Here is a 112,809-nt window from a genome sequence, read left to right as displayed (position 1 = left end):
GCGCCCGGTCGGAGGCAGGCTCACCGTCGGTGAGGTCGAGGAGGTCCGGCATCTCCTCGAGCTCGGGCGGCGCCTTCGGGCCGCCGCCGGGCACGTCGTCGTCCGGGTGGATCCGCGGGCACACGACGTAGGCGCGCCGTCCGGCGTCGACCTCCTCGCGGACCTTCTCCCACACGCGCTCCATCCAGCGAGGGTTGGCGGCGGGCACCACGTGGGAGGCGATCCCGGAGCGTCCCGCGGGGATCTCGGTGAGCGTCGAGGTGGTCAGGTCCCCGAAGACCGTCATCGCGACCGTCCGCGGGATGGGGGTCGCGGTCATCACCAGCAGGTGTGGTGCCACGCGCCCCTTGTCCCGCAGGGCGTCACGCTGCTCGACGCCGAACCGGTGCTGCTCGTCGACCACCACGAGGCCGAGATCCGCGAACTGCACCTTGTCGCCCAGCAGGGCGTGGGTGCCGACGACGATCCCCGCCTCCCCGCTCGCCGCGGACAGCAGCGCCTCCTTGCGGGCAGCCGCACCGAGCGACCCGGTCAGCAGCGCCACCCGGGTGCCGTGCGCGGCCCCACCGAGCATCCCGCCCTCGGCCAGCGGGCCGAGCAGCGCGCGCAGGGTGCGGGCGTGCTGGGCGGCGAGCACCTCCGTGGGGGCCAGGAGCGCAGCCTGCCCGCCGGCGTCGACCACCTGCAGCATCGCCCGCAGCGCGACGACGGTCTTGCCGGAGCCGACCTCTCCCTGCAGCAGGCGTTGCATCGGGCGGGGCCGGGCGAGCTCGGCCGCCAGCTCGTCGCCCACGGTGCGCTGCCCGTCGGTGAGGGCGAACGGCAGCGCGGCGTCGAAGTCGGCGAGGAGGCCACCCGTGCCGGCGGCGCGCGGCGGGCGTGCCGTGGCCTCCTCGGACGCGGCCCGGGCCCGGCGCTGCGCGAGGGCGGCCTGCAGCACGAAGGCCTCCTCGAACCGCAGGCGGCGACGGCCGCGCTGCCAGTGCTCGGCGGAGTCGGGTACGTGCACCGCGCGCAGGGCGTCGAGCCGGGTCGGCAGCCCGAGCCGGGCCCGGACCTCGTCCGGGACGGGGTCGACGACGTCGTCCTCGGTCAGCGGGTCGAGCACCGTCCGCACGGCCCGCTGGATGCGCCAGGTCGGCACCGAGGCCGTGGCCGGGTAGATCGGGATCGGCCGGGAGGCCTCGACCATCGCCTCCTCGTCGTCGTCGGCATCCACCCCCACCAGCACGTAGTCCGGGTGGGTGAGCTGGCGGCTGCCGCGGTAGTCCGAGACCACCCCGGTGAACAGCCCCGACCGCCCGGGGCGGAGCTTGTCCTCGTGCGGGCGCAGCGCCCCGGCACGCTTGGCGAAGAAGGTCAGGCTGAGCTCATGGCGCCCGTCGGTGACCGTGGCCTGCAGCAGGGCCCCGCCCCGGCTGCGCATCGGACGCACCGTGGCGCTGGCCACGCGCGCCATCACCGTCACGTGCTCGCCGAGCTGCAGCCGGTCCATGTCGGTCATCCGACCCGGGTCGCCGTACCGGCGCGGGTAGTGCCGCAGGAGGTCGTCGACGGTCTCCAGGCCCATCTTCGCCAGCGGGCCGGCGGCCCGCTTGCCGAGCGTCGTGGTGAGCGGCTCGGCCAGCCGGGCGGTCACCAGCCCTCTCCCCTGAGGGCCCCGATCGCGCTCTCGTCGCCGAGCTCCTCCAGCGGCTCGACGCCGAGGCCGACCTGACCGCCCGGCCGGCCGGTGGGCAGCACCACGACGTCGGCACCCACGGCGAGCGCCTCGGCCTCCACCACGAGCGCGTCGACCGCCGGCTCGGGCACGTCCAGGTCAGGCAGTACCGCGACGATGCCGGGTGCGTCGTCGAGCGTGGCCACGAGACGCGCCAGCTCCTCGACCGCGTGCCCCGCCGGGACCCGCGCCGCCCGCAGCCGGACGAGCGCGGACCGCACCACGCTCGGCACGTCCGTGGGCCCGGTCCCGGCCGCGTCGACCGCTCCGGCGAGCGCCGAGACCGCGGCGACCAGGTGCACGTCGTCCTCGGCCGGCACGACGACGACGTCCGGCGGCCTCACGGAGCCCTGGACGGTGGCGTCGCTCCCGGTGAGGGTCATGACGAGCTCGTTCAGGTCGGTCCCGGCGAGCACCGACGCCGGGGCGAGGACGAGCACGTGGGGCGTGCCCGCGCCCACGACGCCGTGCGCGATGTCCTCCGGCGTCGGCGGCACGTCGAGGTCGAGGAGGACCACCGCCCCGCTCGAGGCGAGCTCCGCCGCCAGCGCAGGGGCCGACGTGGTGGTCACCACCGCCCAGTCGGCGGGTGGCACGGCCAGGTGGCGGACATGGACGCGCGAGACGGCGCCCCGTCCCGCCCACCGGCGGGTGACGTGCAGCGCGGCGTCGAGGTCCGGGGTGTGCACGTGCGCCTGCCAGAGGGACTCGACGTCCTCCCCGGTCGCGTCACCCGTGCCGCCACCGACGACGACGACCGAGTTGCCCACCTCGTCGAGGTCGGCCCGCAGGGCGTCCGCCACCGCGCCGGGACGGAACCCCGCGGCGGCCGCTGCACGGTGCAGGACGAACATCAGCTCCACCTCGTCGCTCAGCCCGTCGGCGTGCTCGTGCTCGGCCGGCTCCGCGGGCGCGGCGTCCTCGGTGGTGTCGAGCGGCGTGTAGCCGCGCAGGTCCAGGTCGAGCAGCACGGGCTCGATCCTGCCTCCCGCCTCCGACACGACGGCGTCGGTCACGACGGCGTGCCGCTGGGCCTCGGCGAGCGAGGCCAGGACGAGCAGCAGCCCGCAGGCCCCGGCGTCGAGCACGCCGGCAGCCCGGAGCGGGGCGAGCGTGCCGACGCTGCGCAGCGCCGCCTCCCGGGCACCGCGACGAGCGGCGTCGAGGACCGTGAGGCGGGCGGGTGCGCCGAGCGGGCCGACCATGCCCCCCGCCTCGGCGTGGCGGGCTGCCGCTGCTGCGGAGTCCGCCGCGGTGAGGATCGTGCCGGCCGCCGGGTGGGCGACCGCCTGGCGAGCCGATCGTGCAGCGACGTCGAGCCCCACCCCGAGGCGGTCCCGACGGCTCGCCGCGAGGGCCAGCCCGCGCAACCACTCGCTGAGGATCACGCCCGAGTTCCCGCGCGCCTGGAGCAGCGCGGCACGCGCGCCCAGCCGGAGCAGCCTGGCCCCGCCCGCCCCGGCGTCCGCGTCGTGGATGGCGGCGGCGGCCTCTCGCAGGGTGAGATACATGTTGGTACCGGTGTCCCCGTCGGCCACGGGGAAGACGTTGACCCCGTCCAGCTCCGAGCGGGCCCGGGCGAGCGCATCGGTGGCGACACGCGCCCACACGCGGACGACGGAGGCGTCGAGGAGCTCGGGCTGATGCACGCCACCACCGTAGCGGTGACGAACCCGACGCCGGCGCTGTTGAGGGCCGGCCTCGACATCGGCTATCCTCGTGTGGTTGCCCGGTGTTCCGGGCGCCCCCAGACCATCAAGAACCTCACGTCTCGCTGCCATGGCACGAGACGTGCACGACGATTCAGGAGAAACCGTGGCTGCCAACTGCGACGTCTGCGGCAAGGGCCCGGGCTTCGGGCACAGCGTCTCGCACTCCCACATCCGGACCAAGCGGCGCTGGAACCCGAACATCCAGCGCGTGCGTGCCGTCGTCGCGGGCACCCCCAAGCGCGTGAACGTGTGCACCTCGTGCCTCAAGGCCGGCAAGGTCGAGCGCAAGGCCTGAGCCAGCGTCGTGCGCCGCACGGCGCACGACTGACGAACGCCCGTCGGGTTCACCCGGCGGGCGTCTTGTCGTCCCGGAATGCCCTCACCGGTCGCGCTGGTCGACCTCACCGCTCGGCAAAGCAAAGGGTTCGTGAAGTGTTCACCAATACCTCTAGGCGATCAGCGGTGGACGTGGCAGGCTGACTGCATGATGGTCGAGACCGACAACGACGTGGTGATCCGGTCGGCGACGTCCGAGGACGCCACCGCGATCGCCCAGGTGCACCTCACGTCCTGGCGCGGCGCCTACTCCCACGTGCTGCCCGCCTCGTACCTCGACTCCCTCGACGTCACCGAACGGGCGCAGGAGTGGCAGCGTGCGCTCTCCTCGGACGAGGGTTCGACGATCGTCGCAGAGGCGGACGGACGGACACTCGGGTTCGCCAGCTACGGCCCGTCCCGCGACGAGGACGCCGAGGACGGCTGCCTGGAGCTCTACGCCATCTACCTCGACCCGGAGGCCTGGGGCCGCGGCGTGGCCCGCGACCTCATGCGCACCGTGCTGGCCGACGTGCCACCCACCGTTCGGATGACCCTGTGGGTGCTCGACGAGAGCAAGCGCGCCCACCACTTCTACCGCCGCCACGGCTTCCAGCCCGACGGCGTCGAGCGGATCGAGGACTACGGGGACGTCCCGGTCACGGAGATCCGCTTCACCCGTGGGCCCGAGCGCTGACCCGCAGCGAGCCTGCGAGCGCAGGGCCGGCGCGACCAGCAGGACCGAGCGCTGACCCGCAGCGAGCCTGCGAGCGCAGGGTCGGCTCAGGACCGGAAGTGGTCCCAGCCGGGCGACACCTCCGGACGGTCCCCGTCCAGCAGCACCTGCGGACCGTCGTCGGCGGCCACGACACGGCCGATCTCGCGGAACCCCGGCGGGAGGTCGCGGTCCGCGACCTGGGCGGGGAAGGTCGCGAGCAGCCCGTGGTCCTCCCCTCCGGAGAGCACCCAGTCGTGGGCCGCGTGCGCCCCGGCGGCATCGTCCGTGGCGATCGCCAGCTCGACGGCGGCGGGCACGAGCGCGGCGACGTCGCGGGACAACGACCCGCTGGACAGGTCGATGCTCACTCCGCTGGCGCGCGCGATCCGTCCGGCGTCGCGCACCAACCCGTCCGAGACGTCCAGCATGGCCGTGGCCCCGCCGTCGGCGGCTGCCGGGCCGGCGGCGAGCGGTGATCCCGGACGCAGGTAGGCGGCGACGAACGGGGCGAGCGGCCCGGGTGCACCGGGTGCACCGTCGGCGGCGGTGGCCGCGTGCGCGGTGAGCAGGGCCAGCCCGGCGGCCGAGGCGCCGAGCACGCCGGCGTGCGCGACCACGTCCCCGGGGCGCGCACCGGACCGGAGCACCGGTGCCCTTCCCTGCAGGTCACCGTGCACGGTGACAGCGACGACGACCGCGTCGCCGCCGGACAGGTCTCCCCCCACGACCACCGCGCCGGCCGGCGTCGCCGCGTCGGCCAGGCCACGCGCGAAGCCGGTCACCCAGTCGACGGGCAGGTCCTCGGGCATGACGAGGGACACCACCATGGACGTGGTCCGGGCACCCATCGCCGCGATGTCGGCGAGGTTCTGCATGGCTGCGCGGTGTCCGACGTCATACCCGGTGGACCAGTCGCGCCGGAAGTGCCGGCCCTCGACGAGGACGTCCGTGGAGACCACCACCCGGCCGTCGCCCGCGCGGACGACCGCCGCGTCGTCGCCGGGGCCGACGTCGACACCCTCGCTCGTGGGCAGGAGCGGGAAGATGAGGGCCAGGAGCTCGGACTCGTCGAGGTCGCGCACGCGGGGGGTGGGGTCGGTCACGACCGCACCCTAACCGGCCGACGGCGCACGGCGGGCAGGTACCGTGAACCCGTGCGTCTCCGTCGCCTCCGTGCGTTGCCCTGCGTGCCCGCCGTCGCCCTGCTGGTCGCCTGCACACCGATGATCGGCGTCGAGGCGGGTGCCGACGCCGCGAACCCGGACTGCGCCCCGGTGATGCTCGCGCTGCCCGACGTCGTCGCCGGCGACCTGGAGAAGACGAACACCAACGCCCAGGCGACGGCCGCCTGGGGCGAGCCGGGGGCAGCGGTGACGCTGCGCTGCGGGGTGGCGCTGCCCGGGCCGTCCGCGGACTGCCAGCGCATCGACTCGGTGGAGGGCTCGGTGGACTGGATCGTGGCGAGCGCGGACGACGGCACCTGGCGGTTCACGACGTACGGGCGCGAGCCCGCCGTCGAGGTCACGGTGCCGCCGGCGGTCACGGAGAACCACTCGACGTCCTTCATCACCGACCTGACCCGGGCGGTCGAGCAGGTGCCCGCGACCGCCGAGTGCACCTGACGGGGCCCGAGGAGGCGGTCACGGGACGACGAGCTCACCCAGCTCCCCCGGGGCGTACGCGACCTCCCACAGGAAGCCGTCGGGATCGGTGAAGTAGCCCGAGTACCCGCCCCACTCCCGCTCGACGGCGTCACCGACGGTCGGTGCACCTGCCCGGCGGGCGTCGTCCAGCACGGTATCCACCTGTCCGGGCTCGGCGACGTTGTGCGCCAGCGTCATCGGAGGCGTGCCCCCGCGCGTGACCGGCCCGATCTCCTCCAGCGCCGCTGTCTCGTCCCACAGGGAGAGCACGAGGTGCGGCCCGACCTGGAACATGAGGACCTCGCCGGACACGTCCAGGTAGCTCTCCCACCCGAGTCCGTCGAGGTAGAAGCGGCGCGTCGCGTCGAGGTCGGTGACGACCAGCGTCACCAGGCTGAGTCTCTGGTCCATGGCACGACCCTGCCACCGGGCACCGACACCTGCGGCGTCGGGCGGGCGGGCGAGGCCGTGCGCGACGCCGTGCGGTCAGCGTAGTCCGGTGGGCCGCTCGAGCGCGAGCTGGATCAGCTCGTCGACGAGCTCCGGGTAGCTCAGACCCGTGGCCTGCCACATCCGCGGGTACATCGAGAACGGCGTGAACCCGGGCATGGTGTTGATCTCGTTGACGATCACCTGCTCGTCCGGCGTCACGAAGACGTCGACGCGGGACAGCCCCTCGGCCTCGACCGCCTCGAAGGTCCGCACGGCGAGCTCGCGGATCTGCTCGACGACGGCCTCGGGCAGGTCGGCCGGGCAGTCGAGCTGGACGTGCGCCTCGTCGAGGTACTTGGCCTCGAAGTCGTAGAACGCGTGCGTGTCGTCGACGACGATCTCGCCGGGCAGCGAGGCTCGCGGGCCGGCGCCGCCACGGCCGCCGAGCACGGCGCACTCGATCTCACGGCCCTGGATCCCCGCCTCGACGACCACCTTCGGGTCGTGCTCACGGGCCGCCTCGACGGCAGCGGTCAGGTCCGCGGGGTCGTCGACCCGGGTGATGCCGAGCGAGGAGCCCGCGCGGGCCGGCTTGACGAACACCGGCATCCCGAGGCTCTCCACGCGCGCGAGGCAGGTCGACGGGTCCGTCGTCCACTGGCGGGACGTCAGCACCTCGTACGGCCCGACGGGAAGACCGTGCCCGGCCAGCACGAGCTTCATGAAGTGCTTGTCCATGCCCACGGCGGAGGCCAGCACCCCGGCCCCGACGTAGCGCACGTCGGCGAGCTCGAGCAGCCCCTGGACCGTCCCGTCCTCGCCGAAGGGCCCGTGCAGCAGGGGGAAGACGACGTCGACCTCGCCGAGCAGTTCCGGCACCTGCCCGGGCTCGAGGACGCGCAGCGTGCTCTCGCCGGAGGTGAGGGAGAGCACGACCTCCGCCCCGTCGTCCGCCGTCACCTCGGGCAGGCGACCGTCGCTGATCTGCCAGCGCTCGGCCCGGTCCTCGGCGACGACCCAGCGCCCCGCACGGGTGATCCCCACCGGGACGACGTCGTAGCGGTCACGGTCGATCGCACCGAGCACACCGGCCGCGGTGGCCGCGGAGATGGCGTGCTCACCGGAGCGTCCGCCGAACAGCAGGGCGACGCGCGGCTTGCGCACGAGGGCGGGAGGCGTGGTCTCGGACATCGGCCCGACCCTACCGGAACGGGCCCCTGCCCCGACCACCGCTCCCGCCCTCGTGCACGGAGCCGTTCACGCCGTCTTGAGGTCCTTGCGCAGGATCTTGCCCGCGGCGGACTTGGGGATCGCGTGCGTGAACTCCACGAGCCGGATCTTCTTGTACGGGGCCACCTTGGCGGCCACGTACTCCATGACGTCCTGCGCGGACAGGTCGGCACCCTCGGCCAGGACGACGAACGCCTTGGGCAGCTCTTCGCCCTCGCCGTCCGGCACCCCGACGACGGCGGCGTCGGCGATCTCCGGGTGCGCCACGAGCAGGGCCTCGAGCTCGGCGGGAGGCACCTGGTACCCCTTGTACTTGATGAGCTCCTTGAGCCGGTCGACGACGTAGAACACGCCGTCGGCGTCCACGGTGACGATGTCGCCGGTGTGCAGGAACCCGTCGCCGGTGATGGTGTCCCGCGTCTCCTGCTCGTTGCCCAGGTAGCCGACCATGACGTTCGGCCCGGCGCAGAGCAGCTCGCCCGGTGCGCTCATCCCCTCGGCGGGCTGCTCGATCTCCTCCCCGGTCGCCGGGTCGACGATCTTGGCCTGCATGTTCGCGACCAGCAGCCCGATGGAGCCGGGCGAGATGTCCGTGCGGCCGGTCGGGATGACGTGGGAGATAGGAGACAGCTCGCTCATCCCGTAGCCCTGACCCACGTGCGCTCCGGGAAGCCGTTGCGCGACGAGGGCCGCGAGCTGCGCGTCGAACGGTGCGGCACCCGAGTTGAGGAGCCGGACGCTGGACAGGTCCGCCTGCAGCGCGAGGGGGTGCTTGGCCAGTGCCAGCGCGATCGGTGGTGCGACGAAGAGGACCGTGGCGCGGTGCTTCTCGATCAGGCCGAGGTACTCCGGCAGGTCGAACCGCGGCACGGTCACGAGGGTCGACCGCTGGTAGAGCGCGCCGTTCATCAGCGCGGTGACCCCGTAGATGTGGAAGAACGGCAGCACGGCCGGGATGACGTCGTCGCGGGTGAGCGGGATGTACGGCTCGGCCTGCAGGACGTTGGCGACCAGGTTCCGGTGGGTGAGCATCACTCCCTTGGGCAGCCCGGTGGTGCCCGAGGAGTAGGGCAGGACGGCCAGGTGGGTGGCCGGGTCGAACGAGACCTCGGGGGCGGGCGCACCGGCGGCGAGGAGGTCGCGCAGGCCCGGGTGTCCCTCGGCGCCGTCGAGCACGACGACGTCGTCGGGGTCCAGTCCTGCGGCCTCTGCTCCCTCGACGGCCTGCGCGAGCAGCGGTGAGACGGTCACCAGCGACTTGGCGCCGGAGGCGCTGATCTGCTTGCCGACCTCCGGACCGGAGGCCAGTGCGTTGATGGTGGTGACGGTGACGCCGGCCCGGAGCAGGCCGTGGAAGACGCTGACGAACGCCGGGACGTTGGGGCTGTGCAGGGCGACCACGTCGCCGACACCGAGCCCGCGGGCTGCGAAGGCTCCGGCGATCGCGTCGACCTGGGCGCGGAGCGAGCCGTAGGTGGTGACCGCGCCGCTGGGTCCGTCGATGAGGGCGGGGTGCTCGAGGTCCGCACCCTGCAGGGAGGCGAACAGGAAGTCGTACAGGCTGACGTCAGGGATCTCCACGTCTGCCTGGGGGCTGCGGATGGCCAACGTTGGCTCCTCTCGTCGGTGCGGTCCACGTCGACCGCTCTGGGGCCAGCGTAGCCGAAAGACCGACCGGCCGGTATGCTCGCCGAGGGCCGTCGCCGTCCGGATGGTTGAATCGCGGTATGGCTGCCGACCCCGCTTCCCTCACCGACCGTCGCCTGCTGTCGGACGACCTGCTCGCGACCGTCCGCGGCCGCGCCGCGATCCACGACCGGGAGAACAGCTTCTTCGCCGACGACCTGGCCGACCTGGCGGGCTCCGGCTACCTCGGGGCGATGGTGCCGTCCCCGCTCGGAGGCGCAGGGCTCACCCTGCGCGAGGCGGTCCACGAGCAGTCCCGGCTGGCCGGGGCCGCACCGGCCACGGCGCTGGCCGTCAACATGCATCACGTCTGGGTGGGGGCCGCCCGCTACCTGCACGAGCGCGGGGACGACACCCTCGACTGGCTGCTCACCGAGGCGGCGGCGGGCGAGGTCTTCGGGTTCGGCTACTCCGAGGCGGGCAACGACCTGGTGCTGCTGGGCTCGCGCACCGAGGCGCGACCCGACGGCGCGGGCGGCTTTACCTTCCACGGCCGCAAGATCTTCACCTCCAACTCCCCCGGCTGGACTCGCCTGGGCGTCATGGGGCTGGACAGCACCACCGACCCGGACGACCCGCGCATCGTGCACGCGTTCATCACGCGCGACGCGGGCGGGTTCGAGATCCTGGACGACTGGGACACGCTCGGCATGCGGGCGTCCCAGTCGTGCACCACGGTGCTCGACGGCGCCCACGCCCCGGCCGAGCGCGTGATGCGTCGGATCGCCCCCGGGCCGAGCCTCGACCCCTACGTCCTGGGCATCTTCACCAGCTTCGAGGTGCTGCTGGCCTCGGTGTACACCGGTATCGCCGACCGCGCGCTGGCGCTCGCGGTCGAGACCGTGGGCCGGCGTACGTCGATGAAGAGCGGCACGACGTACTCCCAGGACCCGGACATCCGTCGGCGCATCGCCTCGGCAGCCCTCGCGATGGACGGCGTCTGGCTGCAGATCGACCAGGTCGCCGGGGAGATCGACAGCGAGCCGGACGGGCGAGCCGATCGCGGCGCCGGCTGGTTCCGCGCCACGGCGGGCCTCAAGGTCCGCGCCACCGAGACCGCCCGCTACGTCGTCGACGAGGCGATCCGCTGCTCGGGCGGGTCGACGTACTTCAACCGCTCCGAGCTCGGACGCCTGTACCGCGACGTGCTGGCCGGCATCTTCCACCCGAGCGACGACGAGTCGGCGCACGCACTGGTCGCTCAGTCCCTGCTGGGTCCCGTCGAGGCCTGAGGTTCTCCGGAGGCCGGCGCTCGGCCGGCCTCCGCGCGTCGCGCCCGCTCCAGACCGTCCAGGAGCAGCCCCAGCGTGAACTCGAACTCGGTCTGGCTGTCGCACCAGCCGAGCATGGGGTCGGTGGCGTCGTGGAGCTCGGCGGCGACCATGGCCGACGTGTACGGCAGCGCCGCCGCCATGGCCTCCGTCTCAGCCTCCGAGGTGTCTTCGCCGCCGCCGCCGGGACCGAAGAGCTCCTGGGAGAACCCGAGGACCATGCTGCCCAGCGCGTGCATCGCACGGTGGGCCAGCCGGTAGGAGCACCCCCCACGGACCATGACCCCGAGCACGTCCTCGTAGAGCTGGAAGACCCCGGGCCGGATCGTCGTCCGTGACCCGAGCAGGCGGGGCATCCACGGGTGGCGCAGCATGACCTCCCGGGCTGCGAGGCAGCGCGACCTGACCTCGGCGACCCACGCACCGTCGGACGGGTCTGCGACCGTCTCGGCCGCCGCGCCGACCTGGGTCGCCATCTCGGCGGCGACGACGTCGATCAGCCCGTCGAGAAGCTCTTCCTTCTTGCCGGGCAGATGGTGGTAGAGCGACATCGCCTCGATGCCGAGCGCGGTGGCCACGCCGCGCATCGTCAGCGCCCCGAGACCTTCGGCGTCGGCCAGGGCGACCCCCGCGGCGAGCACCCGCTCCCGGGTCACCGACTTCGTGGCGGCCATCCGTGCTCCCCTCTTCCCTCGGGCCACCTTACGTCGTATGGTTCCCTTACGCCGTAAGCCTTATGGCGTAAGACCCAGAGAGGGGCTTCCCATGCACCCGTCCGTCACCCGGCCCACGGCCCGCACGACCGGCCTGCTGTACCTCGCCCTCGCCGTCTTCGGCATCCCGGCCTTCCTGATCATCCGCCCGATGCTCTTCGACCCCACCGACGCGACGACCACCGCCGCGAACCTGGTCGACCAGGAGGCGCTCGCACGGCTCGGCGTCGCGCTCGAGCTCGCTCTCGTGGCTGCCCAGACGCTCACCGCCCTGTGGTTCTTCCGCCTCTTCCGCCGCGTGGACTCCTTCGCGGCCGCGATGCTCGCGGTGTTCGGCACCATCAACGCCGTCGCGATCCTGACCAGCGCCGCCGCGCTGGGCGCCGCCCTCGACGCCGCCCTCGCCGGGGACCCGGCCGGCAGCCAGCTGATGTACCTGCTGTCCGGCAACCTCTGGGGCGTGGGTGCCCTCTTCTTCGGGCTGTGGCTGATCCCGATGGGCCTGCTCGCCCGCCGGGCCGGCATGCCTCGCCCGATGGCCGCGATCCTCCTCGTCGGCGGGCTCGGGTACATCGCCGACGCGTTCCTGAGCCTTCTCGCCCCGGGCGCGGACCTGCTCTCCCAGCTGATCGTCGTCCCCGCCACCGTCGGTGAGTTCTGGATGATCGGCTACCTGCTCTGGACGGGCCTGCGCCCGGTCCGCACCGGCGCTCCCGTCCCGACCGGCAAGTCCTCGACGCGTCGAGAGGTACGCGCCGAGCCCTGACCGTGACGGGCGTCACTCCACGTCTCGTAGGATCCCCGCATGACTCTGAGCCGGGGCACCGTCGCCCGCTACGCCGTCGGGTCGGTCGGCACGGGTGGCTTCGGCACCCTGCCCGGGCTCGTGCTGGTCTACTACCTCACCGACACCCTCGGCGTGGCCGCACTCATGGCGGGGCTCATCGTCACCGCCGCCAAGGTGTGGGACGTCGTCATCGATCCGGTCATCGGCGCCGTCAGCGACCGTGAGCAGGCCCGCCACGGTTCACGGCGGCGCCTCATGGCTGCCGGGGGCCTGCTGCTGCCGATCTTCTTCGTCCTCACCTTCGCCGTCCCCGCCACCTGGGGACCAGCGGCCGCCGGAGCGTGGGTCCTGCTCGCCTTCGTGTGCGCCGCCACCGCGTTCTCGCTGTTCCAGGTCCCCTACATCGCTCTGCCGGCCGAGCTGACCGACTCCTACGAGGAACGCACCCGCCTGCTCACCGCCCGGGTGGTGGTGCTGACCGTGGCGATCCTCGCCTTCGGGGGCGGAGCCCCGGCGCTGCGCTCGGTCGTCCCCGACGAGCACGCGGGCTACCTGCTCATGGCGGCAGCGGCCGGGCTCGTCCTCGGCGCCTCGCTGCTCGTCGCCGCCGGGGTGCAGCGAACCGGTCGACGACGTCGGTCTCGACCAGGGCCGAGCGCTGCGGCCGCGAGCGCCGCGCCACCGGTTGCCACGGCGTCCGGGCCGTCGTCGTCGGGCGCGTGGCGCAGGCTCCCGGCCGCCTACCGCGACGCCGTGGCCCTGCTGCGCACGAGCCTGCCGTTCCGCACGCTGCTGGCGACGTTCGTGCTGCAGGCGCTGGCGACCGGCACGATGCTGGCGGGCGCCCAGTACGTCGCACGCTGGGTGCTCGGCGACGAGGGCGCCGTGACGTTCCTGTTCGCGGCGCTCGTCGCGCCGGCGGTGGTCTTCGCACCGGTCTGGGGCGCGGTCGCCCACCGGGTCGGCAAGGAACGAGCCTTCCGGATGGCCTCCGGCGTCTTCACCGTGGCGGCGCTCGGGCTGCTGGGCCTGGCCTGGTCGCCCGGTGCGTGGGTGTACGCCGTCGTCGCGGTGGCCGGGGCGGCGTACGCGGGCCTGCAGTCGCTGCCGATGGCGATGCTGCCCGATGTCGTCGCGCACGACGCCCGTTCCCGCGGACCCGGGCGGGCGGGCACCTTCTCAGGCGTGTGGACGGCCGGCGAGACGACCGGGTTCGCACTCGGTTCCACGGTGCTGTCGCTGACGCTCGCCGTGACCGGCTACGTCGAGTCCCGAGCGGGCGTGGTCGTGGTGCAACCGGACGCGGCGGTGCTCGGGATCGTGCTCGCGTTCTCGGTGCTGCCGGCCGTGCTCGTCGCCGCGAGCCTGGCAGCGCTGCACCGCTACCCGTTGCGCAAGGAAGACGTCGACGCCGCGAGGTCCGCGGCCACCCACGAGGAGCACGCATGAGATTCGCCGAGGCGCCCGACGAGGTCCTGGCACGGCTGGCCACCCTGCGCGAGCGGGACGCCCCCACGCACGGCGGGCACGTGCTCAGCTACGTGTACGACTCGGGCGTGCCCGCGCTGGACGAGGTGGCGGCCGCCGCGATCCGTCTCATGCAGCCCGTCAATGGGCTGGACCCCACGACGTTCGGCTCGGTGGCAGCGCTCGAGCGTGACCTGGTGGCCTTCACCCGCGACCTGCTGGGCGGCGGGCAGGCCGGGGACGGGGAGGCCGTCGGGACGGTGACCTCCGGCGGCACGGAGAGCTGCCTGCTCGCGGTCAAGACGGCACGCGACGCCTGGCTGGCCGCCCGTGGCCTCGCACCCGGCGCGGCCCGGCCGCGGCTCGTCGCGCCGACGACGGCGCACGCCGCGTTCCACAAGGCGGCGCACTACTTCGGCCTGGAGCTCGATCTCGTTCCCGTGCGGCCCGACGGCGCGGTGGCGGCCGAGGCGGTGGCCGGACGGCTCGGGACCGACGGCGACGGCGGTCCCGACGACGTCGCGCTCGTGGTGGTCTCGGCCCCCTCGTACCCGCACGCCGCGCTGGACCCGGTCGCCGACGTCGCTGCGGCGGCGGCGGCACAAGGGGTGCCCGTGCACGTGGACGCCTGCATCGGCGGGATGGCGCTGCCGTTCTGGCCGGACCTGCCCGACTGGGACCTGCGGGTGCCGGGCGTGACGAGCCTGTCGGTGGACCTGCACAAGTACGGCTACGCCCCCAAGGGCGTCTCGGTGCTGCTCCATCGCGGCCGGGACCGGCAGCGCGGCCAGTACTTCGCCACCACGCGGTGGCCGGGCTACCCCGTGGTGAACCCGACGATGCTCGGTTCCCGCTCGGGCGGGCCCCTGGCCGCCGCCTGGGCGATCACCCAGGTGCTCGGCCGCGACGGGCTCGCCACGCTCGCCGACCGCTCCCGGCAGGCGACGGAGGCGTTGCGCGACGCCGTCGGGCAGATCGAGGGGCTGCGCGTGGTGGGCCACCCCACCGGCCCGCTGCTCGCCGTCGCGTCCGACGACGCCGCCGGTGCCGAACGTCGCGTCGACCCGCACGTCTGGGCGGACGCCGTCACGGCGCACGGCTGGGTGCTCCAGGCCCAGCCCTCGCACCGGCAGCCGGACGGCACCGTGCTGCCCCACACCACGCACCTGACGGTGACCCCCGTGACGGCGTCGGTACTGGACGAGCTGGTGCCTGCCCTCGTGGCGGCGGCCGACGAGGTCCGCGGGACGCCACGCCCTGCCCCGGACGCCGCCCTCGGTCGGCTCGCCGCCACCGGCGCGCCTCCGACGCCACCGAGCTCGCAGACGGCCGCGACGCTGCTCGCAGGCCTCGGCCTCGACACGTCCCGGATCGGCGACGACGGACCGGGCGTGGGGCCGATGGCACCCCTGCTGGCAGCGGTCGAGGCACTGCCCGCACCGACGGCGGAACGGCTGCTGGTCGAGCTGCTCGCCCGGCTGGTCGAACCGCGCTGAGCCTGGTCGAACCGCGCTGAACCCGGTCAGGCGGCACCGTGTGCCCGGACCGGTTCAGCCCCGGCGCACCAGGGCGCGCAGGCTGAGCAGGACCCCGACCACGCACCACACCGCGAGCACGGCGACGTCCCGCGCGTCGGCGCTGTACACCTCGGACGCGAGGCCGGCCCGCAGCAGGTCGCCCGCGGGCTGGACGGGCAGCCACTCGTGCACGGTCCGGAACCAGGCGGGCAGCTGCGTGGCGGGAAAGGTCAGCGGCGAGAACAGCATGACGAAGAACACCAGCACCTGGCTGACGAGCTGGGCGAGCACCGGTGGCAGCGTCACGGCGACGGCGTAACCGACCGACGTCGCCGTGACGGTGACCAGGACGGTCGCCACGAGGAGCACGGGCCAGTCCGGGGAGAGGGCCAGGTCGAACCGCAGCTCGCCCACGAGGACGGCGACGGCGACGCTGGGGAGCGCGACGAGGAGCCATACGGTCAGGTCGGCGAGCAGCAGCGTCAGACGGGGCACCGGCAGCGTGCGCAGGAAGACGAAGGTGCCGTCCGTGCGCGCCCGCGCCACGCCCTGAGGCACGATCACGAGACCGACGACCATCAGGAGCACGGTCGGCGCCCCGGTCGACAGGTACAGCGCCGTGGCGGGGTCGATGTCCGGGATGACGAGCCCGAAGCCGACGATGATCCCGGCGGCGAGCACCGCCTGCACGACGACCACCAGCGGCAGCATGCTGCCGACCTGTGCGACGTTCCACCGCACCATCGAGGCGTAGGAGGACCACGGCCCGACCGTCGCGGACGGTTGCGCGGTCGTGCCGTCGGTCGGCACGGCGGGGGCCTCGGCAGTCTGTTCACGCATGGCTGGTCACCTCGGTCAGCTCGTCACCGGCAGCCCCGGTGCTCTCGGTCAGGGCCAGGTAGGCGTCCTCGAGCGTCGCCGGACCCAGGGTGTAGCCGTCGACGACGCCGGTGTCGCGCAGCGAGGCCGCCCAGGTCACCGCGGGCGAGGCCTCGTCCGCCGGGACGACCAGCAGCACCCGCCGGCCCGCCCGGACACGCTGTCGCACCGCGAACGGGACGTCGGGCGTCGGGTCGTCGCCGCCCGGGGGCAGGGTGACCTCGAGCCGCAGACCGTCGTCGAGCCCGGAGGCCAGCCGTGCCGGCGAACCGGCGGCCACGACCTGGCCGCGGTCCAGGACCACGAGGTCGTCGACGACCTTCTCGGCCTCGAGCACGTTGTGCGTCACCAGCAGGACGCCGGCGCCGCGGTCGCGGAGCCGGCGCACCGCGTCCCACAGCCGCCGGCGGCGGGCGGCGTCGACGTCGTTGGTCGGCTCGTCGAGCACGACCAACGGTGCCGGGGCCGCGACGGTCATCGCGAAGCCGGCGAGGCGACGCACGCCGCCGGACAGGCCGCGGCCCTCGGGCAGCGCCCGCTGGTCGATCCACTCGGTGATGTCGAGCTCGACGGCGAGCCGCTCGGCGGCTCGGCGCGCCTCGCGGCGCGGGAGGCCACGCAGGCGCCCCGCGAGCTCGACCGCCGTCCGGGGCGTGAGCCCGTCCAGCGGCACCTGGCCCTGTGCCTGGAGCGCCACGAGCCTGCGCGCTGTCCCAGGGTGCGCCACGGCGTCGACCCCGGCCACACGGATCTCCCCCGCGTCCGGGCGCAGGAGGCCCACGATCTGCGAGACCAGGGTGGTCTTGCCGGCGCCGTTGTGCCCGAGGAGCCCCACCACCTCCCCGGCCCGCACACGGATGCTGATCGCCGCGTTGGCCGTGACCGCGCCGAACCGCTTGGTCACACCCTCCACGACGAGGACGTCGTCGCTCATGACTTCTCCTCTTCTCGGATACTCACCGTATCCGCATACCGACAGTATCCCGATACCCTTGGTCTTGGCCAGGGTTAGGGTGAGACCCATGACCCCTGCGCCGATGACCAGGGCCGAGCGCCAGCAGCGGACCCGTGACGAGCTCGTCGCAGCGGCGCGCGCCGTCTTCGCCCGCGACGGGTACCACGGCGCCCGCCTCGACGAGATCGCGAGAGAGGCCGGCTACTCCAAGGGGGCCGTCTACTCCAACTTCGCCGGCAAGGCCGAGCTGTTCCTCGCCGTCGTCGACGCCAACCTCGCCCTCGCGGCGCACGACCCCTGGGACCCCTTCGATGCCGCCCTCTCCCCCGGCCCGGGCGATGACGGTGACGCCGCGGGTTGCTGCATCGAGAACGTCCACGCGCCGCTCGACCCGGAGATCGAGACCGAGACCGACAGCATCATGCGCGGGTCTGCGCTCGCGACCCTGGAGTTCATCGCCACCGCCGCCCGCGACCCGGAGCTGGCACAGCAGATGGCCACGCGGATGCAGCGGATGGTCGACCTGTACGCCGACAACACCGCACCGACGGACGACGACGAGCTCGACGACCGCGACCGCGCCCTGCTGCTCGTCGCCCTGGATCAGGGTGCAGCGCTGCTGGAGCTCGGCGGCGTCACCCAGCTCGACCAGCGCCTGCTGCGCGTCGGTCTGCGCCGCATCCTGGACCCGCGGCGCGCCGCGGAGCACCCCGTCACCGACGCTCGCGGCGGGTCCGCGGTGCACCTCCAGGAGTACCGCGACGCCGTGCGGGCCGCGCTGCGCGGCCAGGACGGCTGAGACCCCGCGCCCCCGTCGCCCGGGGCACACGTACCCTGCTGCCATGACGCACGACCCCGCCTCCCTGGCCCCCGCCACGCTCGCCGTCGCCGCGGGGCGCCCCCCGCGCGTCCAGGGCGGCCCCGTCAACCCTCCCGTCGTCCTCAGCTCGACCTACGTCTCCCAGGGCGTCCCCGGCGACGAGCTGCTGTACACGCGCGGCGGGACCGAGACCTGGGGACCGTTCGAGGAGACGCTGGCGGCCCTCGAGGGAGGCACGCACGGCGTCGTCCTCGGCTCCGGGATGGCCGCGATCGCCGCCGCCCTCGCCGACGTGCCGCCGTCGGGCGCGGTGGTCGTCCCGCGCCACGCCTACCAGGTCACCCTCGGCTTCCTCGACGACCTCGCCCGCCGGCACGGCGTCGAAGTGCGACGCGTCGACATCGCCGACACCGACGCCGTCGTCGCCGCGCTCGACGGCGCCGACCTGCTCATGGCCGAGTCCCCCACCAACCCCATGCTCGAGGTCGCCGACCTGCCCGCCGTCCTCGCGGCCGCCCGCGAGCGAGGCGTGCGGTCCGTCGTCGACAACACGTTCGCCACCCCGCTCGGCCAGCGACCCCTCGAGCTCGGCGCCGACGTCGTCGTCCACTCCGTGACCAAGTACCTGGCCGGGCACTCCGACGTCGTCCTCGGTGCCGTCGTGACGAACGACGACGCGACCGCCGCGCGGATCCGGGCCTACCGCACCCTGCACGGGGCGATCGCCGGGCCGATGGAGGTGTTCCTCGCGCTGCGCGGCCTGCGCACCCTGCACCTGCGCGTCGAGCGCGCCAACGCCAACGCCGCCGAGCTCGCCCGGCGGCTCGCCGCCCACCCCGCCGTCGCGGAGGTCCGTCACCCCTCGCTGCCGAGCGACCCCGGCCACCGCCGGGCCGCCCAGCAGATGACGTCGTTCGGCGCGGTCCTCGGCCTGCGTCCGCTCGGCGGTCTCCCCGCCGCCGACGCCCTCGTCGACGCCGTGCGGCTGTGGGTGCCCGCGACGTCCCTCGGTGGCGTGGAGTCGACCCTGGAGCGCCGGCGCCGCTTCGCCACCGAGTCGCCGACGGTGCCCGAGGACCTCGTCCGACTCTCGGTCGGCGTCGAGGACGTCGAGGACCTCTGGCAGGACCTCGCCCAGGCGCTCGACCGGTCCCAGGCCTAGGCTCGGAGCCAGCAGACCACGCCGAGCAGGGAGGCACCGTGGGCACGTCACCGCACCGCCGTCGGACGTCCGAGGCCCTTGCGGCCGCCGCGCTCCTGGTGCTGGTCAGCGCCTGCGGCAGCGGAGCCGACCTGCCGGGCTACGGCAGCGGGACCTCCGAGACCACGGAGGCGAGCCCGACCGAGGACGAGCCCTCGCCCGACGAGGCTCCCCCGGCCGAGACCCCCGCCGACGAGAACCCGTCAGACGAAGCCTCCTCCGACGAGGAGAACCCCGCGGACCCGGAGGAACCCTTCGAGGGCGGCACAGCGGCGGACACCGGCGAGCCCAGCGACGACGCGATGCTCACCGTCACGGACGTCCGGGTCGGCGCCCACGACGACTTCGACCGCGTCGTGCTCGACCTGGAGGGCACGGGTGCGCCCGGATGGCGGGTCGAGTACGTCGACGAGGCGCTGGAGCCCGGACGCGGCGACCCGGTGGACGTCGACGGCGAGGCGGTGCTGCAGGTGGACGTCACCGGGACCGCCATGCCGATGGACTCCGGCGTCGAGGAGTACGGCGGCGACCCGGTCCCCGGACCCGGCGAGTCCGTCGAGCAGGTCGTCTACCGGTTCGTGTTCGAGGGCACGACGACGGCGTTCGTCGGCGTCGACGGTGAACCACGCCCGTTCCGCGTGCTCACCCTGAGCGACCCGACACGGCTCGTCATCGACGTCGGGCACTGAGACGACGCGGCCGACTCGTCGGCCGACGTGGCCGAGAGGCCGTTCCACTGAGCGAGACGTTGTCCACAGGGTCGTGCCCGGGATGGGCGGGTTTCGCTACGGTGTCGGGGATGTCGCCGTCGACTCCCTGGTGAAGGACTCCGTGAAGGAACCCGTGAAGGAACGCCCGATCCCTCGTCCCGTCCCTGCGCTGAGCGCGGTCGCGCTGGTCGCGCTGCTGCTCGTCGGCTGCACCGGCCCCGAGCCGGCCACCGACCCGGGCACGACGGCGGAGGCTGCGCCGAGCCCGTCGGTGTCTGCGGCGGAGTCCTCGCCGGCGCCGTCGCCCACGCCGGTGGTCGTCGCCCCGGAACGCCCCGCCGCGATGGACGACGACGGGTACGAGGGCGCCGAGGCCGCGGCGGTGTACTTCCTCAGCCTGGACGACTACATCATGAAGACCGGGGACACCACCGAGTGGGAAGCGATGTCGCACCCGGAGTGCAGCACTTGTTCGAAGCGACTCGAACAGGCACAACACATCGCCCAGAACGGAGATACCTTCACAGGCGGGGAGATGTCAGCCAACATCCTGCACACCTACGAGCAGGACGAGGCCACTGGCATTTGGCCATTGGACATCAAGGTCTCCGTGGAACCCGTCGTGATCACCGATCAGGCTGGCGACCAGGTCTTCGCCGACGACGCCGTCGAGGCCGAGCAACGCTTCGAGGTTCTCCGACAGCGTGATCAGTGGGTCATCGTCAACATCGTCGGCTCTCAGCACATCGATGGTGACGACGCATGAGCATCGCCCGTTCCGTCGCGCTCCTCACGGCCCTGGCCGTCAGCACAGCGCCCCCACCACCAACGCCCCCGCTCTCCCCGTCGACTACCTCCGGCTACAGCGGCTACGTGGACGACGAGAACAACTCCGCGCATGTCAGAGCGCACGGCGCCGCGCAGAACCCCGCGACCTCGGGCCAGGACGACGGCCCCCGCGACCGCTACTTCCGCACCGACCTGACCACCTGCAACCTCGCCGCGACCTGGGACGGCGTCGACCTCGCCACCACCCTGGACACCTGCCCCGACGAGGCCCTCGAGCTCACCATCCAAGGCGCCCCCTGCACCGACGAGGAGTACGAGCTCGCCGACCTGTGGGTCGAACGCGTCCGCGACGACGGCACCTACACCGACCCCGAGCACCTCTCCGGACGCGAGTGCATCACCCCCACCGACCTCGCCCCCCACGCCCGACACGAGTTCGCCACCATGCACATCCCCACCCCCGAAGCCACCCTCCAAGCCCGCGAACCCCTCCTGGCAGGCGTCCACTACCCCGCCTACGCCACCACCCAACCCCAGATCGTCGACGTCACCCTCCTGGACGTCCCCGTCCAGATCCGCGCCGACCCCGTCGAGTACACCTGGAACTTCGACGACCCCCACACCCCCGGCGGCGCCACCCTGACCACCACCGACCCCGGCCAGCCCTGGACCGACGGCGCCCCCACCCCCGACCACACCTGGATCGGCCACACCTACACCCACCTCGGCCACCCCGACACCCACCCCGGTACCCACCGCGACGAGGCCGGCAACTGGTACCGCCAGGGCGTCACCACCACCTTGACCACCACCTGGCAAGGCCACTTCCGCATCACCGGCACCAGCACCTGGACCACCATCGACGGCACCATCACCACCACCAGCACCACCGACCCCGTCACCCTCACCGAAGCCCGCGCCCGCCTCGTCTGCGACGACACCCACGGCCACACCACCTGCTGACCCCACCCCACCGATGTGGGTGCACGACGACAGGCCGCGGCGGGCCTCAAGCTCAGCCGGGCCTCTTCGACACCTCTGCGGCGGCTCGGCTGCCGACGCGGGCACCGTAGAGCACGAACCCGAGCATCGCGAAGCACCCGAGGAGCACGCCGACGACCAGGACGGGAACGGAGACCGGCAGGACGGCGAGCATCGCGCTGCCCAGGGACGAGTACCCGGCGCACATCGTCGGTCGCCTGGCACGGACATGAGCCGCCAGCCAGGCCTCCTCGCTCGCCATCGTGCTCGGGACACGGATGCCGGCGTACTGGTTACGCCTCAGCCGTCCGGACGCAGCGGCACGGGCCGTCCAGAGGAGCAGCGCCCCCGATCCAGACATGACGACGAACAGCAGGATCCGCACCGCCAGGTCCTTGCTCACCGCCGGACAGCCCTACTCGGCGAGGCTCTCGGACTTCTGCGGCCGCGACAGCAGCACGCGGGCCATCTCGTCGACGGAGAGCCCCTCGTGCAGCACGGCGACCACCCCGGCGGTGATCGGCATGTCCACGCCGTGCTTCTGCGCCAGCTCCAGCACCGATCGTGAGGACTTGACGCCCTCGGCGGTGGTGCCGGTGGCCACCAGGGCGTCCTCGAGGGACATCCCCTGCCCGACGTGCTTGCCGAGGGTGTGGTTGCGCGACAGCGGCGAGGCGCAGGTCGCCACGAGGTCGCCCATCCCGGCGAGGCCCGCGAAGGTCTCCGCCTGGGCACCCAGCGCCCGGCCGAGTCGGGTGATCTCGACCAGGCCACGGGTGATGACGGTCGCCGTGGTGTTCCAGCCGAAACCGCGGCCCTGTGCCATGCCGATCGCCAGCGCGATGACGTTCTTCACCGCGCCGCACAGCTCGACCCCGACGACGTCGGAGTTCGTGTACGGCCGGAAGTACGCGTTCGAGCACGCCTCCGCCACCCGGCGGGCGTTGCCCTCGTCCGGGCAGGCGACGACGGTCGCCGTCGGCTGGCGCGCGGCGATCTCCTTGGCCAGGTTCGGTCCGGAGACCACGACGACGCGGTCGAGCGAGATGTCCAGCGCCTCGGCGATCACCTGGCTCATGCGCTTGTCGGTGCTGAGCTCGATGCCCTTCATGAGCGACACGACGACGGCGTCCGGCTCCAGGTGCTCACGCAGACCTTCGAGGGTCGTGCGCGCCACCTGGGACGGGATCGCGACCACGACGACGCTCGCACCGGCGAGCGCCGCCGCCGCGTCCGTCGTCGCCCGCATCGCCGGCAGCTCGACGTCCGGGAGGTACTTGGTGTTGCGGCGCTCGTCGGCGACCTGGCCGACGACGGCCTCGTCGCGGCCCCAGAGCGTGACGTCGCACCCGGCGTCGGCCATGACCATCGCGAAGGTCGTGCCCCAGGAGCCAGAGCCGAGGACGGCGGTCTGCACGGCGCTCACGGGCGCTCCACCGGCGGGTAGTGCATCTTCTTCACCTCGTAGTCAGGGTGCTTGCGCAGGTCGAATCGGTGGGCAGGGGGCTGCTCGTCCCGCAGCTCGGCGAGCAACGCCGTGATGGCGTCCATGACGCGGTTCATCACCTCGCGCAGCGTGGCGGCGTCCTGCGGCCGGTCGTACAGGTCGGAGAGGTCGACGGCGGGCCCGGCGACGACCTGCACCCGCTTGCGTGGGAAGGGGCGGGGCAGCTTGCCGTAGCGCGGCAGGATGTCGGCCGCCCCCCACTGCGCGATCGGCACCACCGGGAGGCGGGTCGTCAGCGCGATCCGCGCGAGGCCGGTCTTCGGCTCCATGGGCCAGCAGTCCGGGTCCCGCGTCAGCGTGCCCTCGGGGAAGATCGCGACGCAGGCGCCGTCGCCGAGCTCCTCGCCGGCGCGCTGCAGCGAGCGCGCGGCGGCCGCGCTGCCCCGGTCCACCGGGATCATGTTCGTGCCACGCAGCGCGGTTCCGACCACGGGGGCGCTGAACAGGCTGCGCTTGGCCAGGACGCGGGGCTCGAAGCCCTGGTCGAACAGGTAGTGCACGAACGTCAGGGCGTCCAGCTCGGTGACGTGGTTGGCCGCCGCGATGAAGCCGCCCTCGGTGGGCAGGTTCTCGCTGCCGCTCCACTCGTAGCGGCACATCGAGAACATGGTCGGTCGCACGATCCTCGCGATGAGGCGATAGAGGCGCGACTCAGGTCTGGCGATGGGCACGGCCACAGAGCCTACCTGCCCGACGGCGGCACGGACCGCCGTCGGGGCCTCGGCTCAGTCGCGCGAGACGTCGGCGCCCAGCGCCACGAGCTTGTCCTGGAACGACTCGTAGCCGCGGTCGATCAGCGAGATGCCCCGCACCGTGGAGGTGCCCTTGGCGGCCAGCGCCGCGATCAGGTGGGAGAACCCACCGCGCAGGTCCGGGACCTCGATGTCCGCCGCCGCCAGCGGCGTCGGACCCGAGACCACCGCGGAGTGATGGAAGTTGCGCTGCCCGAAACGGCAGTCGCCCCCGCCCAGGCACTCCTTATACACCTGGATCGTCGCGCCCATCTGCCGCAACGCCTCGGTGAACCCGAATCGGTTCTCGTACACGGTCTCGTGGACGATCGACAGCCCGGTGGCCTGCGTCAGCGCCACGACCAGCGGCTGCTGCCAGTCCGTCATGAACCCCGGGTGCACGTCCGTCTCCAGCACGATCGGGCGCAGGTCTCCGCCCGGGTGCCAGAACCGGATCCCGTCGTCCTGCACGTCGAACTGCCCGCCGACCTTGCGGAACGTGTTCAGGAACGTCATCATCTCGGGCTGCGAGGCACCCTTGATCGTGACGTCGCCCCCGGTCGCCAATGCCGCCGACGCCCACGACGCCGCCTCGATCCGGTCACCCAGGGCCGTGTGGTTGTACCCCTCGAGACGGTCCACGCCCTCGATCCGGATCACCCGGTCGGTGTCCACCGAGATGATGGCGCCCATCTTCTGCAGCACCGCGATGAGGTCCATGATCTCCGGCTCGGTCGCCGCCCCCGAGAGCTCGGTGATCCCCTCGGCCCGCACCGCCGTCAGCAGCAGCTGCTCCGTGGCACCCACCGACGGGTACGGCAACGAGATCTTCGTACCCTGCAGCCGTCGCGGTGCCCGCAGGTGGATCCCGTTGGGGCGCTTGTCCACCACGGCGCCGAACTGGCGCAGGATGTCCAGGTGGTAGTCGATCGGCCGGTCCCCGATCCGGCAGCCACCCAGGTCCGGGATGAACGCCTCGCCCAAGCGGTGCAGCAACGGCCCGCAGAACAGGATCGGGATCCGCGAGGACCCCGCGTGCGCGTCGATGTCCGCCACGTGCGCCGACTCCACGTTCGACGGGTCCAGGTCGAGGATCCCCGCGTCGGGGTCGTACTTGACGTTCACCCCGTGCAGGTCCAGCAACCCCGAGACCACACCCACGTCCCGGATCTGCGGCACGTTGCGCAGCACGCTCGCCGACTCGCCCAGCAACGACGCCACCATCGCCTTGGAGACGAAGTTCTTCGCGCCACGCACCGAGATGGTGCCTTGCAGGGGCGTCCCGCCGTTCACGTACAGCAGATCAGTCATAGCTCGTCGTCGTCCTGTCCTCGCGGAATCTGCAGCACGGTGGTGCTGCTCTCGGTGCGGGCCCGCCCGGCTCGCGTGGCGCGTGGTGCGCAGCGCGAACCGATCCTGCCCCCGCCGGCCCGACGGTGCCAACATCCGGCACGCCCCCAGTATTCACGTTCACCACACCTTCACGCCGCGAGCGCGTACTCGCGCGGGGACGCGCGGGTCTTCACCGGATCGCGACGTCCTGCCCGGGCGGCGGTGCCCCGGTCTCCCGGGTACCGGGCCACGAGCTCCGCGCCGATCCGGGCGAGCTCCGCAGGGACCTCCGGCGGGCCCTCCACCACGGCTCCCTCGCCCCAGCCTGCGAGATGGCGGGCGATGTCGAGAGGCGTCGTCCGCACGCCTGGTCGCGCTGGGAGCCGTCGGTCACGACGAGCCCACCGAGGGCGGTCCGGGCTGTGTCACGGCTGCCGTCGTCGACCCGTTCGGCAACGCGCTCGGCATGATGGAGAACACCCACGACGACGAGGCGCTCTCCTCGCTGCACGGATGAGGGACGTCGGCGGGGCCGTGCTCAGTTGAGCATGAGCACGACGCCGTCACCGGCGGCGGCCGCCGCCGTGCAGAAGCGCCGGAGCTCCTCGTACCTCTCGCCGAGGACCTGCAGACGCTCCTCGTCAGGGTGCTCGGCGTGATCGGGCCAGTCCTCCCCGTCGCAGAACCGGGTCGCGTCGTCGCGGCCGGCCAGGGTCGCGAAGGATGCCGACGCGAGCACCTCGGCGGCGCGGCGCACCTGGCTCGGCGTGAGAGCGCGCACCGGCCCGAGCCCGCCGTCGAGCCCCAGGGGCGTGCCGCCGTGAACCACGTCGACCCCGGGTGCCAGCTCGCCGAGCAGCGCGTGCAGCGGGCCCCACGCCCGGCCGACGCTGAAGTAGCGTGCGTCCTCGGGCTCGAGGTCGAGCTCGACCCACTCCTCGGCGAGGGAGTCGAGGAGCTCCGCGGCCCACGCCGCGTCCGCGCGCGCCCTGTCCAGGTCCGCGGCGGCCAGCCGCGCGTACTCGCAATGTCTGCCCATGCGCGCGACCGTAGCGGTCCGCCGGTCAGCACAGGGCGGGCATATCGACCGGACCAGGGCCGACCGCGCAAAGCGGTCGCCAAGACTGTGAGATTCGACAAGTTTGCCGCGCCGATACGGGCCGAAGTGCCGTGTAGCCATCAGGTGCCCGACGGCGATATACCCCGGCTCAGGCGGCGCAGCGGCCCGGCGTGACCGCGCTGTCCAGCTCGGGGGCCTGCGCCGCCACCGGCATCAGCTCTGCGGTGGTGACGCCGTAGGCGAGGTCGTCGTCGGACTCCGAGCGCCCGAAGACCACCCCGACGACGTCACCGTCGGTCGAGAGGACCGGACCGCCGGAGTTCCCGGCGTGGACGGCCGCGGCGAGCGCGTAGATGTCGCGCACGGCCGTCCCGCTGCCGTCGGACGCGGGGATGCGGACGGCGCCGACGTCGAGCACCTCACCGCCCGTCGAGGTGAACGGGCCGCCGTACGGGTAGCCCTGGACGACGGCGGCGTCCCCGACCTCGAGCGACGGGGCGATCGTCAGCGGTTCGGCATCGAGCCCGTCGACGGCGACGACCGCGAGGTCCGCCTCCGGGTCGAAGTAGACGACGCGCCCCTCCCGCGCCGGCCGGCCGGGCAGCTCCACGAGCGGCTGCTCGACACCGGCGACGACGTGCGCGTTGGTGACGACCCGGTCGGCTGCGGCGACGAACCCGGAACCGGTCATGCCGGTACCGCACGCGTACGCGGTGCCCCAGACCCGCGCGACGGACTGGGCCGACGCCTCCAGCGCGGGGTCGTCGAGGTCGACGCTGGGGGCGACCGCGGTGCGGCCCGGGGCGAGCAGGCCGTCCAGGCGCGGCAGACCGTCGTCGAGCACCACACCGCGCGCCTGCGCGAGCGTGCGGGTCAGCGGTGCCGGGGTGAGGTCCTCGATGGTGCGCAGCACCGAGGACGACGCGACGGCGGAGGCGACGACCGGGGCGCCGGTCGCCTTGACGGCGGTGCCGACGAACGACAGCGCGACGGCCGCGACCACCAGGCTCGCGACCCCGCCGAGGAGACGGTCGATCGGCCGCAACGGCGTCCGGTCGACCTGGCGGCGCAGGCCGTGGCCCACGCTCGAACCGATCGACGCCCCGAGCAGCGGCATCACGATCGCGAGGATCACCGTCGTCGGCCCGCGCCACTGCGCGGTGGGCAGCGCGTCGACGACCAGCGGGACGACGAGGAACGCGGCCACTCCCCCGACGACCAGACCGACGAGACCACCGAGCGTGGCGAAGAACCCACGCCGGACCCCCGCCCCCAGGGCGAGGAGGAGGACGACGACGAGCACGAGGTCGAGCAGGGTCACGGGCGGCCTCCGCGGCGGGCTGGACGGTGAGGACCGCTGAGGATACGGGGTCTGCCTGGGTGTTCGATGAGTGCGGCCGACGGCGCTCCCCCGCTGCCCGCACGAGGACGGCGGCGCCGTAGGATCCTGGGCATGCGCAACGAGGGTGCCACGGCGGTCGCCACCGACGAGCTGCGGATCCAGATCCCGGCCGGCGGCTGGGTCGTCGGCACCGTCCGGACCCCCGCCGACGAGGCGCCTCGCGGCGTCGTCGTCCTGCACCCCGCGACGGCGGTGCCCGAACGTCTGTACGCGGCGTTCGCCGAGCATCTCGCGATGCACGGGTACGCCGTCGTGACCTACGACTATCGCGGCACCGGCCGGTCCGGCAGCCCGCGCGACCACCGCAACCTGCGCATGAGGGACTGGATGGCCGACGACGTCCCCGCGGTCGCCGCCTGGGTCCGACCCCGGTTCGGCGACGTGCCGCAGCTCGCGGTGGGGCACAGCATCGGCGGGCACGCGCTGGCGCTCGGGCACGGGTCACGAGGCCTGGCCGGGTTCGTCACCGTCGCGTCGCACGCCGGGGTGACGGCGACGATCCCCGGCCGCGCCGAGCGGACGCGTGCCGGCCTGGTCCTGCGGGTCCTCGGGCCCGCGACGGCGAAGGTCCTGGGCTACGTGCCCGGCCGTCGCCTGGGCCTCGGCGAGGACATGCCCGCCGCGGCGATGCTCGAGTGGAGCCGCTGGTCGCGGCTGCCGGGCTACTTCTTCGACGACCCCACCCTGAGCGCCGCCGCGGACGCCGCGCGCGTCAAGGGTGACGTGCTCGCCGTCGGCTTCACCGACGACCCGTGGGCGACACCCGAGCAGATCGACGCGATCACCGACCGTCTGACGCGCGCCCGGGTCGAGCGACGGACCTGGAGCCCCGCAGACGGCGGCGTGGAGACGATCGGGCACACGGGGTTCTTCCGCCGTGGCCTGCGCGAGACGCTGTGGCCCGAGCTCGTCGCCTGGCTCGACGCGCGCGCCGGCCGGTGAGCCGCTCGGCGGGTCGATCGGTACCGTGACGGGCGACGATGTGCCGCGCGGCCCGGCGTACACTCCGGACAGGAGCTGACCCTGGTTCCCCGATCATGGGAGTCCGGATGTCCGGCGCCACTCACCTTTCCGCTGTTGGCTCCACCGCGTCGGACGACGCCGCACCGAGCAACGACCTGCTCTCCCTGGGGCTGCTCGCCGGCTCCTCGATGGAGAACGAGCGGCGGCTGCCGATCCACCCCCACCACCTGGACCGGATCGACCCCGACCTGCGGGCGCGGATGATCGTCGAGCGTGGCTACGCGGCCGACTTCCACCTGGCTCCGGGCTACGTCGAGTCGCGGGTGGGCAGGGTCGCGGAACGCTCCGAGGTGATCGAGGCCGCGGACGTGCTGCTCCTGCCCAAGCCGCAGGCGGCGGACGTGGGCGCCGTCCCCGCCGGCCGCGTGCTGTGGGGATGGCCGCACTGCGTGCAGGACGCCGGCCTGACGCAGCTGGCGATCGACCGCCGGCTCACGCTGATCGCCTTCGAGGCGATGAACCACTGGACCCGCCAGGGTGACTTCAGCCTGCACGTGTTCCACAAGAACAACGAGCTCGCCGGGTACAGCTCCGTCCTGCACGCCCTGAGCCTCACCGGCTCGACCGGGGACTACGGCCCGCGGCTCAGCGCCGTCGTCATCGGCTTCGGCGCGACGGCCCGGGGCGCGGTCACCGCGCTCAAGGCGCAAGGCATCCATGACATCCAGGTGCTCACGCAGCGGGGTACCGCGGCGGTCGGCTCGCCGATCCACAGCGCGCACATCACCCAGCTCCACACCAGCGAGGGTGCCGCCTACCTGTCCACGATCCGCACCGACGACGGTGACGTCTCGCTCCCAGCGTTCCTGGCGTCGCACGACATCGTCGTCAACTGCACGCTCCAGGACGTCGCCGCCCCGCTGACCTACCTGCGCACCGAGGACCTCGCCGAGTTCGCCACGGGCAGCCTGATCATCGACGTCTCGTGCGACGAGGGCATGGGCTTCGAGTGGGCCGTGCCCACCACGTTCGACGACCCCATGTTCACCGTCGGTCACGGTGTGCACTACTACGCCGTCGACCACACGCCGTCCTACCTGTGGAACTCGGCCACCTGGGAGATCAGCGAGGCGCTCCTGCCGTTCCTGCGCACGGTGCTGGACGGGCCGGACGCGTGGGCGCGGAGCCTCACCATCACCCGCGCGATCGAGATCCGCGACGGGGTGATCCAGAACCCGAGCATCCTCAGCTTCCAGGGACGCGAGCCGGCCTACCCGCACGCCCTGGCCGGTGAGGGCGTCAGCGCGGTCGGTGCTCCGTAGCGAGAGGTGCGCGGGCGGGCGCCGGCCTGGCAGAGTGTCTCGTCGTGGCGAAGAGACGCACGACCCAGATGAGCGACGTGGCCCGGGCCGCCGGGGTGTCGCTGATGACCGTGTCGAACGTGCTCAACGGACGGCCCAACGTCGGTGCCGACACACGCCTGCGGGTCCTCGAGGTCGTCGACGAGCTCGGGTACGAGATCAACCTGACCGCGCGCCGGCTCCGCACCGGGCGGACGGGCGCCGTGAGCCTCATCGTGCCGCGCTTCGACCACCAGTACTACAGCGAGCTGGCGTCCAGGGTCTCGGACGCCCTGGCGCCGGAGGGTCTGCACCTCGTCGTGGAGCAGTCCGGCGCCGTTCGCGAACGTGAGCTCTCCGCCCTCTCGCTGGCCCGTCTCCAGCAGTACGACGGCGTGCTGCTCAGCGCCGTCGGCCTCGGATACGACGACCTCGAGCGCATGCATCCCGACGTGCCGATCGTGCTCCTCGGCGAGCAGGACGTGCCCGACCGGTACCACCGCATCCAGATGAACAACACCGCCGGTGCACGGCTGGCGACCGATCATCTCCTCGCGTGCGGAGCGCGGCGCATCGCCGTGCTCGGCGGCCGGCTCGAGTCGGACCGTCCGGACGTGGCCACCCAACGCACCGAGGGCTGGGCGGCGGCGCTGCGGGCCGCAGACCAGGAGCCGGACCCGGCGCTGGTCATCCCGGTGGAGACCTTCTCGCTGCCCGAGGCCCGGGCGGCGATCGCCGCACGGGTGTCCGACGGGCTCGACATCGACGGCGTCCTCGGCCTCACGGACGAGATCGCGATCGGAGCCATGGCAGGGCTGCGCGACGTGGGCCGCAGCGTGCCCGACGACGTGCAGGTTGTCGGGTTCGACAACCTGCGGATCTCCGAGCACGTCGCGCCGGGCCTGACGACCATCGATCCCGGCCACGACGCGATGGTCGCCGAGGCCCTGCGCCTCCTGCGTCAGCAGATGGAGGAGGCCGCCACCCCGCCGGAGCACGTCGTCGGCACCGTCGCCCTGATCGAACGCGGGAGCACGCTCGTCAGAACCGCGAGGAGCTCCCGGAGCCGCTGAAGCTCCCGCCGCTGCTGCTGCTGAAGCCGGAGGTGGACCCGCCGGACGAGGACGAGGACCGGGACTGCTCGACCTTGCTCGTCCCGGCGGCGAAGCCGCTCTGGAAGGTGCTCACGGTGAACCACGTCCAGGCAGGGTCGACGGTCCCGAGGATCGTCGACCGGCGCGCAGGGCGGTAGCCGTCGGAGCGGAAGGCCCGCTCCATCATCTGCTGCTCAGCCTTGACCTTGCTGTACTCGCGCGACACGGCACCGGCCAGCGCGTCCAGGTGCCCGCTGAGCTCGTCGCGCATCTCCCGCAGCCGGTCCAGGGCGCTGTCCGGGGACAGCGACCGGTCCTCGAGCTCCTCACGCATCCGGTCCAGCGCCACCGAGGTGCGCGTGGCGAGCTCTCGCAGCTGCTGCGCCTCGGCGAGCCCGCGCATCGTCTTCGGGACCGTCGAGCCGAGCAGAGGTTCCACCTGCGCCAGGTCGTCACGCAGCGGTTCCGTCTGCCGGGCCCAGACCTCCGGCCACGAACCGTCACGGTTGAGGAAGGCAGCCGTGTCGGCGATGACGTCGTCGAGCTGGTCGAGCTCGTCGGCCTTCTCCTGGTAGTGGGTGAGGGTCTGCAGGACGCGACGGGAGTCGTAGTCGCTCTCCGGGACGGCGCGCGCGGTGTCCCCCAGCTCGACCAGCTCCCGGAACCCCCGTTGGAAGCCCGCGAACCGTTCCAGCATCGCCCCGCCGTACCGTGACTCGGCGGGGATGACGTGCGTGTGCAGCTCGGTCTCGTCGTAGTCGCGCACCACGTTGGCCATCGCGCGGTCGCCGGCGGCACGGGCACGCCGGCTCCGGCTCGCACGGTTCATCCCCACCAGGACATAGATGCCGGATCCCACCACGGTGGCGAGGGACACCACGGACGCTACGGCCGTGCCGGCCGGCCGGCGGATCGCGGGACTGTTCATCCGGTCGGCCGCCGCCTGCGCGCCGGCGATCGCCCCGGCGGTCCACTGCCCACGTCGGAAGTCGTCCTTCGCCGCGTCCTGGATCTCCAGCTGAGCGTCCTCGCTCACCGTGCGGTTCTCGCCGAAGTACGTGCCGACCAGCCGGCCCTCCGGGTCGACGGCGAAGATGAACAGGTCGTCGGCGAACTTCTGCTCATTCTCGCTGAGCCAGTCCGTGCGCGCCGCGCGGGCGTGCTCCAGGACGGCGTCGTTGAGCGCGTAGTCGTCATGGCGTGCCTCGGGGCCGCCGTCGTGCGTGAAGAACGCCACGACGGTCGGCTCGTAGAACCGCATGGCCTCGACGGCGTCGAGCAGCTCGGGTTCGTACAGCACCCCGGCCGTGTCCACCACCGCGATCGCGCCGGCGTCGTGGCGGGGGGCCTGGGCCGCGTACGCGCCGATGCTGACCCCGACGACGACGGCGCTCGCCGCGGTCCCGGTGATGATCCGCCGACGTACCGACATGTGGAGTTCTCCTCGTCCGCTGAGCGACTGTCGACGGCCCATCCTTGCAGACCAGCCCCCACGTTTTTCACCCGGTGGCGCTCACCCGGCGAGCTCGGGCGTGGACGATGCTGTGCCCATGACGAACATCGATGCCCGGGACGACCACACCGCGTCGTCCCACCCCCGTGCCGGGGGGACCACCGGCGCTGCTGGTTCATCGAGGCCGCGTGCCTCTCGCGGGCGCCGTGCGGTCCCGCTCGCCGCGTCGGGCGCCGTCGGTGCCCTGCTGCTGTCCGGGCTCGTCGCCGTCGGCCCGCCCGCCGCCGCGGCGCCCGCGTCCGACTGCGCCGTGCCGTTCCCGGTCTCCCAGCTCACGAGCGGGGCGCCGGTCAGCGGTCTCACCGTCAGCAAGGGGACCACGCCGCAGGAGTTCACGGGTGAGGTGCTCGGTGTGCTGGCGGACGGCATCGGGCCGGGCCTCGACATGATCGTCGCCGAGCTGGACTCCCCCGCCATCGACGCCGCGGGCGGCATCTGGCAGGGCATGTCCGGGTCCCCGGTGTACGCCGAGGACGGGCGGCTCATCGGTGCGGTCGCCTACGGCCTCGCCTGGGGCAGCTCCCCCGTGGCCGGCATCACGCCCTTCGAGAGCATGGACGACTACCTGGGCGCGGCGAAGGCCGCGCCCAAGGTGGCGGTCGGCCCCAGGCTGGCAGGCAAGATCGCGGCCGAGACGGACGTGACGACGTCGCAGGCGTCCCAGGGACTGCGGCAGCTCCCGATGCCGATGGGCGTCGGCGGTGTCGACCTGGGCCGGGCGCGCGACGCCGGCCGGTCGTTCAGCGGCAAGGCCCTGGTGGGCGCGGACTCCTACCGGATCGGACGATCGGCCGGCAGCGCCGCCGCCGGCGTCGACACGGTGGTCGCCGGCGGGAACATCGGCGCGGTGCTCACGCACGGCGACGTCACCTTTGCCGGGGTCGGGACCGTCACGTCGGTCTGCGACAAGCGGGTGGTCGCGTTCGGCCACCCGATGTCCTTCAGCGGCAAGACCCGGCTCGGCCTCGCGGCCGCCGACGCGGTCTACGTCCAGAAGGACCCGCTGGGCGTGCCGTTCAAGGTGGCGAACCTCGGCGCGCTCGGCGGCACCATCACCGACGACCGGCTGGCCGGGATCGCCGGGACCTTCGGAGCCGCCCCCGCGGCGGCACGGATCACGTCGAAGGTGACCTACGACGGGCGGACCCGCACGGGAACCACGCAGGTGCTGTACCCGCCTGCCCTCGGGGAGGCCACCCTCTACGCCGGCCTGGCGAACCACGACCGTGTGGTCGACGGGTGGATCCCCGGCTCGCAGACGCAGGCATGGACGATCAAGGGGACCCGCAGCGGGAGCCCGTTCACGCTGCGGTACGCCGACCGGTACCGGTCGGCGTACGACATCGGCTTCGACAGCGCCTTCGACCTGGCCGAGGTCGTGTTCACGCTCTCGTCGCTCTCGGGGGTGAAGGTGACCGGGGTGACCAACGACGTCAAGGTGTCCGACAGCCAGCGCCGCTACCGGGTCGCGAAGATCCAGCAGCGCACCGGCGGGCGCTGGGTCGACGTGACGGGCGAACGGGTGAAGGTCCGTGCGGGCTCGACGCTCGTGCTGCGGACGCAGCTCGTCGGGTCGGACGGCACGACCAAGACGTTCTTCCGCCAGGAGGTCAAGATCCCGAAGAGGCTCAAGGGCGAACGGGGCACGGTCGCGGTGGTGGGCGGCAACGCCTACAAGGAGGACTTCTCCGGCCTGCGGTCTTTCGACGGCATCCGCAACGCCCTGCGCACCAACCAGCGCAACGACGAGGTCGGGATGGACGTCAGCATCGGTGACGGCAAGACCGCGCTGGAGCGCACCCGGACGTCAGACCCCCTGCCGCGCGTGGTCGACGGGCACAAGCAGGTGAAGATCCGCGTCATCAAGTGAGCCAGGGTGGTGCGAGCGGTCCGCTCGCACCACCCGCTCAGTCTCGAGCGGGTCGTGGCCCCGGCTCATGTCCACGACCTCGTCTCTCACGGCTCCTCCTCCAGCGCCGACGGCTCGTGCACCGCGTCCTTGCCTCTCTTGTCGCTGCGCACGCGGTACTGCGGGTCGCCCTTCGACGCCCGGACCGTGCGGCCCGTCGCCTCGGTGTCCTCGGTGGTCTTCTCGACCACCTCGCCGTGCACCGTCTGCCCGTGGCTCGACCAGGTGACGTCGTCGCCCTGGCGGAAGCTCTTCTCGCTCATGGACCCAACGTGTGACTCCTGGCGGCGTCTCGCACGGTGTCGCCCGGCGCCTGCTGGATACGAAGCACGCCCGCTGCACCAGCCCTGACCGCGGTGCCCGCGGGGATGCCGAGCACCCGGCTCATCGCCGTCGGCGGCAAGATCGCCCGCGCGACATCGACGCCGGTTCCAGTCTCGACTTGCTGTAGGAAAATCGTTACATTAGACATGTTGGTGTAGAGGTTTTCCTCCGGAGGTGGTGACCGTGTCCACGGACATACTCGCCGCCCTGCCCTCGACGTTCCGCTACTCCCAGGCACGGGAGCGGCTCAACGAGCGGCAGTTCCGCAAGCTCGTCGACGCCGGACAGATCATCGCGATCGCCCGTGGCCTGTACCGCAAGCGCGGCCTCGCGGGCGACGACGACCTCATCGAGATCGCCTCCCGCGCTCCCGACGCAACCCTCTGCCTGCGCTCTGCCCTGGCTCACCACGACCTCATCGACGACATCCCCGCCGAGATCGACATCGCGATCCCTCGGGGGGCATGGACTCCGAGCACCGAGGCGCCGGTTCGCTGGCGACACTTCGATACCAAGACATTCGCCATCGGTAGGGGTCTGCTGGACATCGGCGACGAGTCGACGATCGGGCTGTACTCGCCCGAGCGCAGCGTCATCGACGCGTTCCGGATGCGGAACATCGAGGGCCCCGAGCTCGCCAACGAGGCCCTGAAGCGGTGGCTTCGGAGCGGCGGCCAGCCGTCGGAACTGCTGCGTACGGCACGCCACTTCCCTCGCGCCCTGACCCCACTGCGACGGACGATGGAGATCCTGCTGTGACCCGACCGACGCACGGCACACCAGCAGGAGATGCCTACCTGGACCTGCAGAATCAAGCCCGCCGGGCCAAGCGGCCCACCCAGGAGCTGCACCAGCTGTACGTGCTCGAGGGGTTCCTCGCGCGACTGGCCGCGAGCTCCGAGCGCGACCGCTTCGTCCTCAAGGGTGGCGTGCTGCTCGCCGCCTTTGACTCGCGCCGCCCCACCAAGGACATCGACCTCGCGGCACTCGAGACCGCCAACGACGTCGAGACCGTCAAAGCACTCGTGGCCAAGATCACCGCGACCGTGTTGCCAGAGGACGACGGAATCGAGTTCCTGCCGGAGACAGCGCGAGCGAAGGCGATCCGCGAGGACGACGAGTACCAGGGTGTGCGCGTGCACATCGACGCACGCTTGGCCACGGCCCGCCTGCCCTTCCACGTCGACGTCAACGTCGGCGACCCGATCTGGCCCGCGCCATCAGACGTCGCGGTCCCACGGCTGCGTGGCGGTGAGCCGATCATCCTGAGTGGCTACCCGATCCACATGGTCTACGCCGAGAAGATCGTCACCGCCGTCCAGCGCGGTCTGGCCAACACTCGATGGCGCGACTTCGGCGACGTTTGGAGCCTGTCCAGGAACCACGCCGTCAACGCCGACGACGTCATGCGCGCCATCGACGAGGTTGCGCGCTACCGCAAGGCGACGGTGCACCCGCTTGCCGACGTGCTCGACGGGTTCGCTCCGCTCGCTCAGCCGCGCTGGTCCCGCTGGCTGCGCGGCTCAGGCTCACCACACCTGCCGGCCGACATCGCACCTGTGCTCGATGACGTCCTCGCGTTCGCCGACCCCTTGCTGACGGGACAGGCTGCTGGCCTCTCGTGGGACCCAGCCGAGTCCACCTGGCACGAACCTCGGTAGCTTGTTCAACCGCACACCGAGCCGACCGCCCGTGCGAGCCCCTCGCCCGACGCCCACCGGCCTGGGCGTAGGTGTACCTCGACAGCGACGGCACCTCTGTCGAGGAATTCCTCCGCGGACAACCCCGGTTGTCCACCATGTCGAGGCAAGAAGAGAGGCCCTGAACTGCACCGATGGTGCAAGCCAGGGCCTCTCGTCAGGACACGCGGACGTGTCCGGTTCGTCCCAGTGATCAGAAGTTGATCATGTGCCCTGCGAGACCGTGGATGGCCTCCTGGACGGACTCCGACAGCGTCGGGTGGGTGTGCACGTTGCGCGCGACCTCGTCGGCGGTGAGGTCCCACTTCTGCGCGAGGGTGAGCTCGGGCAGCAGCTCGGAGACGTCCGGACCGATCAGGTGGCCGCCGAGGAGCTCGTTGTACTTGGCGTCGGCGACGAGCTTGACGAACCCGGTGGGGTCGCCGAGGCCGTGCGCCTTGCCGTTGGCCATGAACGGGAAGGTGGAGACCTTGACGTCGTAGCCCTCGTTCTTGGCCTGCTCCTCGGTGAGGCCGAAGGAGGCGACCTGCGGCTGGCAGAACGTGGCGCGCGGCATCATGCGGTAGTCGCCCAGCGTCATCGTCTCGGCGTCGCCGATGGTCTCGGCGGCGACGACACCCTGCGCCTCGGCGACGTGCGCGAGCATGAGCTTGGCGGTGACGTCACCGATGGCGAAGATGTGCGGCACGTTGGTGCGCATGTGGTCGTCGATGGCGATGGCGCCGCGCTCGGTGAGCTGCACGCCGGTGTTCTCCAGGCCGAAGTTCTCGACGTTGGGCGCGAAGCCGACGGCCATGAGGACCTTGTCGACCTCGAGGGTGCCGGGCTTGTCGTCCTTGACGCCCTTGTAGGAGACGGTGACGGAGGAGCCCTTGTCCTCGACGGTCTGCACGGCCGTGGAGGTGAGGATCTTGACGCCGAGCTTCTTGTACTGCTTGGCGATCTCCTTGGAGACGTCGGCGTCCTCGTTGGGCAGCGCACGGTCGAGGAACTCGATGATGGTGACGTCCACGCCGTAGTTCTTCAGGACGTAGGCGAACTCCATGCCGATGGCGCCGGCGCCGACGATGGCCATCGACTTCGGCAGCTCGCGGGTCATGATCTGCTTCTCGTACGTCACGACGTTGTCGGAGAGCTCGACGCCGGGCAGCAGGCGGACCTTGGAGCCGGTCGCGATGATCGCGTTGTCGAACGTCACCGTCTCGGTGCCGCCCTTGTTGAGCGTCACCTCGATCGTGTTGGCGTCACGGAACGTCCCGCGGCCGTCGTACTCGGTGATCTTGTTCTTCTTCATGAGGAAGTGGACGCCCTTGGTCCGGCCGTCCGCGACGTCGCGGGACCGGTCGAACGCCTTGCCGAAGTCGAACGTCACGTCACCGGACATGCCGAAGAAGTCGGCCTGGTGGGTGAACAGGTGCGCGAGCTCGGCGTTGCGCAGCAGCGCCTTGGAGGGGATGCAGCCCACGTTGAGGCAGACACCACCCCAGTACTTCTCCTCGATGATGGCGACGGACTTGCCGAGCTGGGCCGCACGGATCGCGGCGACATAGCCGCCGGGGCCAGCTCCGAGGAGGACGACGTCGTAGTGGGAAGCCATGAGGCCACCCTATGAGGTCCCGCGCCCGGCTGCGGCGTGATCTGTGTCGCACCGCCTCCCGACGACGGCACTGCGACGGCCCGGCGACGTCTCAGCGCACCGAGTCCACCCCGAGGTTGGCCAGCGCGTCGGCGCGTTCGTTGCCGGGGTCACCGGCGTGCCCCTTGACCCACACCCAGCCGACCTGGTGCCGGGCGACCTCGGCGTCGAGGGCCTGCCACAGGTCCACGTTCTTGACGGGCTTCTTCGCCGACGTCATCCACCCGTTGCGCTTCCACCCGGCGATCCACGTCTTCATGCCGTTCATGACGTAGGACGAGTCGGTGTGCACGGTGACGGCGCTGGGCTGCTTGAGCGCCCGCAGCGCCTCGACGACGGCGGTGAGCTCCATGCGGTTGTTGGTGGTGACCTCCTCCCCGCCGTAGAGCTCCTTGGTGTGCCCACCGGACTTCAGCAGGGCTCCCCATCCCCCGAGCCCGGGGTTGCCCTTGCAGGCCCCGTCGGTCCACATCTCCACGATCGGCTTGTCGTTCACGCGGTCACCCTATGTCCCGCAGGACCACGGTCTGTCGGAGGTGGTGCGTAGCGTCGGTCACCGACGACGACGAAGCGAGAGGTAGAGGCCATGAAGTTCGGGTTCATCGGGAGCTACGGCAGCCCCGCGCAGCAGGTGCGGCTCGCCCAGGAGTGCGAGGCGCACGGCTGGGACGGCTTCTTCACGTGGGACGGGGTGAGCCTGGGCGACGACAGCTTCGGCGCCCACCCCACCTGGGACCCGTTCGGCCTGCTCGCGGCGGTGGCTGCGGTCACCGAACGGATCACGCTGGGCGCGATGGTGTTCGCTCTCCCCCGGCGACGGCCGTGGGAGCTCGCCCAGCAGGTCCTGACGGTGGATCACCTCTCCGGTGGACGGCTCGTGCTGCCGGTGGGCACCGGAGCATCGCTCGACCGCGCGTTCACGTCCGTGGCGGGACAACCGGCGACGCTGCGCGACCGGGCCAGGGCGATGGACGAGGTCCTCGCCTGGCTCGAGCGGTCCTGGTCCGGGGAGTCGTTCGAGCACGACGGCGAGTGGGCCGGCACGGGCCCCTTCCGCTTCCCTGTACCCCCGGTCCACGGTCGGGTCCCGGTCTGGCCGGTGGCCGTCTGGGACGCGGAGCACCCGCCACGCCGCAGCCTCGACCGCGCGCTGCGCTGGGACGGCATGGTGCCGCAGGTGCGCGGCGGCGACTCCCCCGAGGACGCCGAGCCCGGCCCCGACCAGGTCCGTGACCTCGTCGCCTGGATCGGTGAGCACCAGGAGGCCGCCGGGCCGTACGACGTCGTCATGCAGGGAAGGTTCGACGCCGACCGCGCCGTCGCGCAGCAGCAGGCCCGCGCCGCCGCGGAGGCCGGGGCCACGTGGTGGGTCGAGTCCTGGTGGGACCCGACCACCACCACGCCGGAGAGCCTTCTCGAACGTGCACGCCAGGGACCGCCCGCGCTCTGATCCTGGACAGGGCAGGCAACCAATGATTCAATGCATTGATTCATTGGTTTCGCGTCCAGGAGGTCGACATGTTCGCAGGTGGCGTCGTCGCGATCGCGATGGTGGCGGTGATCCTGCCCGCAGCCCTGGTCGGTCTCGTGCTCTGGCTCGTCCGGCGCGCTCACGACGACGGCGGCGCACCCGCGCGGTCGGCCCGGCGCCACGAGCTGCTGGTCTCCACGGTCGCCACGAGCGCCGCAGTGGTCAGCACGGTCCTGCTCGTCGCCCAGCCGGTCGTCTGGTCCGGGTGGGCACCGGCGCCTGGGCTCCTGCAGGCGATGGCCCCGTTCGCCGTCGCGCTGGTGTTCTGCTCCGTCCGTACCGTCGGTGAGCGGACCTGGCCCCGCCCTCGCGGGCAGGTCCGTTCGGCCCCGCTGGCCCGCCGGACCGTCCGGTCGCTCGGAGGCGTACGCCTGAGCCTCCTGCTGGCGACCGCGGGAGGCCTCGCGGTGGTCCTGGTCGTCTGCGGCCTCACCGCCGATCCGACCGGCCGCGCCTTCCCCACCGGCCCCGCCACGGTCCCCGACGGCGGGGTCGTGGAGGGCGCATCAGGCCCGTACCCGGGGTGGCCCTACGCCGTCCCGATGCTGCTCGGGATCGCCGTCGCCGTCGCCGCGACGCTGGTCACCCTGCGCACCATCACGCGACGGCCACCGCTGCACGACGTCCCGCCCCCTGCTGACGACGCGGTGCGGGCCACCAGCGCCGCCCGGCTCCTCGGCGCCGTCCAGCTGTGCTTCGGTCTCGCGCTCGGCCTCACCCTGGCCGTCAGCGGCAGCGCTGTACGGTCCGGCGGCCGAGGGCTGGTCCTCAACGGCGCCGACGACGCCGGCCTCGTCGCGCTGGGCGTGGCCCTGTCGGTGGTGGGCGCGGCGGTCGCTCTCGCCGCTGTCGTCGCGGCGGTCCTCGCGGCATGGCCCCGGCCGGCGGTCGCGCCCTCGCCCACGAAGGCCGTCGCCGCATGAGCGACGTCGTCGTCGCGCTCGGCTCCCCCGTCCCGGTCTACGAGCAGATCCGATCCCAGGTGGCGGCGGCGGTCGCCGTCGGCACGCTGCAGCCCGGCGCCCGGCTGCCTGCCTCTCGCGATCTCGCCCGTGACCTCGGGATCGCCGTCGGCACCGTCCAGCGCGCCTACCGCGAGCTCGAGGCGAGCGGGGTCGTCGTCTCCCGGCGCCGCACCGGCACCGTGGTCGCCCCGGCCACGCCCGGGAACGCCGCGGCGGGTGGGCGGGCCGCAGCCCCCCCACCCGCCGAGACGGTGGCCCGCGCCCACGACCTCGTCGCCGAGGCACGCGCGGCCGGGCTCACCGACGAGGCCGTGCTCGACGTCGTCCGTGGCGCCCTGGCCGCTCCGCGCGACCGGGCTCAGGCCCGGGACCTCGACGACGGCCGCGCGGTCAGCTGACCGGTCGCGCCGGCTCGATCTCGACCTTCGGCAGGTGCTTGGCGGGCAGAGTCTTCGGCCGCCACGGAGCACGCGTGGCCTCGAACGCGGTGATGTCCGCCTCGTTCTGCAGGGTCAGGCCGATGTCGTCCAGGCCCTCCATCAGACGCCAGCGGGTGTACTCGTCGATCTGGAACGGCACGGTGACGTCGTCGGCGTGCACGGTGCGGGTCTCGAGGTCCACGGTCACCTCGGTGCCAGGCTTGGCCTCGAGGATCTTCCAGAGCAGCTCGATGTCCTCCTGGGCGACCATGCCGGCCACGAGGCCCTGCTTGCCGGAGTTGCCGCGGAAGATGTCCGCGAACCGGGAGGCCAGCACCACGCGGAAACCGTAGTCCTTGAGCGCCCAGACGGCGTGCTCGCGCGACGAGCCAGTGCCGAAGTCCGGGCCGGCCACGAGGACCGAGCCGGTCCTGTACGCGTCCTGGTTGAGCACGAACGACGGGTCGCCGCGCCAGGCCGCGAAGAGCGCGTCCTCGAACCCGGTGCGCGTCACCCGCTTGAGGTACACGGCGGGGATGATCTGGTCGGTGTCGACGTTGCTGCGGCGCAGCGGCACCCCGACGCCGGTGTGGGTGGTGATCTTCTCCATGGGGGGTCTCCTCGAAAACGCTGGGTGCTCAGACGAACGACGGGGCGGTCAGGGGGGCCAGCGGCGTGCCGTCGAACGAGGTCAGGTCGACGTCGTCGTCCAGGTCGAGGTCGGCCAGCGACGACAGCGTGCCGCGGATCGCGGTGGCTGCGGCGACCAGCGGGGACACGAGGTGGGTGCGCCCGCCCTTGCCCTGACGTCCCTCGAAGTTGCGGTTGGACGTCGACGCCGCCCGCTCGCCCGGGGTGAGCTGGTCGGGGTTCATGCCGAGGCACATCGAGCAGCCGGCGTTGCGCCACTCGGCGCCGAACTCCTTGAAGATGACGTCCAGGCCCTCGGCCTCGGCCTGCAGGCGCACGCGGGCCGACGCCGGGACCACGAGCACGCGCACGTCCTCGGCCTTGCGGCGCCCCTGGAGCACCTTGGCCACCGACCGCAGGTCCTCGATGCGCCCGTTGGTGCACGAGCCGATGAAGACCGTGTCGACCGTGACGTCGCGCAGCGGCATGCCGGGCTCGAGGCCCATGTACTCCAGCGCACGCTCGGCGCTGACCCGCTCGCCCTCGTCGGCGATCTCGGTCGGGACCGGGACGTTCGCGGACAGCGGCAGGCCCTGACCCGGGTTGGTGCCCCAGGTGACGAACGGCTCGAGGTCGGAGGCGCGCAGGACGACCTCCTCGTCGAACACCGCGTCGTCGTCGCTGCGCAGCGTCTTCCAGTACTCGACGGCAGCGTCCCAGTCCTCGCCCTCGGGCGCGTGCGGGCGGCCCTTGAGGTACTCGAACGTGGTCGCGTCGGGGGCGATCATGCCGGCCCGGGCGCCCGCCTCGATGGACATGTTGCAGATGGTCATCCGCGCCTCCATCGAGAGCCTGCGGATGGCCTCGCCGCGGTACTCGAGCACGTAGCCCTGACCGCCGCCGGTGCCGATCTTGGCGATGATCGCCAGGATGATGTCCTTGGAGGTCGCGCCCGGGGGCAGCTCGCCGTCGACCGTGATCGCCATGGTCTTGAACGGCGCGAGCGGCAGCGTCTGGGTGGCCAGCACGTGCTCCACCTCGGAGGTGCCGATGCCGAACGCCAGCGCACCGAACGCCCCGTGGGTGGACGTGTGGGAGTCGCCGCACACGACGGTCAACCCGGGCATGGTCAGTCCGAGCTGGGGGCCGACCTGGTGCACGATCCCCTGGTCGGCGTCGCCGAGCGAGTGGATCCGGACGCCGAACTCCTTGGCGTTGTTGCGCAGCGTGTCGATCTGCGTGCGGCTGGTGAGGTCCGCGATCGGCAGGTCGATGTCGAGCGTGGGGGTGTTGTGGTCCTCGGTCGCCAGCGTGAGGTCCGGCCGCCGGACCGGCCGCCCGGCGAGGCGGAGACCCTCGAAGGCCTGCGGGCTGGTCACCTCGTGCACGAGGTGGAGGTCGATGTAGAGCAGGTCCGGTGCCCCGTCGGCGCCCTGGCGCACCAGGTGCGCCTCCCAGACCTTCTCTGCCAGCGTGCCGGCCATCTCGAGCTCCTCGTTCCGCCACCGCGGGTGGCTGTCGTGACTTGTGCTTGCGCGACATTGACGCCCTGGTCCACGACCGGAGTTTGCGTAGGACTTGCAATCTCACTCAGCGAGACGTCAGTATCGACCTATGGACGATACTAGCGGAGTCGGCGTACTGGACAAGGCCGCGTCCGTTCTGGGCGCTCTGGAAGCCGGGCCCGCCACCCTGGCGCAGCTGGTCTCCTCGACCGGGCTGGCGCGACCGACGGCCCATCGCCTCGCCGTGGCGCTCGAGCACCACCGGTTCGTGGCCCGTGACATGCAGGGACGGTTCGTGCTCGGCCCGCGCCTCAACGAGCTCGCGACCGCCGCGGGCGAGGACCGGCTGCTCGCTGCGGCGAACCCCGTGCTCACCGCCCTGCGCGACCACACCGGCGAGAGCGCCCAGCTCTACCGGCGCCAGGGGGACCACCGCGTCTGCGTGGCCGCCGCCGAGCGCCCGGTCGGCCTGCGGGACTCGATCCCCGTGGGCGCCACCCTGACGATGCACGCCGGCTCCGCCGCCCAGATCCTGCTCGCCTGGGAGGAGCCCGACCGGCTCCACCGCGGCCTGCGGGAAGCCGTCTTCACCGCGACGATCCTCTCCGGCGTCCGCCGTCGCGGGTGGGCGCAGTCCGTCTCCGAGCGCGAGCTGGGCGTGGCCTCCGTCTCCGCCCCGGTCCGCGGCCCGTCCGGGCGGATCGTGGCGGCGGTGTCGGTCTCCGGACCGGTCGAGCGGCTGACCCGCCAGCCGGGCCGCCTGCACTCCGCATCCGTGGTCGCCGCGGCGAACCGCCTCACGGAGGTCCTGCAGCGCGCCGGTGAGTGACGGCCCGCAGGTGAGTGACGGCGCGCCGCACCGGTTGTCGCGGGGTCGCCCCGCTGGTCAGTAGGCTCCCGACCAGCGAGGCGACCCCGCCCCGCCGACCGAGAGGCGTGAGGACCCGATGCCGGCCAAGGCCAAGACCCTCCTGATCTGGCTCGTCGTGATCTTTCTGATCTATGCGATCGTGACGAGCCCGGACCGGGCTGCGGACATCATCAAGGCGATCTGGGACGTGATCGCCAACGCGTTCTCCAGCTTTGGGGAGTTCCTCGCCAACCTGACGTCGTAGTCATGAGGTCGCCCGACCGGGCGGTGCGCAACCACCGCCACCTGCGCCGCTATGTCCTGGATCATGAGCGCCCCGTGTTCGCGTCGCGCCTGCACTGGGCCACGCTGCTCGAGCCGGTCCTGACGACGCTCGCGGCCACCGTCGTGGTCGCGCTGCTGCAGTCGGCGACCGGTGCGCCGGGCGTCTGGGTGCTGTGGCTCGTCCCGGCGGGCCGGCTCCTGCTGCGCTGGGCCGAGTGGCGCTACCAGTGGTTCGTCGCGACCGACAAGAGGCTCCTGCTCACCTACGGGTTCGTGGTCCACAAGGTCGCGATGATGCCGCTGACGAAGGTCACCGACATGAGCTACACACGCACGCCCATCGGCCAGGTGCTGGGCTACGGGCGGTTCGTGATGGAGTCGGCGGGGCAGGACCAGGCCCTGAGCCGGATCGACTACGTCCCCGACCCGGACGTGACCTACCGCCGACTCACCGACACCATCTTCTTCCCGACCAAGCCCGACGCGAAGCCTGCGCCCCCGCCCAGCGCGCCCCCGGCGATCATGCCGACCGGCCCGCGCGAGCCACGTCCGACGACCGCGGAGCTCCCCACCGTCCCCGCCGCGGGGGCCGACCGACCTGGGCCCACGAACCCACCTTCGCCACCGGCCCGACCCGATGCCGACACCTCCACCGGCGCCGCCGACCCTGCCGACGTCGAGCCGTTCCCGCAGCCGGGCGACCATCACGCGGACCGCCCGCCGACCCGGCGCCGATGGCTCCCGGCGCGGCGCCGGCAGTCGCTCTACGAACCGCCGACGAGCAGCGGGGCCGGTCCGACGGTGCCCGACCCGTTCCTCTGAGCGCTCGAGCCGGGAGGCGTTGGGAACCACAAAGGCCCGGTCCCTCGGGACCGGGCCTCGTGCGATCTGTACCCCCAGCGGGATTTGAACCCGCGTTACCGCCGTGAGAGGGCGGCGTCCTAGGCCGCTAGACGATGGGGGCCGGACGTTGCTCCGTCGCCGGAGCTGCTGCGACGATCCGCGAACGGATCGTGACGCGTACCCCCAGCGGGATTTGAACCCGCGTTACCGCCGTGAGAGGGCGGCGTCCTAGGCCGCTAGACGATGGGGGCCTATGGATCCTCGGAGCCGCAGGGCACCGATTCGCCGGTGAGAACTCTAGCGCATCCCGTTCAGAGCCAAACCCTGAAGAAACGTGCCGAGATCTACGCTGGGGTACCAGGACTCGAACCTAGACTAAGTGGACCAGAACCACTCGTGCTGCCAATTACACCATACCCCATGGTGTCCGGACCTACCGGGACATATCCGACTTTCGTCGGCCGATCCCGTACGGCCCAACGACGCGAAACATTACCGGACCGACCGCCTGGATCCAAACCCGCGACCCGGTGCCCTTCGTCACGTCCCACCAGCGGTGCGTCACCGTCACCGCGCCGGACCTCATGACGCGGACAGCCCCGGCGTGGGACCCTGCTGCCATGCCGTCGACTCCCGACCCGCACTCGCACTCGGACCGCGCAGCCTCGTTCTCGACCGGCGCCGACGTCTACGCCCGCGTGCGCCCCACCTACCCGACCGAGGCCGTGGACTGGATGGTCCCGCGAGACGCGGACCGCGTCCTCGACCTCGCCGCCGGCACCGGCCTGCTGACGGGGCGGCTGGTCTCCCGGGGCCACGACGTCGTGGCGGTCGACGCCTCCCGTCCCATGCTGGACGAGCTCACCGCCACCCTGCCCGGCGTCACCACGCACGTCGGCACGGCGGAGGACATCCCCCTGCCGGACGGCTCGGTGGACGCCGTCACCGTCGGGCAGGCCTGGCACTGGTTCGACCCACCACGGGCGGCCGCCGAGCTCGCCCGGGTGCTGCGCCCGGGCGGCACCCTCGCCGTCGTGTGGAACGACCGCGACGAACGTATCGACTGGGTCGGCCGCTTCGGAGAGATCCTGCACGCGGGCGACGCGCTCCGCCCCGACAACGACCAGAGCGCCCACCCGCCGTCCCTCGGCGACGCCTTCGACCCGATCGAGGCCGCCGAGTTCCGCTGGTTGTACCGCCTCGCCACCGCGGACCTGCGGACGCTCGCCGGCACCCGAAGCTACCTGCTGACGCTGCCGCCCGAGCAGCGCGAACAGCTCCTGCAGCGTGTGGACGACCTCGTCGTGACCCACCCCGACCTCGCGGGGACCACCGAGGTCGCCATGCCCTACGTCACGACGGCGTACCGCGCGCGACGGCGCTGAGCCGGCGGGCGGCGGCCGACGGCGCCGTCCCGTCGCGCCAGACCACCCGCAGGTGCCGGGAGAGGTCCGCACCGTCGACCGCGAGGGCCACCAGGCGGCCGGCTGCGACGTCGTCGGCCACCGTCAGCCCTGAGAGGACCGCGACCTGGCCGCCGTGCTGCACGGCGGCCTTGAGCGCCGACGTCGAGCCCAGCGTCGGCAGGTGCTCGGGCATCGCCTCCCCCACGCCCGCCAGGGCGCGCTCGAGGATCTCGCGCGTCCCCGATCCGGCCTCCCGCAGGACGAGACGCTCACCGAGCAGCTCACTCGGGCGGACGGAGCGTCGTCGTGCCCAGGGGTGCTCCGGGGCCACGACGGCAACCAGTTCGTCCTGCGCGACGGTGCGGCTGCGGAGCCCGCGCCGGACCCCGAGGCTCTCCACGAAGCCGAGCTCGGCTCCGCCGTCGAGCACCATGTCCATGACGTCGCTGGAGTTGCGCACCACCAGCTCGACGTCCGCGGCGTGCCCCTGGGTCGCCAGCACCGCCAGCCACCGCGGCACCAGGTACTCGGCGATCGTCAGGCTGGCCGCCACCCGCAACGCCGTCGCCGGACCGGCACGCAGCCCGACCACCGCCGTCTCGAAGCGGTCCGAGGCGGCCACGACGTCGCGGGCCCACCCGGCCACCGCCTGGCCGGTCGGCGTGAGCGCCGTCCCGCGAGCGCTCCGCGCCACGAGGTCGAGCCCGAGCCGGCGCTCGAGGCGGCGCAGCCCCGCGGACGCCGTGGGCTGGGAGACCGCGAGAGCACGTGCGGCGGCGCTGATCGACCCGTGGGTGTCCACGGCGACGAGGAGCTCCAGCGCGGTGAGCGACGTCCGTTCTGCCATAGCAGGAGTCTATGGATGGATCGAGGTGTCGGCCTACCGTCCACCCTCGACGGGAACCAGGGTGGCAACATGTCCCGACTCCTCCCCGGGCTCGCGCTCTGCGCAGGTGCGACGACGATGCTCCTCGGGCTCGCTCCCTTGCTGGCCCGGGCCGTGCCGTCGCTGTCCCCGCTGGTGCTCGCGCTCCTCGTGGGTGCGGCGGCCGGCTCGCTGCTCGGAGGCCGCCGAGAGCGCCACCTGGCCGGGGTCCCCGCCGCCGTCGGCCCCGGCACGGACTGGGTCGCGCGGCACGTGCTGCGTGGCGGCGTCGTCCTGCTGGGCCTGCAGCTGGCCGTCGGCGACGTCCTCGCACTCGGTGTGCGCGGACTGACCGTGGTGGTGCTCACCGTGGTGGTGACCTTCACCGCGACGCTCGCGCTCGGCCGCCGCCTGGGCATCCACCGGGACACCTCGCTGCTGGTGGCGACCGGGTTCTCGATCTGCGGCGCCGCCGCGGTCTCGGCCATGACCGGGGTCCTGGACCGGTCGCCCCGCGCCTCCCGCGACGACGACGCCGTCCCGGCCGCGCCGGCCGTCGCGCTGGCGCTGGTAGCGCTCTACGGCACGGCGGCCGTCGTCGTGCTGCCGTGGCTCGCCCGGCTCCTGGACCTCACCCCGGAGCAGGCCGGCCTGTGGATCGGGGCGAGCGTGCAGGAGGTGGCCCAGGTGGTCGCCGCCGCAGGCACCCTGGCGGGCACGACGGCGCTGGCGACGGCCACCGTGGCCAAGCTCGCGCGGGTCGCGCTCCTCGCGCCGCTGGTGGCGGCGACCGGGACGGTACGGGCCCGACGCGTCGCACCCTCGGAGCGCACGAGGGACGACGACAGCACCCGCCCGCCGCCCGTGCCCGGCTTCGTGCTGGGCTTCCTCGCCGCGGTCGTGGCCCGCAGTCTCGGGCTCGTCCCGCCCGCTGCGCTCGACGCCGCCGCGCAGGTCACCACCACGCTGTTCGTCGCGGCCATGTTCGCGCTGGGGCTCGGCGTCGACGTCCCCCGGCTGGTCCGCACCGGCGCCCGGCCGCTGCTGCTCGGTGCAGCCTCCGCCGTCGTCGTCACCGGCACCGCCCTGGGCGGCATGCTCCTCCTGACTCGCTGAGCCCGGCCTCGTCGAGCCGGGCGACGTCAGAGCCCGAACGCCACCGCGACGTCGTCCAGACCGGGCGCGACGACGATCCCGGCCTCGCGCAGCCGGGCCACGTCGACGTCGCGCTCGTCGGTGCGACGAGCGCCCGGACGGTCGAGCCACACGCCGAGGAGCCCGGCGTCGTGCGCGGCGCGGGCGTCGATCATCGGCTCGTCACCGACGTAGGCGGTGCGCCCGGGCGCGGAGCCCAGGAGCCGGGCACCCTCGACGAAGACGTCCGGGTGCGGCTTGCCGAAGCCGAGGGTGTCGACGCCCACCAGCACCGGCAGGTCCAGCCCGACGGCGGCCAGCTTGCGCTCCTGCAGCGCCACCGCGGCATTCGTCACCACACCGACGCGCAGCCCCGCGTCCCGCAGACCGGCCACGAACGGTGCGGCGTCGTCGAACGCACGCCAGGACCGCTCGAAGGTGCCCCAGAACAGCTCGTCCCAGGCGTCGAAGGCGTCCTCGCCCACCGGCGCCCCACCGAACGTCCGGTGCAGCAGGTCGGCGCGGAGCCGTCGCTGGGTGCGGTGGTCCGTCTCACCGCGGGTGTAGGACCGGTAGTGGCCCGCGGGGTCGCCGCGCCAGTGCTCCAGCACCGCGGCGTGGTCGACGTCACCGGGCAGGTGCGCCTCGGCGACGGCCGCGAGCGCCGCGGCGAACGCCCCCCGGGTGTCGACGAGGGTGTCGTCCACGTCCAGCAGGACGGCGTCCAGCAGCACCCCGTCGGCGCGGGCGCCGACCGCCCCGAAGGCCGTCACTGGGCGGGGGCCTGCGGCGGGTTCTCGGCGAGACGTGCCAGGGCGGCGTCGATGCGGCCGAGGGTGCGCTCGCGGCCGAGCACCTCGAGCGACTCGAAGAGCGGCAGCCCGATGGTCCGGCCGGTGACGGCGACCCGCACGGGGGCCTGCGCCTTGCCGAGCTTGAGCCCGTGCTGCTCGCCCGTGGCCGCGACCGCGTCCTTGAGCGGCTCGGCCTCCCACGGCTCGAGCGCAGCGAGAACGCCCCGCACGTCGGTGAGCAGCTCGACGGCGCCCGGCTTCATGGCCTTGTTCCAGGACTTCTCGTCCTCAGCGGGCGCGTCGAGGAACAGGAAGTCGACGTTGTTGGTGATGTCGCTGAGCAGCGCCACCCGGGACTGGGCGAGCGGCGCGACAGCGGCGAAGGCGGCGGGGTCGAACTGCTCCTCGGCCCAGGGTGCGCGCGGGGCCCGCAGCCACGGACCGACGGCCGCGACGAACTCCTCGACGGACATCGCCCGGATGTACTCGCCGTTGAACGAGGCGAGCTTCTTGAGGTCGAAGAACGCCGAGGCGGAGTTGACGTCCTCGATGCGGAACCGGGAGATCATCTCGTCGAACGGCAGGATCTCCTCGTCGTTGCCGGGCGCCCAGCCCAGCAGCATGAGGTAGTTGACCATCGCGGCCGGCAGGTATCCCTCGGCGAGGTAGTCCTCGAGCGCCACCTTGTCGCGGCGCTTGGAGAGCTTCTGCCGCTTCTCGTTGACGATCACCGGCAGGTGCGCCCACACGGGCGGCTGGGCGCCGAGCGCCTCCCACAGCAGCTGCTGCTTGGGGGTGTTCGGCAGGTGCTCCTCGCCGCGGATCACGTGGGTGATGCCCTCGTCGAGGTCGTCGACCACGTTCGCGAGCAGGAACACCGGCGAGCCGTCGCCGCGCGCGACGACGAAGTCCTCCATCGCGGCGTTCGGGAAGCTCGGGTTGCCGCGGATGAGGTCGACGACCTGCGTCTCGCCGTCGTCGGGGGTGCGGAAGCGCAGGGCGCGACCCGGTGCCCGCTCCAGGCCGCGCACGCGGCAGAACCCGTCGTAGCCGGACTGCTTGTTGCCGGTCCGCTCGGCGACGTCGTCACGCGTGCAGTCGCAGAAGTAGGCGCGGTCCGCCACGAGCAGGCGCTCGAGTGCTTCACCGTGCTTGTCGACGTTGGCCGACTGGAAGTAGGGGCCCTCGAAGGTGGGGTCGTCGGCGTGCATGCCGAGCGCAGCGTGCGCGGCCAGGATGCCGTCCACCCACTCGGGCTTGTTGCGCGAGGCGTCGGTGTCCTCGATACGCAGCACGAACGTCCCGCCGGTCTGCTTGGCGACCGCCCAGTTGAACAGCGCCGAACGGGCGCCGCCGACGTGGAACATGCCCGTCGGGGACGGGGCGAAGCGGACACGGACCGCCGAGGCGGGTGCGGGAGAGGCTGCTGCGGGATTCACGGGTCCAGGGTAGTGGCCCGACGGGGGTCGGTGTCGTCGAGCCGGACGAGGACCACGTGCTCGTCGACCCGGAGGCGCTCGATCCGCTGAACCTCGAACCCAGCATCGGCAGCGGCCTGCAGGATCGTCTCGCGCGGATGCACCACGAACCGCCAGTCGCTGCCGCGCAGGCGCGGGTAGATGTTGGACACGGGAGCCCAGAGACGCAACCAGCCTCGCGGGAAGGACACCACCAGGAACCGCCTGGCTCGTGACGCCGCGGCCGTCAGCAGACGCCGCGCGTCCGGGTAGCAGCACACCACGCTGTGCAGGGCGACGATGTCGACCGGTTCGACGGCGTCGGGCTGCGCAGCCAGGTCGCCCACGACCCGCTGCACCCGGGCGGCCAGTCCGGCCTCGGTGAGAAGCTCGGCTGCGGCATGGTCGTAGGCGCCGGACAGGTCGACGCAGGTCGCACGGTCCACGCCGGCCCGCATCATCTCCACGGTGAAGTCGCCGATGCCGGCACCCACCTCCAGCAGGGTCGCACCAGAGACCTCCCCCGCGCGGTACAGCTCGACCGTTCGCCGCGGCAGCACCGTCAGCCCGGATCGGCGGTAGCGCCGCGCAGCACGCCGGGCCTCCCGGTCGTCGAAGACCCGGTCGTAGCCCTGCGGCTCGCAGCACCCCGGCATGGTGGCCGTCTCAGTCGCGCCGCACCACGGGGTTGGCGAGCACGCCGATCCCCTCGACCTCGCACTCGACCCGGTCGCCGTGGTCCACGATGCCGACGCCTGCCGGGGTGCCGGTGAGCAGCACGTCCCCGGGAAGCAGGGTCATCGCCTTCGAGGCGTAGGACACCAGGTGCTCGACGTCGAAGACCATCTCGCTCGTGCGGCCGTCCTGCCGGCGCTCGCCGTTGACGCGCGAGCGCACCCCGACGTCCTCGGGGTCCAGGTCCGTCTCGATCCACGGTCCCAGCGGGCAGGAGGAGTCGAACCCCTTGGCGCGGGCCCACTGGTCGTCGGTGCGCTGGACGTCACGCGCGGTGACGTCGTTCGCGACCGTGTAGCCGAGCACGTAGGCGCGCGCGTTCTCCGGCTCCACGTCCTTGCACAGCTTGGAGATCACGACGGCGAGCTCGGCCTCGTAGGAGACCTCGCGCGTCCAGTCGGGCAGCACGATCGGGTCGTCGGGCCCCACGACGGACGTGTTCGGCTTGAGGAACAGCAGCGGCGCCGTCGGCGGCTCGTGGCCCATCTCGCGGACGTGGTCCAGATAGTTGCGACCCACGGCCACGACCTTGGACCGCGGGATCACGGGCGCGAGCAGGCGCACGCCGTCACCCAGCTCGACCCGCTCCCCCGTCGGCATGGCCGGCATGTAGAGCGGGTCGCCGCTCAGCACGGCCAGGTAGGTGGTGTCCCCCTCGGTCTGCACGAAGGCGAAGCGGGGGTCGTCGCCGGTGGTGAATCTCGCGATGCGCACGGGTCCAGGCTAACGGGCCTGCTGCCGGGCCGACCATGTGGCCCCGGGCCCACCGCCGGCATGCCACTCCCCGGTATCCTCGTCGCTCGATCCCCGTGACGAAGGAAGTCCGCATGAGCACGCCGACGTTCGACGCTCAGACAGGCCGGCCTAGCCCCTACACCGGCGGCCCGCACGATCCGCTGCAGCCGCGTCCGGCGTCGGAGAGGAAGGGCTTGGCGATCACGGCACTGGTGCTCGGCATCGTCGCACTCCTGGGCTGCTGGATCCCGTTCCTCAACATCGGCTCGGCCCTCCTCGGACTGGTCGGCGTCGTCCTCGGCATCATCGCGATCGTCCAGGCCTCACGAGGCAACGCCGGCGGCAGGGGGATGGCGCTCACCGGCACCATCCTGTCCGCCGTGGCCGTCGTCCTGGCCGTCGCCATCTCGATCGCCACCTACGCGTTCGTCAGCACGACCGTCCAGGATCGGTCCGAGGTGATCACCCAGAGCCTCGACGAGGCCGGTGTCGACGAAGACACGATCGAAGCACCCACCCCCGGTGAAGGCGCGAACACGGACGACACGGACGGTGAGACTCCCGGAGCCACCGCGGTCGACGTCGAGCTGTTCCTGCAGCAGAGGATCAGCGAGGTCAAGCTCCTGCGTGAGTCAGGCGACCTGTGGGAGCAGATCCCCGACGACGAGTTCAACCGGACTGCCGTGTCGGCCTACCTCTACTTGATGACAGACATGGAGCTGGCCACCCGGTTCGGCGTCGACGAGCAGACGGCCGACGAGTACGTCGAGCGCGCCCGGCACCTCGAGGAGCTGCTCATGGCGCAGGAACCTCTCGGCAGCAGCATCGACCTGACGTTCGAGGACGGGGTCTTCCGGTACGACGGCGACACCGGCGAGGGCGGCTACGTCGAGGAGCAGTGAGGAGCGACATTTCACCCGATCCGGTCGGTCGACGACGGTGTCGCGCCCGATAGCCTCATCACTTCCCTCCCCCGACGAAGGACGACGCATGAGCACGCCCCCGTACGACCCGCAGGCCTCGGGTCACCACCGGCCCGTCCCCTACGTCGACCACACCGCCCCCGCGGCGCCGTACACCGGGTACGAGGGTCCGCCCACGCATCCCGGCCAGCCACCGGCGCCGGGGCCGTACGGGTACCAGGAGCCGCGCCCGGCCTCCGAGAAGAAGGGGCTGGCGATCGCCGCCCTCGTGCTCGGCATCCTCGCCCTGCTCGGCTGCTGGATCCCGTTCCTCAACATCGGGTCGGCCGTCCTCGGCCTGGTCGGAGCCGTCCTCGGCATCGTGGCCGTCGTCCAGTCGTCGCGCGGCACCGCCGGCGGCAAGGGGATGGCGATCACCGGCACGGTGCTGTCCGTCGTCGCGATCGTGGCCTCGGTGCTCATCACGGTGGCGACCGCCGCGTTCTTCTCCTCGACCTACGACGAGCAGCTCCGCGAGCTCGAGCAGAGCCTCGAAGGTGCCGGCGTCGACCCCGGTGCCCTCGACGACCTCACCTCGGGCGCGAGCATGGGCGGCGTGGTCTCCTTCGACGAGACCTTCACCTACGACGACGGTCTGGCGATCACCGTGTCGGGACCCGAGGAGTTCACCCCGGGCGAGTACGCCGTCGGTGCCGACGGCGAGGGCACGCCGATGATCTTCGAGATCTCGGTGGACAACGGTACCGACGAGGTCTTCGAGCCCAGTCTGCTGTTCCCGGTCGTGGTCTCCGCGGGCTCCGAGTCCGGGCTGGTGTACGACGACGGCGTCGACACCTTTGCGAGCTCGTCGATCCAGCCGGGCAAGGTCCTGTCGTACACGACGGCGTTCATGGTCGCCGACGTCGACGACGTGCAGCTCGAACTGGAGCCGGGCTTCATGACGTACGAGACCCTCGTCGTCACGAACTGATCGACGCGCGCGACCTTCAGGCGCGGGCGAGGACCTCGCCGTGCAGGATGGCGAACCAGCCGTCCGGCGAGTGCGCCCAGGTGAGCCAGTCCTGCGCGAGCTGCTCGAGGGCGACGTCGTCCGCCAGGTTGGACTCGACGGCCTGGCGGGCGAAGTTCGACTCGACGCAACGCTCGGCCCAGAGCTGGCCCCACCACTCGCGGTCGGTCGGCGTCGCGTAGCACCACGACGACGCGCTCGGCACGGTACCGACGACGTCGAACCCGGCGTCGAGGACCCACGAGAAGAGGCGGCGGCCGGCGTCAGGCTCGAACCCGTAGGCGTGGGTGACCTCGTGGTAGAGCGTGTTCCACTCGGTCAGCCCCGCCGACTCCGGGTACCAGGCCATCGCGGCGTAGTCGGCGTCGCGCACGGCGACGAGCCCGCCGGGCCTGGCGACGCGCTTCATCTCCCGCAGCGCCGCCACGGGGTCCGAGAGGTGCTGCAGCAGCTGGTGGGCGTAGACGACGTCGAAGGTGTCGTCGTCGAAGGGCAGCTCGTACGCGTTGGCCTGCTGGAAGCTGACGTTGTGGGCACCGATCGCCTCGGCGTGCGAGCGTGCCGCGTCCAGCACGGTCTCGGACGCGTCCACGCCCACCACCCGGCCGCCCGCGACGATGCGACCGAGGTCCGTGGTGACGGTGCCGGGGCCGCAGCCGACGTCCAGCACGTGCATGTCGTCGCGCAGGTGCGGCAGCAGGAATCCGGCGGAGTTCTGCGCGGTACGGGCGCGGTGGGCGCGCAGCACCGACTCGTGGTGACCGTGCGTGTAGGACTCGGACTCCTGGCTCGGCACCGTCTGGTGGGAGCTCGGCGCCTCGATCGCGTCGGAGAGCGCCGCGCCGTGCGGCTCGTCGGAGGCGCTCCCGTTCGGTCCGTCGGCCGGGCTGCCGAAGCTCGGTGCCTCCGGGAACTCGGGCTCGGACTCCATCGAGAGATCGCTCATGGGGACAACCTAGTGAACACGCCGCGCCGGGACACGCTGTTCTCACGAGACGGACGCTGCGGGATCATCAGGCGCATGACCTCCGACGACGGCGCACCGGACCGACACGCTCCCCCCGCGGTGCGTGCAGCCGCGTCCTGGTGGGAGCGTGCCGGGCTGCGCCTGCGCGGCGGGCCGGGGCGCGTGGTAGGGCTCGACGCCGCCCGAGGCCTCGCCGTCCTGGGCATGTTCGCGGCCCACGTGGGGGTGGCCGAGGGACCGGCGGCATGGCTCGAGGTCGCGGACGGCCGGTCGTCGATCCTGTTCGCGCTGGTCGCCGGGGTCTCCCTGGGGGTCGTCACCGGCGGGCCGCGACCACTGGCAGGGGACCGGCTCGTCCATGCCCGGGCCCGCCTGCTGGTGCGGGCCGTGCTCCTGCTCGCGCTCGTCGGGCTGCTCGACCTGCTCGGCACCCGCGTGCTGCTCATCCTCGGCTTCTACGCGGCCTACTTCGTCCTGGCTCTGCCCTTCCTTCGCTGGGGCCCGCGACGTCTGGCCGTCGCCGCTGCGGTGGTCGCCGTCGTCGGCCCACCGGTCGCGTACTGGGCCCCCGAGCTCCTGGCGAGCGCCGGTCTGCGGCCACCCCGTGACGGGTCCGGTGCCCTCACCGACTTCTTGCTGACCGGCCACTACCCGGCGGTGGTGTGGATGGCGTACGTCCTCGCCGGGATGGCGATAGGGCGCTGCGACCTGCGCTCGGTCCGGCTGCGACGCCGGCTCGTGCTCGGCGGGCTCGGCGCCACCGCGGTCGGCTACCTGGTCTCGGCATGGTGGCTGGCGCGGCTCGAGCCGGAGTCCGCCGCCTGGCACCTCGCCCAGGCCGGGCCCCACGACGACACGTTCCTGGAGGTGCTCGGCTCCGGCGGGTTCGCCATGGCGGTGCTGGGGACGTGCCTGTACGTCGGGCGCGTCGGCGTCTGGGCGCTCGCCCCGCTGGCCGCCGTCGGGGCGATGGCACTGACCGTGTACTCGCTGCAGATCGTCGCGATCTGGCGGTGGGACCTGGTGGGCTCCACGACCAACGGGCCGTTGCTGGCCATGGTGCTGGTGACTCTCGTCGTGGCGACGCTGTGGCGGTCGTCGCTCGGGCGCGGGCCGCTGGAGCGGGTGTTCGCGGCGGTCGCGCGGCGCACCGCCCCACCACCGCGCGAGGACCGCCCGGCCGCCTGAGGCGCACGAGCCGCCGTCCGGGCCCGAAGGCTCAGAAGCTCACGTCACCGCGCACCGTGGTGACCGTCGCCCCGCCGACCCACACCGTCCCGTCCTCGTCACGTCGGACGTGGACGCGACCGCGCCGGCCGAGGACGGTGCCCTGCGAGGCGACGTACCCGGCCGGCAGCACCGACCCGGCGAGCCACTCCCCCAGCCCGGCGTTGAGCGAGCCCGTGACGGGGTCCTCCGGGACGCCGAGGCCCGGCACGAAGGCCCGCACCTCGACGTCCGCGTCGGTGGCCCCGGGGGCGTGCGGACCCACGGCCCCGATCTTCAGGCCGCCGAACGCACCGAGGTCGGGGGCCAGCGCGAGGACGGCGTCGGCGTCGGCCAGCCGCACCGCGACCCATCCCGGGCCGTTGTCGACCCACGCGGCGTCCACGACGTCGTCGCGCGCGATGCACAGGGCTCGCACGACGCGGTCCAGGTCGTCGCCCGCCACCGGGCCGGAGCGGAGCAACGGCGGGCCGGCGAACGCGAGCCGGTCGGAGGACCGGGCGACGGTCACCAGCCCGACACCGCACTCCTGCACGACAGCGACGTCGGAGGCCGGGACACCCCCGGACTCCAGCCAGGCGTGCGCCGTGCCGAGCGTCGGGTGGCCGGCGAACGGCAGCTCGCCGCCGGGCGTCCAGATGCGGACGCGGTAGTCGGCGCCGGGCCGGGTCGGCTCGCTCAGGAAGGTGGTCTCGGACAGGTTGGTCCACCGCGCGAACGCGGCCATCTGCTCGTCGGCCAGGTCGTCGGCGCCGTGCACGACGGCGACCGGGTTCCCGGCGAGCGGGGCCGCGCCGAAGACGTCGACCTGGCGGAAGGGAAGAGTCGGCATACCGGCACCCTAGAGCGGGCTCACGGGCGCCGCGCTCCCGTCAGCCCGCGTACTGCAGCAGCGTCCACAGCACGGCCGACAGCCCGACGAGGAGCCCGACGGCGGGTCCGTGCTGCTGGATCCAGGTGTCCTGAGGCACGTGCGGCGTCGGCTTGACGCCGTCCTGCTCCGCCTCGAGGTCCGACTGCGTTCCGATGGTGGCCATGGTCACCACCTCCCGTCTCCTCCATGATACGTCCGTCCGCCTAGGCTGGCAGGGTGACCAGCCCTGCCCCGACGGCAGCTCCCGAGCGCGAGCCGCGCACCGTCGTCGTGCCCGGATGGCGCGACCGGGCCGCCACGCACGCCGAGCGCGCCGACGCCCTGACGGTGGTCTGGCGGGCCGCCCGCGACCGCGGTGAGAAGCACGCGATCGAGGACTTCCTGTTCACGTACTACCCGACGCGGGTGAGCCACCTGCGGCGCTGGCACGCCGGGGTGGGCGCCGTGGTCCCCGCGCCGGCCGACGACGAGCGCCACGGCTGGCGCTGGTACCGCGGCACGCCGCTGCCCGACGGCGCGACGGGCGTCACGCTCGACGTCGAGGCGTTCCTCGCGGACCGGGGCGAGGCCGTGCGGTACGTGCGGGCGCTGGTCGGTGCGACAGGGTCCCGGGCCGGGACGTTCGGCTGCTTCGGGCTGCACGAGTGGGCCATGGTCTACCGGGACGCCGCCGCGGGCCGCGACCACCGGCACCCGCTGCCGCTGCGCCTCGGGCACGACGGCACGGACAGGGTGGTGGAGTCCCACCGCGTCGGGTGCTCGCACTTCGACGCCTACCGGTTCTTCGCCCCCGAGGCCCGCGACGCCAACGAGCTGCGGCCCAGCCGCGAGCGCCAGGTCGCCATGGAGCAGCCGGGCTGCCTGCACGCCAACATGGACCTGTACAAGTGGGCGTCGAAGCTGGGGCCTGCCGTGCCCGGCGAGCTGCTGCTGGACGCGTTCGAGCTGGCGCGCGACATCCGGTACACCGACATGGCGGCCTCCCCGTACGACGTCTCGGGCTACGGCATCGAGGCGGTGGCGATCGAGACACCGGAGGGCAAGGCGGAGTACGTGCGCCGCCAGCGAGGGTTCGCCGAACGCGCGCAGGGCCTGCGCGTGCGGCTGCTCGAGGTGTGCGACACCGTGCTCGCCGACGGGACCTGAGCCGCACTGAGACCCGCGCTGCCTCGAGAACCCGCGGCAGGGCGGTCAGAGCCCGACGGCGTCGACCCCGTACTCGGCCTGTTCCGCCGTGTAGCCCTCGAACTCGAGCTGGGCGATCAGCCCCGACCGCGAGAACGTCGAGTAGTCCAGGTAGGACTCGGCGCTGCGCACAGCCTGCTCCTTCCAGCTCACGTCCAGGGCGTTCACCCCGTAGGTCGCGTCCTGCGTCGAGTAGCCCTCGAACTCCAGCTGCTCGATCAGCCCCGACTTCGAGAACCCGGAGTAGTCCAGGTAGGACACGGCGCTCTCGCGGGCGTTGCGCTCGGCGACGGTCTCGTCCGGCTCGGACTCGGGCTCGGGCTCAGGCTCAGGCTCGGACTCGGGCTCGGCGCCTTCGTCCGGCTCCTCGCGCGGCTCCTCGACGTCGTCGACAACCTGCTCCTCGACCGTCTGCTCCTCGAGGGCCTCTTCCGTGTCGGTGGCCGACGGCCCCGAGGTCTCGTCCTCGGGTAGTGAACAGCCCACCAGTCCCGCAGCCAGCAGACCGGCCGTCAGCGTTCGGATGATCCTGCTGGTGCGCATGAACTCTCCCCCGGGTCAACACCGATGTGTCCATCTGACCCCGGGGACGTCCCGCTCGACGGACAGCACACAGGTTTCACCCGCTCGTCAGGAGGCACCGGCCCGGCGCGCCCGGTGCGCCGCCTGGGCGTTGCGGTTGGTGCAGGTGGTCGAGCAGTACCGCCGGGACCGGTTGCGCGAGAGGTCGAGCACGATCCCGTCGCAGCCGGTGTCGGCGCACACGGCGAGCCGGGACATCTCGTCGGAGCGGACGACGTCGACCATCGCCATCGCGGTCTCGGCAAGGATCCGGTGGTCCAGCGGGGCGCCGTCGTCCACCGCGTGCAGGTGCCAGTCCTCGTGCTCGTGGCGCACCAGGCGGGGTACCGCACCGACCTCCGACAGCATGGCGTTGACGAGGCCGGCGACGTCGTCCCGCGGGGCGAGGAGGAGATCACGCAGGCGGGGGGCGAGGCCGAGTACGGCACGCAGCTCTTCCTCGGTGCCGTCGTGGCGGCCCGTGTACCCGTGCCTGCGGAAGAACCCGTCGAGGTCGGCCACCGTGGCGAGGGTGACGGGCGGCTCGACGGCGTTGACGAGCTCGGTCGCCGACTGGAGCGCACCCGCCGTGTCATGAGTGAACGGCATCTTGACACATTATCAGGACCCCCGTAGCGTCACGAGCCATGAGATCAGTGACGCCTGACGCGGTGCGCTCACGGAGCACGGCGACCCGCATCGGGCTGCTGCTCGCGGTGGTCTCGGCCCTCGCCTTCAGCCTCTCCGGACCGCTGGCGGGCGCCCTGTTCGAGACCGGCTGGAGCCCGGGCGCCGTCGTCATCGTGCGGATGGCGGTCGGCGCGCTCGTCGTCCTGCCGCTCGGCATCAGGGCGCTGCACGGGCGCTGGGACGTCGTGCGACGCAACGCCCGGATGATCGTCGCCTACGGGCTGCTCGGCGTGGCGGCCACCCAGTTCTGCTTCTTCGTCGCCGTGCAGCACATGCAGGTCGGCCCGGCGCTGCTCGTCGAGTACTCCGCGCCGGCCGCCGTCGTCGTCTGGCTGTGGCTGCGCCGCGGTCAGCGACCGACGCGGGCCACGCTCGGCGGCGTCGCCCTCGCCCTCGTCGGCCTGCTGCTGGTGCTGGACCTCACCGGGGCCCGCGTCTCCCTCGTCGGCACCGCGTGGGCGCTCGGCGCGATGATCGGGGCGTCCGCGTACTTCCTGCTCAACGCGCGCGCCGACACCGGCCTGCCGCCCCTGAGCCTCGCCGCCGGCGGACTGACCGTCGGGACGCTGTCCCTCGGCGCGCTCGCCGCCGTCGGGCTGCTCCCGATGTCGGCCTCGACCGCTCCCGTGACGCTCGGCGGCGCGACCCTGCCGTGGTGGTCGGCGCTCGCCGTCCTGGGTGTCGTGGCAGCAGGGGTCGCCTACGTCACCGGCATCGCCGCCGGGCGACGGCTCGGCGCCCGAGCCTCCTCGTTCATGGGTCTGCTCGAGGTGCTCAGCGCGGTGCTGCTCGCCTGGGCCCTGCTCGGACAGCTCCCGAGCCCGGTGCAGCTCACCGGCGGTGCGCTCGTGCTCGCCGGGGTGGTGGTGGTCCAGCAGGGAGAGGCCGCAGCGGCACGCCGCACGACGAATACCCTGGCCGCGAGCGCCCGACGTCGGCGATGATGCTCCGCATGGACCGTCCGCTCGCCGCCGCTCCCACCGGGCCGGTCACGGTCCCGCCACCCATCCTGCGGCTCGCCGCCGACGACGACGTCACGCCCGTCTGGCGCAACGAGCTCGGCGGCCTGACCTTCCGGCTCTCCGGCCCCGGCAGCGTGCGGTACGCCAAGTGGGTGGCGGCCGGCACGCCCGAGCTCGACCTCGACGCCGAGGCCGAACGACTGGCCTGGGCGGCGCGCCACGCCGTCGTCCCCCGGGTGCTCTCCCGCGGCCGCGACATCGACGGCTCGTGGCTCGTCACGACCGGGCTGCCAGGGCGGTCCGCCGTCGACCCGGTCTGGCGCGACCGGCCCGACGACGCCGCCCGGGCGATCGGCGCCGGCCTGCGCACCCTGCACGACGCGCTGCCCGTCGACGACTGCCCGTTCACCTGGAGCGCCGAGGAACGCATCAGCCGGCTCGACGACGCGGATCGCGAGGCGCTCGGACCGGTCCCGGAGGTGGACCGCCCCGTGGTGTGTCACGGCGACGCCTGTGCGCCCAACACGCTCGTGGCCGACGACGCCACCCCTGCCGGTCACGTCGACCTCGGGACGCTCGGGGTGGCCGACCGCTGGGCGGACCTCGCGGTGGCGAGCATGAGCCTCGGCTGGAACTACGTCGGCGACCACGAGGCCGCGCTCTTCGACGCGTACGGCGTGGCACCCGACCAGGAGCGGATCGCCTTCTACCGCGAGCTGTGGGAGCTGGGCTGAACCCGTCGCCCCTGCCCGCGTACCGGCTCGCCGGTACGCGAGATCCCGTACGGCCGTCGACGGTTGACGCGTTTCACCTGATGTGCGCCGTGGTTGCCCCGGCCTAGCGTCGGGTCCGTCCAGAGACCCGACGAACAGGAGATGTCTGATGCGATGGCGCACAGCACTGGTCACCGCCGTCACCGGCCTGGTGGCGCTGCTCGCCCCCCTGGCCGTGGCACCGACCGCCGCAGCCCACGGCTGGGTCACCAACCCGCCGAGCCGCCAGGACCACTGCGCGAACGGCACCGTGTCGTTCGACTGCGGTGGTATCCAGTACGAACCGCAGAGCGTCGAGGCGCCCAAGGGCTCCATGGAGTGCTCGGGAGGCAGCGGCTTCGACGTGCTCGACGACGCGACCCTGGCCTGGCCGCGCACCGCCGTCGACTCCTCGGTGACGATGCGGTGGCAGCTCACCGCGAGGCACGCCACCAGCACGTGGGAGTACTTCGTCGACGGCGTGCTGCACCGGACGTTCGACGACGGCGGCGCACAGCCGGGTGCCGTCGTCGAGCACACGCTCGACAGCCTGCCCGCGGGTGACCACACGATCCTCGCCCGCTGGAACGTCGCGGACACCCCGATGGCGTTCTACGCCTGCGTCGACGTGACGGTGGGCGGCGGGTCCGGATCCGACCCGGACCCGGACCCTGAGCCGGATCCCGAGCCCGGTGAGTGCGAGGCCGCCGCCTGGGACCCCGCCGCGGTCTACCTCAACGGTGACCAGGTCTCCCACGACGGCCGCACGTACCAGGCCGCGTGGTGGACCCGCGGCGAGGACCCCGCGTCCGCCGGTGAGTGGGGCGTCTGGCGCGACCTCGGCGCCTGCTGACCGTCTGACCTCGTCCGATCGGCATCTTGTGCTCGGATCGGCAGCTCGAGCTGCCGATCCGAGCACGAGATGCCGATCAGTCGTCACGCCCCGGCACGACTGCGAGAATGGCCGCGATGACTGCCACCGACGCCCCCTCGACCACCCCGACGACGGCACCGCGGCCGGCCGGCACCCTGCTGCCGTACCTGCCCGCCCCGACGGGCAAGGCACCCGACCCGGACGTGCTGTTCGAGGGGTTCGGCGAGTGGGCGTCGTCCACCGGTCGCAGCCTCTACCCGCACCAGGAGGAGGCGCTGCTGGAGCTCATGACCGGCTCGCACGTCGTCCTCGCCACCCCGACCGGGTCCGGCAAGTCGATGGTGGCCATGGGGGCCCAGTTCGCGGCCCTGGCCGCCCGGCGGTCCGGGAACGGCGGGCGGACGTACTACACCGCCCCGCTCAAGGCGCTCGTCAGCGAGAAGTTCTTCGACCTGGTCGCCGCCTTCGGGTCGCGCAACGTCGGGATGATGACCGGCGACAGCGCCGTCAACGCCGACGCGCCGATCATCTGCTGCACCGCGGAGATCCTCGCCAACCTCGCCCTGCGTCGAGGTGCCGGCTCCCCCGGGGACGACGACTTCATCGCCCAGGTCGTCATGGACGAGTTCCACTACTACGGCGACCCGCAGCGCGGCTGGGCCTGGCAGGTGCCGCTGCTCGAGCTGCCGCACACCCAGCTCCTGCTGATGTCCGCCACGCTCGGGGACACCACCCGGCTGCGCGAGGATCTCGAGGAGCGGTCCGGCCGCCCCGTGGCCGAGGTCGCCGACGCCGAACGGCCGGTCCCCCTGACCTTCTCCTACGTCCAGGAGCCCCTGCCGGAGGTCATCGAGGAGCTCGTCACGACGCACCGCGCTCCCGTCTACGTCGTCCACTTCACCCAGAAGGACGCCGTCGACCGCGCGCAGGCGCTGCTGAGCACCAAGCTCGCCTCCAAGGAGGAGAAGGCCGCCATCGCCACCGAGATCGGCGCGTTCCGGTTCGGCACCGGGTTCGGCAAGGTGCTCAGCAAGTACCTGCGCGCCGGCGTGGGGGTCCACCACGCCGGCATGCTGCCCAAGTACCGCCGGCTCGTCGAACGGCTGACCCAGCGGGGGCTGCTCAAGGTCGTGTGCGGCACCGACACCCTGGGGGTGGGCATCAACGTGCCCATCCGCACCGTGCTGATGACCTCCCTGGTCAAGTTCGACGGCGAACGGATGCGTCACCTCAGTGCGCGTGAGTTCCACCAGATCGCGGGACGCGCCGGCCGCGCCGGGTTCGACACCCTCGGCGAGGTGCTCGTCATGGCGCCCGACCACGTCATCGAGAACCGCAAGGCTGTCGCCAAGGCCGGCGACGACCCGAAGAAGCTCAAGAAGCTGGTCCGCAAGAAGGCCCCCTCAGGATCGGTGAACTGGACCGACTCCACCTTCGAGCGGTTGCGCGACGCACCGCCGGAACCGCTGGCCAGCCAGTTCACCGTCAACCACGCCATGGTCCTCAACGTCCTGGCCCGCACCCGCGACGAGCGCGCGGCAGCCGGCCCGGACTCCGTGGACCCGGTCGAGGCGATGCGGCACCTGCTCACCTCGAACCACGACACCGCCGCCCAGCAGGCCGCGCACGTGCGCCAGGCGCTGCGCATCTACCGGTCGCTGCGCGTCGCCGGCGTCGTCGAGCGAGTGCGCGTCCCCGACGCCTCGCGCCCGGCGGGCTACCGCCCGAGCGTCCGCCTCGAGGTCGACCTGCCGCGCGACTTCGCGCTCAACGCACCCCTGTCACCGTTCGCCCTGGCGGCCATGGACCTGCTCGACGTCGACTCCCCCACGCACGCCCTCGACGTCGTCTCCGTCATCGAGGCGACCCTCGACGACCCGCGCCAGATCCTCTACGGCCAGCAGCGCAAGGCCCGCGGCGTGGCCGTCGCCGAGATGAAGGCCGAGGGCATCGAGTACGACGAGCGCATGGAGCTGCTGGAGGAGGTCACCTGGCCGCGGCCGCTCGCCGAGCTCCTCGAACCGGCGTTCGCGGTCTACAAGCAGACCAACCCGTGGGTGGCCGGTGCCGAGCTCGCGCCGAAGTCCGTGGTGCGCGACATGCTCGAGCAGGCGATGACCTTCGCCGAGCTCGTCAGCATCTACGGCCTGGAGCGGACCGAGGGCGTGGTGCTGCGCTACCTGGCCGACGCGTTCCGCGCGATCCGGCAGGTGGTCCCCGAGGAGCACCGCACCGAGGACGTCCACGAGGTGATCGAGTGGCTCGGCGAGCTGGTGCGCGGCGTCGACTCCTCCCTGCTCGACGAGTGGGAGCGGCTGCAGAACCCGGTCGACGACGACGCCGACGACATCGTGGAGGGCGAGCTCGCCGAGGCCGGGGCGGAGGCGCCCGCACGACCCGTCACCGGCAACCCTCGCTCGTTCCGCCGCCTGGTGCGCAACGCCATGTTCCGCCATGTCGAGCTGGCCGCCCGTGAGGACTACGACGCGCTCGAGGCCCTCGACAAGGCCTCCGGGTGGGACGGCGACGCGTGGGCCGACGCCCTCGAGGACCTCTTCGAGACGCAGGGCGACGACGCGATCGGCTTCGGGGCGAACGCCCGCGCCTCGTCGCTGCTGACCATGCTCGAGCCGGGAGCCGAGCTCCCCTCCGGCGCCCCGCCGTCGGACGCACGGACCGTCCCCACCGGGACGTGGTGGGTGCGCCAGGTGCTCGACGACACGAACGGGGACCACGACTGGGCGATCACCGCACAGGTCGACCTCGCGGCGAGCGACGAGGCCGGCGCACCGGTCGTCACGATCGAGCACGTGGGCCAGATCGTCTGAACGCCGCGAGGCCGGGCGGAAACGCGGCACGGTGCGGGAACGAGAGGCCTCGGCAGGCAGGCTCGACGCCGAGGCGCGCCCGCAGCAGGCCGAGGCGGACCGCAAGGCCGCCGAGTCACCGCCCCTGAGGACCGGTCCTCACAGTCCCGTCAGGCCCCGGACCAGCGTCGCGAGGCCGCCCACGTACGCGAGCACGATGAGCACGCGCCGGGTGGCCTCGGCGGACACCCGCGGGGCGAGCACCTCGCCGATCGCCAGTCCCCCGACGATCGCGACCATGAGCAGCACCCACTGCCAGGGCTCCATCGAGGGGAACGAGGCGTCGGCCAGCACGATCTTGGCGACCAGCGCGGCGACGGCGTTCGCCGCGAAGAACGGTTGTGCCGTGGCCGCGAAGCGCTTGGGGTCCCAGCCGCTGAGCACGGCGTAGACCGCCACGGGCGGCCCGCCGATCCCCGCCGCGACCGAACCGATCCCGCTGGCGGTCCCGGTCAGTGCCAGCGGGAGGCCGCTCGACCCGTCCACCGGGTGCCGGCCCTCGCGGCGCAGGCGGGTGGTGAGGACCGCGAGCGTCATCGCGGCGATGATGAACAGCCCGATGGTGATCTCGAGGGCGGGCGCGCTCACGTCGCGCAGCAGCAGCGCGGCGGGCACCGTGACGACGAACGAGGACACCACCAGCCAGGCGAACTTGCGCCACTCCACGTCGCGCACCACACGTCCGAGGATGATCGACGAGGCGATGGCTCCTGCCAGGTTGACGAAGAGCACGCCCTCGAGCGGTCCGACGATGAGCACGATGAACGGGCCGGCCACCAGTCCGAACCCCATCCCGGTGACCCTCTGGAGGACTCCACCGACCAGGATCGCGAGGACGAGGAGGGTGAGCACGCCCCCACGCTACGCCGCGGCCCGGTCGACACCGGGCCCGACGGCGGCTCCCGCGCTGCGAGATCGGGCACACTGTCCGTCGTGGCCCGGAAGAAGACCGTGCGCGGAGCGACCCCTGCCCTCACCGCGCTGGAGGACGCAGGTGCGACGCACGGTGTGCACCCGTACGAGCACGACCCGTCGAGCGACCTGAGCTACGGCGAGGAGGCGGCGGCAGCCCTCGGCGTGCCGGCAGCCCAGGTGTTCAAGACGCTGGTCGCCGACGTCGACGGCGACCTCGTCGTCGCCGTCGTGCCGGTGACGGGAACGCTCGACCTCAAGGCGCTGGCCCGCGCCGTCGGCGCCAAGCGGGCGACGATGGCGGACGTCGGACGGGCGGAGCGGGCCACCGGGTACGTCGCGGGCGGCATCTCGCCCCTGGGCCAGCGTGCCCGGCACCGGACCGTGCTGGACGACTCGGCCGAGACCTTCGAGCTCGTCTACGTCTCCGGCGGTCGCCGTGGGCTGGACGTCTCGGTGACGCCCGCGGACCTGCTGCGGCTGACGCGCGGGACGACGGCACCCCTGGCCCGCTGACCGTTCCCGCCAGACGGCGTCAGGCGCGCTGGTAGGTCGGGTACCGCGCGTCGCTGGGCACGATGTCCTTGCCCAGCGGCAGCAGCGAGATGGGGATCATCTTGAGGTTCGCGATGGCCAGCGGGATCCCGATGATCGTGATCGCCTGGGCGATCGCCGTCAGCACGTGGCTGATGGCCAGCCAGATGCCGGCGACGACGATCCACACGATGTTGCCCAGCACCGACCAGCCCCCCGCGCCCGGCTTGTCGACCACGGTGCGCCCGAACGGCCACAGCGCGTACCCCGCGATCCGGAAGGACGCGATGCCCCACGGGATCGTGACGATGAGGATGCAGCAGATGATGCCCGCGGCGGCGTAGCCGAGCGCGAGCACCAGCCCGCCGAAGACGAGCCAGATGACGTTGAGCAGTGCCTTCACGCCACCATCGTCCCACCAACGGCGCACGGACGGGATCCGGGGAGACCCTGACGTCACCCTGGCCTTCGTAGACTGGCCCCCATGCCCTCCCTCCACGACCGGCTCGCCACGGTGCGCGCCCGGGTCGACGACGCCGCGCACGCCGCCGGGCGGGACCCCGGCGAGGTCAGGCTGCTGCTCGCGACCAAGACGCAGGACGCCGGCACTGTCCTCGCCGCGATCGCCGCCGCGACCGACCTGGCAGCCTCCCGCGGGGACGACGGCCCGGTCCTGATCGGTGAGAACCGCGTCCAGGAGCTCGTGGCGAAGGCACCGGCCCTCGCAGACCTCGTCGCGGCAGGCCGGGTCGAGGTGCACATGATCGGCAACCTGCAGCGCAACAAGATCAACCAGATGCTGCCGACCGTCACCGGCCTGGAGACGGTCGACACCACGGCCCTCGCGGACGCGCTCGCCCTGCGGGCGGTGCGTGCCGGACGCGCGCTCGACGTCATGGTGCAGGTCAACGTCTCGGGCGAGGAGAGCAAGTCCGGCGCGGAGCCCGCGCAGGCCGGCGCGCTCGCCCTCCACGTCGCCGCGCTCGACGGGCTGCAGCTCACGGGGTTCATGACCATCGGCGCCCGCACGGACGACGAGGCGGCGGTCCGCGCCGGGTTCGCTCGCCTGCGGTCGATCCGCGACGACGTCGTGGCCTCCGGCGCCCCGGGCACGGGTGGTGCCCGCGAGCTGTCCATGGGGATGTCCGGCGACCTGGGGCTCGCCGTGGCCGAGGGCGCGACGATCGTGCGTGTCGGGACGGGAGTCTTCGGGGCACGCCCGACGGTCTGAGCCGCCGCCTCAGGGTGGCGCGTCCAGCACCACGTCCGCGACGAGCTCCAGCAGGTGACGGTACGAGCGGCCCGTGGCCCGGGTCATCGCCAGCTCGCAGGCGCGGTTGCACGAGGCGTGCGTGTCGCCGTCCAGCCGCTCGACGTCCGCGGCCTCGGCCGCCGTCGCCGCGGCGGTGAGCTCCGGGTGCAGCATCCCCCGGTCCCCCGCGAAGCCGCAGCAGCCCCAGTCGTCCGGGACCTCCACCGAGCGGGCCACGGCAGCGGCCACCGCACGCAGGTCCGCGTCCACCCCGCTGCGCGCGGACGCGCACGTCGGGTGGAGCACGAGCGAGGACAGCCTGCGGTCCGGATCGACGGGCAGCCGGGGCAGCACCGTCTCCGCGACGAACGTCACGGCGTCGACCACGTCGACCGCCCGCGGGTCCCCCGCCTCCCGCGCGGTCGCCATGATCCCGGCGACGCCCTCGGTGCAGGAGGTGGCGTCGACGACGACGGGGACGTCCTGCCCGGTCCGCTCGCGCACCGTCTCGCGCGCCGCTCCGACCGCCGTCAGCACGCGTTCCGCCATCGCGGCATGGCCCTCCGTGTAGCCCTTCGAGGACCACGGGGTGCCACAGCAGAGGTCGTCGAGGTCGTCGGGCACGACCAGCCCGACGCCCGCCGCCGCGCACAGCCGCGCGACCGCGGCCTGGACACCCTCCCCCGGTCGCCCTGGCGCCTCTCCCGACGCCGGGCCGGCCGGGGCGAACATCGCCCCCTGGCAGCTCGGCAGGAACACGGCGGCGACCGGCCCCGGCACGCCCCGGCCCCCTGCCGTCCTGCTGCGACGGCGGCCGCCGGCCGGCAGGTCAGGGCTCCAGCGCGGCACGTCGTCGGCGTCGAGCACCGTCCGAGCCGCGCGGTTGGCTGTCTCCACCCAGGGGGCCGGCAGCCGCGACGCCACGTCCAGCGCGACACCGGCCGCCGTCGTCGTCGCGCCCCAGTGCGCGGCCGCGGTCCGCCACGCCCGCTGCTCCACCCGGCCGCGCCCCTCGGAACGCAGCCGCTTCACGAGGGCGCCGGTGTCGATCCCGACGGGGCACGCCGTCGCGCACATGCCGTCCGCCGCACAGGTGTCGACGCCCTCGTACCCGTATTCGGCGTCGATCTCCGCGACGAGGGCGGTGTCCCCGACGCCCTCCGCCCGAGCGCGCGCCCGGCGCGCGACGATACGTTGCCGCGGGGTCAGGGTGAGGTCACGGCTCGGGCACACCGGTTCGCAGTACCCGCACTCCACGCACCGGTCGACCTCGGCGTCGACGCGGTCCACCGGCTTGAGGTCCCTCAGGTGAGCGCGCGGGTCGTCCGTGAGCACGACACCGGGGTTCAGGACTCCGGCCGGGTCGAACGCGCGCTTGACCTCGCGCATGACCGTGACGAGGGCCGGTGAGTACTGCCGACCGACGAACGGTGCCATCGCGCGCCCTGTGCCGTGCTCGGCCTTGAGGTTGCCGCCGTGCCGCAGCACGAGGTCGACCAGGTCCTCGGTGAACGCGGCGAGCCGGTCCGACGACGACGCGTCCTCCATGTCGTCAGTCAGCATGAAGTGCAGGTTGCCGTCCTTGGCGTGCCCGAAGATCACAGGGTCCGGGTAGCCGTGCGCAGCCAGCTGGGCAGCGAGCTCCCGGCACGTCCGGGCCAGTCGGTCCACGGGCACCACCACGTCCTCGAGCAGCGCGGTGGTCCCCGGCGGCCGGGCTCCCGCCACCGCGGCGTAGAGCCCCTTGCGGACCGACCAGAGCGCGGCCCGGTCGGCCGGCTCGGTGGTGAGATCGACGGGGACGACGGCGGGCAGCCGGTCGAGGACGTCCCGTGCGCCGGCAACTCTCCCGGCCAGCTGGTCGTCGTCCTGGCCGCGGTACTCGACCAGGATCGCGGCGTGCTGGTCCACGTCGAGGTCACGGATCACAGCGGGGACGGTCGCCGCGCGCTGCGCGACGCGCAGGGAGGTGGCGTCCATCAGCTCGAGCGCGGCGGCCCCCGTGGCGACCAGGTGCGGGAGCGCCTCGGCGGCACGGTCGACCGAGTCGAGCACGAGCAGACCTGTCGCCACGCTGGGCTGGACCGGAACCGTGCAGTACACGGCCTCGGCGACGAACCCGAGCGTGCCCTCCGAGCCCACGAGCAGGCGCTGGAGCAGGGCCGCCGGGTCGGTGGCGTCGCAGAAGGCCTGGACCGAGTAGCCCATGGTGTTCTTCAGCGAGAAGCGCTCGCGGATCTCGGCCACCGCCGCCGGGTCGGCCCGGATCTCGTCGCGCAACCTCTCGAGCGTGGCGACCAGCGCGGGCTCGGCGGCACGCAACCGCTCGGAGGCGTCGGCCGCGCCCGTGTCGACGACCGTCCCGGAGGCGAGGACGACGGTCATCGACTCCAGGGTCCGGTAGCTGTTGTGCTCTGTCCCCGCGGCCATCCCCGAGGAGTTGTTCGCGATGATGCCCCCGACGGTGCAGGCCACCTCGCTCGCGGGATCGGGTCCGAGGGCGCGACCGTGACGAGCCAGCCGAGCGTTCACCGACCGGAGGGTGGCACCGGGCTGCACCCGGACCCGGACGCCGTCGTCGAGCACCTCGACACGCCGAAACCCCTGGCGGGTGTCCAGCAAGATCCCTGCACCGGACGACTGGCCGGAGAGGCTCGTACCGCCCGACCGCAGCGTGACGGGGACGTGGTGTCGAGCGGCCACGGCGAACGTGTCCGCCACGGCGTGGACGTCACGCGCCACCGCCACCACCTGCGGGACGAGAAGGTAGTGCGACGCGTCGTGGGCGCGCGCGTGCCGGTCGAGGGCACGGTGCAGCACCTGATCCGGCCCGAGGGCACGTTCGAGGTCGGCGATCAGGTCCACAAGCATCCTTCCTGGGGCACGACGCGGTGTTCGGCCACCGTCCGGGCCAGGAGCAGCGCGCCGTCGAGCGGGTCGCCCAAGGGCCGGCGCACCTCGGCGTCGGGGCGCAGCGCGGCCACGGTCGTCGAGAAGCCGCTGCTCAGGGCCCCGCCCGCCCGGGCGAGGCCGCCGCTCAGCGCGACACGCGCGGGCACGTCGTCCCCCAGCGCGGCCACCACGCTGCGCGCCGCGTCGGCCCCCGCCTCGTGGACGATGCCGTGCGCCGCCGGGTCGCCCTGGGCGGCGAGCTCGACGACGTCGGAGGCGAACTGCGCCAGGACGCCGGCTCGGTCGGGCCGGGTGTAGAGCTGACCCGGCCAGGTCGTCGGGTCCCCGAAGCGGAGACGGGCGGCGGCCAGGAGGGCCGCACCGCGCGGGTCGACGCCGTCGTGGTGGACCAGCGCGACCCGCAACCCGTCCAGGCCCACGGACGCACCGCCGCCACGGTCGCCGAGCAGGTGGCCCCATCCGTCCACGCGCCGCCAGCCGGTACCGCTGCCGGGCCCGCCGTGCCCGACCGCGATCGCCCCGGTGCCCAGCACGACGACGGCGCCCCCGGCGCCGTCGAGCGCTCCGAGATGAGCGGTCACCGCGTCGATGGCGGCGGCGGCCGGAGCACCGACGGCGCCCGCGACCTCCCGGGCCAGGTCTGCCGGGGAACGCACCAGGCTGCCCAGCCCGGTCGCGCCGATCCCCACCCCGCGCACGGCGCGCATCTCGTCGGGCCACGCCGCGGTGGCCGCGGCGAGCAGCGAACGCACGACGGCGGGCACGGTGCTGCCGTCGGCACCGACCGCGGCACGCTCGCCGGACAGCTCGAGACGGACGGCGCCGGGACGCGCCAGCGCGACCCGGCTACCGCTGCCGCCGACGTCGAAAGCCAGCACGGTCACGAGGCCGCACCCCCCGCCGGGGCGCCCAGCGCGGCGAGCGCGGCGCGGACGGAGCCCGACCCCTCGGCGAGCGCCGCGACCGCCCGGTCGACCCCGACGCCACCGAGCGCGACGACGATCGCCGGCTTGAGCTCACCGCCGGTGCGATCCAGCAGGTCGCGCGCGGCGTCCTCCTCGAGGTCGGTGGCCTCCTGCAGGATCCGCACGGTGCGCTCGCGCAGCTTGGCGTTCGTCGCCACCACGGAGACCATGAGGTTCTTCCAGGTCCGCCCGACGGCGATCATCAGTGCCGTCGAGAAGCTGTTGAGGACGAGCTTCTGGGCGGTACCGGCCTTGAGCCGGGTGGAGCCCGTGACGGCCTCCGGGCCGGTACGCAGCACGATGTCCGTGTCGGCGTGCCGGGCCAGCGGCGCGTGCGGGTTGCTGGACACGAGCACGGTGTGCGCGCCGTTCTCGCGCGCCGCCTGGAGCGCACCCCCCACGTACGGGGTACCACCGCTGGCGGCGAGCCCGATCGCCACGTCGTCGGGCCCCAGCCCTGCGGCGGCACGGCGGCCCTCGACGACCGAGTCCTCGGCGTCCTCGACCGCGTTGACGAGCGCCTCGGCACCACCCGCGATGTGCCCGACGACGCGGCCGGGCTCGAGGTTGTAGGTGGGCAGGAGCTCGCTCGCGTCGAGGACGCCGAGCCGGCCGGACGTCCCCGCGCCGAAGTAGTGCACCGTCCCCCCGCGCCGGAAGCGCTCGGCCGCGAGGTCGACGACGGCCGCCAGCTCGGGCAGGACCTCCGCGACGGCCTCCACGGCGCGCCGGTCCTCGGTGTTGATCATCCGCAGCACCTCGGCCGTCGGGACGGCGTCGATGCTCTCGGTGCGCGGGTTGCTCTGCTCGGTGGGTGACAGGACGTCGCCGGTGCGCTCGCTCATCCGACCCGCTCCGTCGCACGCTCGTCCGCCGGGACGGCCGGGTGGCGCAGCGAGAGCAGGCCCCCGACGGCGAAGGTGACGATGACACCCAGCAGCGGGTACCACTGCCAGGCGAGCCAGATCTCGCCGGTGACGTACTTCTCCATGACGAAGAAGTAGAGGTTGACGCCGATCGCCGCGACGAACGCGATGTTGGCGTCCTTGGCCCGGGCCCGCTTGTTGAAGATGCCGAACACGAAGGCGCCGAGGAGCCCGCCGTAGGTGATGCCGGCGATGCCGAGGGCCAGCACCACGATGTTGCCCTCGTCGGACTGGAAGAACACCGCGGGGGCGATGAACGCGAGCCCCCAGCCGATGGTCGCCCAGCGTCCGACGCGCAGTCCCTGCTCGTCCGTCACGGGAGACCGTCTGAGCTTGGCGTACACGTCGGTCACGGTGGAGGAGGACAGCGCGCTCAGGGAGGACGACAGCGTGCTCATCGCGGCGGCGAGGATCGCCGCGAGCAGCAGGCCGGACAGCCCCTGGGGCAGCCCCTCGATGATGAACAGCGGGAAGATCTCGTCGTCACGGACGAGCCCGAGGTCGGCCGGGGTCCGCTGGTCGTAGTAGCCCCACAGCGCCAGGCCCACGAGCAGGAACACGGCGAACTGGAAGAACACCACGACGCCGGACCAGATGATCGCCTTCTGCGCCTCGACCTTGCTGCGGCAGGCGAGCAGCCGCTGGACCACGAGCTGGTCGGCACCGTGCGAGGCCATCGCGAAGACGGCGCCACCGAGCACGGACGGGATGAACGACGACGGGTCGGAGATCGGGTTGCCGGAGAAGACGAACATCTGCAGCTTGCCCGCCTCGGCCGCGTCGGTGAGCCAGCCACCGCCGGTCTGCACCGAGATGACGACGATCGCGAGGATCCCGCCGAGCACGTACAGCAGCATCTGGGCGACGTCGACCCAGACGACGGCCTTGATGCCCCCGATGAACGTGTAGGCGATCGTGACCACGGCCAGCACGACGATGATGGTGAAGTAGTTCGTCGGGATGCCCATCCCGTCGAGGATCAGCTTGAGCGGGATCGCCGCGGCCAGCACCCGCACACCGTCCGCGAGCAGTCGCGTGAACAGGAACGTCACGCCGGCCGTGGTCTGGGTGCTCTGCCCGAACCTCTTGCCGAGGTAGGCGTAGGCCGTGACCATCTCGCCGTCGTAGTAGCGGGGCAGCATGAGGAACGCCACGACGATCCGGCCCAGCAGGTAACCGATGGCCATCTGCAGGAACGAGATGTTGCCGAGGAAGCTCATGACCGGTGTGCCGACGACGGTCAGCGCGCTGGTCTCGGTGGCCACCACCGACAGGCACACGGCCCACCACGGCAGCTTGCGACTGCCCAGGAAGTAGTCGCGCAGGCCCTTCTGCTTGCCGCTGAGCTTCAGCCCGAGCCAGGCGGTGGCGGCCAGGTAGGCCACGATGACCACCAGGTCGACGGTGTGCAGCATGTCATCTCTCCTTCACGGGTGGTGGTTCGCGAGGTCACCGGACGCGCAGGGCCGCCGGGGCGACGTCCAGCGGCTCGGGGAGGCGCAGCGGTGCTGCGCCGGGGCTGAGGCGACCGGCGACGGTCGCGTGGGAGGCTCCGGTGACGCTCGGCAACGTGGCCGGGAGCCCGTGCCACGTCAGCCAGCCGACGAGCGCCATGAGGCACGCCTCCTTGGCGCCCTCGGGCAGCCCGAGGGCCTCGTCGGTGGTCCGCAGCGGGACCGCGGGGCCCAGCTCGTCCCGCAGCGCGGCCGTCAGCGCCGGGTTGCGGGTGCCGCCACCCGAGGCGACGACGGCGCGGACGTCGTGCGCCCGGCAGGCGTCGGCGACGGTGCGCGCCGTGAGCCGCGTGAGCGTGGCGACGACGTCGTAGGGATCGGCCCCGGGGTGGTGGCCGAGGAAGTGGTCGAGATACTCGGCGTGGAAGAGCTCCTTGCCGGTCGACTTCGGTGCGGGCCGCGCGTAGTAGGGCTCGCGGAGCAGGTCGAAGAGCAGCTCGGGGACGACCGCGCCGCGCGCGGCGAGCAGACCGTCACGGTCGAATCCCCGCGGGTCGCCGGTCACCCGGCGGGCCATGAGGTCCACGAGCGCGTTCGCCGGCCCGGAGTCGAAGGCGATCGTCTCCCGCCCGGGGGCGACGACCGTGAGGTTGGCGATCCCGCCCAGGTTCAGCATCGCCGTCGGCTCCACGACGTCGGCGAGCAGCAGGTGGTCCAGGACCCCCGCGAGCGGGGCACCCTGCCCGCCGGCGGCCACGTCCCGCGACCGGACGTCGGACAGCACCGGGCAGCCGGTGCGTTCGGCGACCCACGCCGGCTGGCCGAGCTGCCAGGTGGCCGTCACCACTCCCTGCGCGACGTCGTGCCGGACGGTCTGCCCGTGCATCACCACGAGGTCGCACGTGACCCCGGTGTCGGCGCAGAGCGCTGCGACCGCGTCCGCGCACGCCTGCCCGAGCCGCGCGTCGACGCTGCTGGCCAGGGACATCGGCACGTCGCGAGGTTCGAGGAGGCGCAGGATGTCGAGCGCCAGATCGTCGGGGAACGGCACCTCGCGCCGTGCCCTCACGTGCATCGCCAGCTCGGGACGACCCTCCACGAGACTCTGGTCGAGGTCGACGAGCGCGACGTCGAGACCGTCCACGGACGTCCCCGTCATGACTCCGGCGATCAGCATGCTGTTCCTCCTGCGACGATCTGGGCGGCGGCGTCGGCGGTCGCGCGGCCGGCGCCGTGGGTCAGGACGACGGTGGTCCGCGCCGGGTCCGCGGCGAGCCAGCGCGAGGCGTCGACCGCCACCCCGGTGTGCACGACGACCAGGTCGGGACGCCGGTCGCGCAGCGCGACCAGCCGGGCCTCCTCCACGGACGCCGCCGCGAGCTCCCTGGTCACCACCACGACCGGGCGTCGGGCGTGCGCGTCCAGCTCACCGAGCAGCCTGGTGAGCGCGTCGTCGGTGGCCACGGCGTGCACGAGCGCCCCCGGCCACCGTCGCACGAGCGCCTCGAGGACGTGCCGCCCACGATCGCCCGCCGCCTGGTGGGGCGGCCTGCGCAGGTCGACGACGGCGGGCGCGGTCCGGACGGCCGCGGCCGGTCCGAGCGTCCGCACCGCGGCCCGTGCGGCCCGGGCCCCGACCGCCTGCAGGGCGGTCAGCGCTTCGCGCGCGGCCTGCGGTCCCACGGACGCCCCTGTCCGGCGGCGCCTGGCGTGGATGGCGGACACCGTCGCGCGGGTCCGCGCGGCCGACGCCGCGAGCGCCGCGACGCTGACGCGACCGTCCCCGACGGCCGCCACGAGGGCGCCCACGGCCTCCTCGAAGAGGGCCTCGTCGTCGCGCCCCGCCGTCGTCCCGAGGCACAGCAGGTCGGCGCCGGCCTGCACGGCACGGACCGCCGCCGCACCGACGTGCGTCCCGTCGGAGACGGCGCGCATGTCGAGCGCGTCGGTGACGACGGGACCGTCGAACCCGAGCCCTCGTGCCAGGGCGACGGTGCCCGGCTCCAGCGACGCCGGACCGGGGCCGATCTCCGGCACCACCACGTGGGCCGTCATGAGGGCGTCGGGGCCGTCGTCGCCCCGGCCGACGAGCCGGGCGAAGGGCACGAGGTCCCGGCGCCGGAGCTCCGCCAGACCCGCGGTCACGACGGGGAGCCCGAGGTGGGAGTCGACCGTCGTGCTCCCGTGGCCCGGGAAGTGCTTGGCGCAGGCGCCGGCACCGCCGCGGTGCAGCCCGCGCACGAACGCCCCGCCGTGCCGCTCGACCCGGTCCACGTCGTCGCCGTAGGCGCGGGTACCGATCACAGGGTTGCCCGGCACGTCCACGTCCAGCACGGGCGCGAGGTCGAGGTCGATGCCCGTGGCGGCCAGCAGCCGGCCGAGGGCCTCCCCGACGTCCTGGGTGAGCAGCTCGTCGTCGACGGCCCCCAGCGCCGCCGGCCCCGGCACGGACGATCCCGTGCGGGCCTCCAGCCGGGTGACGTCGCCGCCCTCCTCGTCGACGGCGACGAGCAGGTGCGGGGCGCTGTCGCGCAACGTCTCGGTCAGCTGCGCGGTGGTCTCGACGTCGGGCGTGTTGTGCCCGAACAGCACGACCCCGGCCAGGCCCTGCCGGGCCGCCGCCGTCAGCCAGCGCGGCGGCGTCGTCCCCGTGAAGCCGGGCAGGAGCACGCCGTGCACCGCCCGCCGCACGGCGTCCGGTCCCTCCACCGCGCTCATCCCTTCACCGCGCCTGCGGTCAGCCCGGAGGCGAGGCGGCGCTGCACCAGGATGAAGAAGACCATCACCGGGACCGTGATCAGCGTGGACGCGGCCATGATCGCGCCCCACTGGTTCGAGAACTGCCCGAAGAACGACCGCAGCCCGATCGCCACGGTGTAGCTGTCGGTCGCGCCGCCGAGCAGCGTCATCGCGAACAGGAACTCGTTCCATGCCGTGATGAAGCTGAAGATGCTCGTGGCCACGAGGCCGGGGGCGACCAGGGGGAAGAGGACGGAGCGGAACATCCGGCCCCAGCTGGCACCGTCGATGTAGGCGGCCTCCTCGAGCTCCACCGGCACCGCCGCGACGAAGCCGCGCAGCATCCAGATCCCGAACGGCAGCGCGAGGGCGACGTAGACGACCACGAGCCCGAGGAGGGTCTCCAGGAGCTGCAGGTCACGCACCTGGACGAACAGGGGGATGACGAGCGCCTCGAGCGGCACCATCTGGACGACCAGCACCATGAGCAGGATCTGCAGCCGCCCCCGGAACCTGAAGCGTGCCACGGCCACCGCGGCGAGCAGGGCCAGCAGCGCCGAGACGAGCACGGTGGCCAGCGCGACGACCGCGGAGTTGCGCAGGAAGACGTCGAAGCCGCCCTCAGTGAGGACGAACCGGAAGTGGTCCAGCGTCGGCTCGGCAGGCAGGAAGGACGTCCCGAGCCCGGCGCGGGCGTCCAGGGCGCTGACGAGCATCCAGTACGCCGGGAACAGCGTGAAGAACAGCAGGAGCACGACGGCGACGCCCTTGCCGACCTGCACGGCGCGCGTGGGACGCCGGACGCTGAGCATGCTCACAGCTCGTCCTCCTTGAGGATCGTGCGGACGTAGACCACGGTGATCGCGAGCAGCATCACGGTGAGCAGCACGGCGATGGCCGACCCGAAGCCGTAGCGGTTCTGGCCGAACGACTCCACGTAGGACCACACCCCGAGGTTGAGGACCTCGCGGTTGGTCCCGGCTCCGCCCGGCATGAGATAGACCTGCGCGAACACCTTGAAGTCCCAGATGGTCGACATGATGATCACCACGGCGAACACCTGGCGCAGCTGCGGCACGATGATCGAGAAGAACCGGCGCCAGGCCCCGGCACCGTCGATCTCCGCCGCCTCGAGCAGCTCCTTGGGCACGCCCAGCAGGCCCGCCAGGACGGTGACGGCGACGAACGGGAACCCGTGGTGCACCACGTTGAGCAGCACGATCGCGTAGAAGCTCCACCGGTCGGTGAACCAGTTGACGGGCTGGTCCTGGAGGCCGAGCGTCTGCAGGACGTGGTTGAACACCCCGCGGTCGGCGTCGAAGATCCAGATCCACACGTACGTCCCGGTCACCGCGGGCATCGCCCAGGCGGCCATGATCGCGCTCGACACGACGGTGCGCCACAGCGTGCCGAGCGAGGCGAGGAGGACGGCGACGGCCGTGCCCAGCGCGACGGTCGCGGTGACGGCCAGCGCGGCGAAGCCGATGGTGTTGGGCAGGACGACGGCCCACAGCTGCGCGGAGGTGAGGACCTCGACGTAGTTGTCGACGCCGTTCCACTCCTGCTCGCCCGAGACGATCTGCGGCAGCCCGTAGTCCTGCAGGGAGAACAGGAAGACCCGCACGAGCGGCCACAGCATGAGCACCACGAGCACGACCAGGCCGGGTGCCAGCAGCAACCAGGGGCGGGTCCGCGCGACCCAGGACCGGCCGCGCCGGCCACCGGCGCCGGCGGACGTGGTGCCACGCTCCGCCGGCGCCGTGACGGGAAGGGTGGACGACATGCGTCAGCTGCCGCCGTTCAGCAGGCTCGTCATCTCCTCGGCCGCGCTCCGGCTGGCGGTGGCGACGTCGGAGCTGCCGGAGAGGATGGACTGCATCATCGTCGAGGTGGTCGCGCGCGCCTGGACCGCGCCGAAGGCCGGCGAGACCGGGACGGAGGCACCGCCGTCGACGAACTGCTCGGCGAAGGGAGCGACCAACGGGTCCGTGCTCTCCAGCGTCTCGTCCAGCAGGGACGTCTGGCCGGGGAAGTAGCCGGCCTGCTCGCCCCACTTCTCGGCGAACTCCCCGGTGGTCATGAGCTCGATGAACGCGAAGGCCAGGTCCTGGTTCTCGGACGTGGAGAACATGCTCAGGTGCGACCCGCCGAGCACCGAGGGGGCGATCCCGCCGTCCTGCCCGGGGATCGGTACCGCGGCGAACCTGCCCTCCATGTCGGGGTTGGCCTCGAGGATGGCGCCCGGGGTCCACGAGCCCATGACCGCCATCCCGACGTCGCCCGCCGCGAAGGCGTCGAGCACGTCGGTCTCGCGCCAGGTGGTCGCGCCCGCGGACGACAGGCCCTGCTCGGCCAGCCCGGTCCAGAAGGCCAGGCCGTCCTGAGAGGCCGGGCTGTCGAGCTGTGAGGTCCACGTCTCCCCCTCGAGGGTGGCGACCTCTCCTCCGGCGCCCCACACCCACGGGTACACCGTGAACTCGGCGTCGCCCGGCACGGCGACGGCGATCTTGTCGGGGTGCTCGTCCTGGATCGCCTGCGCGGCGGACTCGAGCTCGGCCCACGACGTCGGCGGCTCCACCCCCGCGTCGTCGAAGATCTCCGTGTTGTAGACGAGCGCGCGCACGCCGGCGTACCAGGGCATGCCGTAGAGCTCGCCCTCGTAGGTCCCGGCGTCGACGAGGCCCTCGACGAGGTCGCCGTCGAGCCCGGCCTGGGTGACGTGGTCGCCGACGGGTGCCAGCGCACCCGCGTCCGCAAACTCCGGCGTCCAGGTGGTGCCGGTCTCGGCGACGTCGGGCGTGGTGCCGCCGGCGATCGACGTGACGAACCGGTCGTGCGCGTCGGCCCACTCGATGAAGTCGACGTTGAGCTCGGCACCGGTCTGCGCCGTGAACGCGGCGCCGACCTCGTCGAAGAAGGTGTCCGCACTGGGGTTCGTGCCCTGCATGATCCAGACGTCGAGGGTCTGCCCCTCGGCGTCGGTCGCACCGCCGCCCTCCCCGCCGCCGTCGGGTCCCGAACAGCCCGCGGCGACGAGCGCGACCACCGCCGCCGTCGCTGCCGTCGTCGCCCGGGTGCTGAAGTGCCGCCGCATCGCGTCCTCCATGAAAGTGAGTTTCACACGTCGTTGTACGCAAGGAGAATAATGCCAAACATGGGCAGAGGGAAGCCCCTCCCCGGATCGTGACCTGGCAGTGACCTGGGACGGCCTCCGGGTCAGGGCACCCGGTGGATCCACTCCTCGGTGGCGAACTTGGTCCGGACCAGGTCCTCGGCCCGCTCCAGCTCCTCAGGACGCAGCACGGAGTCCTGGGTCCGGTAGCGAGACCGGAAGTACTTCTCGAAGGCGTCGACGACCGCGTCGCGTGCCATCCCCGTCTGCGAGCGCAACGGGTCGACGCGCTTGTTCGCGCTGCGCGTGCCCTTGTCGGACAGCTTCTCGCGGCCGATCCGCAGCACCTCGAGCATCTTGTCGTGGTCGATGTCGTACGCCATCGTCATGTGGTGCAGCACGGCGCCGCCGGCCAGCCGCTTCTGCGCCGACCCGGCCAGCTTTCCTGCCGGGGAAGCCACGTCGTTCATGCCGGCGAAGGACGCCTCGACGCCCAGCTCGCCCAGCGCGCCGATCACCCAGTCGTCGAGGAACCGGTACGACTGCTCGAAGCTGAGCCCGTCGACCAGCGACGCAGGGACCACCAGGGAGAACGTGACGCAGTTGCCCGCCTCCATGAACATCGCACCGCCGCCGGAGATCCTGCGCACGACCGTGACGTCGTGCGCCGCGACGCCCACCGGGTCGACCTCGTTCGCCAACGACTGGAACGACCCGATGAACACGGCCCGTTCCGTCCAGTCCCAGAAGCGCAACGTCGGGCCGCGGCGCCCCTCGGCCAGCTCCTCGGTGAGCACCTGGTCCAGCGCCGCCAGCGTGCGAGGTGGCAACGGACCCGGTCGCAGCACCTCGAAGCTGTGGTCCTCCCAGCTCGTGGCCAGGCCCAGCGCGCGGCGGACCGCCACGCCCACCGCCCACGCGTCGAAGCCCACCAGCGCCACCGGACCGGGCAGCTCCCCCGTCTCCTGCGCCCGCTCGAGCGCGCGGTCGACCGCGCCGGCGAGGTCACGGGTCGACGACGTCTCGGGCAGGCCCGTCAGCGCGGCGTCGATCACCCCGAGGGCCTCGTCCGGCTCGAGGAAGAAGTCGCCCGAGAGACGGACGTCGACCAACCGGCCGTCGTCCACGCCCAGGTCGACCGTCACGAACTTTCCGCCAGGAACCTTGTACTGTCCGTGCACCCCTCCACCGTAGCCCGCGCCCCGCCACCGCCGGTGCCACACTGGGGCGGTGACCACCACTCAGCCCTCCCCCGACCGAGCGGAGACGCGCGACCTGCTGGTCCGCCTGCGGCAGATGCTGCCGGCGATGCGACCGGCGGAGGGCCGGATCGCCGAGACCGTCCTGGCCGACCCGTCCGCGGCGGTCGGCGCCACCATCGGCGAGCTCGCCCGCACTGCCGGTGCCTCACAGGCGAGCGTCGTGCGCTTCTGCCGATCCGTCGGCTACGAGGGGTACCCGCAGTTCCGCATCGACCTGGCCCGGACGACGAGCCGCCGTGCCGCCGAGCACGAACGCTCCGGGGTGGCCGCCGGCGAGATCACGCTGACCGACGACGCGACCGACGTGGTGTCCAAGATCGCGTTCCACGAGGCACGGACCATCGAGGAGACGGCGCGGATGCTCGACCTCGACGCGCTGGAGCGGGCGGTCTCCGCGATCGCGGACGCCCACCGCGTCGACGTCTACGGCGTCGGGTCCTCCGGCCTCACCGCCCAGGACCTCGCCCAGAAGCTCGCTCGCATCGGCCTGGTCTGCGTGGCACCGGTGGACTCGCACCAGCAGCTCCAGTCCGCCGCCCTGCTGGGCCCCGGCTCGGTCGCCCTCGCGGTGTCCCACACCGGTCGCACCATCGAGGCCCACCAGGTCCTGACCCTCGCCCGGTCGCGGGGCGCGACGACCGTCGCCGTCACCAACGACCCGTCCTCGCCGCTGGCGAGCATCGCGGACGTGGTGCTGTGCACGGTCGTGCGGGAGGCCCAGTTCCGCTCGGGGGCGCTGTCGAGCCGGATCGCCCAGCTCGCCGTCGTCGACTTCCTGTTCGTGCGGGTGGCCCAACGCCGGTACGACGAGACGTCCGCCGCCCTGAAGGACACCTACGACGCGGTCCAGCAGCACCGCATGGCGCCCGGCACGACCTGACCGGCGCGGCGGGCCCGGCCCTCGCTCAGCGAGGTTCGACGCCGGCGTGCACCAGGCCGAAGACATGAGCGTCGATCAGCGCCTCCCAGGCCGCCTCGATGATGTTGGGACCGACGCCGACGGTGGACCACGTGCGGTGGCCGTCGGTGGTCTCCACCAGGACGCGTGTGGTGGCGTCGGTACCGTGCTCGGCGTCCAGGATGCGCACCTTGAAGTCAACGAGGTCGAACCTGTCGATCTGCGGGTACACCCGGGTCAGCGCGTGCCGCAACGCCTGGTCGAGCGCGTTGACCGGCCCGTTGCCCTCGCCCGTGACCACGATGCGCTCGCCGCCGGCGTGCAGCTTGACGGTGGCCTCGGCCAGCGCCTCGGCGTCCCGGCGGTCGGCGTTCGGCTCCCCGCCCCTGCGACCGCCGGAGGTCTCCACGATCGCGCGCCAGGACTCGATCCGGAAGTAGTGCGGCCGGTCGCCGGTGAGCTCTTCGCGCAGGATCAGCTCGAACGAGGCGTCGGCGGCGTCGAACGTGTAGCCCTGCGCCTCGGCCTCCTTGACCCGGTTCGTGACACGGGTCAACAGGTCTGCCTGGCCGGCCAGGTCGAAGCCGAGCTCGCGACCCTTGAGCTCGATCGAGGCCCTCCCCGCCATGTCGGACACGAGCATGCGCATGTCGTTGCCGACAGCCGTCGGGTCGATGTGCTGGTAGAGGTCCGGGTCGATCTTGATCGCGCTGGCGTGCAGCCCCGCCTTGTGGGCGAAGGCGCTGGCACCGACGTAGGGCTGGCGCGCGTACGGGGCGATGTTGGTGATCTCCGCGACGGCGTGCGCGATCCGTGTGGACTCGGCCAGGCCGTCACCCGGCAGCGTGGAGACCCCGCTCTTGAGCGCCAGGTTCGCCACCACCGCCACCAGGTCCACGTTGCCCGTGCGCTCGCCGTACCCGTTGACGGTGCCCTGGACGTGCGCGCACCCCGCGTCGACGGCGGCGAGCGTGTTCGCGATCGCGCAGCCGGAGTCGTTGTGCGCGTGGATCCCGAGCAGGCTCTCGCCCGGCAGGGCGTCCCGGCCGTGCGCCATCCCCAGCGACTCCCGCAGCTCGGTGACGATGTCGCCGACCCAGTTCGGCAGCATGCCGCCGTTCGTGTCGCACAGCGCGACCACCTCGGCCCCGGCCTCGAACGCCGTCCGGACGGCCGCCGTCGTGAACCTCGGGTCGAACCGGTAGCCGTCGAAGAAGTGCTCCGCGTCCACCACCACCCGGCGCCCCTCGCCGACGAGGAACTCCACCGTGTCGCGGATCATCGCGAGGCCCTCGTCCGGCGTGGTGCGCAGGGCTCGCTCGACGTGACGGACGTCCGACTTGGCGACCAGGGTGACCACCGGCGCCTCGGAGTCCACGAGCGCCCGGACCTGCGGGTCGTCCCACGCCCGGGTCGAGGCCTTGCGGGTCGAACCGAACGCCGCGAGGACGGCGTGCCGGAGCTCGATCTCCTTGGCGGCCCGGCGGAAGAACTCGGTGTCCTTCGGGATCGCGCCCGGCCAGCCGCCCTCGATGAAGCCCACCCCGAGCTCGTCGAGCAGCGGCGCGATCGCCAGCTTGTCCGCGACGGAGAGGTTCATCCCCTCCTGCTGCGCACCGTCGCGCAGGGTGGTGTCGTACACGTGGAACGGGGCGGCGGCCATCGGTGGCTCCCGTGGGGGTTCGATGCGGGCAACAGATCTGGACAACAAAAAAGACCTCCCGGGTACGGAAGGTCTGCGCGTCCGGTCAGGTGAACCGGACGCGCTAACTAATGCGGCAGGAGCAGAGGTGGTGAGCCTGCCGGACGCGAGTCATGCCTCACATAGTGCCACAGCCGCCCCCTGAGGTCACCGGCCGTCCGCCTCCTGGACCCGTCGATCCGCGCCGGACCGGGGTGTTGGCAGGTGAGACGGCCGCGGATGTGGTCGGCTAGGGGTGTCGACGACACGAGGAGGACGACGGTGAGCGATCCCCAGCGACCCTACGGTGCGCAGGACCCGACGCGGCGTCAGGAACCGGTGCACCCGGGCGAGCAGCCTCCCGGCGTCTTCCCGCCTCCCGGCCAGGCTTCGTGGGAGCCCGCCGAGCCTGCCGGACCAGCACGACCCCGGCTCGACGCAGGACGCTACTGGGCCGGTGCAGCGGCGACGGTGCTGGTGTGCGCACTGATCGGGTTCGCGGCGTCGGTGATCTTCGTCGAGGTGTTCGACATCGGCCTGTACGCGCCGCCGGACGCGATCGGCGCCGGTGACGACGCCTCGTGGGCGGGTGCCGGGGCGGTCTTCGCCCTGCTGGCGGCCGTGGTGCTGCACCTGCTGGTCGTCGTGGCTCCGCGGCCCCGGATGTTCTTCGGGTGGCTCGTCGGGCTGACGACCGTGATCCTCGCCGTCCTCCCGTTCGCCGGGAACCCGGACCCGCTCGCGGGCGCCATGACGGCGCTCGTGTGGGTCGTCCTGGGCCTCGCGGTCTCGTCGATGCTCGGGGCCGTGCTCGGCCGCACCCTGCGCGGAGCGGTCACCCCCACCTGACCGTGAGCTCGCTCGCGTCGTCGACCAGGGACGTCAGCAGCGAGCGGCCTTCCGCCTCGACCTCGTCGCGCGGCACCGGTCCGACGCCGTCGGCGGTGCTCAGCGCGAGCTCGGCACGGTCCCCCGCCCTCTCGACGGACCAGGTGCCGGCGACCCGACCGCCGACCCACCAGGTCGGCAGGACGTCGCCGTTGCGGCGGTAGACCGCGGCACGGCCGGCGTCGTCGAGGAGGCGCGCGCGATCCTTCAGCGCGACCAGCAGGTGCTCCCACCGCGGCAGGAAGCGCACCGGCGCGGGTGTGCCCGCGCCGACCACCTCGCCGTCGGGCACGTCGAGCAGCTCCACCCCGCCGGGCCCCCGGAGCACGCGGGGCCCGATCTCGGCGAGCGCCGCCTTGAGCGGCGTCGCCCGGCGGATGCCGAGGCCGTGGGCGATGTCCGCGCGGGCGGCGGGTCCGAAGGCTCGGAGGTAGCCGACGACGACGTGCACCCGGGCCCGGTCGACGTCGGCGCTGTCGTCGGTGAGGTCGCACCAGGTGCTCCCCTCGGCGTACGAAGCCGGTCCGCGGCTCTCGTGCATGCTGGTGGGTGGCACCTGCACGAGGCCGCCGCCCGCCGAGGCGAGGCGCCACCACGCGCGACGCACGCCGGCGGGCACGGCGGCCGACGCGTCGACACCGGGGTGGCGCGTGGCGGCGAACGCCTCGATCTCGTCGACGGTGCGCGGTACGTGCCGGCAGTGCTCCCGGACCGCGGCGTTGAGCTCGACGAGGTCCACGCCCGCCCTCCGCGCGCTGGGACGCCAGGTCGCCAGCCGCTCGGCGGCACTCGTGACGTCGAGGTCGGCCCAGCGCGTCGCGGGGACCAGGTGGAGCGTCGAGCGCATGACCGTGGCTCGCACGACGGACCGGTCCGTGAGCGCCGAGCTCAGGTCGGTGACGGGTCCCGACCGCCGTGACCACAGCGCGGTGAAGGGCATCTCGGGGTGCTGCGCCTGCAGGCCGCCGACGTCGCCGACCACCGCGGCGACCGACCCGGCGGCCCGCTCGAGCAGGTGCTGCCGGGCCAGCGTGGTCCTGTTCAGCTCCTCGAGCGTGACCTGCGTCGTCACGGGCGCACCGCCCTCCCTCAGGCCAGGCGACGCATCCAGCCGTGCCGGTCGTCGGCACGGCCGTACTGGATGTCGGTGAGCTCGGTACGGATCTGCATCGTCAGCTCACCGGGCTCGCCGTCGGCGACGGTGTGGTCGAACGTCCCGCCCGCCAGCCGGCCGATCGGGGTGACCACGGCGGCGGTGCCGCAGGCGAAGACCTCGCGCACCGTGCCGTCGGCCAGTCCCGCCACGATCTCGGCCAGCGGGATCCGGCGCTCGACGACGTCGCGTCCGCGGTCGGCGGCGAGCTGGAGGATCGACGAGCGGGTCACGCCCTCCAGGATGGAGCCGGTGAGCTCAGGGGTGTGCACGCTGCCGTCGGCCATCACGACGAAGACGTTCATGCCGCCGAGCTCTTCCAGGTAGCTGTTCGTGCCGGCGTCGAGGAAGCACACCTGGTCGCAGCCGTTCTCCTGGGCCTGGGTCTGCGGCAGGAGGCTGGCGGCGTAGTTCCCGCCGCACTTCGCGTCCCCCGTCCCGCCCGGGCCGGCCCGGTGGTACTCCTCCGCCACCCAGATGGACACCGGCTTGACGCCGCCGGCGAAGTACGGGCCGACGGGCGAGGCGATGCACAGGTACTCGACCTCGGCGGCGGGCCGCACCCCGAGGAACGCCTCGGAGGCGAACATGAAGGGCCGCAGGTACAGGCTGGAGTCCACGCCGCTCGGCACCCACGCGAGGTCGGTGCGCACGAGGGCTGCGATCGACCCGATGAAGTCGTCCACCGAGAGGGCTGGCAGGGCGAGCCGGTGGGCCGAGCGGGCGAACCGTGCCGCGTTCGCGTCCGGTCGGAAGGTCCACACCGAGCCGTCGTCGTGCTTGTACGCCTTCATCCCCTCGAAGATCTCCTGCGCGTAGTGCAGGACGGCGGTCGCCGGGTCGAGCTGGAGAGGGCCGTACTTCTCGATCCGGCGGTTCAGCCAGCCGGAGTCCTTGTGCCAGGTGACCCGTGCCATGTGGTCGGTGAAGACCGTGCCGAACCGTGGCTCGGCGAGCGCTGCCTCGCGCTCGGCGTCGGGAGTCGGCGAGTCGGAGGGCTCCACGTCGAACAGGGCGACGAGGTCCTCCAGCTCGGCCGGGAGGATGGCGGGACTTTCGGTGCTGGTCATCTCTGCGGACCCTTTCACGTGCGGACGCTTGCAGTCTTCCACGGCTCCACCGCCGTGGCCTACACGAGCACCGGTCCGATCCGAGGAGATGGGGCCTCCGGCCCCTCCTGGCATCGCGCCCGTGCTCAGCCCGCTACACGGGCGGCGAGGTCGCGACCGACCTCCGCCGTCGTGCGCACCGTGGCGCCGCGCCCGACCAGGTCGGCCGCCACGGCCGCCTCCACCCGGCGCGCCTCGTCCGCGAGGCCGAGGTGGTCGAGCAGCAACGAGACCGACAGCACCGTGGCAGTGGGGTCCGCCTTGCCCTGCCCGGCGATGTCGGGTGCCGAGCCGTGCACCGGCTCGAACATCGACGGCGCGGTGCGGTCCGGGTTGATGTTCGCCGACGCGGCCAGGCCGATACCGCCCGTGATCGCGGCCGCCTGGTCGGTGAGGATGTCACCGAAGAGGTTGTCGGTGACGATCACGTCGAACCGCGACGGGTTCGTCGTCAGGAAGATGGTGGCCGCGTCCACGTGCAGGTAGTCGGTGGTGACGTCGGGGAAGTCGGCGTTGACGGCCTCGACGGTGCGCCGCCACAGGTGTCCGGCGTGGACCAGCACGTTGTGCTTGTGCACGAGGGTCAGGTGCTGGCGAGGACGAGCCTGCGCCCGGGCGAAGGCGTCGCGGACGACGCGCTCGACGCCGAAGGCGGTGTTGACCGACACCTCGGTCGCGATCTCGTGGGGCGTGCCGGTGCGCACGGATCCGCCGTTGCCGACGTAGGGACCCTCGGTGCCCTCGCGCACGACGACGAAGTCCACCTCGCCCGGGGCGGCGAGCGGGCTGGTGACGCCCTGGTAGAGCTTGCCGGGCCGCAGGTTCACGTAGTGGTCGAGCGCGAACCGCAGCTTGAGCAGCAGGCCGCGCTCCAGGACGCCGGACGGGACCGACGGGTCACCGATCGCGCCGAGCAGGATCGCGTCGTGCTCACGGATCCGCTGCAGGTCGGTGTCGGTGAGCGTCTCGCCGGTGGCGTGCCAGCGACGCGCGCCCAGGTCGAACTCCGTGGTGGAGATCTTCAGGTCGGATCCGGCGACAGCCGCGTCCAGGACGGCGAGCCCTTGCTCGACGACCTCGGTCCCGATGCCGTCTCCTGCCACCACTGCCAGGTCGATGTTGCGCGTCATGGACAGATCCTACGCATCCGCGGCCAGGATGCGGGACACTCGTCCCACGATGTGAACCAGGCGGGCGTCAGTACTCCCGCGAGGACAGCACGCAGAACTCGTTGCCGTCCGGGTCGGCCAGGACCGTCCAGCTCGCCTCCGGCGGCGCACCGACGTCGATCACCGTGGCACCGAGCGCGACGAGCCGGTCGATCTCCGCCTCCCGGTCGTCGGTCGTGTGCGGCGCGAAGTCCCAGTGCAGCCGGTTCTTCGACGACTTCTCGTGCTCGACGCGGACGAACACCATCCCGGGCGGCACCCGGTGGAACTCGAGCTGTTCGACGAGCTCACGCGCCCAGGGCGGCACCAGCACGCACTCGTCGTCGGACTCGTGGGCGAACTGCCAGCCGAGCGCCTCGGCCCACCAGCCTGCCAGCGCGCGGGGATCCGTGGACTCCACGACCGTCGAGTACCACCGCAGCGACATCGTCGTCCCCTCCCTCCGGCCCGGGTGCCGGTCGTCTCATTCCGAGTAGAGCACCTTGAACTGCTCGCAGACGACCTCCAGCGCCGGGTCGAACTCGTGCGCCGTGCCGGCCAGCGTGCGTCGCCAGTACCGCTCGTGCTGCTCACGCCACGCCTCCAGCGTCCGGTCGTCCTCCCCCTCGGCCCAGGCGTGCTCCGCCGTGACCTGGTCGAACGGCACGACGTCGACCTGCGTGGTCCGGATCAACGCACGGGGGTCGCCGGCACCGTCGAGCAGGATGGAGAGGTCGCCCTTGCGCGGCATCTGCTCCGCCGACTCCTCGTACTCGACGACGAGGGACGCCGTCGCCGTCTTGGTACCCGCCAGGACCAGCTCCAGCAGGCCGTCGGCCAGGTCCGGGGAGTCGCCGAAGGCCCACGCCGGCGGCGGCACCACGTTCTCCGCGCGCTCGCCGACCGCTCCCCCGTGGCTCGTCCTGCCGGCGCTCGGGCGTGCCGTGTCCCAGAACCGCGTGATGCGCTCGGCCTGCACCGTGTCGTCGAGCGGCGGCAGACCGCTGCCGGGGTCGTGGCTCGGCTGCCCTCCGGTGGGTGGGAGGTGGCCCGTGGTCGCGTCGTCGTGCGTCATGCGGCCATCCTGCCAGGCCACGGCGTCGACGGCGCGCTTGCCGCGCGCTCTGCACGACGTGCGCGCGGCCCCGCGCACGCACGTGCGGCCGCCGCCCCGGGGTCGGGGTGGCGGCCGCACGCGTCGCTCGTGACAGGGGTGGCGTCAGCGAGCGGCGCTGCCCTCCTGGTAGTCAGAGTCAGCGGGCTTGATCCAGGCGAACATCTTGCGCAGCTCGCGACCGGTGGTCTCGATCGGGTGCGCCTCGCCCTTGGCGCGGAGCTCCTTGAACTCCTGGCCGCCGTTGTCCTGGTCGGCGATGAAGCGCTCGGCGAAGGCACCCGACTGGATGTCCGCGAGCACGGCCTTCATGTTCTCCTTGACCTCGGGCGAGATGACGCGGGGCCCGGAGACGTAGTCGCCGTACTCGGCGGTGTCGGAGACCGACCAGCGCTGCTTGGCGATGCCGCCCTCGACCATGAGGTCGACGATGAGCTTGAGCTCGTGGAGCACCTCGAAGTAGGCGACCTCGGGCTGGTAGCCGGCCTCGGTGAGGGTCTCGAACCCGTACTGCACGAGCTGCGAAGCACCGCCGCACAGCACGGCCTGCTCACCGAACAGGTCGGTCTCGGTCTCCTCGGTGAAGGTGGTCTTGATGCCACCGGCACGCAGTCCGCCGATCCCGGCGGCGTACGACAGCGCGAGGTCCCAGGCAGAGCCCGAGGCGTCCTGCTCGACGGCGACGATCACCGGCACGCCGCGGCCGTCGACGTACTCGCGGCGCACGAGGTGGCCCGGGCCCTTGGGGGCGACCATGAGCACGTCGTGGCCGGCCTCGGGCTTGATGTAGCCGAAGCGGATGTTGAAGCCGTGGCCGAAGACCAGGGCGGTGCCCTCGGTCAGGTTCGGGGCGATCTCGTCGCGGTAGAGGTCGCGCTGGACCTGGTCCGGCGCGAGGATCACGACGACGTCGGCCTCCTTGACGGCGTCCGCGACGGGCAGGACCTTGAGGCCCTCGTTCTCGGCCTTCTGCTGCGACGCCGAGCCGGCACGCAGGCCGACGCGGACGTCGACGCCGGAGTCGCGCAGGTTGAGCGCGTGGGCGTGGCCCTGGCTGCCGTAGCCGATGACCGCGACCTTGCGCTGCTGGATGATGGACAGGTCGGCGGCGTCCTCGTAGAACATCTCGGCCACGGTGGTGCTCCTCTTTCTCGGGTGGTTCACGTCGGGGTGGTGTCGGGTTTGATGGTGCTGGTGATGATGCCGAGCGGCGGCGTCGGGTGGCGCGAGCGTCTCAGGCGCTGCGCACCCGGTCCAGGGCCCGGTCGGTGATGGACCGCGACCCGCGCCCGACGGCGAGGGTCCCGGACTTGACGATCTCACGCACGCCGTAGGGCTCCAACGACGCCAGCAGGGCATCGAGCTTGGCGGCGGTCCCGGTCGCCTCGATCACGACCGTGTCCGGCACGACGTCGACGACGTGCGCACGGAAGAGCTCCACGACCTCCAGCACCCCGGACCGGGTCGAGGCGTCTGCCTTGACCTTCACCAGGAGCAGCTCGCGCTGCACGGACACCTCGGCGTCGAGCTCGACGATCTTGATCACGTGGACGAGCTTGTTGAGCTGCTTGGTGACCTGCTCCAGCGGGTGCTCGTCGACGTCCACCACGACGGTGATGCGCGAGATCTCCTGGTGCTCGGTCGGACCGACCGCGAGGGAGTGGATGTTGAAGGCGCGGCGGGCGAAGAGACCGGCGACCCGCGTCAGGACGCCGGGCTTGTTCTCCACCAGCACGGACAGGGTGTGTCGCGACATGGTTCAGTCCTCACTCAGTCTTCGCGGTCCCAGGCGGGAGAGATGCCCCGCGCGTACTGGATGTCGTCGTTGCTCACGCCCGCGGCGACCATCGGCCAGACCATCGCGTCGCGCGAGACGTTGAAGTCGACCACCACGGGACGGTCGTCGATCTCGTTCGCCCTCTTGATCGCGTCGTCGACCTCCGACTCGTGCTCCACGCGGATGCCGACGCAGCCGTACGCCTCGGCCAGCTTGACGAAGTCGGGGATACGGACGGTGCCGTGGCCGGTGTGCAGGTCGGTGTTGGAGTAGCGCTGGTTGTAGAACAGCGTCTGCCACTGGCGGACCATGCCCAACGAGCTGTTGTTGATCAGCGCCACCTTGATCGGGATGTCGTTGATCGCGCAGGTGGCGAGCTCCTGGTTGGTCATCTGGAAGCAGCCGTCGCCGTCGATCGCCCACACGTCGCGGTCGGGCTCGCCGACCTTGGCCCCCATCGCCGCAGGCACCGAGTAGCCCATGGTGCCCAGTCCGCCGGAGTTGATCCACGTGTTGGGGCGTTCGTACCGGATGAACTGCGCGGCCCACATCTGGTGCTGGCCGACGCCGGCGACGTAGATCGCGTCGGGTCCGGCGATCTCGCCGAGGCGGGAGATCACGTGCTGTGGCGCGAGGTGGCCGTCGGCCGTCGCGGAGAAGCCCAGCGGGTACGTCTCGCGCCACGTGTCGATCTGGTGCCACCAGGCCTCGACGTCGGGCTTGCCGACACGGTCCTGCTCGGTCTGCAGCGCGGGGACCAGCTCCTCGATCACCTCGCGCAGATCACCGACGATCGGGACGTCGACGGCGCGGTTCTTGCCGATCTCGGCCGGGTCGATGTCGGCGTGGACGATCGCGGCGTGCGGGGCGAAGCTCGACAGCTTGCCGGTGACACGGTCGTCGAACCGGGCGCCCAGCGCGACGACCAGGTCGGCCTTCTGCAGGGCGGCCACGGCCGGCACGGTGCCGTGCATGCCGGGCATGCCCAGGTGCTGGGGGTGCGAGTCGGGCACCGAGCCACGAGCCATGAGCGTGGTGACGACGGCGGCACCGGAGAGGTCCACCAGCCGGCGCAGCGCCGCCGAGGCGCCCGAGCGGATGACGCCGCCGCCGACGTACAGCACGGGGCGTCGAGCCGTGGCGAGCAACCTGGCCGCTTCACGCACCTGCTTGGCGTGCGGCTTGGTCACCGGGTGGTAGCCGGGCAGCGCCAGCTCCTGCGGCCAGGAGAACGTGGTGCGCTCCTGCATCGCCGACTTCGCGATGTCGACCAGCACCGGGCCGGGGCGCCCGGTCGAGGCGATGTGGAACGCCTCGGCGATGGTGCGCGGGATCTCGTCCGGGTCGGTGACCAGGTAGGAGTGCTTGGTGACCGGCATGGTGATGCCGACGATGTCCGCCTCCTGGAAGGCGTCGGTGCCGATGGCGGGCGCGGCCACCTGCCCGGTGATCGCGACCATCGGGATGGAGTCCATGTTGGCGTCGGCGATCGGGGTGACGAGGTTGGTCGCCCCCGGTCCGGACGTCGCCATGGTCACGCCGACCTTGCCGGTGGCGTGCGCGTAGCCGGACGCCGCGTGCCCACCGCCCTGCTCGTGCCGCACGAGGATGTGGCGCACCTTGGCCGAGTCCATCAGGGGGTCGTAGGTCGGCAGGATCGCACCGCCCGGGATGCCGAAGACGTTCTCGACCCCGACGGCCTCGAGCGACCGGACGATCGACTCGGCGCCGGTGACCTGCTCGCCGACCACGCGGTCGACACCGCGGGGCGTGGTCCGTGCAGCCACCTGGGCTGGGGTCGGGTTCGGCTGGCCCATGGGGTCTCTCCTGCCGCTCGATCGGGGTCGTTCCAAGGAATCCGTGCAATGAAAAACCCCCCGGTCCCGGTGCGTGGGACTGACGAGGGGTGAGCGCGCTGACGAAGCCTGTGCGTGGCCTCAGCCGGCGCGCTCAGGAAGTACTACGAGAATGATCGTCTGCACGTGACGCACGTTACGCCGTCGGGCACCGGATGTCACGCCGTGGTCCGAGCGTCCCGCATGATGGACATCGGGGCGTCCGAGGCGTGACGCCGGTCACGGCTGCGGCACCGTGGCCTCCTCGGTCGGTACGGGGTCGTCGTCGAACGCCGGCAACCCGTCGATGCTGGTCCTGTTCTTGGCTCGCCGGTATGCCGCCTGCCCGTCGGCGCCCTTGCGGTCCATGAAGGCAGGGAGCAGGTCACGCTCCCCCACGTGGTCGTACAGCGGGACGCCGTAGCCGCAGGAGTCGGAGACCTGCTCGACGTCGACCACGACGACGGCCCGCGCCCCGCGCCGCTCGGTGAAGTGCTCCACGAGGTCCGTGTACTCGTCGTCGTACAGGCTCACCACCCGGCCCCGGCCGTGCAGCCGCACGATGTTCGGCGGGCCGTCGAAGGCGCAGAACATCAAGGTGACCCGACCGTTCTCGCGCAGGTGGGCGATCGTCTCGGCGCCCGAGGCCGTCACGTCGAGGTAGGCGACGGTGTGGTCGTCGAGCACCGCGAACGTGCCACCGATGCCCTTCGGGCTCACGCTGACCCGCCCGTCCGCCGCCAGCGGCGCCGTGCCGACGAAGAACATGTGCTGGGCCTCGATGAAGGCTCGCAGCCGGTCGTCGATGCGCTCGTGTACCTTTCCCATCCGCACACCCTGGCAGACGATCACCCTCGACCGGCAGCCCCTGTCCACGGAGCGGTCGCGCGGGTCAGGGCCGCCCGGTCGGGCTTGCGGCTGCGTCCCGCCACGGGGACGTGCGAGGCGTGCAGCACGACGTCGGGCAACGCGTCGTGGTCGACGACGCCCGGCAGCGCGGCGCGCACCGTCTCGACGAGGGGGTGGTCCGCGTCCAGGACCACCTGCGTCGGGACGTCCGTGGGCGGCCTGGCCGACGAGGTGAGGCCCGGCGGGGCGATGCCCGAGGACGTGACGACCAGCACGACGACCTCGTCGCCGTCGTCCTGCGGCACGCCCACCAGCACGGCCTCGCCGACACCCTCCAGCGCCGCCACCCGCGGCTCGAAGAGGCCGGGGTAGATGTTCGTCGTGCCGCGGATGATCATGTCGCGCGTGCGCCCCACGAGCACCACGCGGCCGTCCGGCGTGAACCGGGCGAGATCGCCGGTGCGGTGCTCGGTCGCGCGCACGGCAGCGCCATCTGCGCGCCCGGCTGCGCTCGCGTCCGTGCCGAGGTCGTGGAGGTAGCCCGCCATCAGCGACGGCCCGCCGAGGAGGAGCTCACCGACGCCGTCGGCCTCGTCGTCGACCGGCACCAGCCGTCCGACCACACCCGGGAGCAGGTGACCCACCAGGTCCCCGTCACCGTCGAACGCGAGCTTGTCGTCGGCCTCCACGACGGCGACCGGCAGGATCTCCGTCATCCCGTAGACGCCCACCCACCGGGTGCCGGGCAGCACCCGCGTCGCACGATCGAGCAGCGCACGGGTCACCGGCGCGCCCCCGACCAGCGCGACCCGCGGGCCCCGGGCGGGCACCCGTCCGTCCTCGACGGCGTCCAGCAGCGCGGTGACGTCGGCCGGCACCAGGTACGTCCCCGCCACGCCGGCGAGACTCCGGCCGAAGGTCACCACGTCGCGGCCCGGCGGGTCGGCGGGGACGGACCAGGTCGCCCCGGCGAGCAGCGCGGGCATGCCCAGCAGCATCTGGTCGGTGTGCACCACGTCACCGGGCACGAGGTCGAAGACCTGGCGCAGCAGGTCGCAGCCGGCCAGCAGCGACCCGGCGCTGTGCACGACGGCACGCGGCTGCGCCGTCGTGCCCGACGTGAAGACGACGAGGGCCTCGCGGTCCGGCTCGAGCGGCGGCAGCGCACGTGTGTCACCGCCCCCGCGGGCCAGACCACCGGCCGCCCGCGAGCGCCACGGCACGCCCGGCAGCCGCAGCCCGGCGTGGACGTGGCGCACCGGCAACGTGGCGTAGTCGGGCAGCAGCAGGCCACGGGACCGGGCGAGCCGCCGCAGCGGGCCGCGGGAGACGGCGTAGAGCAGCGACTCGGTCATCGCCAGGCTCGGCCGCGCCGCCGCGACGCGGGAGGCGAACAGCTCGGGCGTGGACCCCGGGTCGACGAACACGACGGTCGCCCCGGCGCGGACGGTCCCCAGTGCCAGCACGACACCCTGCGGGCGTGGGCGCACCGAGAACAGCGTCCGGTCGCCCGGGGCGAGCCCGTCGGCGGCGAGCGCCGCGGCGGTCGCGGTGATACGTCGTGCGAGCTCGGCGTAGCCGACCTCCTCGCGCACCCGGGTGCCGCGTCGTCCGCCCCGGGTCCACCGCCGCAGCGCGACGTCGTCCGCCCCCGGGTGCCCGGCGGCCCCGCGGGCGAGGATCGGGTCGAGCAGGTGGGCACCGGTGGTCATGCGGCCTCCACGGTCAACGAGCGGTAGGCGGGGATGAGGACACCGCGCGCCACCGACCGGTCGACGACCCGCAGCGCTCGCCCCGCCACGGCGACGGACCGCAGGGCGTCCAGCACGGCGTCGACCTGCGCCAGCGCCAGCGGCATCCCGAGGCAGAAGTGGGGACCGGCGCCGAACCACAGGTGCCGCACCGCGGCGTCGGCCGGGGAGGTCGGGTCGAACGGGCCGGCGTCGCGGCAGCACGAGATCGTCGCGATGACGACGCGGTCCCCGGCGCGCACGGGCACCCCGCCCACCGCGGCGTCCGCGCGCACGGAGCGGAGCATCGCCGGCGTCGGCGCCGTGAGGCGGAGCGCCTCCTCGACGACGCGGACGCGCAGGGCCACCCCGTCGGTGGTCGTCGGGTCGGCGTCGAGCAGCCGGTCGAGCCAGCCGGTGTCCGCGGCGATCGCCACCAGCCGGGGGACGAACGACTGGATGGTCTCGGTGCCGGTGAGCACGAAGGCCCCCACCGCGCCGAGGGCCTCGTCCTCGGACAGCCCCAGCTCGCGCATCCGGCCCGGGACGGTCGTGGGGTCGCCGTCCCGGTAGGCCGCCCGGGCCGGGGCCGACAGCCGCGCCAGCACCGCACGGGCGTGCCGCACCTGGGAGGCGGTCAGGCTGTGGCGGTGCAGGCGCACGAGCCCGACGACGGACCCGGCAGCGGCCATCGCCTCGCGGACGGCGGAGTCCGTGGGAGGCAGACCGGTCATCGCGCAGATCACCGTGCCGGCGATGGTGGCGGTCTCCTCGGCGAGGTCCACCCGCTCCCCCGCCAGCAGGCGCCCCGGCAGGCTCGACAGCGCCTCGGGCACGCTCACGGCGACCAGCTCGCGCACGGCCCGCTGGGTGAAAAGGCTCGCCAGCGTGCGGCGCAGGCGGGCGTGGTCGACGCCCTCCATGTTGAGCAGCACGGACGGGCCCAGCACGGGCGTCCACAGGTCCGACGGCGCACCGGGCCCGACCTTGGAGAAGTGCTCGGTGTCGAGCAGCACCTCGCGCGCGGTCGCGGCGTCGGACACCACCACGCCGATGCCGGGGACCCGGACGACCGGGCCGAGCCGGCGCAGCGCGCGGATGGCCGGGTACGCGACGGGGTGCGCGCCGCGCTGGACGCGCTCCTCCCACCGCAGCGCCGTCATCGGATGTCCACGACGTCGGGCCGGTAGCGGTGGTCGGCGTACCAGCCCAGGGTGCGCACCAGACCCCAGGCGTGGGCCCGGCGCGCCGACGCGCGCACGACGACCTCGCGGTGCGCGCCGTAGCGCGTGGTCAGGCGGCGCACCGCGTTGACCAGGGCACGGTCCTCGTGGACGTCCTCGATGGCGGTGCGCGGGAAGCCGCCGGCCGCCTCGTACAGCGCGGCGGTGATCGCCATGTTGCAGCCCGGTGCCATCACGTAGGGCCCGCGGTAGGCAGGGTCCTGGTTGCCGGGCCGGAACCTCCCGAAGGTGCTGGCCACGACGACGGCGGACGCCAGCACGGCCTGCTGGACACGGGACACCGGCAGGTCGTCGGTGCGGGCCACCAGGCGGCCGGCGACGAGGTCGTGCCCCGCGTCGAACGCGGCCCGGACCCGGACCGTCCAGTCGGGGGCCGGCAGGCAGTCGGCGTCGGTGCGCGCGAGGTGCGTCGCCCCGGCAGCGATCGCCGCCCGGATCCCCGTGTCGGCGGCGGCGCCGGTGCCCTTCTGCGGTCATGCCCCAGTCCGCGGCCGTGGCGCGCACGAGCGCACCGGTCCCGTCCGACGAACCGTTGTCCACCACCACCAGGTCGAAGTCGGTGTCGTGCTGGTCGCGCAACGCAGCCAGGGTCGCGCCGATCCCGTGCGCCTCGTCGCGCGCCGGGACCACCACGGCCAGCCGCCGGGGAGCACGGGACGTCGAGGGCCCTGACGAGCCGCTCACAGCCGGACCACCGTCGCACCGATGCTGATGCCGCCCGCCAGGCCGACGAGCACCACCAGGTCCCCGGGGCCGACCCGTCCGGTGTCGAGCGCGGTGCGCAGCTGCAGCGGCAGGATGGCCGAGGCGACGTTGCCGTGCTCGGCGACGGTGACGAGGGTGCGGCCGGCCGGCAGGCCGAGCGCGACGCGCACGTCCTCGAGGTAGGCGACGGCCACCTGGTGGACCGCGACGAGCGCGACGTCGTCCCAGGTGACGCCCGCCCGTCGTAGCGCCTCCAGCACCACGTCCGGGCCGAGCGCGAGGAACGCCTCGCGCAGCCGCGACCCGTCGATCTCGAAGTACGTCTTGTCGGGGTCGCGCGGGTGGGCCGTGCCGCCGCCCGGCAGCATCCCGACGTCCCAGTGGGTGGAGTCCGCACCGAAGGCGCTCGCGAGGATGCCGCGGGGCGCCGGTCGCCCGCGCTCGTCCACCGCGCCCGCCTCGTCCGCGGTGGCACGACGCACCAGGACGGCCGCGCCGGCGTCCGACATCGTGTAGCCGGGTGCCGAGAGCAGGTAGGCCGCCCGGTCGGGCACGTCCCGGCGGACCCCCCGCGACGGCGCCTCGCCGCACGCGACCAGGACGGTGCCGTACCGACCGGTGCCGATGAGCGCGTCGGCGACCTCGATCCCGTTCAGCACCGAGTTGCACGCGTTCTTGACGTCCATGACGGGCGTCCGCATCCCGAGCTTCGCCGCGACGATGTGGCTCGTCGCGGGCTCGATCATGTCCTGGGTGGCGGAGGCGAACAGCAGCAGGTCGACGTCGTCGACGGCCAGCCCTTCCGCGGCGAGGAGCTTCTCCGCGGCGGCGACGGCGAGGTCGGACGCGTCCCAGGAGTCCGGCAGGACGTGCACCCGGCGCACCCCCGTCAGCCGCGACACCATGGGCACCCGGGGGACGGCGCCGGGGTTGCGCGCGGCGAGCTCGAGCTCGACGGAACGCACGTCGAGCGTCCGAGCCGGCAGGTGGACCCCGACGGCGGCGATCACCGACGTCGTCGACGTCTCGGGGGGCGTGGCCGCGGCGGACGGCGGCGGAGCGACTGGCACCCGCGACAGGGTAGCCGCGTCCGCCCGTCGCGGACCGGCCGTCCACCGGTCAGTCGGACGGCGGCCAGGTGCAGACGCAGGCCTCGTTCCCCTCGACGTCGGCCAGGACCCACCAGGCGGGGGCGAACTCGTCGGTGACGAGCCTGCCGCCGGCCGCCACGGCGTCGGCGACGCGCTGCTCGGCGACGTCGTGGCCGACGTAGACGTCGAGGTGGATCCGGTTGCGCTGCTCGCGTGGCGAGTCCATCTGCTGGAACCAGATCGTCGGCAGCGCACCCGAGGGGTCCACGACGGCGGGGGCGGCGTCGTCGGGGTCGACCCTGCCGGTCACCTCGTAGCCGAGGACGGCCCGCCAGAACGGCTGGACGGCCGGCCCGTCGAGCACGTCGATGCCGAGGGTGAGCGCGGTCGCGGCCCCCGGGTCGGCCGGGACGTCGAGCTCGCGCGCGGCCTGCGAGATGCGCGCTGCGAGCGCCACGTCCCGCTCGCTCAGCCCGCCGACGTCGTGCGAGGTCAGCCGCACCGTCACGGCCCCGTAGCGCAGGTCGACGTCGGGGTGGTGGTTCGCGGCCTCGGCCAGCTCGCCGATCGCCTCGACGAGCTGGACACCCGTGGTGAAGCTCCCGGTGCGGAAGACCGCCGTCGCCCGCAGGTCGGCGAGCACCCGCCATTCGTCCGTGCCCTCGGCCGCCCGGAAGGCGGCCGGGGTGATCTGGTCGCTCATGATGACACCTCCGCGCTCCACGCTAGGGCCGGCGTCCGACACACGCCGTCCGGACACCGCGCCGCGCCGCTCCGCTCCGCTCCGCTCCGCACCGAGCGAATCAGCCGGGGGTGATGCTCCACTCGCCGTCGGTGGTGATCGCCAGGACGCCGGGCTGGGCCAGCTCGATGTCGTCGGTGAACTCCTCGCTGTCCCCGAACATCCGTGCCGCGGCCTCCTCGGTGCCGAAGTAGCGGCCCTGGAAGGAGTCGCCCGCCCCGGCGGGCGTCCAGGAGACCTCCGCCGTCTCGGCGTCGCCGCCGAGGAAGATCACCGTCGACCCGCTGCCGGACCACGGGCCCGGCTCGGGCGTCAGGTCGTTCCAGGACGAGAGCCGCAGGCTCCACGGCCCGTCGGCGGCGACCCACAGGGACTGCTCGGGCTCGCTGTCCTGGAAGACGTCCATGAGGTACTCGCCGGTCAGCGCACCGTCCGCCTCGCCGAAGGGGGTCATCCGGTCAGGACCGGTCAGCACCGTGGGCCCCTCGCAGCGCGCGCAGTCGAGCTCGACGACGACGGCGAACTCGCCGTCACGCTCGAAGGTCACCTCGGCGTCACCCTTCCCCTCGGCCGTGGCGGCGCTGCCCTCCGCGACCGTGCCCGCGGCGACGGACTTCTCCGGCGGGGCGGTCGGCCGTTCCGGCGCGGGCTCCTCCTCGGGCTCCTCGACCTCCGGCTCCGCCGTCGGTTCCGGGCTGGGCTCGGCCGACGCCTCGGCACCGGCGACCGGGGTCTGGCTCGAGCCGCCGTCCGGTGCTCCCCCGCCGTCGACGTCGGTGCCGCACCCGCCCGTCAGGAGCGCCAGGACGACGAGGGAGGCAGCGGGCACGAGCTTGCGGGTCGCGGTCACGGACCGCAGGCTCTCATGCTCGCGACCGACCGGGCCACCGCCGCCACCAGGCGGAACGTCCCTGCGGCGTCCTCTCCAGCTCAGCCGAGCACGGCGCCCCGGGAGGCCGACTGCACCAGCTTCGTGTACTTCGCGAGCACCCCGCGCGTGTAGCCGTGCGGCACCGGCGACCAGCCCTCGGCCCGGCGCGCGGCGAGCACCTCGTCGTCGACGAGCACGTCCAGCGTCTTGGCGGCCACGTCCAGGCGGATGCGGTCGCCGTCGCGCACGAACGCGATCGGGCCGGCGTCGACCGCCTCGGGCGCGATGTGCCCCACGCACAGCCCGGTGGTCCCCCCGGAGAACCGGCCGTCGGTGATCAGCAGGACGTCCTTGCCGAGCCCGGCGCCCTTGATCGCGCCGGTGATGGCGAGCATCTCGCGCATCCCGGGCCCTCCCTTGGGCCCCTCGTAGCGGATGACGACGACGTCGCCCGCGGTGATCGTGCCGTCCTCCAGCGCGTCCAGCGCGGCCCGCTCCCGCTCGAACACCCGCGCCGTCCCCTCGAAGACGTCGGAGTCGAACCCGGCGCTCTTGACGACGGCGCCCTCCGGGGCCAGCGACCCGTGCAGGATCGTGATGCCGCCGGTGGGGTGGATCGGCTCGGAGAGCGCCCGCAGGATCTTGCCGTCGGGGTCGGGCGGGTCGATCTCCGCGAGGTTCTCGGCGACGGTACGGCCGGTGACCGTGAGGCAGTCGCCGTGCAGCAGGCCGGCGTCGAGCAGCGCCTTCATGATGACCGGGACCCCACCGATCCGGTCGACGTCGTTCATCACGTACCGGCCGAACGGCTTGAGGTCTCCCAGGTGCGGCACCCGGCTCGCGACCCGGTCGAAGTCGTCGAGCGTGAGGTCGACCTCGGCCTCGTGCGCGATGGCGAGCAGGTGCAGCACGGCGTTGGTCGAGCCACCGAACGCCATGACGACGGCGATGGCGTTCTCGAACGCCTCCTTGGTCAGGATGTCGCGGGCGGTGATGCCGCGGCGCAGCATCTCGACGACCGCCTCGCCGGAGGCGTGCGCGAACGTGTCCCGGCGACGGTCGGCCGACGGAGGCGCGGCCGACCCCGGCAGCGACATGCCGAGCGCCTCGGCGGCCGAGGCCATCGTGTTGGCCGTGTACATGCCGCCGCAGGCACCCTCGCCCGGGCAGATCGCCCGCTCGATGCGGTCCACGTCCTCGCGGGACATCAGACCGCGCGCGCACGCCCCGACGGCCTCGAAGGCGTCGATGATCGTGACGTCCTTCTCGGTGCCGTCCGACAGCTTGACCCAGCCCGGCATGATCGAGCCCGCGTAGAGGAAGACGCTCGCGAGGTCCAGCCGCGCGGCCGCCATGAGCATGCCGGGCAGCGACTTGTCGCAGCCGGCCAGCAGCACGGAGCCGTCGAGACGCTCGGCCTGCATCACGGTCTCGACCGAGTCGGCGATGACGTCACGCGAGACCAGTGAGAAGTGCATCCCCTCGTGCCCCATCGAGATGCCGTCCGAGACGGAGATCGTGCCGAACTCCAGCGGGTACCCCCCGCCGGCGTGCACACCGTTCTTCACGGCGCCGGCGAGCCGGTCGAGCGAGAGGTTGCACGGGGTGATCTCGTTCCACGAGCTCGCCACCCCGATCTGCGGCTTGGCGAAGTCGTCGTCGCCCAGCCCGACGGCGCGGAGCATGCCGCGCGCCGCGGTGGCCTCCAGACCGTCGGTGACCTGGCGGGAACGGGGCTTGATGTCGGGCGTGGTTCCGGCGTCGGCGCTCATGGCCCGAGCCTAGGCCAAGTCTAGGGAACTACTCCGGCAACGACGCCAGCGACGCGACATCACTGCCCAAGCGCTCCCAGCCTGTTCAGCGGCATCTATGCGCCTCCCGCGCGCGAACAAGCCGCTCTTTGCACAACCCGATATGCTTGATAGCCATTCGCTGGATACCCACTCGAACCAACCCGACCGGCGGCAATGTCTTGCCTACAACGAAGCACTGACCAGACTTTCTCAAACAGCTTCTTGTCTTGACCCCAGGAACCCAGCAGAATGCCATCGTTCAGCCAGCCTGAAAGTACACTCTCAAGCACGAACTGGTTATAGGCGCGTATTGTAGCCACAACTACGCTGAGAATCTCATATACCGCATTCGCTGAATCAAGAGATATCCACCGGCCCGCCTCGACGCCGAGAACACGAGCATTACCTTCGCCGACATAGCCGCCAGCATGTGTCGCACAATGCCTCACATGGCAAACACGTTCGAATTCGTCGAGTAGCCTTGCCAGAGTCGAGTCACCACTAACCTTCGTGCCCAATAACTTCTTCGACCACTCACGGACTGCTCGATTGCTAGAGAACGAAACCTGGTCCAAGGATGACCGCAGTGCTGTATCGATCGAACCGTCGAGGACGTGGGACATCTTCACATCCAAGTCTCGACTACGCGATCGCACCGTTGGGCAGGCCTTTGCAATCTCCACAAGCACCGATCTGAAATAGTCTTCAGCAGCGGCAACTGCCGAAGCGCCCAGAATCAAACCGTAATGCGGGCTCCATTCGCTCGACGATCTATGAACCAAGTCTTGAATCGCCTTTATGGAAGCGAAAGATAGTTCGATCGGACTACTTCCCTCGTCCGCAGGCCGTTCGGTAGCGAATGCCGATCGGAGACTAGGAAGATGATCAGCGCCACCAGGCGCGTTTGGTGCCAGGCAGCACCTAGGAACTGCATGGTTGCTCACAACGTTACAAACTCTTCAGCTCGCGCCTTAATGCGAGCCGACCATATCTCACCAATACTCTTGACCGACCTAAGTCGCGATCCTCCCTCATCAAGAATAACGTCCTGCACCGTTCGGATATTTGCATCTTGAATTCGATGGACCTTCAACTCGGGAAGGTCAAGAACTTCGACCTTTGCGGCCAAGAGTGATGCATAAACCGACTCTACAGTAAGGGACGCGCCGCACTTATAGCAGAACGCTGCATCTTCGGAAACCCTCGGGCTTTGACAAACTGGGCAAGGGGATAGATTGAGCCGACACCTGTCCACGAGTTCATGCGTCATTATTCTGTCGGCCTGCCGACGCACGAAGTCATCAGCGCTCTGTCGAGCAAGTGCCCGATTCGCGTCCTCAGCTGATAGGTTGCGGCCAAGGCCAAGCGCAGTCTCGGCAAATAGGATCGATGTGTGAATCTGAACACGCTCGTAGCGAGTCTCACCGCGAGATACCGTTCCTATGCGACGAACAGATCCGGCGTACTCAAGTAGTGATACTATTTGCCCCAGTTCGCTACCCCAAGGCTGGGCGATCGCAATTCCGACGTACTTCGCGGGTCCCCTCGAGCGAAGCATGTTGGTTTTGCGGATCTGGTCCACCATGTTGTTCTGAACCTCAGATCCAACTTCCACAAAATTCGCGTAGCGTGGAAGTTTCTTTGAGATCTCAGCGAAAAGAGCTCGAGCGCGGTTGGCGTTGTCCTGAATCGCAACTCGGAGACGACGCAAACTGGGCGCACTTGGGGCGAACTCGCGGTCATCTGGATCGCCCAGAGAATCGGAAAGAATATTCAGGAAGTTCCTAGGTAGACCGAAGGCTGCGTGTGCGGCCATATCTACCAGTTCCTGCCTTACCGCTTCCTGCATCGACTCAGGGAATCGTGCCTTGAATATCGCGCGCATAGTTGGCAGATAGTCAGGCCCATCAGGGCGGATCCATATCTCAATTTCCTCGGCCTCGTGCCCAACGTTGAAGAATGGGCTATATGAAGTCACGCCGGGATATATTGCGGCTTTACATGCTACGGTCCTTGAACGCAATGCGCGGAAGAGCTCAAAAAATTCTCGCTGCTGCTGCTGCATGAACGCGTGAGCGGCATCGTCCATCAAGAGAACGACTCGAGATCGCCCCTCGTCTAGCGCCAAGCGCTCGATAAAATTCAACAACTCGGCGGGCGACATCGGTTGAATTTGAGTCTTTGGGGCTTCCCCAGTTTTGGTGCCAAGTTCGTTTATATAGGATCGACCTACTTTTGCCAATTCCCGAAGCTGGGGCGGCGATGAGTCGGCATGCGCTTCATCGAGTCCGATAATCACTTTGTACACTAGCCATTGACGGAAGTGCTCCAGCGATTGCTCAGAATTGAGCATTAGAGGCTCTAGCGCCAGATGTGTTGAGTAGTTGATATAGGCTACGAGCACGCTACTATTGGACGAGAGGCGCGCATACGCGCGCTTCAGGAACGTACTCTTTCCGCTACCCCGGGGGCCTTTCAACAGCTTTGGCCCTGGACCCGTCAACTTCCTGAGCACGGACTCGTCGCCCGGAACGACCGCCGTCCATCGCTCTAGATCGGAGGCTTGCATGTCCTCCGCTCGGAGCGTGTAGAGCGGTTCAAGGTCAGCATCGGAGAAGCCCGTTGTCACGGCATTCATGCTACATCTCTAGATCAAGCCTTGGCCGAGGCTCACCGAGAGAGCCGGTTCAAGTCCCGCACGGCGCCGCGGTCCGCGGACGTCGCCATGGCCGCATAGGCCTGCAGCGCGGGCGAGACGTACCGGTCGCGGTCCACCGGCTGCCACGGGTTCTCCGAGGCCTCCATCTTGGCCCGGCGCTCGGCGAGCACCTCGTCGGGCACGTTGAGGTGGATGGAACGCGAGTCGACGTCGATGGCGATCTCGTCGCCGTCCTCGACCAGTCCGATGACGCCGCCGGCAGCGGCCTCCGGGGAGACGTGCCCGATGGAGATGCCGCTGGAGCCGCCGGAGAACCGCCCGTCGGTGATCAGGGCGCAGACCTTGCCGAGCCCGCGGCCCTTGATGAACGAGGTCGGGTACAGCATCTCCTGCATGCCCGGGCCACCGGCCGGACCCTCGTAGCGCACGACGACGACGTGGCCCGGCTCGACCTGCTTGGTGAGGATCTTCTCCACGGCCTCGTCCTGCGACTCGCACACGAGGGCCTTGCCCACGAAGTGGAAGACGTCCGGGTCCACGCCCGCCGTCTTGAACACGGCGCCGTCCTCGGCGAGGTTGCCGCGCAGCACCGCGAGCCCGCCCTCGACGGTGTAGGCGTGCTCGAGGTCGCGGATGCAGCCCTCGGCGGCGTCGGTGTCCAGGGATTCCCAGCGGTTCTGCGTGGAGAACGCCTGCGTGGTGCGGACCCCGCCCGGGGCGGCGTGGAACAGCTCGAGCGCCTCGGGGGTCGCCTTGCCGGAGCGGATGTCCCAGTCGTCCAGCCACGCCTCGAGCGTGGGCGTGTGCACGGTGGTGACGTCGGTGTCGAGCAGGCCCGCACGACGCAGCTCACCGAGCAGCGCGGGGATGCCGCCCGCCCGGTGGACGTCCTCCATGTGGTAGTCCGGGTGGTTCGGCGCCACCTTGCTCAGGCACGGCACACGGCGGCTGATGTCCTCGATGTCGGCGAGCGTGAAGTCGATCTCGCCCTCCTGCGCCGCCGCAAGGACGTGCAGCACCGTATTGGTCGAGCCGCCCATCGCGACGTCGAGCGCCATCGCGTTGTGGAACGCCGCCTTGGTGGCGATGCCGCGCGGAGCCGCCGAGTCGTCCTCGTCGTCGTAGTACCGCTTCGCCAGGTCGACGATGGTCCGGCCCGCCTCGAGGAACAGCTCCTTGCGCGCGGCGTGCGTGGCCAGGGTCGAGCCGTTGCCCGGCAGCGAGAGCCCGAGCGCCTCGGTGAGGCAGTTCATCGAGTTGGCGGTGAACATCCCCGAGCACGACCCGCAGGTCGGGCACGCGGCCTCCTCGACCTTGGCCAGCGCCTCGTCGGAGACGTTCTCGTCCGCGGAGTAGTTGATCGCGTTGATGAGGTTCAGGCTGGTCTTCGCGATGCCGTCGGCGACGATCGCCTTGCCGGCCTCCATGGGCCCGCCCGAGACGAAGATGACCGGGATGTTCAGCCGCAGCGCCGCATTGAGCATGCCCGGGGTGATCTTGTCGCAGTTGGAGATGCACACCAGGGCGTCCGCGCAGTGCGCGTTGACCATGTACTCGACGGAGTCGGCGATGAGGTCGCGGCTCGGCAGCGAGTACAGCATGCCGCCGTGCCCCATCGCGATGCCGTCGTCCACGGCGATGGTGTTGAACTCCTTGGCGACCCCACCGGCCTCCTGGATGGCGCCCGCGACGAGGTCACCCATGTCCTTGAGGTGCACGTGCCCCGGGACGAACTGCGTGTAGGAGTTCGCGATCGCGATGATCGGCTTGCCGAAGTCCTCCGAGCCCATGCCGGTCGCGCGCCACAGCGCGCGGGCGCCGGACATGTTGCGGCCGTGGGTGGATGTGCGGGAGCGCAGGGGGCGGCTCATGTCACTGCTCCTTCGTACCGGTGCGACGACGTACCGCAGGCGGCACGCCCGCGCAGCGTACGCCGTGGCACGGCGACCCGGCACACCCGTCCCGCCTCGTGGGCGTCCGGGCTGCATAAACGCTTCACCTCTTGCCCGGCGCTGGCGAGCCCGGTGTCACGCCGCCCACGATGCAGTGTCCGAACCACCGAGACGAACGAGGACGACACGACGATGACCACGACCTCCGTGCCGACCAGCACCCGCCCCACGGCCGCCGACGGCGGCACGCCCGGCGGCGTCGCCGCACGCCGTGCCCTCGCCTGCTGCCGCCTCCTGCTCGCGATCGTCTTCCTCTGGCCCGTGCTCGACAAGACCTTCGGGCTCGGCTACGCCACTCCGTCCGAGTCGGCCTGGCTGACCACCGGGACGTCGCCGACGGCGGGCTACCTGGAGCACGCCGCCGGACCCCTGTCCGGCGTCTTCGCCGCGTTGCCCGGATCCGTCACCGACGTGCTGTTCATGGTCGGCATGCTCGGGACCGGGCTCGCCCTGCTCCTCGGCGTCGGGATGCGGGCCGCCGCGGTCGCGGGCGGGCTGCTCATGCTCTCGCTGTGGCTGTCGACCTGGCCGTTCGCCGCCGGTTCGCACAACCCGGTCGTCGACGAGCACGTGGTGTACGCCGCTCTGCTGGCGGCCCTGGCGCTGAGCCGGGCGGGCGACACCTGGGGCCTCGGGCGTGCCTGGGCCGCGTCGTCGGTGCCGGGTGCCCGGACCTGGCTGCGCTGAGCGCCCAGGTCACGCCCCGGCGGTCTGCACCCCTCGGCCCCGTCCGCGGCGCGGACGTGCCGCACCACCCACGGCGAGACCGCCCAGACCGACGCCGGGGCGCCGAGCATCTACCGTGGTCGGGTGCCTTCGACCGTGATGTGGTTCCGCCGCGACCTGCGCCTCGCCGACAACCCTGCGCTGGTCGCGGCCGTGGAGTCGGCCCGGCAGGACGGGAGCGACGTCGTCGGGCTCTACGTCCTGGACGACGCGCTCTGGTCGCGCGCCGGGCACAACCGGCTCGTCTACCTGCTCGGGTCCTTGAGCGCCCTCGACTCCGCGTGCGACGGCGCGCTGGTCGTCCGTCGTGGGGACCCACGCGAGGTGGTGCCCGCGGTGGCCCGCGAGATCGGGGCGACCGAGGTGCACGTGGCGGCGAGCCACGAACCGTACGGACGGCAGCGCGACGACGCCGTGACGCAGACGCTGGCCGACGACGACCGCCGACTGGTCGTGACCGGTTCCGCCTACGCCGTCTCCCCCGGCCGGGTGCGCACGGGCGCCGGAACGCCCTACCAGGTGTTCACCCCGTTCCGCCGGGCATGGCTGGAGCACGGCTGGCGCGCGCCCGCGATCCGGCCGCGATCGATCCCGTGGGCGCGCCTGGCCTCGGACGAGCTGCCGACGGCGCCGGCCACCGACGCGCGGCTGCCCCGCGCGGGTGAGGAGGCCGCCCGACGGCGGTGGCACACGTTCCTCGACGACGGGCTGGCCGGCTACGCCGAGCACCGGGACCGACCCGACCTCGCCGGCACCTCGGCCATGTCGGTGCACCTGCGCTGGGGAGAGATCCACCCGCGCACCCTGCTCGCCGACCTCGCTGTCGCGGCGTCCGACGGCGCGCCCTCCGACGACGTGACGACGTTCCGCTCGGAGCTGGCCTGGCGGGAGTTCCACGCCGACGTCCTGCACCACCAGCCGGGCGCCCGCACCCGCTCGTTGCGGACTGTCGTGCCGGAGGAGTCGTGGGCGCGGGGCACCCGGGAGGACGAACGGTTCCGGGCGTGGGTGGCGGGCCGGACGGGCTACCCGATCGTCGACGCGGGCATGCGCCAGCTGGTGGCCACCGGGTGGATGCACAACCGGGTGCGCATGGTGGTCGCGTCGTTCCTCGTCAAGGACCTGCACGTGCGCTGGCAACGGGGGGCCGCGCACTTCATGGAGCACCTGGTCGACGGTGACGTGTCGCAGAACCAGCTCAACTGGCAGTGGGTCGCCGGCACCGGCTACGACGCGGCGCCGTACTTCCGGATCTTCAACCCGGTGACCCAGGGCAAGAAGTTCGACCCCGACGGCGCGTACGTCCGCCGCTGGGTCCCCGAGCTGGGGGACGTCCCGGCGGCACGGGTCCAGGAGCCGTGGCGGCTCGACGAGCCGCCGGAGAGCTACCCCGCGCCGATCGTCGACCACGCCGTCGAACGACGCGTCGCCCTCGACCACTTCGCCCGGGCCCGCCGCTGAGGAGCGGGGACCCGGGCGACGACGATCAGCGGTGGTGGTCCCGGAACTCGTCCTCCAGCACGCTCATCACGATCGCGTCGGCCCAGGTCTCGCCGTCGCGGTAGACCTCCCGCAGCCGGCCCTCCTCGACGAACCCCAGCGACGCGTAGAGCGCCTTGGCCCGCGGGTTGATGCTCAGCACGTCGAGGCCGACACGGTGCAGCCGGGGACCGCGATCACCGGGCACGCCGTCGAAGGCGAACCGCAGCACCTCCTCGATGGCCTCGCGCCCGTACCCGCGACCGCGGTAGTCGGGCAGCATCTGCAGACGCAGGTTGGCGCCGCGGGTGCCCGGGTCGAGGTCGTTGAGGACGATCTCGCCGATCAGCTCGTCGCTGACGAGCTCCCCGTCCCGGACGGCGCCGGGGGTGATCGCCCAGTCGTACCGACCGTCCTGCTCGGCGACGGTGGCGGCCCACTCGTCGATCTGCTCCCGGGTGAAGGTCGCCGTCGTCCCCGTCAGGCGCATGCCCTCCGGGTCGTGCAGCGACTCCCAGAGCTTGTCCGCGTCCCGCGCCTCGATCGGGCGCAGCCGCATCATCTCCCCGTGCAGGACGGGTGCTCTCACGCCCCGATCCTCTCCAGGACGAGCTCACGCACGCGCTTGGCGTCGGCCTGGCCCCGGGTGGCCTTCATGACCGCGCCGATGATCGCGCCGACCGGTCCCTGGTTCCCTCCGCGCACCTTCTCCACGACGTCGGGCTGCGCGGCGAGCGCCTCGTCGATGGCGGCCAGCAGCGCGCCGTCGTCGGAGACGATCTCGAGCCCGCGGGCCACGACGACCGCCTCCGGGTCGCCCTCACCGGCGAGCACACCGTCGAGGACCTGGCGGGCGATCTTGTCGTTGATCCGACCGGAGTCGACCAGGCCCTGGAGCTCGCCGATCTGCGCCGGAGTGATCGGCAGGTCGGCCAGCTCGCGCTCGTCCTGCTTGGCACGGCGGGCCAGCTCGCCCATCCACCACTTGCGGGCGGCGGCCGGGCTCGACCCGGCGGCGACGGTCGCCTCGATGAGCTCGATCGCCCCGGCGTTGACCACGTCCCGCATCTCGGCGTCGGCGTAGCCCCACTCGGTCTGCAGCCGACGACGGCGCGCCTGCGGCAGCTCCGGCAGCGTCGCCCGGATCTCCTCGACCCACTCGCGGGACGGCTCGACGGGCACGAGGTCCGGCTCGGGGAAGTAGCGGTAGTCCTCGGCGTCGGACTTCACCCGGCCCGACGTCGTCGTGCCGGTGTCCTCGTGCCAGTGCCGCGTCTCCTGCACGATCGTCCGGCCGGCGTCGAGCGCTCCTGCCTGGCGCGAGATCTCGTGGCGGACCACGCGCTCGACCGAGCGGAACGAGTTGACGTTCTTGGTCTCGGTCCGTGTGCCGAGCGGCGACTCCGGGGTGGGACGCAGCGAGACGTTCACGTCGGCACGGACGTTGCCGCGCTCCATCTTGGCCTCGGACACGTCCAGGGCGCGGAAGATGTCCCGCAGCGCCTGCACGTAGGCGCGGGCGACCTCCGGTGCGCGGTCACCGACGCCGGTGATCGGCTTGGTGACGATCTCCACCAGGGGGATGCCGGCGCGGTTGTAGTCCACGAGCGAGTACTCGGCGCCGTGGATCCGCCCCGTCGACCCGCCGACGTGGGTGTTCTTGCCGGCGTCCTCCTCCATGTGCGCCCGCTCGATCTCGACGCGGTGCACCGTGCCGTCCTCGAGCTCGACGTCGAGCCAGCCGTCGAAGGCGATGGGCTCGTCGTACTGGGAGGTCTGGAAGTTCTTCGGGACGTCCGGGTAGAAGTAGTTCTTCCGGGCGAAGCGGCAGGACTCGGCGATCTGGCAGTTGAGCGCCAGGCCGATGCGGATCGCGTACTCCACGGCCGTGCCGTTGACCACGGGCAGCGCGCCGGGCAGGCCGAGGCTCACCGGCGTCGTCTGGGTGTTCGGCTCGCCGCCGAACTCCACCTCCGCGGCGCAGAACATCTTGGTGCGGGTGCCGAGCTCGACGTGCACCTCGATCCCGAGGACGGGGTCGTACCGGCGGACCGCGTCGGCGTAGTCGACCATCTGGGTCACAGTCATCTCCTTCGTGGGTCCGTCAGCCGAGGTCGGGGGCGCGGTCGAGCAGCGGGCCGCCCCAGCGACTCTCGAGCGCCGCCTCGAGGGCAGCGCCGACGCGGTAGAGGCGGTCGTCGGCCTTCGCGGGAGCGAGCACCTGGAATCCTGTGGGCAGCGCGTCGCCGCCCTCCGGGGGGACCGAGAGGCCGTTCGGCACCGAGATGCCCGGGATGCCCGCGAGGTTCGCGGGGATGGTGGCGACGTCGTTGAGGTACATCGCCAACGGGTCGTCGAGCTTCTCGCCGAGCTTGAACGCCGTCGTCGGGGACGTCGGGGACACCAGGACGTCGGCCTGCTCGAACGCCGCGTCGAAGTCCTGCTGGATCAGCGTCCGCACCTTCTGGGCGCTGCCGTAGTAGGCGTCGTAGTAGCCGGCGCTCAGGGCGTAGGTGCCCAGGATGATGCGTCGCTTGACCTCGTCACCGAACCCTGCACCACGTGTCGCCGCCATCACGCGCTCGGCGGTGACCGGGCCGTCCTCCGGCTCGACCCGCAGGCCGAACCGCATGCCGTCGAACTTCGCCAGGTTGCTCGACGCCTCGGCGGGCAGGATGAGGTAGTAGGCCGCCAGGGCGTACTCGAAGTGCGGGCAGGAGACCTCGACGACCTTCGCGCCGGCCTTCGTGAGCAGCTCGAGCGACTCCTCGAAGCGTGCCTGCACGCCGGGCTGGTACCCCTCGCCCTGCAGCTGGGTGACGACGCCGACGGTGACGCCGGACAGGTCGCCCTGTGCGCCGCGTCGAGCGGCTCCGACGAGATCCGGCAAGGGCTCGGGGATCGAGGTCGAGTCGCGAGGGTCGTGCCCGCCGATCAGCTCGTGCAGCAGCGCCGAGTCGAGGACCGTACGCGTCACCGGGCCGGCCTGGTCGAGGCTCGAGGCGAGAGCGATGAGGCCGTAGCGGGAGACGCCACCGTAGGTCGGCTTCACGCCGACGGTGCCCGTCACCGCACCCGGCTGACGGATCGATCCACCGGTGTCGGTGCCGATCGCCAACGGGGCGGTGAAGGCCGCGACCGCCGCGGCGGACCCGCCGCCGGAGCCGCCCGGGATGCGCTCGAGGTCCCACGGGTTGTGGGTGTTCCCGTATGCCGAGTGCTCCGTGGAGGAACCCATGGCGAACTCGTCCATGTTGGTCTTGCCCAGGATCGGCATGCCCGCGGCGCGGATGCGCTCGACCAGGGTCGCGTCGTACGGCGGCACCCAGCCCTCGAGGATCTTCGAGCCGGCGGTGGACGGCATCCCCCGGGTGACGACGACGTCCTTGACGGCGATCGGCACGCCGGCCAGCGGGTGCAGCTCCTCGCCGGCGGCACGGCGGGCGTCGACGTCGCGTGCCGTGGCGAGAGCCTCGTCCGCGGACACGTGCAGATAGGCGTGCACGGCGGGCTCCACGGCCGCGATGCGGTCGAGGCAGGCCTGGGTGACCTCGACACTGGTCACCTCACCGGCCCGCAGCTTCTCTGCCAGGACGGCAGCAGACAGTCTGGTCAGATCGGTCATGTCACTCCTCCCCCAGGATCTGCGGCACGGCGAATCGGCCGTCCTCGGCGGCCGGGGCACCGGCCAGCACGTCCTCGACCGGTAGTGCAGGAACCGGCTCGTCCGCGCGGAAGATGTTGGACAGCGGCAACGGGTGGCTCGTCGCAGGAACCTCGGGGGTCGCGACCGCGCTCACCTTGGCGATCGACTCGACGATCACGTCGAGCTCACCGGCGAGCCGATCCAGCTCGTCAGGGCGCAGCTCGATGCGCGCCAGGGCAGCGACGCGCGCGACCTCGTCACGGGAGATGGTGGACATGGCTGCCAGTCTAGTGGTCGCGCATACCCCCACAGGCATCGTTCACGCCCCTGACAGCGGTGGGTGACCAGTGACCGAGTGAGCCGCCGAGCTCGTGGACCGGCCTCGCTCCTGGACGCAGGCCGTTCCGGAGACGACGAAGACCCCGCACCAGAAGGTGCGGGGTCTTCGTGAATGGGTGTCCGGCGGCGTCCTACTCTCCCACCCCGTCTCCAGGGCAGTACCATCGGCGCTGAAGGGCTGAGCTTCCGGGTTCGGTATGGGACCGGGC

General features: G+C 72.3%; 107 protein-coding genes, 3 tRNA genes, 1 rRNA gene and 1 pseudogene (1 of these 112 only partly in view). 40 read left to right on the top strand and 72 right to left on the bottom strand.

The window, feature by feature from the left end; translation table 11 throughout:
- Positions 1-1,639: the 5' portion of an ATP-dependent DNA helicase RecG gene (locus HDG69_RS17420; RefSeq protein WP_343036505.1), read on the bottom strand. 614 nt of this gene lie to the left of the window's left edge; only the first 1,639 of its 2,253 coding nucleotides appear in the window; the start codon lies at positions 1,637-1,639; its stop codon lies beyond the left edge, outside the window.
- Positions 1,636-3,369: a DAK2 domain-containing protein gene (locus tag HDG69_RS17415; RefSeq protein ID WP_343036504.1), complete on the bottom strand. Its 1,734-nt coding sequence runs from the start codon at positions 3,367-3,369 to the stop codon at positions 1,636-1,638. Before HDG69_RS17415 ends, HDG69_RS17420 begins: the two co-directional genes overlap by 4 nt.
- Positions 3,370-3,535: 166 nt before the next feature.
- Here HDG69_RS17415 and rpmB point away from each other — a divergent pair, with 166 nt between their 5' ends.
- Positions 3,536-3,727 (top strand): 50S ribosomal protein L28, encoded by a 192-nt coding sequence (gene rpmB, locus HDG69_RS17410; RefSeq protein WP_171785098.1) that lies wholly within the window; start codon positions 3,536-3,538, stop codon positions 3,725-3,727.
- 189 nt (positions 3,728-3,916) lie between these two features.
- Positions 3,917-4,444, top strand: a complete 528-nt coding sequence (locus tag HDG69_RS17405; RefSeq protein ID WP_171785097.1) for a GNAT family N-acetyltransferase — start codon at positions 3,917-3,919, stop codon at positions 4,442-4,444.
- An 86-nt stretch (positions 4,445-4,530) separates the two neighbouring features.
- Here HDG69_RS17405 and HDG69_RS17400 read toward each other — a convergent pair whose 3' ends face one another.
- Positions 4,531-5,568: a thiamine-phosphate kinase gene (locus HDG69_RS17400; protein ID WP_171785096.1), complete on the bottom strand. Its 1,038-nt coding sequence runs from the start codon at positions 5,566-5,568 to the stop codon at positions 4,531-4,533.
- A gap of 51 nt (positions 5,569-5,619) precedes the next feature.
- On the opposite strand from HDG69_RS17400, the gene HDG69_RS17395 reads away from it, so the two are divergent.
- Entirely contained in the window at positions 5,620-6,087 is a 468-nt protein-coding gene (locus HDG69_RS17395; protein WP_343036503.1) for a DUF3515 family protein, read from the top strand.
- Between the two features lie 18 nt (positions 6,088-6,105).
- On the opposite strand, the gene HDG69_RS17390 is transcribed toward HDG69_RS17395, so the two are convergent.
- From HDG69_RS17390 to HDG69_RS17380, 3 genes are all read right to left on the bottom strand, one after another.
- On the bottom strand, positions 6,106-6,519 hold the full coding sequence (locus HDG69_RS17390; protein ID WP_171785095.1) for a VOC family protein: 414 nt from the start codon (positions 6,517-6,519) through the stop codon (positions 6,106-6,108).
- A 75-nt stretch (positions 6,520-6,594) separates the two neighbouring features.
- Positions 6,595-7,731, bottom strand: a complete 1,137-nt coding sequence (locus HDG69_RS17385) for a D-alanine--D-alanine ligase family protein (protein ID WP_171785094.1) — start codon at positions 7,729-7,731, stop codon at positions 6,595-6,597.
- A gap of 66 nt (positions 7,732-7,797) precedes the next feature.
- Entirely contained in the window at positions 7,798-9,378 is a 1,581-nt protein-coding gene (locus tag HDG69_RS17380) for an AMP-binding protein (protein WP_171785093.1), read from the bottom strand.
- A 119-nt stretch (positions 9,379-9,497) separates the two neighbouring features.
- On the opposite strand from HDG69_RS17380, the gene HDG69_RS17375 reads away from it, so the two are divergent.
- The gene (locus HDG69_RS17375) at positions 9,498-10,688 is read left to right on the top strand and encodes an acyl-CoA dehydrogenase family protein (RefSeq protein WP_171785092.1); all 1,191 of its coding nucleotides are present in this window, start codon (positions 9,498-9,500) and stop codon (positions 10,686-10,688) included.
- On the opposite strand, the gene HDG69_RS17370 is transcribed toward HDG69_RS17375, so the two are convergent.
- Positions 10,658-11,401: a TetR/AcrR family transcriptional regulator gene (locus tag HDG69_RS17370; protein WP_171785091.1), complete on the bottom strand. Its 744-nt coding sequence runs from the start codon at positions 11,399-11,401 to the stop codon at positions 10,658-10,660. The genes HDG69_RS17375 and HDG69_RS17370 overlap by 31 nt on opposite strands.
- A gap of 91 nt (positions 11,402-11,492) precedes the next feature.
- On the opposite strand from HDG69_RS17370, the gene HDG69_RS17365 reads away from it, so the two are divergent.
- Genes HDG69_RS17365 through HDG69_RS17355 form a run of 3 tightly spaced genes read left to right on the top strand, consistent with a single transcriptional unit; the run spans position 11,493 to position 15,190 of the window.
- On the top strand, positions 11,493-12,206 hold the full coding sequence (locus HDG69_RS17365; protein WP_171785090.1) for a DUF4386 domain-containing protein: 714 nt from the start codon (positions 11,493-11,495) through the stop codon (positions 12,204-12,206).
- 39 nt (positions 12,207-12,245) lie between these two features.
- Positions 12,246-13,676: an MFS transporter gene (locus tag HDG69_RS17360; protein WP_171785089.1), complete on the top strand. Its 1,431-nt coding sequence runs from the start codon at positions 12,246-12,248 to the stop codon at positions 13,674-13,676.
- Positions 13,673-15,190, top strand: coding sequence for a pyridoxal phosphate-dependent decarboxylase family protein (locus tag HDG69_RS17355; RefSeq protein WP_171785088.1), 1,518 nt, complete (start codon positions 13,673-13,675; stop codon positions 15,188-15,190). Before HDG69_RS17360 ends, HDG69_RS17355 begins: the two co-directional genes overlap by 4 nt.
- Before the next feature lie 54 nt (positions 15,191-15,244).
- Here the strand turns inward: HDG69_RS17355 and HDG69_RS17350 are convergent, their stop codons facing one another.
- Together HDG69_RS17350 and HDG69_RS17345 are read right to left on the bottom strand one after the other, a co-directional pair.
- Positions 15,245-16,051 (bottom strand): ABC transporter permease, encoded by an 807-nt coding sequence (locus HDG69_RS17350; RefSeq protein ID WP_171785087.1) that lies wholly within the window; start codon positions 16,049-16,051, stop codon positions 15,245-15,247.
- Positions 16,044-17,024, bottom strand: coding sequence for an ABC transporter ATP-binding protein (locus tag HDG69_RS17345; protein WP_171785086.1), 981 nt, complete (start codon positions 17,022-17,024; stop codon positions 16,044-16,046). The genes HDG69_RS17350 and HDG69_RS17345 overlap by 8 nt, the downstream gene beginning before the upstream one ends.
- Positions 17,025-17,112: 88 nt before the next feature.
- Between HDG69_RS17345 and HDG69_RS17340 the strand changes: the two genes are divergently transcribed.
- From HDG69_RS17340 to HDG69_RS17320, 5 genes are all read left to right on the top strand, one after another.
- On the top strand, positions 17,113-17,844 hold the full coding sequence (locus tag HDG69_RS17340; RefSeq protein WP_171785085.1) for a TetR/AcrR family transcriptional regulator: 732 nt from the start codon (positions 17,113-17,115) through the stop codon (positions 17,842-17,844).
- A 43-nt stretch (positions 17,845-17,887) separates the two neighbouring features.
- Positions 17,888-19,027, top strand: a complete 1,140-nt coding sequence (locus HDG69_RS17335) for a trans-sulfuration enzyme family protein (RefSeq protein WP_171785084.1) — start codon at positions 17,888-17,890, stop codon at positions 19,025-19,027.
- 38 nt (positions 19,028-19,065) lie between these two features.
- The gene (locus HDG69_RS17330) at positions 19,066-19,755 is read left to right on the top strand and encodes an AMIN-like domain-containing (lipo)protein (protein ID WP_171785083.1); all 690 of its coding nucleotides are present in this window, start codon (positions 19,066-19,068) and stop codon (positions 19,753-19,755) included.
- 82 nt (positions 19,756-19,837) lie between these two features.
- Positions 19,838-20,542, top strand: coding sequence for a DUF6318 family protein (locus tag HDG69_RS17325; protein ID WP_171785082.1), 705 nt, complete (start codon positions 19,838-19,840; stop codon positions 20,540-20,542).
- Positions 20,539-21,528, top strand: coding sequence for a hypothetical protein (locus HDG69_RS17320; protein ID WP_171785081.1), 990 nt, complete (start codon positions 20,539-20,541; stop codon positions 21,526-21,528). The genes HDG69_RS17325 and HDG69_RS17320 overlap by 4 nt, the downstream gene beginning before the upstream one ends.
- Positions 21,529-21,580: 52 nt before the next feature.
- On the opposite strand, the gene HDG69_RS19220 is transcribed toward HDG69_RS17320, so the two are convergent.
- The 7 genes from HDG69_RS19220 to HDG69_RS17285 form a co-directional block, all read right to left on the bottom strand.
- Positions 21,581-21,949, bottom strand: coding sequence for an SdpI family protein (locus tag HDG69_RS19220; protein WP_171785080.1), 369 nt, complete (start codon positions 21,947-21,949; stop codon positions 21,581-21,583).
- A gap of 12 nt (positions 21,950-21,961) precedes the next feature.
- Complete coding sequence (locus HDG69_RS17310; protein ID WP_171785318.1) at positions 21,962-22,963, bottom strand: NAD(P)H-dependent glycerol-3-phosphate dehydrogenase; 1,002 nt, start codon at positions 22,961-22,963, stop codon at positions 21,962-21,964.
- A gap of 5 nt (positions 22,964-22,968) precedes the next feature.
- A complete protein-coding gene (locus tag HDG69_RS17305) occupies positions 22,969-23,724 on the bottom strand; it encodes a lysophospholipid acyltransferase family protein (RefSeq protein WP_343036502.1) in 756 nt (251 codons plus the stop codon).
- A 54-nt stretch (positions 23,725-23,778) separates the two neighbouring features.
- Positions 23,779-25,095, bottom strand: coding sequence for a UDP-N-acetylglucosamine 1-carboxyvinyltransferase (gene murA, locus HDG69_RS17300; RefSeq protein ID WP_171785079.1), 1,317 nt, complete (start codon positions 25,093-25,095; stop codon positions 23,779-23,781).
- A gap of 170 nt (positions 25,096-25,265) precedes the next feature.
- Positions 25,266-25,481 (bottom strand): hypothetical protein, encoded by a 216-nt coding sequence (locus HDG69_RS18745; protein ID WP_216645873.1) that lies wholly within the window; start codon positions 25,479-25,481, stop codon positions 25,266-25,268.
- 173 nt (positions 25,482-25,654) lie between these two features.
- Positions 25,655-26,155 (bottom strand): DUF1877 family protein, encoded by a 501-nt coding sequence (locus HDG69_RS17290; RefSeq protein ID WP_171785078.1) that lies wholly within the window; start codon positions 26,153-26,155, stop codon positions 25,655-25,657.
- A 169-nt stretch (positions 26,156-26,324) separates the two neighbouring features.
- A complete protein-coding gene (locus HDG69_RS17285; RefSeq protein WP_171785077.1) occupies positions 26,325-27,497 on the bottom strand; it encodes a MarP family serine protease in 1,173 nt (390 codons plus the stop codon).
- Positions 27,498-27,629: 132 nt separating this feature from the next.
- Between HDG69_RS17285 and HDG69_RS17280 the strand changes: the two genes are divergently transcribed.
- From HDG69_RS17280 to HDG69_RS17270, 3 genes are all read left to right on the top strand, one after another.
- The gene (locus HDG69_RS17280; RefSeq protein WP_171785076.1) at positions 27,630-28,520 is read left to right on the top strand and encodes an alpha/beta hydrolase family protein; all 891 of its coding nucleotides are present in this window, start codon (positions 27,630-27,632) and stop codon (positions 28,518-28,520) included.
- Positions 28,521-28,729: 209 nt separating this feature from the next.
- A complete protein-coding gene (locus HDG69_RS17275) occupies positions 28,730-29,863 on the top strand; it encodes a N(5)-(carboxyethyl)ornithine synthase (protein WP_425484058.1) in 1,134 nt (377 codons plus the stop codon).
- Positions 29,864-29,907: 44 nt separating this feature from the next.
- Positions 29,908-30,954, top strand: a complete 1,047-nt coding sequence (locus HDG69_RS17270; protein ID WP_343036501.1) for a LacI family DNA-binding transcriptional regulator — start codon at positions 29,908-29,910, stop codon at positions 30,952-30,954.
- Here the strand turns inward: HDG69_RS17270 and HDG69_RS17265 are convergent.
- Positions 30,923-32,407 carry a DUF5129 domain-containing protein gene (locus HDG69_RS17265; RefSeq protein WP_171785074.1) on the bottom strand — a complete coding sequence of 495 codons (1,485 nt, stop codon included), beginning with the start codon at positions 32,405-32,407 and terminating at the stop codon, positions 30,923-30,925. The two genes, HDG69_RS17270 and HDG69_RS17265, sit on opposite strands and share 32 nt — an antisense overlap.
- A gap of 118 nt (positions 32,408-32,525) precedes the next feature.
- Here HDG69_RS17265 and HDG69_RS17260 point away from each other — a divergent pair, with 118 nt between their 5' ends.
- Complete coding sequence (locus HDG69_RS17260; protein ID WP_171785073.1) at positions 32,526-34,358, top strand: SpoIVB peptidase S55 domain-containing protein; 1,833 nt, start codon at positions 32,526-32,528, stop codon at positions 34,356-34,358.
- Between the two features lie 86 nt (positions 34,359-34,444).
- Here HDG69_RS17260 and HDG69_RS17255 read toward each other — a convergent pair whose 3' ends face one another.
- Positions 34,445-34,660, bottom strand: a complete 216-nt coding sequence (locus HDG69_RS17255; RefSeq protein WP_171785072.1) for a hypervirulence associated TUDOR domain-containing protein — start codon at positions 34,658-34,660, stop codon at positions 34,445-34,447.
- Positions 34,661-34,904: 244 nt separating this feature from the next.
- Between HDG69_RS17255 and HDG69_RS17250 the strand changes: the two genes are divergently transcribed.
- The gene (locus HDG69_RS17250; protein ID WP_216645872.1) at positions 34,905-35,480 is read left to right on the top strand and encodes a type IV toxin-antitoxin system AbiEi family antitoxin domain-containing protein; all 576 of its coding nucleotides are present in this window, start codon (positions 34,905-34,907) and stop codon (positions 35,478-35,480) included.
- A 101-nt stretch (positions 35,481-35,581) separates the two neighbouring features.
- Complete coding sequence (locus HDG69_RS17245) at positions 35,582-36,382, top strand: nucleotidyl transferase AbiEii/AbiGii toxin family protein (RefSeq protein WP_343036500.1); 801 nt, start codon at positions 35,582-35,584, stop codon at positions 36,380-36,382.
- A gap of 232 nt (positions 36,383-36,614) precedes the next feature.
- On the opposite strand, the gene lpdA is transcribed toward HDG69_RS17245, so the two are convergent.
- Together lpdA and rnhA are read right to left on the bottom strand one after the other, a co-directional pair.
- On the bottom strand, positions 36,615-38,018 hold the full coding sequence (gene lpdA / locus HDG69_RS17240) for a dihydrolipoyl dehydrogenase (protein WP_171785070.1): 1,404 nt from the start codon (positions 38,016-38,018) through the stop codon (positions 36,615-36,617).
- 91 nt (positions 38,019-38,109) lie between these two features.
- Entirely contained in the window at positions 38,110-38,553 is a 444-nt protein-coding gene (gene rnhA, locus HDG69_RS17235; RefSeq protein ID WP_343036499.1) for a ribonuclease HI, read from the bottom strand.
- A 90-nt stretch (positions 38,554-38,643) separates the two neighbouring features.
- Here rnhA and HDG69_RS17230 point away from each other — a divergent pair, with 90 nt between their 5' ends.
- The 3 genes from HDG69_RS17230 to HDG69_RS17220 all read left to right on the top strand — a co-directional run bounded on the left by HDG69_RS17230 (position 38,644) and on the right by HDG69_RS17220 (position 40,951).
- Positions 38,644-39,507, top strand: a complete 864-nt coding sequence (locus tag HDG69_RS17230; protein WP_171785069.1) for an LLM class flavin-dependent oxidoreductase — start codon at positions 38,644-38,646, stop codon at positions 39,505-39,507.
- A gap of 68 nt (positions 39,508-39,575) precedes the next feature.
- Positions 39,576-40,511 (top strand): hypothetical protein, encoded by a 936-nt coding sequence (locus HDG69_RS17225; protein WP_171785068.1) that lies wholly within the window; start codon positions 39,576-39,578, stop codon positions 40,509-40,511.
- Positions 40,508-40,951, top strand: a complete 444-nt coding sequence (locus tag HDG69_RS17220) for a GntR family transcriptional regulator (protein ID WP_171785067.1) — start codon at positions 40,508-40,510, stop codon at positions 40,949-40,951. The genes HDG69_RS17225 and HDG69_RS17220 overlap by 4 nt, the downstream gene beginning before the upstream one ends.
- On the opposite strand, the gene leuD is transcribed toward HDG69_RS17220, so the two are convergent.
- The gene (gene leuD, locus HDG69_RS17215; RefSeq protein WP_171785066.1) at positions 40,944-41,582 is read right to left on the bottom strand and encodes a 3-isopropylmalate dehydratase small subunit; all 639 of its coding nucleotides are present in this window, start codon (positions 41,580-41,582) and stop codon (positions 40,944-40,946) included. The genes HDG69_RS17220 and leuD overlap by 8 nt on opposite strands.
- Before the next feature lie 28 nt (positions 41,583-41,610).
- Positions 41,611-43,086, bottom strand: coding sequence for a 3-isopropylmalate dehydratase large subunit (leuC, locus tag HDG69_RS17210; RefSeq protein ID WP_171785065.1), 1,476 nt, complete (start codon positions 43,084-43,086; stop codon positions 41,611-41,613).
- A gap of 130 nt (positions 43,087-43,216) precedes the next feature.
- Here leuC and HDG69_RS17205 point away from each other — a divergent pair, with 130 nt between their 5' ends.
- From HDG69_RS17205 to HDG69_RS17195, 3 genes are all read left to right on the top strand, one after another.
- Positions 43,217-43,936, top strand: a complete 720-nt coding sequence (locus HDG69_RS17205) for an IclR family transcriptional regulator (protein ID WP_106268618.1) — start codon at positions 43,217-43,219, stop codon at positions 43,934-43,936.
- A gap of 118 nt (positions 43,937-44,054) precedes the next feature.
- Positions 44,055-44,222 (top strand): hypothetical protein, encoded by a 168-nt coding sequence (locus HDG69_RS17200; RefSeq protein ID WP_171785064.1) that lies wholly within the window; start codon positions 44,055-44,057, stop codon positions 44,220-44,222.
- Positions 44,223-44,224: 2 nt separating this feature from the next.
- On the top strand, positions 44,225-45,064 hold the full coding sequence (locus HDG69_RS17195; protein ID WP_216645871.1) for a PH domain-containing protein: 840 nt from the start codon (positions 44,225-44,227) through the stop codon (positions 45,062-45,064).
- A gap of 69 nt (positions 45,065-45,133) precedes the next feature.
- Here the strand turns inward: HDG69_RS17195 and HDG69_RS17190 are convergent.
- The 3 genes from HDG69_RS17190 to HDG69_RS17180 all read right to left on the bottom strand — a co-directional run bounded on the left by HDG69_RS17190 (position 45,134) and on the right by HDG69_RS17180 (position 45,506).
- Positions 45,134-45,206, bottom strand: a tRNA-Glu gene (locus HDG69_RS17190).
- Between the two features lie 57 nt (positions 45,207-45,263).
- Positions 45,264-45,336: transfer RNA gene (locus HDG69_RS17185), tRNA-Glu, on the bottom strand.
- Positions 45,337-45,434: 98 nt separating this feature from the next.
- Positions 45,435-45,506, bottom strand: a tRNA-Gln gene (locus HDG69_RS17180).
- A gap of 199 nt (positions 45,507-45,705) precedes the next feature.
- Here HDG69_RS17180 and HDG69_RS17175 point away from each other — a divergent pair.
- Entirely contained in the window at positions 45,706-46,470 is a 765-nt protein-coding gene (locus HDG69_RS17175) for a class I SAM-dependent methyltransferase (RefSeq protein ID WP_171785063.1), read from the top strand.
- Here the strand turns inward: HDG69_RS17175 and HDG69_RS17170 are convergent.
- Positions 46,439-47,338, bottom strand: coding sequence for a LysR family transcriptional regulator (locus HDG69_RS17170; protein ID WP_171785062.1), 900 nt, complete (start codon positions 47,336-47,338; stop codon positions 46,439-46,441). The two genes, HDG69_RS17175 and HDG69_RS17170, sit on opposite strands and share 32 nt — an antisense overlap.
- A gap of 69 nt (positions 47,339-47,407) precedes the next feature.
- Here HDG69_RS17170 and HDG69_RS17165 point away from each other — a divergent pair, with 69 nt between their 5' ends.
- Positions 47,408-48,472, top strand: a complete 1,065-nt coding sequence (locus HDG69_RS17165) for a YeiH family protein (RefSeq protein ID WP_171785061.1) — start codon at positions 47,408-47,410, stop codon at positions 48,470-48,472.
- A 26-nt stretch (positions 48,473-48,498) separates the two neighbouring features.
- Here the strand turns inward: HDG69_RS17165 and HDG69_RS17160 are convergent, their stop codons facing one another.
- From HDG69_RS17160 to HDG69_RS17145, 4 genes are read right to left on the bottom strand one after another with little or no spacing between them, the layout of a single operon-like run.
- A complete protein-coding gene (locus tag HDG69_RS17160; RefSeq protein ID WP_171785060.1) occupies positions 48,499-49,263 on the bottom strand; it encodes an HAD-IA family hydrolase in 765 nt (254 codons plus the stop codon).
- Positions 49,260-50,723: a glutamate--tRNA ligase gene (gene gltX / locus HDG69_RS17155; RefSeq protein ID WP_171785059.1), complete on the bottom strand. Its 1,464-nt coding sequence runs from the start codon at positions 50,721-50,723 to the stop codon at positions 49,260-49,262. Before gltX ends, HDG69_RS17160 begins: the two co-directional genes overlap by 4 nt.
- Entirely contained in the window at positions 50,720-51,397 is a 678-nt protein-coding gene (locus HDG69_RS17150) for a class I SAM-dependent methyltransferase (RefSeq protein ID WP_171785058.1), read from the bottom strand. The genes gltX and HDG69_RS17150 overlap by 4 nt, the downstream gene beginning before the upstream one ends.
- Before the next feature lie 10 nt (positions 51,398-51,407).
- A complete protein-coding gene (locus HDG69_RS17145) occupies positions 51,408-52,190 on the bottom strand; it encodes a fumarylacetoacetate hydrolase family protein (protein WP_171785057.1) in 783 nt (260 codons plus the stop codon).
- Positions 52,191-52,303: 113 nt separating this feature from the next.
- Here HDG69_RS17145 and HDG69_RS17140 point away from each other — a divergent pair, with 113 nt between their 5' ends.
- Together HDG69_RS17140 and HDG69_RS17135 are read left to right on the top strand one after the other, a co-directional pair.
- Positions 52,304-53,113: a DUF4190 domain-containing protein gene (locus HDG69_RS17140; protein ID WP_171785056.1), complete on the top strand. Its 810-nt coding sequence runs from the start codon at positions 52,304-52,306 to the stop codon at positions 53,111-53,113.
- 88 nt (positions 53,114-53,201) lie between these two features.
- Positions 53,202-54,104 carry a DUF4190 domain-containing protein gene (locus tag HDG69_RS17135; RefSeq protein WP_171785055.1) on the top strand — a complete coding sequence of 301 codons (903 nt, stop codon included), beginning with the start codon at positions 53,202-53,204 and terminating at the stop codon, positions 54,102-54,104.
- A 16-nt stretch (positions 54,105-54,120) separates the two neighbouring features.
- Here HDG69_RS17135 and HDG69_RS17130 read toward each other — a convergent pair whose 3' ends face one another.
- The gene (locus tag HDG69_RS17130; protein WP_246256765.1) at positions 54,121-55,089 is read right to left on the bottom strand and encodes a class I SAM-dependent methyltransferase; all 969 of its coding nucleotides are present in this window, start codon (positions 55,087-55,089) and stop codon (positions 54,121-54,123) included.
- Between the two features lie 75 nt (positions 55,090-55,164).
- Here HDG69_RS17130 and HDG69_RS17125 point away from each other — a divergent pair, with 75 nt between their 5' ends.
- A complete protein-coding gene (locus HDG69_RS17125) occupies positions 55,165-56,298 on the top strand; it encodes a heparan-alpha-glucosaminide N-acetyltransferase domain-containing protein (RefSeq protein ID WP_171785054.1) in 1,134 nt (377 codons plus the stop codon).
- A gap of 31 nt (positions 56,299-56,329) precedes the next feature.
- Here HDG69_RS17125 and HDG69_RS17120 read toward each other — a convergent pair whose 3' ends face one another.
- Together HDG69_RS17120 and HDG69_RS17115 are read right to left on the bottom strand one after the other, a co-directional pair.
- Positions 56,330-57,169: a PhzF family phenazine biosynthesis protein gene (locus HDG69_RS17120; RefSeq protein ID WP_171785053.1), complete on the bottom strand. Its 840-nt coding sequence runs from the start codon at positions 57,167-57,169 to the stop codon at positions 56,330-56,332.
- 40 nt (positions 57,170-57,209) lie between these two features.
- Positions 57,210-57,374, bottom strand: coding sequence for a hypothetical protein (locus HDG69_RS17115; RefSeq protein ID WP_171785052.1), 165 nt, complete (start codon positions 57,372-57,374; stop codon positions 57,210-57,212).
- Positions 57,375-57,481: 107 nt separating this feature from the next.
- Here HDG69_RS17115 and HDG69_RS17110 point away from each other — a divergent pair, with 107 nt between their 5' ends.
- Positions 57,482-58,357: a 3-methyladenine DNA glycosylase gene (locus tag HDG69_RS17110; RefSeq protein WP_171785312.1), complete on the top strand. Its 876-nt coding sequence runs from the start codon at positions 57,482-57,484 to the stop codon at positions 58,355-58,357.
- A gap of 45 nt (positions 58,358-58,402) precedes the next feature.
- Here HDG69_RS17110 and HDG69_RS17105 read toward each other — a convergent pair whose 3' ends face one another.
- Together HDG69_RS17105 and HDG69_RS17100 are read right to left on the bottom strand one after the other, a co-directional pair.
- On the bottom strand, positions 58,403-58,939 hold the full coding sequence (locus tag HDG69_RS17105; protein ID WP_171785051.1) for an Ltp family lipoprotein: 537 nt from the start codon (positions 58,937-58,939) through the stop codon (positions 58,403-58,405).
- A gap of 87 nt (positions 58,940-59,026) precedes the next feature.
- Positions 59,027-59,566 carry a CGNR zinc finger domain-containing protein gene (locus tag HDG69_RS17100; RefSeq protein WP_171785050.1) on the bottom strand — a complete coding sequence of 180 codons (540 nt, stop codon included), beginning with the start codon at positions 59,564-59,566 and terminating at the stop codon, positions 59,027-59,029.
- A 38-nt stretch (positions 59,567-59,604) separates the two neighbouring features.
- On the opposite strand from HDG69_RS17100, the gene HDG69_RS17095 reads away from it, so the two are divergent.
- From HDG69_RS17095 to HDG69_RS17080, 4 genes are all read left to right on the top strand, one after another.
- Positions 59,605-60,591 carry an EamA family transporter gene (locus HDG69_RS17095; protein WP_171785049.1) on the top strand — a complete coding sequence of 329 codons (987 nt, stop codon included), beginning with the start codon at positions 59,605-59,607 and terminating at the stop codon, positions 60,589-60,591.
- Positions 60,592-60,599: 8 nt separating this feature from the next.
- Positions 60,600-61,343, top strand: a complete 744-nt coding sequence (locus HDG69_RS17090) for an aminoglycoside 3'-phosphotransferase (RefSeq protein ID WP_171785048.1) — start codon at positions 60,600-60,602, stop codon at positions 61,341-61,343.
- Between the two features lie 148 nt (positions 61,344-61,491).
- A complete protein-coding gene (locus HDG69_RS17085) occupies positions 61,492-62,214 on the top strand; it encodes a lytic polysaccharide monooxygenase (RefSeq protein WP_171785047.1) in 723 nt (240 codons plus the stop codon).
- 116 nt (positions 62,215-62,330) lie between these two features.
- A complete protein-coding gene (locus HDG69_RS17080) occupies positions 62,331-65,063 on the top strand; it encodes a DEAD/DEAH box helicase (RefSeq protein WP_171785046.1) in 2,733 nt (910 codons plus the stop codon).
- Positions 65,064-65,201: 138 nt separating this feature from the next.
- On the opposite strand, the gene HDG69_RS17075 is transcribed toward HDG69_RS17080, so the two are convergent.
- The gene (locus HDG69_RS17075) at positions 65,202-65,954 is read right to left on the bottom strand and encodes a TSUP family transporter (protein ID WP_171785045.1); all 753 of its coding nucleotides are present in this window, start codon (positions 65,952-65,954) and stop codon (positions 65,202-65,204) included.
- A gap of 81 nt (positions 65,955-66,035) precedes the next feature.
- Between HDG69_RS17075 and ybaK the strand changes: the two genes are divergently transcribed.
- Positions 66,036-66,530, top strand: coding sequence for a Cys-tRNA(Pro) deacylase (ybaK, locus tag HDG69_RS17070; RefSeq protein ID WP_343036498.1), 495 nt, complete (start codon positions 66,036-66,038; stop codon positions 66,528-66,530).
- 19 nt (positions 66,531-66,549) lie between these two features.
- Here ybaK and HDG69_RS17065 read toward each other — a convergent pair whose 3' ends face one another.
- On the bottom strand, positions 66,550-66,951 hold the full coding sequence (locus HDG69_RS17065) for a YccF domain-containing protein (protein WP_171785044.1): 402 nt from the start codon (positions 66,949-66,951) through the stop codon (positions 66,550-66,552).
- Positions 66,952-67,032: 81 nt separating this feature from the next.
- Here HDG69_RS17065 and HDG69_RS17060 point away from each other — a divergent pair, with 81 nt between their 5' ends.
- A complete protein-coding gene (locus HDG69_RS17060; protein WP_171785043.1) occupies positions 67,033-67,779 on the top strand; it encodes a YggS family pyridoxal phosphate-dependent enzyme in 747 nt (248 codons plus the stop codon).
- Between the two features lie 9 nt (positions 67,780-67,788).
- Here HDG69_RS17060 and HDG69_RS17055 read toward each other — a convergent pair whose 3' ends face one another.
- From HDG69_RS17055 to lplB, 10 genes are all read right to left on the bottom strand, one after another.
- Positions 67,789-70,671 (bottom strand): FAD-binding and (Fe-S)-binding domain-containing protein, encoded by a 2,883-nt coding sequence (locus tag HDG69_RS17055; protein WP_171785042.1) that lies wholly within the window; start codon positions 70,669-70,671, stop codon positions 67,789-67,791.
- Positions 70,656-71,597 (bottom strand): BadF/BadG/BcrA/BcrD ATPase family protein, encoded by a 942-nt coding sequence (locus HDG69_RS17050; protein ID WP_343036496.1) that lies wholly within the window; start codon positions 71,595-71,597, stop codon positions 70,656-70,658. Before HDG69_RS17050 ends, HDG69_RS17055 begins: the two co-directional genes overlap by 16 nt.
- Positions 71,594-72,523 (bottom strand): N-acetylmuramic acid 6-phosphate etherase, encoded by a 930-nt coding sequence (murQ, locus tag HDG69_RS17045; protein ID WP_171785041.1) that lies wholly within the window; start codon positions 72,521-72,523, stop codon positions 71,594-71,596. The genes HDG69_RS17050 and murQ overlap by 4 nt, the downstream gene beginning before the upstream one ends.
- Complete coding sequence (locus HDG69_RS17040) at positions 72,520-74,019, bottom strand: sodium:solute symporter (protein WP_246256764.1); 1,500 nt, start codon at positions 74,017-74,019, stop codon at positions 72,520-72,522. Before HDG69_RS17040 ends, murQ begins: the two co-directional genes overlap by 4 nt.
- Positions 74,020-74,053: 34 nt before the next feature.
- Positions 74,054-75,235, bottom strand: coding sequence for an anhydro-N-acetylmuramic acid kinase (locus HDG69_RS17035; RefSeq protein ID WP_171785040.1), 1,182 nt, complete (start codon positions 75,233-75,235; stop codon positions 74,054-74,056).
- Positions 75,229-76,776: a glycoside hydrolase family 3 N-terminal domain-containing protein gene (locus tag HDG69_RS17030; RefSeq protein ID WP_171785039.1), complete on the bottom strand. Its 1,548-nt coding sequence runs from the start codon at positions 76,774-76,776 to the stop codon at positions 75,229-75,231. Before HDG69_RS17030 ends, HDG69_RS17035 begins: the two co-directional genes overlap by 7 nt.
- On the bottom strand, positions 76,773-77,609 hold the full coding sequence (locus HDG69_RS17025) for a carbohydrate ABC transporter permease (RefSeq protein WP_171785308.1): 837 nt from the start codon (positions 77,607-77,609) through the stop codon (positions 76,773-76,775). The genes HDG69_RS17030 and HDG69_RS17025 overlap by 4 nt, the downstream gene beginning before the upstream one ends.
- A 2-nt stretch (positions 77,610-77,611) precedes the next feature.
- A complete protein-coding gene (locus HDG69_RS17020; protein WP_171785038.1) occupies positions 77,612-78,580 on the bottom strand; it encodes a carbohydrate ABC transporter permease in 969 nt (322 codons plus the stop codon).
- A 3-nt stretch (positions 78,581-78,583) separates the two neighbouring features.
- Complete coding sequence (locus HDG69_RS17015; RefSeq protein ID WP_246256763.1) at positions 78,584-79,903, bottom strand: sugar ABC transporter substrate-binding protein; 1,320 nt, start codon at positions 79,901-79,903, stop codon at positions 78,584-78,586.
- A 110-nt stretch (positions 79,904-80,013) separates the two neighbouring features.
- A complete protein-coding gene (gene lplB, locus HDG69_RS17010; protein WP_171785037.1) occupies positions 80,014-81,090 on the bottom strand; it encodes a lipoate-protein ligase small subunit in 1,077 nt (358 codons plus the stop codon).
- A gap of 49 nt (positions 81,091-81,139) precedes the next feature.
- On the opposite strand from lplB, the gene HDG69_RS17005 reads away from it, so the two are divergent.
- On the top strand, positions 81,140-82,051 hold the full coding sequence (locus HDG69_RS17005) for a MurR/RpiR family transcriptional regulator (protein WP_343036495.1): 912 nt from the start codon (positions 81,140-81,142) through the stop codon (positions 82,049-82,051).
- Positions 82,052-82,076: 25 nt separating this feature from the next.
- Here HDG69_RS17005 and cimA read toward each other — a convergent pair whose 3' ends face one another.
- Positions 82,077-83,732, bottom strand: a complete 1,656-nt coding sequence (gene cimA / locus HDG69_RS17000) for a citramalate synthase (RefSeq protein WP_171785036.1) — start codon at positions 83,730-83,732, stop codon at positions 82,077-82,079.
- Positions 83,733-84,032: 300 nt separating this feature from the next.
- Here cimA and HDG69_RS16995 point away from each other — a divergent pair, with 300 nt between their 5' ends.
- On the top strand, positions 84,033-84,599 hold the full coding sequence (locus HDG69_RS16995; protein WP_171785035.1) for a hypothetical protein: 567 nt from the start codon (positions 84,033-84,035) through the stop codon (positions 84,597-84,599).
- Here the strand turns inward: HDG69_RS16995 and HDG69_RS16990 are convergent.
- The 19 genes and pseudogenes from HDG69_RS16990 to ilvD (HDG69_RS16905) form a co-directional block, all read right to left on the bottom strand.
- Positions 84,586-85,710, bottom strand: coding sequence for a DNA glycosylase AlkZ-like family protein (locus HDG69_RS16990; protein ID WP_171785034.1), 1,125 nt, complete (start codon positions 85,708-85,710; stop codon positions 84,586-84,588). The genes HDG69_RS16995 and HDG69_RS16990 overlap by 14 nt on opposite strands.
- A gap of 17 nt (positions 85,711-85,727) precedes the next feature.
- Entirely contained in the window at positions 85,728-86,861 is a 1,134-nt protein-coding gene (locus HDG69_RS16985; protein WP_171785033.1) for a branched-chain amino acid aminotransferase, read from the bottom strand.
- Between the two features lie 125 nt (positions 86,862-86,986).
- Positions 86,987-88,030 (bottom strand): 3-isopropylmalate dehydrogenase, encoded by a 1,044-nt coding sequence (locus HDG69_RS16980; RefSeq protein WP_171785032.1) that lies wholly within the window; start codon positions 88,028-88,030, stop codon positions 86,987-86,989.
- A 67-nt stretch (positions 88,031-88,097) separates the two neighbouring features.
- A complete protein-coding gene (locus tag HDG69_RS16975) occupies positions 88,098-88,496 on the bottom strand; it encodes a VOC family protein (RefSeq protein ID WP_171785031.1) in 399 nt (132 codons plus the stop codon).
- Positions 88,497-88,532: 36 nt separating this feature from the next.
- Positions 88,533-89,123: an ASCH domain-containing protein gene (locus HDG69_RS16970; protein ID WP_171785030.1), complete on the bottom strand. Its 591-nt coding sequence runs from the start codon at positions 89,121-89,123 to the stop codon at positions 88,533-88,535.
- A 144-nt stretch (positions 89,124-89,267) separates the two neighbouring features.
- Complete coding sequence (gene ilvC / locus HDG69_RS16965; protein WP_343036521.1) at positions 89,268-90,296, bottom strand: ketol-acid reductoisomerase; 1,029 nt, start codon at positions 90,294-90,296, stop codon at positions 89,268-89,270.
- Positions 90,297-90,396: 100 nt separating this feature from the next.
- Positions 90,397-90,918, bottom strand: coding sequence for an acetolactate synthase small subunit (gene ilvN / locus HDG69_RS16960; RefSeq protein WP_171785029.1), 522 nt, complete (start codon positions 90,916-90,918; stop codon positions 90,397-90,399).
- 14 nt (positions 90,919-90,932) lie between these two features.
- Positions 90,933-92,756 (bottom strand): acetolactate synthase large subunit, encoded by a 1,824-nt coding sequence (locus HDG69_RS16955; protein WP_171785028.1) that lies wholly within the window; start codon positions 92,754-92,756, stop codon positions 90,933-90,935.
- A gap of 258 nt (positions 92,757-93,014) precedes the next feature.
- On the bottom strand, positions 93,015-93,602 hold the full coding sequence (locus tag HDG69_RS16950) for a pyridoxamine 5'-phosphate oxidase family protein (protein WP_171785027.1): 588 nt from the start codon (positions 93,600-93,602) through the stop codon (positions 93,015-93,017).
- A gap of 20 nt (positions 93,603-93,622) precedes the next feature.
- A complete protein-coding gene (locus HDG69_RS16945) occupies positions 93,623-95,335 on the bottom strand; it encodes a class I adenylate-forming enzyme family protein (RefSeq protein ID WP_171785026.1) in 1,713 nt (570 codons plus the stop codon).
- Positions 95,332-96,516 (bottom strand): cytochrome P450, encoded by a 1,185-nt coding sequence (locus tag HDG69_RS16940; protein WP_171785025.1) that lies wholly within the window; start codon positions 96,514-96,516, stop codon positions 95,332-95,334. Before HDG69_RS16940 ends, HDG69_RS16945 begins: the two co-directional genes overlap by 4 nt.
- Complete coding sequence (locus HDG69_RS19215; protein ID WP_246256841.1) at positions 96,513-96,902, bottom strand: glycosyltransferase family protein; 390 nt, start codon at positions 96,900-96,902, stop codon at positions 96,513-96,515. The genes HDG69_RS16940 and HDG69_RS19215 overlap by 4 nt, the downstream gene beginning before the upstream one ends.
- A 241-nt stretch (positions 96,903-97,143) precedes the next feature.
- Positions 97,144-97,227 (bottom strand): annotated as a pseudogene (locus HDG69_RS19660) (hypothetical protein); the annotation flags it as partial.
- Positions 97,228-97,277: 50 nt separating this feature from the next.
- Positions 97,278-98,372 carry a 3-oxoacyl-ACP synthase III family protein gene (locus HDG69_RS16930; protein ID WP_343036494.1) on the bottom strand — a complete coding sequence of 365 codons (1,095 nt, stop codon included), beginning with the start codon at positions 98,370-98,372 and terminating at the stop codon, positions 97,278-97,280.
- A gap of 49 nt (positions 98,373-98,421) precedes the next feature.
- Positions 98,422-99,096: a VOC family protein gene (locus HDG69_RS16925; protein ID WP_171785024.1), complete on the bottom strand. Its 675-nt coding sequence runs from the start codon at positions 99,094-99,096 to the stop codon at positions 98,422-98,424.
- Positions 99,097-99,196: 100 nt separating this feature from the next.
- Positions 99,197-99,985 (bottom strand): hypothetical protein, encoded by a 789-nt coding sequence (locus HDG69_RS16920; protein WP_171785023.1) that lies wholly within the window; start codon positions 99,983-99,985, stop codon positions 99,197-99,199.
- 80 nt (positions 99,986-100,065) lie between these two features.
- Positions 100,066-101,778, bottom strand: a complete 1,713-nt coding sequence (gene ilvD, locus HDG69_RS16915; protein ID WP_171785022.1) for a dihydroxy-acid dehydratase — start codon at positions 101,776-101,778, stop codon at positions 100,066-100,068.
- A gap of 961 nt (positions 101,779-102,739) precedes the next feature.
- A complete protein-coding gene (locus tag HDG69_RS16910) occupies positions 102,740-104,428 on the bottom strand; it encodes a hypothetical protein (RefSeq protein ID WP_171785021.1) in 1,689 nt (562 codons plus the stop codon).
- Between the two features lie 41 nt (positions 104,429-104,469).
- Positions 104,470-106,329 carry a dihydroxy-acid dehydratase gene (gene ilvD / locus HDG69_RS16905; RefSeq protein ID WP_171785020.1) on the bottom strand — a complete coding sequence of 620 codons (1,860 nt, stop codon included), beginning with the start codon at positions 106,327-106,329 and terminating at the stop codon, positions 104,470-104,472.
- A gap of 213 nt (positions 106,330-106,542) precedes the next feature.
- Here ilvD (HDG69_RS16905) and HDG69_RS16900 point away from each other — a divergent pair, with 213 nt between their 5' ends.
- Together HDG69_RS16900 and HDG69_RS16895 are read left to right on the top strand one after the other, a co-directional pair.
- Positions 106,543-107,097 (top strand): DoxX family membrane protein, encoded by a 555-nt coding sequence (locus HDG69_RS16900; protein WP_171785019.1) that lies wholly within the window; start codon positions 106,543-106,545, stop codon positions 107,095-107,097.
- 138 nt (positions 107,098-107,235) lie between these two features.
- Entirely contained in the window at positions 107,236-108,597 is a 1,362-nt protein-coding gene (locus HDG69_RS16895; protein ID WP_171785303.1) for a cryptochrome/photolyase family protein, read from the top strand.
- Positions 108,598-108,622: 25 nt separating this feature from the next.
- Here HDG69_RS16895 and HDG69_RS16890 read toward each other — a convergent pair whose 3' ends face one another.
- From HDG69_RS16890 to rrf, 5 genes are all read right to left on the bottom strand, one after another.
- The gene (locus HDG69_RS16890; protein WP_171785018.1) at positions 108,623-109,204 is read right to left on the bottom strand and encodes a GNAT family N-acetyltransferase; all 582 of its coding nucleotides are present in this window, start codon (positions 109,202-109,204) and stop codon (positions 108,623-108,625) included.
- On the bottom strand, positions 109,201-110,703 hold the full coding sequence (gatB, locus tag HDG69_RS16885) for an Asp-tRNA(Asn)/Glu-tRNA(Gln) amidotransferase subunit GatB (protein ID WP_171785017.1): 1,503 nt from the start codon (positions 110,701-110,703) through the stop codon (positions 109,201-109,203). The genes HDG69_RS16890 and gatB overlap by 4 nt, the downstream gene beginning before the upstream one ends.
- A gap of 16 nt (positions 110,704-110,719) precedes the next feature.
- Positions 110,720-112,240: an Asp-tRNA(Asn)/Glu-tRNA(Gln) amidotransferase subunit GatA gene (gene gatA / locus HDG69_RS16880; RefSeq protein WP_171785016.1), complete on the bottom strand. Its 1,521-nt coding sequence runs from the start codon at positions 112,238-112,240 to the stop codon at positions 110,720-110,722.
- A gap of 1 nt (position 112,241) precedes the next feature.
- Positions 112,242-112,538, bottom strand: a complete 297-nt coding sequence (gene gatC, locus HDG69_RS16875) for an Asp-tRNA(Asn)/Glu-tRNA(Gln) amidotransferase subunit GatC (RefSeq protein WP_171785015.1) — start codon at positions 112,536-112,538, stop codon at positions 112,242-112,244.
- 180 nt (positions 112,539-112,718) lie between these two features.
- Positions 112,719-112,809 (bottom strand): 5S ribosomal RNA (gene rrf, locus HDG69_RS16870); the annotation flags it as partial.

The organism is Isoptericola halotolerans, assembly GCF_013149785.1.
Lineage (GTDB): Bacteria > Actinomycetota > Actinomycetes > Actinomycetales > Cellulomonadaceae > Isoptericola > Isoptericola halotolerans.
The sequence above is the reverse complement of the archived record's forward strand: the minus strand, read 5'-3'. Positions and strand labels throughout refer to the sequence as shown.

Excerpts from the sequence above, each read along its gene's own strand:
- HDG69_RS17405 (WP_171785097.1), top strand. The coding sequence starts at position 3,917 with ATGATGGTCGAGACCGACAACGACGTGGTGATCCGGTCGGCGACGTCC.
- HDG69_RS17390 (WP_171785095.1), bottom strand. The coding sequence starts at position 6,519 with ATGGACCAGAGACTCAGCCTGGTGACGCTGGTCGTCACCGACCTCGAC.
- HDG69_RS17385 (WP_171785094.1), bottom strand. The coding sequence starts at position 7,731 with ATGTCCGAGACCACGCCTCCCGCCCTCGTGCGCAAGCCGCGCGTCGCC.
- HDG69_RS17375 (WP_171785092.1), top strand. The coding sequence starts at position 9,498 with ATGGCTGCCGACCCCGCTTCCCTCACCGACCGTCGCCTGCTGTCGGAC.
- HDG69_RS17370 (WP_171785091.1), bottom strand. The coding sequence starts at position 11,401 with ATGGCCGCCACGAAGTCGGTGACCCGGGAGCGGGTGCTCGCCGCGGGG.
- HDG69_RS17365 (WP_171785090.1), top strand. The coding sequence starts at position 11,493 with ATGCACCCGTCCGTCACCCGGCCCACGGCCCGCACGACCGGCCTGCTG.
- HDG69_RS17360 (WP_171785089.1), top strand. The coding sequence starts at position 12,246 with ATGACTCTGAGCCGGGGCACCGTCGCCCGCTACGCCGTCGGGTCGGTC.
- HDG69_RS17355 (WP_171785088.1), top strand. The coding sequence starts at position 13,673 with ATGAGATTCGCCGAGGCGCCCGACGAGGTCCTGGCACGGCTGGCCACC.
- HDG69_RS17350 (WP_171785087.1), bottom strand. The coding sequence starts at position 16,051 with ATGCGTGAACAGACTGCCGAGGCCCCCGCCGTGCCGACCGACGGCACG.
- HDG69_RS17345 (WP_171785086.1), bottom strand. The coding sequence starts at position 17,024 with ATGAGCGACGACGTCCTCGTCGTGGAGGGTGTGACCAAGCGGTTCGGC.
- HDG69_RS17340 (WP_171785085.1), top strand. The coding sequence starts at position 17,113 with ATGACCCCTGCGCCGATGACCAGGGCCGAGCGCCAGCAGCGGACCCGT.
- HDG69_RS17335 (WP_171785084.1), top strand. The coding sequence starts at position 17,888 with ATGACGCACGACCCCGCCTCCCTGGCCCCCGCCACGCTCGCCGTCGCC.
- HDG69_RS17325 (WP_171785082.1), top strand. The coding sequence starts at position 19,838 with ATGGGCGGGTTTCGCTACGGTGTCGGGGATGTCGCCGTCGACTCCCTG.
- HDG69_RS17320 (WP_171785081.1), top strand. The coding sequence starts at position 20,539 with ATGAGCATCGCCCGTTCCGTCGCGCTCCTCACGGCCCTGGCCGTCAGC.
- murA (WP_171785079.1), bottom strand. The coding sequence starts at position 25,095 with ATGACTGATCTGCTGTACGTGAACGGCGGGACGCCCCTGCAAGGCACC.
- HDG69_RS17290 (WP_171785078.1), bottom strand. The coding sequence starts at position 26,155 with ATGGGCAGACATTGCGAGTACGCGCGGCTGGCCGCCGCGGACCTGGAC.
- HDG69_RS17280 (WP_171785076.1), top strand. The coding sequence starts at position 27,630 with ATGCGCAACGAGGGTGCCACGGCGGTCGCCACCGACGAGCTGCGGATC.
- HDG69_RS17275 (WP_425484058.1), top strand. The coding sequence starts at position 28,730 with ATGGAGAACGAGCGGCGGCTGCCGATCCACCCCCACCACCTGGACCGG.
- HDG69_RS17265 (WP_171785074.1), bottom strand. The coding sequence starts at position 32,407 with ATGTCGGTACGTCGGCGGATCATCACCGGGACCGCGGCGAGCGCCGTC.
- HDG69_RS17260 (WP_171785073.1), top strand. The coding sequence starts at position 32,526 with ATGACGAACATCGATGCCCGGGACGACCACACCGCGTCGTCCCACCCC.
- HDG69_RS17255 (WP_171785072.1), bottom strand. The coding sequence starts at position 34,660 with ATGAGCGAGAAGAGCTTCCGCCAGGGCGACGACGTCACCTGGTCGAGC.
- lpdA (WP_171785070.1), bottom strand. The coding sequence starts at position 38,018 with ATGGCTTCCCACTACGACGTCGTCCTCCTCGGAGCTGGCCCCGGCGGC.
- HDG69_RS17230 (WP_171785069.1), top strand. The coding sequence starts at position 38,644 with ATGAAGTTCGGGTTCATCGGGAGCTACGGCAGCCCCGCGCAGCAGGTG.
- HDG69_RS17225 (WP_171785068.1), top strand. The coding sequence starts at position 39,576 with ATGTTCGCAGGTGGCGTCGTCGCGATCGCGATGGTGGCGGTGATCCTG.
- HDG69_RS17220 (WP_171785067.1), top strand. The coding sequence starts at position 40,508 with ATGAGCGACGTCGTCGTCGCGCTCGGCTCCCCCGTCCCGGTCTACGAG.
- leuD (WP_171785066.1), bottom strand. The coding sequence starts at position 41,582 with ATGGAGAAGATCACCACCCACACCGGCGTCGGGGTGCCGCTGCGCCGC.
- leuC (WP_171785065.1), bottom strand. The coding sequence starts at position 43,086 with ATGGCCGGCACGCTGGCAGAGAAGGTCTGGGAGGCGCACCTGGTGCGC.
- HDG69_RS17205 (WP_106268618.1), top strand. The coding sequence starts at position 43,217 with ATGGACGATACTAGCGGAGTCGGCGTACTGGACAAGGCCGCGTCCGTT.
- HDG69_RS17200 (WP_171785064.1), top strand. The coding sequence starts at position 44,055 with ATGCCGGCCAAGGCCAAGACCCTCCTGATCTGGCTCGTCGTGATCTTT.
- HDG69_RS17195 (WP_216645871.1), top strand. The coding sequence starts at position 44,225 with ATGAGGTCGCCCGACCGGGCGGTGCGCAACCACCGCCACCTGCGCCGC.
- HDG69_RS17175 (WP_171785063.1), top strand. The coding sequence starts at position 45,706 with ATGCCGTCGACTCCCGACCCGCACTCGCACTCGGACCGCGCAGCCTCG.
- HDG69_RS17170 (WP_171785062.1), bottom strand. The coding sequence starts at position 47,338 with ATGGCAGAACGGACGTCGCTCACCGCGCTGGAGCTCCTCGTCGCCGTG.
- HDG69_RS17165 (WP_171785061.1), top strand. The coding sequence starts at position 47,408 with ATGTCCCGACTCCTCCCCGGGCTCGCGCTCTGCGCAGGTGCGACGACG.
- HDG69_RS17150 (WP_171785058.1), bottom strand. The coding sequence starts at position 51,397 with ATGCCGGGGTGCTGCGAGCCGCAGGGCTACGACCGGGTCTTCGACGAC.
- HDG69_RS17140 (WP_171785056.1), top strand. The coding sequence starts at position 52,304 with ATGAGCACGCCGACGTTCGACGCTCAGACAGGCCGGCCTAGCCCCTAC.
- HDG69_RS17135 (WP_171785055.1), top strand. The coding sequence starts at position 53,202 with ATGAGCACGCCCCCGTACGACCCGCAGGCCTCGGGTCACCACCGGCCC.
- HDG69_RS17130 (WP_246256765.1), bottom strand. The coding sequence starts at position 55,089 with ATGAGCGATCTCTCGATGGAGTCCGAGCCCGAGTTCCCGGAGGCACCG.
- HDG69_RS17125 (WP_171785054.1), top strand. The coding sequence starts at position 55,165 with ATGACCTCCGACGACGGCGCACCGGACCGACACGCTCCCCCCGCGGTG.
- HDG69_RS17120 (WP_171785053.1), bottom strand. The coding sequence starts at position 57,169 with ATGCCGACTCTTCCCTTCCGCCAGGTCGACGTCTTCGGCGCGGCCCCG.
- HDG69_RS17115 (WP_171785052.1), bottom strand. The coding sequence starts at position 57,374 with ATGGCCACCATCGGAACGCAGTCGGACCTCGAGGCGGAGCAGGACGGC.
- HDG69_RS17105 (WP_171785051.1), bottom strand. The coding sequence starts at position 58,939 with ATGCGCACCAGCAGGATCATCCGAACGCTGACGGCCGGTCTGCTGGCT.
- HDG69_RS17100 (WP_171785050.1), bottom strand. The coding sequence starts at position 59,566 with ATGCCGTTCACTCATGACACGGCGGGTGCGCTCCAGTCGGCGACCGAG.
- HDG69_RS17095 (WP_171785049.1), top strand. The coding sequence starts at position 59,605 with ATGAGATCAGTGACGCCTGACGCGGTGCGCTCACGGAGCACGGCGACC.
- HDG69_RS17090 (WP_171785048.1), top strand. The coding sequence starts at position 60,600 with ATGGACCGTCCGCTCGCCGCCGCTCCCACCGGGCCGGTCACGGTCCCG.
- HDG69_RS17085 (WP_171785047.1), top strand. The coding sequence starts at position 61,492 with ATGCGATGGCGCACAGCACTGGTCACCGCCGTCACCGGCCTGGTGGCG.
- HDG69_RS17080 (WP_171785046.1), top strand. The coding sequence starts at position 62,331 with ATGACTGCCACCGACGCCCCCTCGACCACCCCGACGACGGCACCGCGG.
- HDG69_RS17060 (WP_171785043.1), top strand. The coding sequence starts at position 67,033 with ATGCCCTCCCTCCACGACCGGCTCGCCACGGTGCGCGCCCGGGTCGAC.
- HDG69_RS17055 (WP_171785042.1), bottom strand. The coding sequence starts at position 70,671 with ATGCTTGTGGACCTGATCGCCGACCTCGAACGTGCCCTCGGGCCGGAT.
- murQ (WP_171785041.1), bottom strand. The coding sequence starts at position 72,523 with ATGAGCGAGCGCACCGGCGACGTCCTGTCACCCACCGAGCAGAGCAAC.
- HDG69_RS17040 (WP_246256764.1), bottom strand. The coding sequence starts at position 74,019 with ATGCTGCACACCGTCGACCTGGTGGTCATCGTGGCCTACCTGGCCGCC.
- HDG69_RS17035 (WP_171785040.1), bottom strand. The coding sequence starts at position 75,235 with ATGCTGATCGCCGGAGTCATGACGGGGACGTCCGTGGACGGTCTCGAC.
- HDG69_RS17030 (WP_171785039.1), bottom strand. The coding sequence starts at position 76,776 with ATGAGCGCGGTGGAGGGACCGGACGCCGTGCGGCGGGCGGTGCACGGC.
- HDG69_RS17025 (WP_171785308.1), bottom strand. The coding sequence starts at position 77,609 with ATGCTCAGCGTCCGGCGTCCCACGCGCGCCGTGCAGGTCGGCAAGGGC.
- HDG69_RS17020 (WP_171785038.1), bottom strand. The coding sequence starts at position 78,580 with ATGTCGTCCACCCTTCCCGTCACGGCGCCGGCGGAGCGTGGCACCACG.
- HDG69_RS17015 (WP_246256763.1), bottom strand. The coding sequence starts at position 79,903 with ATGGAGGACGCGATGCGGCGGCACTTCAGCACCCGGGCGACGACGGCA.
- cimA (WP_171785036.1), bottom strand. The coding sequence starts at position 83,732 with ATGGCCGCCGCCCCGTTCCACGTGTACGACACCACCCTGCGCGACGGT.
- HDG69_RS16985 (WP_171785033.1), bottom strand. The coding sequence starts at position 86,861 with ATGACCAGCACCGAAAGTCCCGCCATCCTCCCGGCCGAGCTGGAGGAC.
- HDG69_RS16980 (WP_171785032.1), bottom strand. The coding sequence starts at position 88,030 with ATGACGCGCAACATCGACCTGGCAGTGGTGGCAGGAGACGGCATCGGG.
- HDG69_RS16975 (WP_171785031.1), bottom strand. The coding sequence starts at position 88,496 with ATGTCGCTGCGGTGGTACTCGACGGTCGTGGAGTCCACGGATCCCCGC.
- HDG69_RS16970 (WP_171785030.1), bottom strand. The coding sequence starts at position 89,123 with ATGACGCACGACGACGCGACCACGGGCCACCTCCCACCCACCGGAGGG.
- ilvN (WP_171785029.1), bottom strand. The coding sequence starts at position 90,918 with ATGTCGCGACACACCCTGTCCGTGCTGGTGGAGAACAAGCCCGGCGTC.
- HDG69_RS16955 (WP_171785028.1), bottom strand. The coding sequence starts at position 92,756 with ATGGGCCAGCCGAACCCGACCCCAGCCCAGGTGGCTGCACGGACCACG.
- HDG69_RS16950 (WP_171785027.1), bottom strand. The coding sequence starts at position 93,602 with ATGGGAAAGGTACACGAGCGCATCGACGACCGGCTGCGAGCCTTCATC.
- HDG69_RS16945 (WP_171785026.1), bottom strand. The coding sequence starts at position 95,335 with ATGACCACCGGTGCCCACCTGCTCGACCCGATCCTCGCCCGCGGGGCC.
- HDG69_RS16940 (WP_171785025.1), bottom strand. The coding sequence starts at position 96,516 with ATGACGGCGCTGCGGTGGGAGGAGCGCGTCCAGCGCGGCGCGCACCCC.
- HDG69_RS16925 (WP_171785024.1), bottom strand. The coding sequence starts at position 99,096 with ATGAGCGACCAGATCACCCCGGCCGCCTTCCGGGCGGCCGAGGGCACG.
- ilvD (WP_171785022.1), bottom strand. The coding sequence starts at position 101,778 with ATGAGCGCCGACGCCGGAACCACGCCCGACATCAAGCCCCGTTCCCGC.
- ilvD (WP_171785020.1), bottom strand. The coding sequence starts at position 106,329 with ATGAGCCGCCCCCTGCGCTCCCGCACATCCACCCACGGCCGCAACATG.
- HDG69_RS16900 (WP_171785019.1), top strand. The coding sequence starts at position 106,543 with ATGACCACGACCTCCGTGCCGACCAGCACCCGCCCCACGGCCGCCGAC.
- HDG69_RS16895 (WP_171785303.1), top strand. The coding sequence starts at position 107,236 with ATGTGGTTCCGCCGCGACCTGCGCCTCGCCGACAACCCTGCGCTGGTC.
- gatB (WP_171785017.1), bottom strand. The coding sequence starts at position 110,703 with ATGACTGTGACCCAGATGGTCGACTACGCCGACGCGGTCCGCCGGTAC.
- gatA (WP_171785016.1), bottom strand. The coding sequence starts at position 112,240 with ATGACCGATCTGACCAGACTGTCTGCTGCCGTCCTGGCAGAGAAGCTG.
- gatC (WP_171785015.1), bottom strand. The coding sequence starts at position 112,538 with ATGTCCACCATCTCCCGTGACGAGGTCGCGCGCGTCGCTGCCCTGGCG.